This is a genomic window from Streptomyces purpurascens (assembly GCF_045040895.1).
Taxonomy (GTDB): Bacteria; Actinomycetota; Actinomycetes; order Streptomycetales; family Streptomycetaceae; genus Streptomyces; species Streptomyces purpurascens.
The window spans coordinates 853,600-966,628 of the sequence record NZ_CP108341.1; the positions used below are offsets into that span (position 1 = coordinate 853,600).

General features: G+C 72.2%; 105 protein-coding genes and 3 pseudogenes (2 of these 108 running past the window's edge). 53 read left to right on the top strand and 55 right to left on the bottom strand.

Features of this window, described 5'->3' with window-relative positions; genetic code table 11:
- A protein-coding gene (locus OHU35_RS03880) for an O-antigen ligase family protein (RefSeq protein WP_405509169.1) crosses the window boundary here: on the top strand, positions 1–252 show its 3' portion. 780 nt of this gene lie to the left of the window's left edge; 252 of the gene's 1,032 nt are visible here — the last part of the coding sequence; its start codon lies off the left edge, out of view; it ends in the stop codon at positions 250–252.
- Between the two features lie 23 nt (positions 253–275).
- Here OHU35_RS03880 and OHU35_RS03885 read toward each other — a convergent pair whose 3' ends face one another.
- Positions 276–827 carry a hypothetical protein gene (locus OHU35_RS03885; protein WP_189730615.1) on the bottom strand — a complete coding sequence of 184 codons (552 nt, stop codon included), beginning with the start codon at positions 825–827 and terminating at the stop codon, positions 276–278.
- 115 nt (positions 828–942) lie between these two features.
- Positions 943–1,728, bottom strand: a complete 786-nt coding sequence (locus tag OHU35_RS03890) for a glutamate racemase (RefSeq protein ID WP_405504640.1) — start codon at positions 1,726–1,728, stop codon at positions 943–945.
- A gap of 39 nt (positions 1,729–1,767) precedes the next feature.
- Here OHU35_RS03890 and OHU35_RS03895 point away from each other — a divergent pair, with 39 nt between their 5' ends.
- Positions 1,768–2,961, top strand: a complete 1,194-nt coding sequence (locus OHU35_RS03895) for a glycosyltransferase (RefSeq protein WP_405504642.1) — start codon at positions 1,768–1,770, stop codon at positions 2,959–2,961.
- A 22-nt stretch (positions 2,962–2,983) separates the two neighbouring features.
- On the opposite strand, the gene OHU35_RS03900 is transcribed toward OHU35_RS03895, so the two are convergent.
- On the bottom strand, positions 2,984–4,276 hold the full coding sequence (locus OHU35_RS03900; RefSeq protein ID WP_189730609.1) for a TerD family protein: 1,293 nt from the start codon (positions 4,274–4,276) through the stop codon (positions 2,984–2,986).
- A 296-nt stretch (positions 4,277–4,572) separates the two neighbouring features.
- Between OHU35_RS03900 and OHU35_RS03905 the strand changes: the two genes are divergently transcribed.
- From OHU35_RS03905 to OHU35_RS03920, 4 genes are all read left to right on the top strand, one after another.
- Positions 4,573–5,004, top strand: a complete 432-nt coding sequence (locus OHU35_RS03905; RefSeq protein WP_189730607.1) for a DUF6643 family protein — start codon at positions 4,573–4,575, stop codon at positions 5,002–5,004.
- Positions 5,005–5,046: 42 nt separating this feature from the next.
- Entirely contained in the window at positions 5,047–5,940 is an 894-nt protein-coding gene (locus OHU35_RS03910; protein WP_189730605.1) for an MOSC domain-containing protein, read from the top strand.
- 107 nt (positions 5,941–6,047) lie between these two features.
- A complete protein-coding gene (locus tag OHU35_RS03915; RefSeq protein WP_405504645.1) occupies positions 6,048–6,653 on the top strand; it encodes a hypothetical protein in 606 nt (201 codons plus the stop codon).
- A 231-nt stretch (positions 6,654–6,884) separates the two neighbouring features.
- On the top strand, positions 6,885–9,320 hold the full coding sequence (locus tag OHU35_RS03920; protein ID WP_405504647.1) for a right-handed parallel beta-helix repeat-containing protein: 2,436 nt from the start codon (positions 6,885–6,887) through the stop codon (positions 9,318–9,320).
- Here the strand turns inward: OHU35_RS03920 and OHU35_RS03925 are convergent.
- Positions 9,290–11,680 carry a hypothetical protein gene (locus tag OHU35_RS03925; RefSeq protein ID WP_405504648.1) on the bottom strand — a complete coding sequence of 797 codons (2,391 nt, stop codon included), beginning with the start codon at positions 11,678–11,680 and terminating at the stop codon, positions 9,290–9,292. The two genes, OHU35_RS03920 and OHU35_RS03925, sit on opposite strands and share 31 nt — an antisense overlap.
- A gap of 291 nt (positions 11,681–11,971) precedes the next feature.
- Between OHU35_RS03925 and OHU35_RS03930 the strand changes: the two genes are divergently transcribed.
- Positions 11,972–12,802 (top strand): DeoR/GlpR family DNA-binding transcription regulator, encoded by an 831-nt coding sequence (locus OHU35_RS03930; protein WP_405504650.1) that lies wholly within the window; start codon positions 11,972–11,974, stop codon positions 12,800–12,802.
- 63 nt (positions 12,803–12,865) lie between these two features.
- On the top strand, positions 12,866–13,333 hold the full coding sequence (locus OHU35_RS03935; RefSeq protein WP_189730595.1) for an SRPBCC family protein: 468 nt from the start codon (positions 12,866–12,868) through the stop codon (positions 13,331–13,333).
- Positions 13,334–13,349: 16 nt separating this feature from the next.
- Here OHU35_RS03935 and OHU35_RS03940 read toward each other — a convergent pair whose 3' ends face one another.
- On the bottom strand, positions 13,350–14,474 hold the full coding sequence (locus OHU35_RS03940) for a PLP-dependent cysteine synthase family protein (RefSeq protein ID WP_189730593.1): 1,125 nt from the start codon (positions 14,472–14,474) through the stop codon (positions 13,350–13,352).
- A 395-nt stretch (positions 14,475–14,869) separates the two neighbouring features.
- Between OHU35_RS03940 and OHU35_RS03945 the strand changes: the two genes are divergently transcribed.
- Both OHU35_RS03945 and OHU35_RS03950 read left to right on the top strand, forming a co-directional pair.
- Positions 14,870–15,193 (top strand): hypothetical protein, encoded by a 324-nt coding sequence (locus tag OHU35_RS03945; RefSeq protein ID WP_189730591.1) that lies wholly within the window; start codon positions 14,870–14,872, stop codon positions 15,191–15,193.
- Positions 15,194–15,376: 183 nt separating this feature from the next.
- Positions 15,377–15,919, top strand: coding sequence for an ATP-binding protein (locus OHU35_RS03950; RefSeq protein ID WP_359895621.1), 543 nt, complete (start codon positions 15,377–15,379; stop codon positions 15,917–15,919).
- A gap of 187 nt (positions 15,920–16,106) precedes the next feature.
- Here the strand turns inward: OHU35_RS03950 and OHU35_RS03955 are convergent.
- Positions 16,107–16,304 (bottom strand): annotated as a pseudogene (locus tag OHU35_RS03955) (ATP-binding cassette domain-containing protein); the annotation flags it as partial.
- A 5-nt stretch (positions 16,305–16,309) separates the two neighbouring features.
- The gene (locus OHU35_RS03960; RefSeq protein WP_359895620.1) at positions 16,310–16,594 is read right to left on the bottom strand and encodes an SHOCT domain-containing protein; all 285 of its coding nucleotides are present in this window, start codon (positions 16,592–16,594) and stop codon (positions 16,310–16,312) included.
- A gap of 184 nt (positions 16,595–16,778) precedes the next feature.
- Between OHU35_RS03960 and OHU35_RS03965 the strand changes: the two genes are divergently transcribed.
- From OHU35_RS03965 to OHU35_RS03975, 3 genes are read left to right on the top strand one after another with little or no spacing between them, the layout of a single operon-like run.
- Positions 16,779–17,342 (top strand): TetR/AcrR family transcriptional regulator, encoded by a 564-nt coding sequence (locus OHU35_RS03965; RefSeq protein ID WP_405504654.1) that lies wholly within the window; start codon positions 16,779–16,781, stop codon positions 17,340–17,342.
- 10 nt (positions 17,343–17,352) lie between these two features.
- The gene (locus OHU35_RS03970) at positions 17,353–17,931 is read left to right on the top strand and encodes a DUF4865 family protein (RefSeq protein ID WP_405504656.1); all 579 of its coding nucleotides are present in this window, start codon (positions 17,353–17,355) and stop codon (positions 17,929–17,931) included.
- The gene (locus tag OHU35_RS03975) at positions 17,928–18,836 is read left to right on the top strand and encodes a phosphotriesterase (protein ID WP_405504658.1); all 909 of its coding nucleotides are present in this window, start codon (positions 17,928–17,930) and stop codon (positions 18,834–18,836) included. Before OHU35_RS03970 ends, OHU35_RS03975 begins: the two co-directional genes overlap by 4 nt.
- 18 nt (positions 18,837–18,854) lie before the next feature.
- Here OHU35_RS03975 and OHU35_RS03980 read toward each other — a convergent pair whose 3' ends face one another.
- The 4 genes from OHU35_RS03980 to OHU35_RS03995 all read right to left on the bottom strand — a co-directional run bounded on the left by OHU35_RS03980 (position 18,855) and on the right by OHU35_RS03995 (position 22,210).
- The gene (locus OHU35_RS03980) at positions 18,855–19,277 is read right to left on the bottom strand and encodes a PPOX class F420-dependent oxidoreductase (RefSeq protein ID WP_189730578.1); all 423 of its coding nucleotides are present in this window, start codon (positions 19,275–19,277) and stop codon (positions 18,855–18,857) included.
- Positions 19,278–19,289: 12 nt separating this feature from the next.
- Complete coding sequence (locus tag OHU35_RS03985) at positions 19,290–20,180, bottom strand: NAD(P)-dependent oxidoreductase (protein WP_405504660.1); 891 nt, start codon at positions 20,178–20,180, stop codon at positions 19,290–19,292.
- Between the two features lie 116 nt (positions 20,181–20,296).
- Positions 20,297–21,535: an ROK family protein gene (locus OHU35_RS03990; RefSeq protein WP_189730573.1), complete on the bottom strand. Its 1,239-nt coding sequence runs from the start codon at positions 21,533–21,535 to the stop codon at positions 20,297–20,299.
- Positions 21,536–21,571: 36 nt separating this feature from the next.
- A complete protein-coding gene (locus OHU35_RS03995) occupies positions 21,572–22,210 on the bottom strand; it encodes an alpha-ketoglutarate-dependent dioxygenase AlkB family protein (protein WP_405504662.1) in 639 nt (212 codons plus the stop codon).
- Positions 22,211–22,278: 68 nt separating this feature from the next.
- Here OHU35_RS03995 and OHU35_RS04000 point away from each other — a divergent pair, with 68 nt between their 5' ends.
- On the top strand, positions 22,279–23,409 hold the full coding sequence (locus tag OHU35_RS04000; RefSeq protein ID WP_189730692.1) for a methyltransferase: 1,131 nt from the start codon (positions 22,279–22,281) through the stop codon (positions 23,407–23,409).
- Here the strand turns inward: OHU35_RS04000 and OHU35_RS04005 are convergent.
- Both OHU35_RS04005 and OHU35_RS04010 read right to left on the bottom strand, forming a co-directional pair.
- Positions 23,399–24,259, bottom strand: a complete 861-nt coding sequence (locus OHU35_RS04005) for a ketose-bisphosphate aldolase (protein WP_405504664.1) — start codon at positions 24,257–24,259, stop codon at positions 23,399–23,401. The two genes, OHU35_RS04000 and OHU35_RS04005, sit on opposite strands and share 11 nt — an antisense overlap.
- A 36-nt stretch (positions 24,260–24,295) precedes the next feature.
- A complete protein-coding gene (locus OHU35_RS04010) occupies positions 24,296–25,177 on the bottom strand; it encodes an SIS domain-containing protein (protein ID WP_189730567.1) in 882 nt (293 codons plus the stop codon).
- A 117-nt stretch (positions 25,178–25,294) separates the two neighbouring features.
- On the opposite strand from OHU35_RS04010, the gene OHU35_RS04015 reads away from it, so the two are divergent.
- Positions 25,295–26,074 carry a DeoR/GlpR family DNA-binding transcription regulator gene (locus OHU35_RS04015; protein ID WP_189730565.1) on the top strand — a complete coding sequence of 260 codons (780 nt, stop codon included), beginning with the start codon at positions 25,295–25,297 and terminating at the stop codon, positions 26,072–26,074.
- A gap of 67 nt (positions 26,075–26,141) precedes the next feature.
- Positions 26,142–27,959 carry a glycoside hydrolase family 15 protein gene (locus tag OHU35_RS04020; RefSeq protein WP_189730563.1) on the top strand — a complete coding sequence of 606 codons (1,818 nt, stop codon included), beginning with the start codon at positions 26,142–26,144 and terminating at the stop codon, positions 27,957–27,959.
- A 3-nt stretch (positions 27,960–27,962) separates the two neighbouring features.
- On the opposite strand, the gene OHU35_RS04025 is transcribed toward OHU35_RS04020, so the two are convergent.
- The gene (locus tag OHU35_RS04025) at positions 27,963–28,925 is read right to left on the bottom strand and encodes a hypothetical protein (protein ID WP_359895614.1); all 963 of its coding nucleotides are present in this window, start codon (positions 28,923–28,925) and stop codon (positions 27,963–27,965) included.
- A 190-nt stretch (positions 28,926–29,115) separates the two neighbouring features.
- Here OHU35_RS04025 and OHU35_RS04030 point away from each other — a divergent pair, with 190 nt between their 5' ends.
- From OHU35_RS04030 to OHU35_RS04040, 3 genes are all read left to right on the top strand, one after another.
- Positions 29,116–29,328, top strand: a complete 213-nt coding sequence (locus OHU35_RS04030; RefSeq protein ID WP_189730559.1) for a heavy-metal-associated domain-containing protein — start codon at positions 29,116–29,118, stop codon at positions 29,326–29,328.
- Positions 29,329–29,330: 2 nt separating this feature from the next.
- The gene (locus tag OHU35_RS04035; protein ID WP_189730557.1) at positions 29,331–31,586 is read left to right on the top strand and encodes a cation-translocating P-type ATPase; all 2,256 of its coding nucleotides are present in this window, start codon (positions 29,331–29,333) and stop codon (positions 31,584–31,586) included.
- A 200-nt stretch (positions 31,587–31,786) separates the two neighbouring features.
- Positions 31,787–32,485: a phosphatase PAP2 family protein gene (locus OHU35_RS04040; protein ID WP_189730553.1), complete on the top strand. Its 699-nt coding sequence runs from the start codon at positions 31,787–31,789 to the stop codon at positions 32,483–32,485.
- Between the two features lie 63 nt (positions 32,486–32,548).
- Here OHU35_RS04040 and OHU35_RS04045 read toward each other — a convergent pair whose 3' ends face one another.
- The 8 genes from OHU35_RS04045 to OHU35_RS04080 form a co-directional block, all read right to left on the bottom strand.
- A complete protein-coding gene (locus OHU35_RS04045) occupies positions 32,549–33,001 on the bottom strand; it encodes a phospholipase (protein ID WP_189730551.1) in 453 nt (150 codons plus the stop codon).
- Between the two features lie 116 nt (positions 33,002–33,117).
- Entirely contained in the window at positions 33,118–33,711 is a 594-nt protein-coding gene (locus tag OHU35_RS04050) for a hypothetical protein (RefSeq protein ID WP_189730549.1), read from the bottom strand.
- Positions 33,712–33,716: 5 nt separating this feature from the next.
- Positions 33,717–34,577, bottom strand: coding sequence for a carbohydrate ABC transporter permease (locus OHU35_RS04055; protein WP_405504669.1), 861 nt, complete (start codon positions 34,575–34,577; stop codon positions 33,717–33,719).
- Positions 34,574–35,512: a carbohydrate ABC transporter permease gene (locus tag OHU35_RS04060; RefSeq protein ID WP_405504671.1), complete on the bottom strand. Its 939-nt coding sequence runs from the start codon at positions 35,510–35,512 to the stop codon at positions 34,574–34,576. Before OHU35_RS04060 ends, OHU35_RS04055 begins: the two co-directional genes overlap by 4 nt.
- Positions 35,509–36,792 carry an ABC transporter substrate-binding protein gene (locus tag OHU35_RS04065; RefSeq protein WP_189730543.1) on the bottom strand — a complete coding sequence of 428 codons (1,284 nt, stop codon included), beginning with the start codon at positions 36,790–36,792 and terminating at the stop codon, positions 35,509–35,511. The genes OHU35_RS04060 and OHU35_RS04065 overlap by 4 nt, the downstream gene beginning before the upstream one ends.
- Positions 36,793–36,863: 71 nt before the next feature.
- Complete coding sequence (locus OHU35_RS04070; protein WP_189730541.1) at positions 36,864–37,625, bottom strand: cupin; 762 nt, start codon at positions 37,623–37,625, stop codon at positions 36,864–36,866.
- The gene (locus tag OHU35_RS04075; protein WP_189730539.1) at positions 37,619–38,545 is read right to left on the bottom strand and encodes a PmoA family protein; all 927 of its coding nucleotides are present in this window, start codon (positions 38,543–38,545) and stop codon (positions 37,619–37,621) included. Before OHU35_RS04075 ends, OHU35_RS04070 begins: the two co-directional genes overlap by 7 nt.
- On the bottom strand, positions 38,542–39,666 hold the full coding sequence (locus tag OHU35_RS04080) for a Gfo/Idh/MocA family protein (protein ID WP_189730537.1): 1,125 nt from the start codon (positions 39,664–39,666) through the stop codon (positions 38,542–38,544). Before OHU35_RS04080 ends, OHU35_RS04075 begins: the two co-directional genes overlap by 4 nt.
- A gap of 368 nt (positions 39,667–40,034) precedes the next feature.
- Between OHU35_RS04080 and OHU35_RS04085 the strand changes: the two genes are divergently transcribed.
- Positions 40,035–41,561, top strand: coding sequence for an alpha/beta fold hydrolase (locus OHU35_RS04085; RefSeq protein ID WP_405504675.1), 1,527 nt, complete (start codon positions 40,035–40,037; stop codon positions 41,559–41,561).
- 87 nt (positions 41,562–41,648) lie between these two features.
- On the opposite strand, the gene OHU35_RS04090 is transcribed toward OHU35_RS04085, so the two are convergent.
- The gene (locus tag OHU35_RS04090; RefSeq protein ID WP_359895607.1) at positions 41,649–42,398 is read right to left on the bottom strand and encodes a response regulator; all 750 of its coding nucleotides are present in this window, start codon (positions 42,396–42,398) and stop codon (positions 41,649–41,651) included.
- A gap of 250 nt (positions 42,399–42,648) precedes the next feature.
- On the opposite strand from OHU35_RS04090, the gene OHU35_RS04095 reads away from it, so the two are divergent.
- From OHU35_RS04095 to OHU35_RS04105, 3 genes are read left to right on the top strand one after another with little or no spacing between them, the layout of a single operon-like run.
- Positions 42,649–43,632 (top strand): tripartite tricarboxylate transporter substrate binding protein, encoded by a 984-nt coding sequence (locus OHU35_RS04095; RefSeq protein WP_359895729.1) that lies wholly within the window; start codon positions 42,649–42,651, stop codon positions 43,630–43,632.
- The gene (locus OHU35_RS04100; RefSeq protein WP_359895606.1) at positions 43,629–44,168 is read left to right on the top strand and encodes a tripartite tricarboxylate transporter TctB family protein; all 540 of its coding nucleotides are present in this window, start codon (positions 43,629–43,631) and stop codon (positions 44,166–44,168) included. The genes OHU35_RS04095 and OHU35_RS04100 overlap by 4 nt, the downstream gene beginning before the upstream one ends.
- 1 nt (position 44,169) lies before the next feature.
- Positions 44,170–45,663, top strand: coding sequence for a tripartite tricarboxylate transporter permease (locus OHU35_RS04105; RefSeq protein WP_189730529.1), 1,494 nt, complete (start codon positions 44,170–44,172; stop codon positions 45,661–45,663).
- 55 nt (positions 45,664–45,718) lie between these two features.
- Here OHU35_RS04105 and OHU35_RS04110 read toward each other — a convergent pair whose 3' ends face one another.
- The 5 genes from OHU35_RS04110 to OHU35_RS04130 are packed head-to-tail and all read right to left on the bottom strand — an operon-like array spanning position 45,719 to position 52,172.
- The gene (locus OHU35_RS04110; RefSeq protein ID WP_405504678.1) at positions 45,719–47,635 is read right to left on the bottom strand and encodes a DUF2264 domain-containing protein; all 1,917 of its coding nucleotides are present in this window, start codon (positions 47,633–47,635) and stop codon (positions 45,719–45,721) included.
- A 22-nt stretch (positions 47,636–47,657) separates the two neighbouring features.
- Positions 47,658–48,725 carry a LacI family DNA-binding transcriptional regulator gene (locus OHU35_RS04115; protein ID WP_405504680.1) on the bottom strand — a complete coding sequence of 356 codons (1,068 nt, stop codon included), beginning with the start codon at positions 48,723–48,725 and terminating at the stop codon, positions 47,658–47,660.
- A gap of 31 nt (positions 48,726–48,756) precedes the next feature.
- On the bottom strand, positions 48,757–50,406 hold the full coding sequence (locus tag OHU35_RS04120; RefSeq protein WP_189730525.1) for an extracellular solute-binding protein: 1,650 nt from the start codon (positions 50,404–50,406) through the stop codon (positions 48,757–48,759).
- Positions 50,407–50,433: 27 nt separating this feature from the next.
- Positions 50,434–51,321 (bottom strand): carbohydrate ABC transporter permease, encoded by an 888-nt coding sequence (locus OHU35_RS04125; RefSeq protein ID WP_189730524.1) that lies wholly within the window; start codon positions 51,319–51,321, stop codon positions 50,434–50,436.
- A complete protein-coding gene (locus tag OHU35_RS04130) occupies positions 51,318–52,172 on the bottom strand; it encodes a sugar ABC transporter permease (protein WP_189730522.1) in 855 nt (284 codons plus the stop codon). The genes OHU35_RS04125 and OHU35_RS04130 overlap by 4 nt, the downstream gene beginning before the upstream one ends.
- Before the next feature lie 474 nt (positions 52,173–52,646).
- Between OHU35_RS04130 and OHU35_RS04135 the strand changes: the two genes are divergently transcribed.
- The 3 genes from OHU35_RS04135 (at position 52,647) to OHU35_RS04145 (ending at position 56,806) form a co-directional block, all read left to right on the top strand.
- Positions 52,647–53,756, top strand: coding sequence for a GDSL-type esterase/lipase family protein (locus tag OHU35_RS04135; RefSeq protein WP_405504684.1), 1,110 nt, complete (start codon positions 52,647–52,649; stop codon positions 53,754–53,756).
- Positions 53,757–53,806: 50 nt separating this feature from the next.
- A complete protein-coding gene (locus OHU35_RS04140; protein WP_405504686.1) occupies positions 53,807–55,438 on the top strand; it encodes a cellulase family glycosylhydrolase in 1,632 nt (543 codons plus the stop codon).
- A gap of 216 nt (positions 55,439–55,654) precedes the next feature.
- Positions 55,655–56,806 carry an acyltransferase family protein gene (locus tag OHU35_RS04145; RefSeq protein WP_405504688.1) on the top strand — a complete coding sequence of 384 codons (1,152 nt, stop codon included), beginning with the start codon at positions 55,655–55,657 and terminating at the stop codon, positions 56,804–56,806.
- A gap of 33 nt (positions 56,807–56,839) precedes the next feature.
- On the opposite strand, the gene OHU35_RS04150 is transcribed toward OHU35_RS04145, so the two are convergent.
- Positions 56,840–57,424, bottom strand: a complete 585-nt coding sequence (locus OHU35_RS04150; RefSeq protein ID WP_405504690.1) for a helix-turn-helix domain-containing protein — start codon at positions 57,422–57,424, stop codon at positions 56,840–56,842.
- An 87-nt stretch (positions 57,425–57,511) separates the two neighbouring features.
- Between OHU35_RS04150 and OHU35_RS04155 the strand changes: the two genes are divergently transcribed.
- Complete coding sequence (locus OHU35_RS04155) at positions 57,512–58,138, top strand: SAM-dependent methyltransferase (RefSeq protein WP_405504692.1); 627 nt, start codon at positions 57,512–57,514, stop codon at positions 58,136–58,138.
- A gap of 42 nt (positions 58,139–58,180) precedes the next feature.
- Complete coding sequence (locus tag OHU35_RS04160; RefSeq protein WP_405504694.1) at positions 58,181–58,681, top strand: DinB family protein; 501 nt, start codon at positions 58,181–58,183, stop codon at positions 58,679–58,681.
- Between the two features lie 108 nt (positions 58,682–58,789).
- On the opposite strand, the pseudogene OHU35_RS04165 reads toward OHU35_RS04160, so the two are convergent.
- A pseudogene (locus OHU35_RS04165) lies at positions 58,790–59,316 on the bottom strand (transposase family protein); the annotation flags it as partial.
- A gap of 187 nt (positions 59,317–59,503) precedes the next feature.
- On the opposite strand from OHU35_RS04165, the gene OHU35_RS04170 reads away from it, so the two are divergent.
- From OHU35_RS04170 to OHU35_RS04180, 3 genes are all read left to right on the top strand, one after another.
- Positions 59,504–60,019, top strand: coding sequence for a helix-turn-helix domain-containing protein (locus OHU35_RS04170; protein ID WP_189730510.1), 516 nt, complete (start codon positions 59,504–59,506; stop codon positions 60,017–60,019).
- Positions 60,020–60,120: 101 nt separating this feature from the next.
- Positions 60,121–60,969, top strand: a complete 849-nt coding sequence (locus OHU35_RS04175) for an alpha/beta fold hydrolase (RefSeq protein WP_405504697.1) — start codon at positions 60,121–60,123, stop codon at positions 60,967–60,969.
- A gap of 12 nt (positions 60,970–60,981) precedes the next feature.
- Positions 60,982–61,380 (top strand): nuclear transport factor 2 family protein, encoded by a 399-nt coding sequence (locus OHU35_RS04180; RefSeq protein WP_405504699.1) that lies wholly within the window; start codon positions 60,982–60,984, stop codon positions 61,378–61,380.
- Between the two features lie 322 nt (positions 61,381–61,702).
- Here the strand turns inward: OHU35_RS04180 and OHU35_RS04185 are convergent, their stop codons facing one another.
- The gene (locus tag OHU35_RS04185; RefSeq protein ID WP_189730499.1) at positions 61,703–62,182 is read right to left on the bottom strand and encodes an HIT family protein; all 480 of its coding nucleotides are present in this window, start codon (positions 62,180–62,182) and stop codon (positions 61,703–61,705) included.
- On the opposite strand from OHU35_RS04185, the pseudogene OHU35_RS04190 reads away from it, so the two are divergent.
- Positions 62,111–62,304: pseudogene (locus tag OHU35_RS04190) on the top strand (IS5/IS1182 family transposase); the annotation flags it as partial. The gene OHU35_RS04185 and the pseudogene OHU35_RS04190 overlap by 72 nt on opposite strands.
- Before the next feature lie 90 nt (positions 62,305–62,394).
- Here OHU35_RS04190 and OHU35_RS04195 read toward each other — a convergent pair.
- Positions 62,395–63,135: a class I SAM-dependent methyltransferase gene (locus OHU35_RS04195; protein ID WP_189730497.1), complete on the bottom strand. Its 741-nt coding sequence runs from the start codon at positions 63,133–63,135 to the stop codon at positions 62,395–62,397.
- Positions 63,136–63,242: 107 nt separating this feature from the next.
- Positions 63,243–65,348 (bottom strand): alpha-galactosidase, encoded by a 2,106-nt coding sequence (locus OHU35_RS04200; RefSeq protein ID WP_405509170.1) that lies wholly within the window; start codon positions 65,346–65,348, stop codon positions 63,243–63,245.
- A 133-nt stretch (positions 65,349–65,481) separates the two neighbouring features.
- Here OHU35_RS04200 and OHU35_RS04205 point away from each other — a divergent pair, with 133 nt between their 5' ends.
- From OHU35_RS04205 to OHU35_RS04225, 5 genes are all read left to right on the top strand, one after another.
- Positions 65,482–66,519 carry a LacI family DNA-binding transcriptional regulator gene (locus OHU35_RS04205; RefSeq protein ID WP_405504702.1) on the top strand — a complete coding sequence of 346 codons (1,038 nt, stop codon included), beginning with the start codon at positions 65,482–65,484 and terminating at the stop codon, positions 66,517–66,519.
- A gap of 73 nt (positions 66,520–66,592) precedes the next feature.
- On the top strand, positions 66,593–67,924 hold the full coding sequence (locus tag OHU35_RS04210) for an ABC transporter substrate-binding protein (RefSeq protein WP_189730493.1): 1,332 nt from the start codon (positions 66,593–66,595) through the stop codon (positions 67,922–67,924).
- A 2-nt stretch (positions 67,925–67,926) separates the two neighbouring features.
- Positions 67,927–68,847 carry a carbohydrate ABC transporter permease gene (locus OHU35_RS04215; RefSeq protein WP_189730491.1) on the top strand — a complete coding sequence of 307 codons (921 nt, stop codon included), beginning with the start codon at positions 67,927–67,929 and terminating at the stop codon, positions 68,845–68,847.
- Positions 68,844–69,668, top strand: a complete 825-nt coding sequence (locus OHU35_RS04220) for a carbohydrate ABC transporter permease (protein WP_189730489.1) — start codon at positions 68,844–68,846, stop codon at positions 69,666–69,668. The genes OHU35_RS04215 and OHU35_RS04220 overlap by 4 nt, the downstream gene beginning before the upstream one ends.
- Positions 69,669–69,756: 88 nt before the next feature.
- Complete coding sequence (locus OHU35_RS04225; RefSeq protein ID WP_189730487.1) at positions 69,757–72,222, top strand: CBM35 domain-containing protein; 2,466 nt, start codon at positions 69,757–69,759, stop codon at positions 72,220–72,222.
- Positions 72,223–72,299: 77 nt separating this feature from the next.
- Here the strand turns inward: OHU35_RS04225 and OHU35_RS04230 are convergent, their stop codons facing one another.
- A complete protein-coding gene (locus tag OHU35_RS04230) occupies positions 72,300–72,452 on the bottom strand; it encodes a hypothetical protein (RefSeq protein WP_405504706.1) in 153 nt (50 codons plus the stop codon).
- A gap of 219 nt (positions 72,453–72,671) precedes the next feature.
- Here OHU35_RS04230 and OHU35_RS04235 point away from each other — a divergent pair, with 219 nt between their 5' ends.
- On the top strand, positions 72,672–73,673 hold the full coding sequence (locus OHU35_RS04235; protein WP_405509172.1) for a sporulation protein: 1,002 nt from the start codon (positions 72,672–72,674) through the stop codon (positions 73,671–73,673).
- Between the two features lie 618 nt (positions 73,674–74,291).
- Here the strand turns inward: OHU35_RS04235 and OHU35_RS04240 are convergent.
- Together OHU35_RS04240 and OHU35_RS04245 are read right to left on the bottom strand one after the other, a co-directional pair.
- Positions 74,292–75,599 (bottom strand): M56 family metallopeptidase, encoded by a 1,308-nt coding sequence (locus OHU35_RS04240; RefSeq protein ID WP_405504708.1) that lies wholly within the window; start codon positions 75,597–75,599, stop codon positions 74,292–74,294.
- A gap of 6 nt (positions 75,600–75,605) precedes the next feature.
- Positions 75,606–75,992, bottom strand: a complete 387-nt coding sequence (locus tag OHU35_RS04245) for a BlaI/MecI/CopY family transcriptional regulator (protein WP_189730484.1) — start codon at positions 75,990–75,992, stop codon at positions 75,606–75,608.
- Positions 75,993–76,140: 148 nt separating this feature from the next.
- Here OHU35_RS04245 and OHU35_RS04250 point away from each other — a divergent pair, with 148 nt between their 5' ends.
- The 3 genes from OHU35_RS04250 (at position 76,141) to OHU35_RS04260 (ending at position 77,703) form a co-directional block, all read left to right on the top strand.
- Complete coding sequence (locus OHU35_RS04250; RefSeq protein WP_405504710.1) at positions 76,141–76,722, top strand: TerD family protein; 582 nt, start codon at positions 76,141–76,143, stop codon at positions 76,720–76,722.
- A gap of 79 nt (positions 76,723–76,801) precedes the next feature.
- Positions 76,802–77,464, top strand: a complete 663-nt coding sequence (locus OHU35_RS04255) for a hypothetical protein (protein ID WP_189730480.1) — start codon at positions 76,802–76,804, stop codon at positions 77,462–77,464.
- Positions 77,452–77,703: a twin-arginine translocase TatA/TatE family subunit gene (locus tag OHU35_RS04260; protein WP_405504712.1), complete on the top strand. Its 252-nt coding sequence runs from the start codon at positions 77,452–77,454 to the stop codon at positions 77,701–77,703. The genes OHU35_RS04255 and OHU35_RS04260 overlap by 13 nt, the downstream gene beginning before the upstream one ends.
- A gap of 24 nt (positions 77,704–77,727) precedes the next feature.
- Here the strand turns inward: OHU35_RS04260 and htpG are convergent, their stop codons facing one another.
- From htpG to OHU35_RS04275, 3 genes are all read right to left on the bottom strand, one after another.
- A complete protein-coding gene (gene htpG, locus OHU35_RS04265) occupies positions 77,728–79,626 on the bottom strand; it encodes a molecular chaperone HtpG (RefSeq protein ID WP_359895588.1) in 1,899 nt (632 codons plus the stop codon).
- An 84-nt stretch (positions 79,627–79,710) separates the two neighbouring features.
- The gene (locus tag OHU35_RS04270; protein ID WP_189730474.1) at positions 79,711–80,409 is read right to left on the bottom strand and encodes a class F sortase; all 699 of its coding nucleotides are present in this window, start codon (positions 80,407–80,409) and stop codon (positions 79,711–79,713) included.
- A gap of 134 nt (positions 80,410–80,543) precedes the next feature.
- Positions 80,544–81,086, bottom strand: a complete 543-nt coding sequence (locus OHU35_RS04275) for a hypothetical protein (RefSeq protein ID WP_189730472.1) — start codon at positions 81,084–81,086, stop codon at positions 80,544–80,546.
- 252 nt (positions 81,087–81,338) lie between these two features.
- Between OHU35_RS04275 and OHU35_RS04280 the strand changes: the two genes are divergently transcribed.
- The gene (locus OHU35_RS04280) at positions 81,339–81,839 is read left to right on the top strand and encodes a hypothetical protein (protein WP_189730470.1); all 501 of its coding nucleotides are present in this window, start codon (positions 81,339–81,341) and stop codon (positions 81,837–81,839) included.
- 55 nt (positions 81,840–81,894) lie between these two features.
- Here the strand turns inward: OHU35_RS04280 and OHU35_RS04285 are convergent, their stop codons facing one another.
- The gene (locus OHU35_RS04285; protein ID WP_189730468.1) at positions 81,895–82,182 is read right to left on the bottom strand and encodes a DUF3040 domain-containing protein; all 288 of its coding nucleotides are present in this window, start codon (positions 82,180–82,182) and stop codon (positions 81,895–81,897) included.
- 338 nt (positions 82,183–82,520) lie between these two features.
- Here OHU35_RS04285 and OHU35_RS04290 point away from each other — a divergent pair, with 338 nt between their 5' ends.
- A complete protein-coding gene (locus OHU35_RS04290) occupies positions 82,521–83,486 on the top strand; it encodes a HAMP domain-containing sensor histidine kinase (RefSeq protein WP_405504716.1) in 966 nt (321 codons plus the stop codon).
- Complete coding sequence (locus OHU35_RS04295; RefSeq protein WP_405504718.1) at positions 83,483–84,142, top strand: response regulator; 660 nt, start codon at positions 83,483–83,485, stop codon at positions 84,140–84,142. Before OHU35_RS04290 ends, OHU35_RS04295 begins: the two co-directional genes overlap by 4 nt.
- Positions 84,143–84,150: 8 nt before the next feature.
- Here OHU35_RS04295 and OHU35_RS04300 read toward each other — a convergent pair whose 3' ends face one another.
- The 3 genes from OHU35_RS04300 to OHU35_RS04310 form a co-directional block, all read right to left on the bottom strand.
- Positions 84,151–85,410, bottom strand: coding sequence for a cation:proton antiporter (locus tag OHU35_RS04300; protein ID WP_405504720.1), 1,260 nt, complete (start codon positions 85,408–85,410; stop codon positions 84,151–84,153).
- Between the two features lie 244 nt (positions 85,411–85,654).
- On the bottom strand, positions 85,655–87,118 hold the full coding sequence (locus OHU35_RS04305) for an arabinose isomerase (RefSeq protein WP_405504722.1): 1,464 nt from the start codon (positions 87,116–87,118) through the stop codon (positions 85,655–85,657).
- A gap of 15 nt (positions 87,119–87,133) precedes the next feature.
- The gene (locus OHU35_RS04310; protein ID WP_405504724.1) at positions 87,134–88,405 is read right to left on the bottom strand and encodes an MFS transporter; all 1,272 of its coding nucleotides are present in this window, start codon (positions 88,403–88,405) and stop codon (positions 87,134–87,136) included.
- A gap of 208 nt (positions 88,406–88,613) precedes the next feature.
- On the opposite strand from OHU35_RS04310, the gene OHU35_RS04315 reads away from it, so the two are divergent.
- Positions 88,614–92,579 carry a glycosyl hydrolase gene (locus OHU35_RS04315; protein ID WP_405509173.1) on the top strand — a complete coding sequence of 1,322 codons (3,966 nt, stop codon included), beginning with the start codon at positions 88,614–88,616 and terminating at the stop codon, positions 92,577–92,579.
- Here the strand turns inward: OHU35_RS04315 and OHU35_RS04320 are convergent.
- The 10 genes from OHU35_RS04320 to OHU35_RS04365 form a co-directional block, all read right to left on the bottom strand.
- Complete coding sequence (locus OHU35_RS04320) at positions 92,576–93,595, bottom strand: LacI family DNA-binding transcriptional regulator (protein WP_189730456.1); 1,020 nt, start codon at positions 93,593–93,595, stop codon at positions 92,576–92,578. The genes OHU35_RS04315 and OHU35_RS04320 overlap by 4 nt on opposite strands.
- Positions 93,596–93,721: 126 nt before the next feature.
- Complete coding sequence (locus tag OHU35_RS04325) at positions 93,722–94,495, bottom strand: carbonic anhydrase (RefSeq protein ID WP_189730454.1); 774 nt, start codon at positions 94,493–94,495, stop codon at positions 93,722–93,724.
- Positions 94,496–94,645: 150 nt separating this feature from the next.
- The gene (locus OHU35_RS04330) at positions 94,646–95,824 is read right to left on the bottom strand and encodes an exo-alpha-sialidase (protein WP_405504726.1); all 1,179 of its coding nucleotides are present in this window, start codon (positions 95,822–95,824) and stop codon (positions 94,646–94,648) included.
- Complete coding sequence (locus tag OHU35_RS04335; RefSeq protein WP_405504728.1) at positions 95,821–96,612, bottom strand: HpcH/HpaI aldolase/citrate lyase family protein; 792 nt, start codon at positions 96,610–96,612, stop codon at positions 95,821–95,823. The genes OHU35_RS04330 and OHU35_RS04335 overlap by 4 nt, the downstream gene beginning before the upstream one ends.
- 33 nt (positions 96,613–96,645) lie before the next feature.
- Positions 96,646–97,626, bottom strand: coding sequence for an aldo/keto reductase (locus OHU35_RS04340; protein ID WP_229872923.1), 981 nt, complete (start codon positions 97,624–97,626; stop codon positions 96,646–96,648).
- Positions 97,623–98,435, bottom strand: a complete 813-nt coding sequence (locus OHU35_RS04345; protein ID WP_189724070.1) for a dipeptide/oligopeptide/nickel ABC transporter ATP-binding protein — start codon at positions 98,433–98,435, stop codon at positions 97,623–97,625. The genes OHU35_RS04340 and OHU35_RS04345 overlap by 4 nt, the downstream gene beginning before the upstream one ends.
- Positions 98,432–99,271, bottom strand: a complete 840-nt coding sequence (locus OHU35_RS04350; protein ID WP_405504730.1) for an ABC transporter ATP-binding protein — start codon at positions 99,269–99,271, stop codon at positions 98,432–98,434. The genes OHU35_RS04345 and OHU35_RS04350 overlap by 4 nt, the downstream gene beginning before the upstream one ends.
- Positions 99,268–100,182, bottom strand: coding sequence for an ABC transporter permease (locus tag OHU35_RS04355; protein WP_189724072.1), 915 nt, complete (start codon positions 100,180–100,182; stop codon positions 99,268–99,270). The genes OHU35_RS04350 and OHU35_RS04355 overlap by 4 nt, the downstream gene beginning before the upstream one ends.
- Positions 100,183–100,185: 3 nt before the next feature.
- Positions 100,186–101,115, bottom strand: coding sequence for an ABC transporter permease (locus OHU35_RS04360; protein WP_189724073.1), 930 nt, complete (start codon positions 101,113–101,115; stop codon positions 100,186–100,188).
- Positions 101,116–101,118: 3 nt separating this feature from the next.
- Positions 101,119–102,732: an ABC transporter substrate-binding protein gene (locus OHU35_RS04365; RefSeq protein ID WP_405504733.1), complete on the bottom strand. Its 1,614-nt coding sequence runs from the start codon at positions 102,730–102,732 to the stop codon at positions 101,119–101,121.
- Between the two features lie 221 nt (positions 102,733–102,953).
- Here OHU35_RS04365 and OHU35_RS04370 point away from each other — a divergent pair, with 221 nt between their 5' ends.
- The 3 genes from OHU35_RS04370 (at position 102,954) to OHU35_RS04380 (ending at position 106,121) form a co-directional block, all read left to right on the top strand.
- The gene (locus OHU35_RS04370) at positions 102,954–104,192 is read left to right on the top strand and encodes a four-carbon acid sugar kinase family protein (protein WP_405504734.1); all 1,239 of its coding nucleotides are present in this window, start codon (positions 102,954–102,956) and stop codon (positions 104,190–104,192) included.
- Positions 104,189–105,244, top strand: coding sequence for a 4-hydroxythreonine-4-phosphate dehydrogenase PdxA (gene pdxA / locus OHU35_RS04375; RefSeq protein ID WP_405504736.1), 1,056 nt, complete (start codon positions 104,189–104,191; stop codon positions 105,242–105,244). The genes OHU35_RS04370 and pdxA overlap by 4 nt, the downstream gene beginning before the upstream one ends.
- Before the next feature lie 67 nt (positions 105,245–105,311).
- Positions 105,312–106,121 (top strand): DeoR/GlpR family DNA-binding transcription regulator, encoded by an 810-nt coding sequence (locus OHU35_RS04380; RefSeq protein ID WP_189724075.1) that lies wholly within the window; start codon positions 105,312–105,314, stop codon positions 106,119–106,121.
- Positions 106,122–106,205: 84 nt separating this feature from the next.
- Here OHU35_RS04380 and OHU35_RS04385 read toward each other — a convergent pair whose 3' ends face one another.
- Entirely contained in the window at positions 106,206–106,637 is a 432-nt protein-coding gene (locus OHU35_RS04385; protein WP_189724076.1) for a helix-turn-helix domain-containing protein, read from the bottom strand.
- An 80-nt stretch (positions 106,638–106,717) separates the two neighbouring features.
- On the opposite strand from OHU35_RS04385, the gene OHU35_RS04390 reads away from it, so the two are divergent.
- The 3 genes from OHU35_RS04390 to OHU35_RS04400 are packed head-to-tail and all read left to right on the top strand — an operon-like array spanning position 106,718 to position 109,431.
- Positions 106,718–107,578: a class I SAM-dependent methyltransferase gene (locus tag OHU35_RS04390; protein ID WP_189724077.1), complete on the top strand. Its 861-nt coding sequence runs from the start codon at positions 106,718–106,720 to the stop codon at positions 107,576–107,578.
- Between the two features lie 51 nt (positions 107,579–107,629).
- Positions 107,630–108,340, top strand: coding sequence for a ThuA domain-containing protein (locus tag OHU35_RS04395; RefSeq protein ID WP_189724078.1), 711 nt, complete (start codon positions 107,630–107,632; stop codon positions 108,338–108,340).
- Positions 108,310–109,431 (top strand): Gfo/Idh/MocA family protein, encoded by a 1,122-nt coding sequence (locus OHU35_RS04400; RefSeq protein WP_189724079.1) that lies wholly within the window; start codon positions 108,310–108,312, stop codon positions 109,429–109,431. The genes OHU35_RS04395 and OHU35_RS04400 overlap by 31 nt, the downstream gene beginning before the upstream one ends.
- A 19-nt stretch (positions 109,432–109,450) precedes the next feature.
- On the opposite strand, the gene OHU35_RS04405 is transcribed toward OHU35_RS04400, so the two are convergent.
- The gene (locus OHU35_RS04405; protein ID WP_189724080.1) at positions 109,451–110,929 is read right to left on the bottom strand and encodes a glutamate--cysteine ligase; all 1,479 of its coding nucleotides are present in this window, start codon (positions 110,927–110,929) and stop codon (positions 109,451–109,453) included.
- Between the two features lie 121 nt (positions 110,930–111,050).
- On the opposite strand from OHU35_RS04405, the gene OHU35_RS04410 reads away from it, so the two are divergent.
- Entirely contained in the window at positions 111,051–112,232 is a 1,182-nt protein-coding gene (locus OHU35_RS04410) for an MFS transporter (protein ID WP_405504740.1), read from the top strand.
- A gap of 511 nt (positions 112,233–112,743) precedes the next feature.
- Positions 112,744–113,029, top strand: the 5' portion of a protein-coding gene (locus tag OHU35_RS04415) for an SDR family oxidoreductase (RefSeq protein ID WP_189724081.1). Its footprint extends 593 nt past the window's final position; 286 of the gene's 879 nt are visible here — the first part of the coding sequence; the start codon lies at positions 112,744–112,746; its stop codon lies off the right edge, out of view.

The following is a 113,029-nucleotide window of genomic DNA, read 5'->3' on the forward strand; positions in this document are numbered from 1 at the left end:
GCGGCGTTCGGCTGGGTGCTGTACGCCCTGTGGCGCGGCCCGCGCCCGACTCCGGTGGCGCTCACGGCGGGCGCGACCCTGACGGCGCTGGCCGCCATCGCGGCGATCGGCAACGCGCTGAGCTTCACCGCGGTGTCGGTGGGTGCGGGACTGCTGGCGGGCACGGCCACGGCACGCCCCTGGGCGGATGAATCGTCGACCCGTGCCCCGGACACACACCCGCGCGGCGCCGGACGCGCCCCTGCCTGGTGACAGGCCGCCCCGGTGATCAGCCCTCAGTGCGCGGGAGCGCCCGGCTTCGTGGGCCGCAGCCGGGCCTTGATCACCTGGACGGCCGCCTCCGCGTCGTCGACGGTGACCGTGAAGGTGTGTCCGTCCCACATCTCCAGTGCGACGCCCTCACCCCGTCGTACGACCACCGCGGTGCCCTTCTCGGGCCGCCATCGGTAGCCCCAGCCGCCCCAGTGCCGGGGGGTGACATGCGCGATGTACGTGGCGCCCGCCACATGGGACAGCGGGATACGGCGGCGGGGCAGGCCGATGTGGCCGCAGCGCACCTCGAGGTGCTCGTCGTCGACCCGGAGCGCGACGTGCACGAAGGCGAGGGTTCCGAAGAGGACCAGCAGCCCGGCGGCGATGCACCCGACGACGGCCATGACGAGCGGGGCGCCGGACGTCCACGCCGAGTCGACGGCCAGCTCGATGCCCAGCGCCATGCAGGCGGCGCCGACGAGCGCCAGCAGCCACTGGACCCGGTTGGTGGCACGACCGGTCCAGACATCGGGGTGCGAGTGGGGGGCGTTCTCGCCGTGGGGGTGGTCCCTCATGCATATGAGGTTACTCAGGTTTCGCTCCGCCGGTACCTCGTGGCGGAGCGTGACTGCGCCGACCGGGCGGCGGGCCCCTGCGGCACGGGCGACGGCGGTCGGTGGCCGGTGCCGGTCAGCAGGCGGGCGTGACCGCCTGGAGTATCCGCCCTTCGTCGTACGCCAGGGCCGGGGAGGGCAGCGTGCCCTCGCGCCCGCTCAGCAGCACGGTCAGGGTGCCGTGGGGCGCGGCTCCCGGTGCGGGCTGCTCGCCGAGCCGGCGCAGGGCCTGGGCGGCGACGGCGCCCGCGGAGCCGTGCAGCACGAGCGGCGGGCGGCCGGGGCGCTGGACGGCGGCCCGGATGCGCTCGGCGACCAGTTCGTAGTGGGTGCAGCCCAGGACGACGGTCGTCACCTCGTCGGGGGTCAGCGCGGCGGCCGCGGACACGGCGGCGTCGATCGCCGCCTGGTCCGCGTGTTCCACGGCCTCGGCGAGGCCCCAGCAGGGCACCTCGGCGACGGGCACTCCGCCGGCGAAGTCCCGGATCAGGTTCTGCTGGTACGGGCTGCCGGTGGTGGCCGGGGTGGCCCAGATGGCGAGGGGCCCGCCGCCGGCCGCGGCGGGCTTGATCGCCGGGACGGTGCCGACGACCGGGAGCTCCGGTTCGAGGCGGGCGCGCAGGGCGGTGAGCGCGTGCACGGTCGCGGTGTTGCAGCCGACGATCAGGGCGTCGGGGCGGCGCGCGGCGGCCGCCTCGGCGACGGCCAGGGCCCGCTCGGTCAGGTCCTCCGGGGTCCTCGGTCCCCACGGCATGCCGTCGGGGTCGAGGGAGAGCACGAGATCGGCGTCGGGGCGCAGCCGCCGCATCGCGGCGGTGGCCGCCAGCAGACCGATTCCGGAGTCCATGAGCGCGATCTTCACCCGATCACGATAGACGATGAGCCTTCTCGGCAAGGTCCGGTGGTGCAGACTGCGCGCGTGAGCGCCGTTGTGTGGACTGCCGCTGGATCACTTCTCGCCTGGCTGTGGCTGCTGCTCTGTCAGGGCTTCTTCTGGCGCACGGATGTGCGACTGCCGCCGCGCCGGGACCCGGACGCGTGGCCGTCGGTGTGCGTCGTCGTCCCGGCCCGCGACGAGGCGGCGATGCTGCCCGCCGCGCTGCCCTCTCTGCTCCTGCAGGACTATCCGGGGCGGGCGGAGGTCTTCTTCGTCGACGACGGCAGTTCGGACGGCACGGGTGATCTCGCGCGGGAACTGGCGCGCCGGCACGGCGGGCTGCCGCTGACCGTGGGCTCGCCGGGCGAGCCGCCCGCGGGCTGGGCCGGAAAGCTGTGGGCGGTGCGCCACGGCATCGGCCTGGCACGCGCGCGTGATCCCGAGTATCTGCTCCTGACGGACGCCGACATCGCGCACGCGCCGGACAGCCTGCGGGAGCTGGTGGCGGCGGCCCGTGCCGGAGGGTTCGACGTGGTCTCGCAGATGGCCCGGCTGCGGGTGGAGAGCGCCTGGGAACGGCTCGTCGTGCCGGCCTTCGTCTACTTCTTCGCGCAGCTCTACCCCTTCCGCCGGATCGGCGGGGTGGGGACACGGACGGCCGCCGCGGCCGGTGGTTGCGTCCTGGTGCGGGCGGAGACCGCCGAGCGGGTGCGGATCCCGGACGCGTTCCGGCACGCGGTCATCGACGACGTGGCCCTCGCACGGGCCGTCAAGCGGGGTGGCGGGCGCGTCTGGCTGGGGCTCGCCGACCGGGTGGACAGCGTGCGGCCGTATCCACGGCTGCACGACCTGTGGCGGATGGTGTCGCGCAGCGCGTACGCCCAACTGCGGCACAACCCCCTGCTGCTGGCCGGGACGGTCGCGGGGCTGGCGCTGGTGTACCTGGTGCCGCCGGTGGCGGTCGTGGTCGGTCTGGCGGCGGGGAGCGCGGCGGCGGCGATCACCGGCGGACTGGCGTGGCTCGTGATGACCGGGACGTACGTCCCGATGCTCCGCTACTACCGGCAGCCGCTGTGGCTCGCTCCCCTGCTGCCGTTCACCGCGTTCCTCTATCTCCTCATGACGGTCGATTCGGCGGTGCAGCACTACCGGGGACGCGGTGCGGCCTGGAAGGGCCGCACCTACGCCCGTCCCAAGGCCGTGCCCGACGAGGGCTGACGGCCGCCGGTGGGAAGGGGGGTCACTTCCTGCCGGGGGTCCAGTTCATGCCCCACCCGTAGGCGTGGTCGACCGTGCGCTGCGGGCTGACCCCGCGCTCGGGCACCAGGTAGCGCGCCTCCCGCTGGACGACCAGATCGCCTCCGGTGCTGGTGATCAGCGCGAGCGCGCACACGGACGAGGGGACCGTGCACTCGTCGAGGGAGAACTCGATCGGGGCGCCGTACTGCGGCTGGAGCGTGACGGTGGCGTTCAGGTCGGCGAAGGAGCGGGCGCCTTCGTAGATGGTGACGAAGACGAGGATGCGCCGGAAGGCGTTCTTGTGGTCGAGATTGACGGTGAGGTTCTCACCGGCCGCCACGGCGCCGGTGCGGTCGTCGCCGTCGAGGTGGATGTACGGGGGCTGGTGCAGCGCTCCGAAGGTGTTGCCGAGGGCTTGTACGACGCCCTTGCTGCCGTCGGTGAGTTCGAACAGCGCGCACAGGTCGAGGTCGAGGTCGGAGTGCATCGCGGCCGGGCGGCCGAACTTGCTGCTCCACCCCGAGAACTGCTTGCGCACCTCCCAGTTGAGGTTCACGTGGAGGGCGCCGGAGGTGCCGCCCTGCTTGGTGAGCGAGACGGAGGGGGCGGCCTTGGTGAGCGTCACCTTGGTCAGGCGGACCGGCGCCGGTGTCGCCGGGGGCGCTGCGGGCGGGGGCGGGGCCGCCGGCCGCGTCATCGGCGGGGGCGTGGGCGCCGGGGGCGCGGCGGGCGGTGGGGTGGCCATGGGCGGTGCCGCGGCCGGAGCCATCTGCTGCGGTTCGTCCACCGTGATGCCGTAGTCGGTGGCCAGCCCTTCGAGCCCGCTGCTGTAGCCCTGGCCGACGGCGCGGAACTTCCAGGCGCCCTGGCGGCGGTAGAACTCGCCCAGCACGAAAGCGGTTTCAGTCGTGGCGCCCGGGTTGTCGAAGCGGGCCATCGGAGCGCTCCGGGCGGCATCCTGGACCTCGATGTACAGGTCCGGGACCTGCCCGAAGGTGCCGCCGTCGGCGGAGGCGGCGAGGACGACCGTCTCGATCGAGGGCTCCACGCGCGTGAGGTCGACGAGGAGCGCGTCGGTCACCCGGCCGTCGGCGTTCCGCTTGCCCTCGTGACGGATCGCGCCGGAGGAGTGCGCGGGCTGGTTGTAAAAGACGAAGTCCGCGTCGGAACGCACCTTCCCGCTTACCAGCAGCAAAGCGGAGGCGTCCGCGTCGGGCACGCCGGGTCCGGTCCGCCAGCCCAATTCCACCCGCAGTGCCGCGGTAGGCACAGGAGTGTTTGAACCTTTCAGCATTTGCATGTCCGCCCCCATCGCGTATCACCGCGCCAGGCACATCCCGGCCGTCCGTCGAGTTCCGTTCGCACAACCTATTCCTCCCCGCCGCGAACTCCCATGCGCCGCCACCGGGAGACCGGCGGCCAACCCCTGGTAACCCGCCCGGAACTCGGCCTTTACAGGATCAGAACCCTGTTCGGTGCCCTTTTTTGGCGAGTTCGCTCGCATTGGGGATCCCAGGTCACTGGCGACGCGGAAAACAACCCTCTTATCGGTCTCCCCAACCAGCACATCATTGGCTTAACTTATGTGGCATGACCTCCCCCCGCTCCACCTATGGCGGCGGCTACTACTCCGCCTCCTTCCCGGACACCCCGATCTACGACAGGCTCGTCGCCGAGCGGGGCACCCCGCAGATCGCCCCGATCCGGGTCCCCGCGCAATACGACATGCCCGGCAGCAACCTGCCCGCCCTCCCGTCGGCGCTGCCCGCTCTGCCGGCAGCCCCGTCCCAGCCCGCCTACGGCTATCCGCAGGCACAGCAGCCCGCCCCGCTCCAGCAGGCGCCCGCGGCGTACATCCCGCAGCAGGCCTCCGCACCGCGCGGCTATCCCGGCCCCCAGCCCCAGCAGCCGCGCCCGGCGGCGCCCGGCGGGGGCTACGAGGCCATGCGCCCCGCGGCTCCCCGGCCCGCACCGGCTCCCTATCAGGACCCGTACAACAACCAGCAGTACCGCGGTTACTGAGCGCTCCCGGGGGTTGTCGGTGCCGGCTGGCACGATGACCCCATGGGGAACGCGCATCTGCACTCGCTTCACGTCCATCCGGTCAAGGCGGTCCGGGGCCTGGCGCCCCGGAAGGCCGTCGTGGAGCCCTGGGGGCTGGCCGGAGACCGGCGCTGGGTGCTGATCGACGACGGGGGAAAGGTCGTCACGCAACGCCGGCAGCCGCGCCTCGTGTCCGCCGCCGCAGAGCTTCTGCCGGACGGCGGCGTCCGGCTGTCCGCGCCCGGCATGGAGCCGCTGACGGTGCCCGTTCCCCGGCCCCTCGGCACGGTGCCGGTGCAGATCTTCCGCGACAAGGTCGAGGCGGTCCCGGCGGAGGACGAGGCCGCGCACGCCTGGTGCACCGCCTATCTCGGCATCGGTGCGCGTCTCGTGTACATGCCCGATCCGGCCACGCGCCGTCCCGTCGACCCGGAGTACGGGCGGCCCGGCGAGACCGTCTCCTTCGCCGACGGCTTCCCGCTGCTGCTCACGACGACGGCCTCGCTCGACGCTCTCAACACCCTGATCGCGCAAGGCGACCACGCGGACGAGGGCCCGCTGCCCATGAACCGTTTCCGGCCGAACGTGGTCGTGGCGGGCACGGCGGCCTGGGCCGAGGACGCGTGGTCGCGCATCGCCATCGGGGAGGTGCCCTTCCGGGTCGCGAAGCCCTGCGGCCGGTGCGTGGTGACCACCACCGACCAGGGCACGGGTGAGCGCGGCCGCGAGCCCCTGTACAGCCTGGGGCGGCACCGGCGGCTCGGCGGCAAGCTGGTCTTCGGACAGAATCTGGTGCCCCTGTCCCGGGGCACGATCCGGGTCGGGGACCCGGTCAGGATCCTCGAGCAGCGCGGGCAGGAGGTCTCCGACCGGGGCGGGAACCGCGTCGCGGGCCCGGGCGTTGGCCCTGTGTGAGAAGTTCATGAGAGACCCGTGAGAGGTGATTTGGCTCTCTCTTCGACGGGTCAGGGCGTGGAGGGCTCCGCGGGGGGTTATCACGGAGCGGGAAGGGGGTGCAGTCGGTGCGAGCGATCAGGGGTCTCTGGCGCTGGCGGCGCAATCCGCTGTGCCGCGCGACCGATCTGGCCGAGGCCTGGGCGGCGCTGGCCGCCCTGCTGCTGATCCTCCTGGTCGCCCCGCTGGCCGGATTCCTCGTCGGAGGCGCCGCCCAGGACACGCTGCAGCAGTCCGTCCGGACGCAGCACGAGGCACGGTATCCGGTGACGGCCACGGTGGTCCGCAAGCTGGACCGCTCCCCGCTCGACGCCGACCCGGAGACCTCGACGGGCAGGGATCTGCGCAACCGCGTCCTCGCCGACTGGACCGCCCCGGACGGCACCGCGCACCAGGGCCCGGTCCTGGCGGGCCTCAAGGACCCGCAGCAGGGCGACGAGTTCCGGATCTGGACCGACCGGCACGGCCGGATGGTGGCCCGCCCGCTCGACTCCGCGACGGCGTCGACACACGCGGTCCTCGGCGGCATAGGCGCGGCCCTGGCGGCCGGCGGCCTCGTCGAGGGCGGCAGGCGGCTGATCGTCTGGCGCATGGTCCGCCGCAGGTACGCCCGTTGGGACCAGGCATGGGACAAGGCGGGCCCGGACTGGGGCAGGACGGGCACCGGCAGCTGAGACGGCCTTCCGACTCTGGTCAACCCACCACCCGCGCGCACGCTACGGTGGTCCGGCCGAGACGATCGGCACAACCCGCGCGCGAGCGAGCAGGAGGGGCGCGCCGGTGTCGCTGCCGCGTGCGCGCGCAGGCCCGAGAGGCCGAGCACGGCCGCGACTCACGACACGGGCTGAAGCGCCCCGAGGGCGAACGAGCCATCAGTACGACCGAGGTGGGGGCACAGCTACACCATGGCACAGGGCACGGTCCAGGTGACGCACACCGGTACATCGCGGTGGCGCCGCCGCACGGGTGAGTACGCATCGCTCGCCGCTGCCCTGGAGGCCGCGGCCGACGGAGACGTCCTCACCGTCGCCCCCGGCACCTACCGGGAGAACCTCGTCGTGCAGCGCGCGGTGACCCTGCGAGGCCCCGAGGGCTCCCCCGGCTCGGTGCGGATCGCGCCCGTGGACGGGGTGCCGCTGACCGTGCGCGCCTCGGCGGTGGTGCAGGACCTGCATGTGGAGGGCCAGGACTCGGCCGCCCCGGCCGTCCTGGTGGAGGAGGGCACGCCGGAGCTGCGGGACGTGCGGGTCGTCACGCGCTCGGCGGCGGGGATCGAGGTGCGCGGCAGCGCCCGGCCCACGGTCCGGCGCTGCGCGGTCGACAATCCGGCGGGCGTCGGCATCGCCGTACTCGACGGCGCGGGCGGGGTGTTCGAGGAGTGCGAGGTCGTCGCGGCCGGCCAGTCGGGCGTGGCGGTGCGCGGTGGCGCCCACCCCCGTCTGGAGCGCTGCCGGGTGCACCACACCTCGGGCTCGGGCCTGTCGGCGACCGGGGAGAACTCGGCGCTGGAGGCGGTGGGCTGCGAGATCTACGAAGTCCGGGGCAGCGGGGTGCAGATCACCGGCCGGGCCACCGCGCACCTCACGGACTGCGATGTGCACCGGACGACGGCCGACGGTGTCACGCTGGACACGGACGCCGTGCTGACGCTCGCCGACTGCCGTATCCACGACATCCCGGAGAACGCGGTCGATCTGCGCTCGCGTTCGGTCCTCACCCTGACGCGCACCACGGTGCGGCAGTTCGGGCGCAACGGCCTGTCGGTGTGGGACCCGGGCACGCGCGTGGACGCCAACCAGTGCGAGATCTTCGACAGCACGGGCGACTACCCGGCGGTGTGGGTGAGCGACGGGGCCACGGCGGTGCTCGACTCGTGCCGGGTGCACGACGTGCCGGACGCGCTGTTCGTCCTCGACCGCGGCTCGCGCGCGGACGTCGTCGACAGCGACCTGTCGCAGGTGCGCAACACGGCCGTGTCGGTGAGCGACGGCGCGACCGCCCAGCTCGACGACTGCCGGATCCGGGACGCGGCGACGGGCGCCTGGTTCCGCGACCACGGCAGCGGCGGCACCCTCAGCAACTGCACGCTGGACGGCACCCAGACCGGCGTCATCGTCACCAAGGGCGCCGACCCCACCGTGGAGCGCTGCACGATCGACTCCCCGGCGGAGGCCGGGGTCTATGTCTCGGCCGGTGGCCGCGGCAGCTTCCAGAACTGCCGGGTGACGGGCAGCGGCGGCTACGGCTTCCATGTGATCGACGGCAGCCGCACGACACTCAGGAAGTGCCGCACGGAGCGGTGCGCGCGCGGCGGCTACGAGTTCGCGGACAGCGGCGCGGACGCGGCGTCCGGAACGGGCCCCGTGGTGGAGGACTGCACCAGCGACGAGAGCGCGGGGCTCAGGGCGCCCGCGGCGCGGGAGACGGCCGTGCAGACCGTGAACCACTCCCCCGGTCTGCTGGGCGCCCTCCCGGAGCAGCGCGCCGAACCGGCGCCCCCGGCCCCGGCCGTGGAGCCCGAACAGCCGTCCCGCACCTCCAAGGCGGTCCTCGGTGAACTGGACGCGCTGGTGGGCCTGGAGAGCGTCAAGCGCGAGGTGCGTGCCCTCACCGACATGATCGAGGTCGGCCGGCGCCGGCAGCAGGCGGGCCTGAAGGCGGCGTCGGTCAAGCGGCACCTGGTCTTCACCGGCTCCCCCGGCACCGGCAAGACGACGGTCGCGCGGCTGTACGGCGAGATCCTCGCCTCCCTCGGTGTGCTGGAGAAGGGCCACCTGGTCGAGGTGTCCCGGGTCGACCTGGTGGGCGAGCACATCGGCTCGACCGCGATCCGCACCCAGGAGGCCTTCGAGAAGGCGCGCGGCGGCGTGCTGTTCATCGACGAGGCGTACGCGCTGTCCCCCGAGGACGCGGGCCGCGACTTCGGCAAGGAGGCCATCGACACGCTGGTGAAGCTGATGGAGGACCACCGGGACGCGGTCGTGGTGATCGTCGCGGGCTACACGGCCGAGATGGAGCGCTTCCTGTCGGTCAACCCGGGTGTGGCGTCCCGCTTCTCACGGACCATCACCTTCAGCGACTACGGCCCCGAGGACCTGCTGCGGATCGTGGAGCAGCAGGCCGAGGAGCACGAGTACCGGCTGGCGCAGGGCGCGGCCGAGGCCCTGGGGAAGTACTTCACGGAGCTCCCCAAGGGCCCGGCGTTCGGCAACGGCCGTACCGCGCGGCAGACGTTCGACGCGATGGTGGAGCGGCACGCGAGCCGGGTCGCCCAGGTCGCGGAGCCGAGCACGGACGACCTGACGCTGCTCTACGCCGAGGACCTGCCCGAGTTGCTCTGAGGATCCTCCTCCGGGCCCGGGCAGGGCGGCTCGCCGGGGTGCCGGGGTGCCGGCAGGCCCGGACGCAGCCGGGCCAGCAGCTTGCGGCGTTCCTCGGCGAACGCCGGGTCGGCCTGGTAGTCGGAGTGGCCGAGGATCGGCGCGGGCAGCGGCAGCGGATCCGTGCGGCCGTAGGCGAGTGGGTCCTTCAGAGGGCCGTGGTCGACGTGGTGGCCGCCGTCGCCGGGCAGGCGCATCGGGCCGCCGATGGGGTCGGTGAGCCGGTAGAGGTTGCGCCAGCAGTCGACCTCCCGGTGCAGTGAGCTGAGCGCGGCCGGGCCGAAGTGTGCGGGGAACCAGCGGCCGTAGAGGCGTTCCAGTGGGGAGCCGTAGGTCAGCAGCGCGACCCGTTTGCGGGCGGACGGGGCGAGTTGCCAGGCCGCCGCGGCGGCGAGCACGCTGCCCTGCGAGTGCCCGGAGATGACCAGCCGTCCGCCGGTGGTCCGGGTCCAGGTCGCCATCCGCCAGGTCAGGTCGGGCACGGCGCGTTCGGCGTAGCAGGGCGGGGCGAAGGGGTGGGCGGCGCGCGGCCAGAAGGTGCCGACGTCCCAGAGGATGCCGATGGTGCGGCGGGCCGCCGCGTCCTTGTAGGCGCGTCGGCCCCAGGTGACGAAGAGAATGAAGCCGAGGCCGATCAGCCAGGAGCCGAGGGCCTGGGCGGTCTCCGCTGCGCCGTGGACGACGGGGTAGGTGCCCTGCGCGGCCTCCCCGGGTGTCTCGTCGGTGGTCAGGGCGCCCACCAGTGCTCCGGCGCCGAGCAGCAGGGTGACACCGGAGGTGACGGCGACGATGCGGGGGCCCCGGTCGGTGAGCGCCGCCATCGCGCGGGTGTAGGCGATGCGGCGGGTCCGGGCGCGGTCCTGGGCCTCGTCCGGGTAGTCGCGTGCCACGGCCTCGCGCTCGGCGCGGGCGAGCTGCCAGGCGCGCCGGCCCAGCCAGCCGAAGAGCACCAGGAGCACCACGAGCAGGGGCGGGATGACGGACGCCTGCCAGGTCAGCAGGACCGGTGGGCCGTCGATCGACGTGCCGGTGCCGTCCAGCCAGTCGGACACGCGCTGGGACACGCCGCCCGACATCACCCCGCCCAGGGCGCAGGCCAGCATCGCGACGGCCGGTCCGCCCAGGCCGCGCAGCACGGCCCGCCGGTCGGGGTCGGTGCGGTGCAGGGTGTGAGCGACGACGGCGAGGACGATCACGAGCAGCCCCTGCACCAGGGCGATACCGCCGAAGGTCATGTCGCCCGGCAGCCGTCCGGCCGACTCCCAGCCGGGGCGTTCCCACCCGGCGTACAGCAGGGCGAGGCCGAGCAGGACGAGCGCGGCGAGCGGCAGGCGTCGTACGAGGCGTTCGTCGAGCTCCCGGTCGAGGCGCCTCTCGCTGCGGCCCCGGCGGCACACGACCCACACCACGGCGACCGCGCAGGCCGCGAGGGCCGCCTCCAGGAGCAGGCCGAGGATGTTCAGTAGGGCGGGGCCGCCGGGCTCGCGGTCGCGGCGGGCGGCGGCACTGGCGACCGCGGCCGCGACGGTGATCAGTCCGGCGGCGGTGTGTGCGGCGCGCAGCCGGGCCACCAGCCGGCGTCCGTACCAGAACCCGGGCCGGCCCAGCGCGGTCGGGCTGCCGTACTCGTCGGGCTCGGGGGCGCGGTCGATCGGCTGCTGGGACTCGTAGTCGCTCCAGGTGCGCTTGGACAGGTACCACAGCAGGGCGGTCAGGGCGGTGGGGACGAAGGCGGCGAGGGCGAGCCTGCGGCCGGGGCTGCTCCACCAGCCGCCGTCCGAGACGGCGGGCGAGAGGAAGCCCAGCCAGGAGTGGCGGTCGGCGCACGCGGGGGTGCCCGCGCACTGCCATGCCGCCAGGTCGAGGGCGACCTCGCAGGCCGCCGCGACGAGCAGCACCGTCAGGGTGAGTCCCGCCAGCCGTACCAGGAGGCCGTAGAGGCGCACCGTGCGTCTTCGGCCGCGGGCGGTGGGGCGCATCCAGTGGGCGAGGTTGACGACCATGAACGGCAGCAGCAACAGCCACAGGGCACGGGTGCCGTTGCCGGAGGTCAGGTTGCACCAGACGTAGGCCTCGGGCACCGGTCCGTCGCGGCGGTGGGAGTCGGGGCTGGTCTCCGCGTCGACGTCGTCGGCCCGGCGGAAGACGGCCGCGATGTTGTCGCCGGTGATCCGCACCGTCCGAGGATCGTTGAGCATCTCCTGCGGCGTGGTGCCGCCCACGCCGTGGACCAGGAGTTCCAGGGCGGTCCCGGTCTCGCCGGGCCGCCGGGCGGGCTGGTCCGGCCCCCCGGTCGAGACATGTTCCTGCGCACGTTCCACTGATTCGCACTTCCCCCGTGACACGCCGTCGGCTCTGTCCGTGCGGGCACAAGGATCTCCACTTCTGCGGCGCCGTACACCTCCTGTCACGGAATCTCCCCGATCCGTGATGCAGGGAAGCGACAGATGAGCCGCGAGTGACATGTGCGCGACGAGCGGTCGGTGGCGCCGGCGGCTCCGCGACATGCGAGGATGAGACGTCCGCGCACCGGAGCCCGGGGAGAATGTCCTAGTGGGGGCGGGTGTGCTGGGCGAGTCGGACGGCATTGAGGCGAAAGGACCGGAGCGTACGTGAGCGAGAATCAGAACCTCCTCGCGGAGCAGCGGCGATCCCTGATCCTCGACGAGGTCCGCCGCCGGGGCGGTGTCCGGGTCAACGAGCTGACCCGCAAGCTCGGCGTGTCGGACATGACGGTCCGCCGCGATCTCGACGCGCTGGCCCGCCAGGGCGTGCTGGAGAAGGTGCACGGCGGCGCGGTCCCGGTGGTCGAGGCGAGTACGCACGAACCGGGCTTCGAGGCCAAGTCGGGCCTGGAGCTGACCGCCAAGGAGGACATCGCGCGGGCCGCGGCCAAGCTGGTCACGCCGGGCGCGGCGATCGCCCTGTCGGGCGGAACGACGACGTTCGCGCTGGCGCACCAGCTGCTGGACGTGCCGGACCTGACGGTGGTCACCAACTCGGTGCGGGTGGCGGACGTCTTCCACGCCGCGCAGCGCACCTCGGGCCCGCGGCAGGGCGCTGCCACGGTCGTGCTGACCGGCGGCGTGCGCACTCCGTCCGACTCGCTGGTGGGGCCGGTGGCCGACCAGGCGATCGCGGCGCTCCACTTCGACCTGCTCTTCCTCGGTGTGCACGGCATATCGGTCGAGGCCGGTCTGTCGACGCCGAACCTCGCGGAGGCCGAGACGAACCGGCGGCTCGTGCAGTCGGCCCGGCGGGTGGTGGTGGTCGCCGACCACACCAAGTGGGGCAAGGTGGGCCTGAGTTCCTTCGCCTCGCTGGAGCGGATCGACACGCTCGTGACGGACGCCGGTCTGCCGGACGAGGCGCGCGGGGTGGTCGTGGAGCATCTGCGGCGGCTGGTGGTGGCCGGGGAGCCCGAGGAAGGGGCAGACAGCTGACGGGCCGCCAGCTAGGGTGACGCTTCCGGTCATCGCCCGTTCCGTGCGAGGAGGGCTTCGTCCATGGCTCACCGTCTGCGCCCGGTCGGGCTCGACTTCGCCGGGATCGCGCCCGTGCGGCATGTCTCCGCGCTGGTGATCTCGGCTCCGGTGGAGGCGGTCTACCGTGCGCTGGCGGACGTGCCCGGCTGGGTCGACTGGTTTCCCCAGGTGACGGCCGCCCGCCCGGTCGACGGGGGTGCCGGCCGCGACATCACGCTCAGCGGGGGCGTCCGGTTCCGCGAGTCCGTCATCGCGGCGAAGGAACCCGAGCTGTACGCCTACCGCGTCGACGTCACCAACGTCCCCGGGGTGCGCGCGCTCGTCGAGGAGTGGCGGCTCGCGCCGGCCGGCGACGGCACCCGGGTGCGGTGGACCTTCGCCACCGACGGGACGGCGGCGTACCGGCTCGCCATGAAGCCGATACGGATCGCCCAGGCGCGCGCCTTCCGGGATGCCGTCTCGGCGCTGGGACGGAGGCTGGCGGCCTGATGCCGCGGGCCTGGTCTCAGTCGGGCCAGACGCCCGTCTCCAGCAGCGAGTCGATCGCGGCGGCGTACGGCGTGATGTCCAGCCCCTGGGCGGCCAGCCAGGTGTCCGAGTAGTACTTGTCGAGATACCGGTCCCCCGGGTCGCACAGCAGGGTCACGACACTTCCCTGCCGGCCCTCGGCCACCATCTCGGCGGCGATCTTCAGCGCGCTCCACAGACCCGTGCCCGTCGAGCCGCCCGCCTTGCGGCCGATGGCCCGCTCCAGTGCCCGTACGGCGGCGACACTGGCCGCGTCGGGCACCTTCATCATCCGGTCGATCGCGCCCGGCACGAAGCTCGGTTCCATACGCGGCCTGCCGATGCCCTCGATCCGGGAGCCGCAGTCGTACGTGACGTCCGGATCGCCGGTGGTCCAGCCGTCGAAGAAGCACGAGTTCTCCGGGTCGGCCACGCAGACGCGGGTGTCGTACTGCATGTAGTGGATGTAGCGGGCGAGGGTCGCGGAGGTGCCGCCGGTGCCCGCGGTGGCGACGATCCACGCCGGCTCGGGGTACCGCTCCAGGCGCAGCTGGCGGAAGGTGGACTCGGCGATGTTGTTGTTCCCGCGCCAGTCGGTGGCCCGTTCGGCGTAGGTGAACTGGTCCATGTAGTGGCCGCCGGTCTCCGCCGCGAGACGGGCGGACTCCTCGTACATCGTGCGAGGGTCGTCCACGAAGTGGCACCGTCCGGAGTGGAACTCGATGAGGCGGATCTTCTCGGGGCTCGTCGTGCGCGGCATGACGGCGATGAAGGGAACGCCGATGAGCTTCGCGAAGTACGCCTCGGAGACGGCCGTCGAACCGCTGGAGGCCTCGATCACGGGTCTGCCCGGCCGGATCCAGCCATTGCACAGGCCGTAGAGGAAGAGGGAGCGTGCGAGCCGGTGCTTGAGGCTGCCGGTGGGATGGGTCGACTCGTCCTTCAGGTACAGGTCGATGCCCCACCGCTCCGGAAGAGGGAATGAGAGCAGGTGTGTGTCGGCCGAGCGGTTGGCGTCGGCCTGGACTCTGCGGACGGCCTCTTTCAGCCACGCGCGGTAGCCGGCGTCACTGTGGTCGACGTCGAGGGTCACGCCGGTCCGGGTCTGCTGGGGAGTGCTCACGGGGGTGCTCCTAACGCTGCGCGCCGACGGCACGTCGCGCGGCCGACACCTCGATGATAAGCAGCTTCCGCACGCTTCTCACCTGCATAAACGCATCTTTGAGCCCCCCAAAGCGCCCCCAGGGGCAGAGGCCGGGGCAAGGGGGCGCGCGGTCCCGGGGGCGCTTTCGTGTGTGTGCTGCGGGCGCCCCCCGGCGAGGGGGTCGCACGTACTGGTGCTCGACGCCGGGTGCGGGCAGACTTCACCGCGGGACCGAGGCCCCGCACGGGGTACCGGCAGGGGTACGAGCACCGCCGGAGCAGGCTTCCGAGGCACACTGGAGCAGTACACGGGCCCGTACCGGGCGCCGCGGGGAGCGCGGGCCGGTACACCGAGCGCACAAGGGGGCGGGTGGCATGGCGGAGCCGGAGTTCAAGGCCACGGGCGTGCGGATCGGGAAGCGGCTGCGTTCGCTCACCCGGGCCGGACAGGTCCGGATCAGCGACGGCCGGCTCGAGCTGCTGACCAGTTACGGCAGTGAGATCGACAGCGCGCCGGTACAGGCGGTGCGCGCCTCCAGGCCCTGGTTCGGCCCCGACGGCCGGGCCACGGCGGATCTCAACGGCAATCGGTACCTGCTCACCCTGGGCGATCACGACCCCGCCCCGGGCGAGCCGGGGCCGCCGGCGGCACGGCGCTTCATCGAGGCCGTGCGCCGAGCGGCGGGGCGTGGCGACTGAGATGTCCGCGAGTTGCGGTACCTCACCCCCTGCGTCACTCTGGTCTCACGTCACTCTGGGTTTACCGGCGATAACGCTGCGAACCAGCCCGCCGGCCACGACAGCGGGCGGCAGTGTCCTGAAGGCGCCCTGCTGGATCCGAACTCCGTGTTCTTCCGGACCTCACGTCGGGGAGTCGCAGCCGTGATCAGCTACCCAAACAGACACTGCACGGTGGAGCTTCAAGCTCTGCCGTCGCGGATCGGCCAGGTCCGCAGAATCGTATCTGCGCAGTTGCGCTACTGGCATCTGGACGCCCTCATCGACCGGGCCTCGCTCGGCGTGACGGAGCTGCTGTCCAACGTCCACCGGCATGCCCAGCCCGACAAGACATGCACCGTGGAGATAGAGCTGCTCCTCGACCGGCTCACGGTCTCGGTGCACGACCACGACCCGCGGATGCCCGTGGTGGAGGATCCCCGCGACATCGCGCCGCTGGCGACCTGCGGGCGCGGGCTCGCGATGGTGGCCGCCATGAGCGAGAGCTGGGGCGTCCGGCCGGACGGCGAGTCCGGCAAGGTCGTGTGGTTCACCCTGCCGACGTCCTCCCCCGCCGTGGCCGCGCCGTCGCGCCGGGCGCGGCATCCGGTCCAGGAGAAGGCCGTGCGCAGGTTCGCGGAGGTCGGGCACTCCACCGAAGGGCTCCGGCCCGAACACGCTCCCGCCCGGTCCGCCGTTGCCGGTTGACCGGGCGGTGACCACCGCTCCCGCGGGGCCCTGCCGGGATGTACGCCGCGGTGTGCCGTCCGCCCCGGGACACCCCGCTTCCCGGGTCTGACAGGCCCGCCCCGGCGACCCCGGCGTGGACGGCACCGTCGCCGTCGGCGGTGAGGCGGGGCGCCTCCGTCCACCGGGGCGGACGCCCGGCGCCGTTGAGGGTGTCCAGGCCGGCCGCGCAGTGCATCAGGGTGGACTTGCCGGAGCCCGAGGGCCCCATGATCGCGGTGAAGCGGCCGGCCGGGAAGCTCACGGTCACGCCGTCGAGGGCGCGTACGGCGGTGTCGCCACCGCCGTACACCTTCACCGCGTCGACGACCCGGGCGGCGGGTCGCGTGGTCGTCGTGGCGGTCATCGTGGTCATGCCGTGCCTCCCTTGCGGCCGAACTCCTCGTTCAGCACGGAGAGGCGGCGCCAGTACTCGTCCTCGTCGATCTCGCCGGAGGCGAAGCGGTGGCCGAGCACGGCGATGGGCGAGTCGTTCTCGACGGTGGGCTGCCGCCAGGGGTTGTTCCGGCGTCCGCGCCACACGGTGCGGCGCAGCAGCGCGACGCCGCCGCCGATCACCAGCGCCCAGATCACCGGGAAGAGCAGGATCCACGGGCCGGGCCCGCCGCCGTCGCCGAAGTTCGCCAGGGTCTGCATGTCGTCCAACTCCTCGGATGCGTTGCCGCGCTGTTGTGTGTGCTTCCGAGAGTCGTCCCGCGAGGGGTGCCCGGTCGTCGTACGGCCAGCGGCAGTGTGCGTACCTCGTGGGGAGTAGGCGGGCGGGTCCCGGGTGCTCCTCGCGGCCTCGACTTCTGTAACTACTGGTATGTACAGTGAGGGCATGAGCACCTCGGAACGGCTGATCGAGTCCACCCGCGAGCTGCTGTGGGAGCGCGGCTATGTGGGCACGAGCCCCAAGGCGATCCTGGAGCGCGCGGACGCCGGGCAGGGCAGCATGTACCACCACTTCAGGGGCAAGCCCGACCTGGCGCTGGCCGCGATCCGGCGGACGGCCGAGGAGATGCGGGCTACCGCCGCGGGAGTACTCGACGGCCCCGGAACGCCGTACGAGCGCGTCGAGGCGTATCTGCGGCGCGAGCGGGACGTGCTGCGGGGCTGTCCGATCGGCCGGCTGACCATGGACCCGGACGTGATCGGAAGCGACGACCTGCGTGCCCCGGTCGAGGAGACCCTGGACTGGATCCGCGGGCGCCTCGCCGCGATCGTCGAGGAGGGCAAGGAACAGGGCCAGTTCGTGCCCTCGCTGGACGGCGAGGAGATCGCGGCGGCGGTCGTGGCCACCGTCCAGGGCGGCTATGTCCTCGCCCGCGCCTCCGGCTCCCCCGCCTCGTTCGACGCGGGGGTGCGGGGGTTGCTCTCGCTGCTGGCACCCCGTCCCGCCTGAGGAGGCTTCCGTGCATGCCATGCAGTACGAACTCACCCTGCCCGCCGACTACGACATGGGCGTCGTCCGCGACCGGGTCGCCCGTGTGGGGCGGCTGCTCGACGACTGGGACGGGCTCGGCCTCAAGGCCTATCTGATGCGCGAGCGCGGCCTGCGCGGCTCGCCGGTCAACCAGTACGCGCCCTTCTATCTGTGGAACACCGTCGAAGGCATGAACTCCTTCCTGTGGGGCGGTGGGTTCCAGCGGCTCGGTGACGACTTCGGGCGGCCGTCCGTGCGGCAGTGGACGGGGCTCGCGTATGAGGAAGGGGGCGGGCCTCGGGCGCGGTTCGCGGTGCGGCACCGCCGACCGGTCCCCGATGAAGGGCTGTTGGCGGAGGTGGTGGCGGACGCGGTGGGCGAGGTCCGGCGGCTGGCGGCGGAGGACGGGGCCCTGCTCGCCGCGGCCGCCGTCGACACGAGCCGGTGGGAGCTGGTGCACTTCTCGCTCTGGGAGCACGAGACGCCCAAGGCCGACGGTGACGTGTTCGAGGTGCTGCACCTGTCGGCGCCCGGCCGGACCCGGCTGCCCCAGGGGCGCCACTGGTGAGCGCGATACGCACGGTGCTGGGGGACGTACTCCCCGGAGAGCTGGGCGTGTGCGACGCCCACGACCATCTGTTCTTCGGGAGTCCCCGGCTGCCCGGCCAGGAGCTGCGCAGCGTTGCGGCGGCGCGGGCGGAGCTGACCGCGTTCCGTGAGCAGGGTGGCGGGACCGTGGTGCAGTGGACGCCGTACGGGCTCGGGCGGCGGGCCGCCGATCTGCCGCCGCTGTCCCGGGAGACCGGCGTGCACGTGGTCGCCGCGACGGGGCTGCACCAGGCCGTGCACTACGACGACGACACACTCGCCGGGCTGCGGGGCCGGCTCGCCGACGTCTTCGTCTCCGAACTCACCAAGGGCATCGGGGTGTCGGGGGTACGGGCGGGGCTCGTCAAGGTCGCGGGCGGGTTCCACGCCCTGGACGCGCATGCCCGCTGGACCATGGAGGCGGCGGCGGAGGCGCATCACGCCACGGGGGCGGCCATCGCCGTGCACCTGGAGCTGGGCACGGGCGCACTGGACGTACTGGACCTGCTGTGCGGGGAGTTGGGGGTCCCGCCGCACCGTGTGGTGCTCGGGCATCTCAACCGCTCCCCCGACCTCGTGGTGCACCGGCAGGCCGCGGAGTCCGGCTGCTATCTGGCTTTCGACGGGCCGTCACGCGCCAACCACGCCACGGACTGGCGGATGCCGGACGCCGTACGGGCCCTCGCCGACGCCGGGTTCGGGGACAGGCTGCTGCTGGGCGCGGACACCACCACGGCCGCCGCCCGCTCGGTGGGCGGCGGCCCAGGGATGCCGTATCTGCTGCGCCGGGTGCGGCCCCGGCTGGTCCACGCCGTGGGCGAGGACCTGGTGGGGCGCATCCTCACGGAGAACCCGGGCCGGGTGTTCGCGGTGGAGTGGCGCTGACCTGCGTGGTCGCCGGACTCAGCCTCCGGCCTGGTCACTGTCCTTCAGCTCGCCCCAGCCGTGCCACCGGTCGACCTCGATCCAGGCGCTGACCCGGGGACGGACGCGGTCCGGGTAGGGCTTGCCGATGTAGTGCCGGGCGAGGCGGTCGATGTCGGCCAGGTCCTCGTCGTCGTACATCTCGGTGACCCGGCCGATGAGGGTGACGTGGGTGTACCAGTCGTCGCCGGCGAGGACGGTGAGGGTCACGCGCGGGTCGCGGCGCAGGTGCTTGAGGCGTACGCGGCCCTCGTCGAGATTGATGAGAACACGCCCGTCCTTCCACATGTACCAGGTGGCGGTGGAGACCGGCGTGCCGTCGGAGCGCAGCGTGGCCATGACGCACGGGTTGGGCCGGCTCAGCAGGGCGTCGGCCTCGGGCGGCAGCGGCGGCTTGGACATGAAGGGAACCTCCTAGGAGTCGGGCTTCTCGTCGAAGCTGGCGAAATAGGCGGCGACCATGTCCTCGTCGCCGTGGCCCTGGGCTGCGGCACGCTCCATACGGGTGGCGGCCGCCTCGGCGACGTCCAGGCGGACGCCGTTCTCCGTACCGGCCTGGACGATCAGGCGGGCGTCCTTGGCCGCGGTGGTCACCGCGAACTGGGGCGGTGTGAGCCGGCCGTCGAGGACGAGCTCGGACTTGGCGCGCAGATAGCCCATGTCGAGCGGGCCGCCGGCGACGAGGTCGAAGAAACCGTGCGGGTCGACGTCGAGGGCCTTGGCCAGCGCCAGGGCCTCACCGGCGGCGGCCGTGACGGCGAGGACCCAGCTGTTGGCGACCAGCTTCAGCCGGGTGGCACCCCCCGCCGCCCCGTCCTCTCCGGTCCACACGGTGCGGGCGCCGACGGCGTCGAAGACCGGCGTCACCGTGTCCCGCCCGACAGCGGGCCCGGCGGCGAGCACGGTCAGCTGACCGGCCTCGGCGGGCTGACGCGTGCCCAGGACGGGCGCGTCGTAGAAGACGAGACCGTGCTCGCGGGCGAAGGCGGCCAGATCGGCGATGCCCTCGATACCGGCGGTGGTGGACTGCACCCATGCGACGCCGGGGCGCAGGGCCGGGGCGGCCTCGCGCATCGTCTCCATGGCGGCCGGACCGTCGTAGAGCATGGTCAGGACGACGTCGGTGTCCCGCACCGCCTGCGCGGGCGTGTCGACGATCTGAACGCCCTCGGCGGCCAGCGGCTCGGCCTTGGCACGCGTGCGGTTCCAGGCACGGACGGTGTGTCCGGCCCGGGCGAGGTTGCGGGCCATGGCCGCGCCCATGATGCCGGTGCCCAGGACGCTCACGGTGAGCTTGTCGGTCATTGCGCGTCTACTTCCTCGGTGGTGCGGTGCGGCGGGCGTACTGCCTGTGAACCAGCCTGCCCGCTCGGGGCTCGCCTGCCCGGGAGCGGCGCGGGCACTCCTACGGGGCATGCCCTCTAGGTCAGCGCTCCGAGCGGATCGTCCAGCACCGGCTGCCACGCCAGTTCGGCCGCGCCGACCAGGCTGTTGTGGTCGAGGGTGCACGGGAGGATGGGGACGCCGCCGCTCTGGCCCCAGAGGCTGCGGTCGGCGACGACGGCGCGGAGGCGGTCGGGGTCGGCGTCCAGGAGGGTGCGGTGGAGGCCGCCGAGGATGATGCGGTCCGGGTTGAGGATGTTGACGAGGCCGGCGAGTCCGAGGCCGAGCCGGTCGATGAGGGCCTCGGTGGCGGTGCGTACGCCCGGGTCGTCGTAGTGGTGGCGGACCAGGTCGATGGACTGCTGGAGCAGGGACACCTCGGGGCCCGGGTCGCGGCCCGCCGCCGTGAGGAAGGCCAGCGGGTCTGTCTCGACGTCCAGGCAGCCGCGGCTGCCGCAGTGGCAGGGGCGGCCTTCGGGGTGCACGGTGAGGTGTCCGACCTCGAGGGCGAGGCCTGAACTGCCTCTGTGGAGGCGGCCGTCGAGGACGAGCGCGCCGCCGACGCCCCGATGGCCGGTGGCCACGCACAGCAGGTCGCGGGCGCCGCGGCCGGCGCCGTGCCGGTGCTCGGCGAGCGCGGCGAGGTTGACGTCGTTCGCGGCGAAGGCGGGGCCGTCGATGCCGGCCGCGCGCACCTGCTCGGCGAAGATGTCCCGGACGGGCGCGCCCGCGGGCCAGGCCAGGTGCAGCGGGTTGAGCGCCAGGCCTTCGGGTTCGGCCACCGCGGACGGTACGGCGAGTCCCGCGCCCACGCATCGGCGGCCCGTCTCGCGCAGCAGTTCGGCGCCCGCCGTGACGACGGAGGCGAGCACCTTGGCCGGGTCGGCGTCGACGGTCTCGCAGCCGGGCGCGGTGGCGACGATCCGGCCGCCCAGCCCGACCAGCGCCGCCCGGAATCCGTCGGCGTGCACCTGCGCGGCGAGCGCGACGGGGCCGTTCTCGGCGACGGCCAGCCGGTGCGAGGGCCTGCCCTGGGATCCGGCCGCCGCGCCGGGCCGGGCATCGACCCGGATCAGCCCGAGCGCCTCCAGTTCGGCGGCGACCGCGCCGGCCGTCGCCCGGGTCACTCCGAGCTCGGCGGTGAGGACGGCCCGGGTCGGCGCGCGTCCGGTGTGGACGAGTTCCAGCGCGGGTCCGAGCGCTCCGCGCCCCCGGTCCAGCCGCGTCCTCGAGGTGCTCCCATCCCCCGCCTGCCGGGGGTCCGCCTTCCCGCTCATGAGGGCGAGTCTCCCATGATCCGCCGGGCCGCCGGCCTACAGACCGCTGACCCGGAGCGTGATGTTGAGCCGTCCGGTCAGGCCGAGACCGGCCGGTGCCGTGCCCCCGTGTACCCGGGGAACACCGTGGTAGGCGAGCCGGGACGGGCCGCCGAAGACGAACAGGTCGCCGCTGCGCAGCTCGACGTCGGTGTAGGGCCGGGTGCGGGTCTCGGTGTTGCCGAAGCGGAAGACGCAGGTGTCGCCGAGGCTCAGCGACACCACCGGCGCGTCCGACTTCTCGTCGCTGTCGCGGTGCATGCCCATGCGGGCGTCGCCGCCGTAGAAGTTGATCAGCGCGATGTCGTACTCCGCCGCCTCCGGGTCGCCCAGCGCGTCCCGCACCGCTCGGCGGCCCAGCTCACCGAGCCATTCGGGGAACGGCTTGACCGGGGCGCCGTCGCCGTCGGCCACCGTGCGGGCGTACGGGTACCAGTGCCAGCCCAGACAGACCTGCCGGGCGGTCATCGTGCCGCCGCCGGGTGTGCGGACCGTGCGCAGTCCGGCGGGTGGGCGGGCCCACTCGCGGCAGGCTTCGAGCAGCGCGCGCTGGTGTTCGGCGTCCAGCCAGTCCGGTATGTGCATCGCGCCGGGCGCCACCTGCGTACGGGCCCTGGGGAACAGCTCGCCGTCCATGCTTCCCATCCTGCCCGACACGGCCTGAGCTGCGGCTCGGCTAGCCTTGACCCACGATGAACGACCGTATGACGACGCCGTGGGGCGAGTTCGAGCTGACCCGTTTCCCCGAGGATGCGCGTGACAGGCTGCGTGCCTGGGACGCTTCCGACGAGTACGTGCTGAGGCATCTGGCGCAGGAGCGGGTCCCGCTGTCGGGCACGGTCGTGGCCGTCGGGGACCGGTGGGGCGCGCTGGTGACGGCGCTCGCGGAGCACCGGCCGACGCAGATCACGGATTCCCATCTGACGCAGGAGGCGACCCGGGCCAATCTGGCGCGGCACGGCGTCGAGCCCGGCGCGGTCCGGCTGCTCACCACGCAGGATCCGCCGCCCGACCGCGTCGATGTCCTCCTGGTGCGGGTGCCGAAGAGTCTGGCGCTGCTGGAGGACCAGTTGCTGCGGCTGGCGCCGGCGGTACACGCGGGGACCGTGGTCGTGGGCACGGGGATGGTGAAGGAGATCCACACCTCGACACTCCAGTTGTTCGAGCGGATCCTCGGCCCGACCCGCACCTCGCTCGCCGAGAAGAAGGCGCGGCTGATCTTCTGCACGCCGGATCCCGCGCTGGAGCGGCCCGCCGGTCCATGGCCGTACGTCTACACACTGCCGGACGGCATCGGCCCGGCCGCGGGAGGCACCGTCGTCAACCACGCGGGGGTCTTCTGCGCCGACCGGCTCGACATCGGCACCCGGTTCTTCCTCCGGCATCTGCCGAGCGGCCAGGGGCGACGAGTGGTCGATCTGGGGTGCGGCAACGGCGTGGTCGGTACGGCGGTGGCGCTGGCCGACCCGGAGGCCGAGGTGCTGTTCGTGGACGAGTCGTTCCAGGCCGTGGCCTCGGCGGAGGCGACGTACAAGGCGAACGGGGTGCCGGGGCACGCCGAGTTCCGGGTGGGCGACGGGCTGGCCGGGGTGCCGTCGGGCAGTGTCGACCTGGTCCTCAACAACCCGCCGTTCCACTCCCACCAGGCGACGACGGACGCCACGGCCCGGCGGATGTTCGCCGGGGCGCGGCGCGCGCTGCGGCCGGGCGGCGAGCTGTGGGTGATCGGCAACCGGCATCTGGGCTACCACGTCACGCTGCGGCGGATCTTCGGCAACAGCCGACTGGTCGCCGGCGACCCGAAGTTCGTGGTGCTGAAAGCCGTCAAGCGGTAGCCGGGCCGAGGGTCCGGAGGGTTCTGGCCACCGCCCGTGTCATGGCCTCTCGTGCCACCGTGAGGTAGCCGCGTGGGTCGACGGCCTCGGGGCGCTCGGCGAGGAAGTCCCGGATGGCGCCGGTCAGCGCGATGTTCAGGGCCGTACCGATGTTGACCTTGGCGATGCCGCCCACGACGGCCGCGGTGAGTTCGTCGTCCGGGACGCCGGAGGAGCCGTGCAGGACGAGCGGGACGTCCAGGGCGGCCGACAGGCGCTTGAGGAGGGCGTGGTCGAGGGTCGCGGTGCGGGTGGTCATGGCGTGGGCGCTGCCGATGGCGACGGCCAGGGCGTCCACCCCCGAGTCGGCGACGAAGGCCCGGGCCTCGTCGGGGTCGGTGCGGGCGCCGGGGGCGTGCGCGTCCAGCGGGGGCCTGCCGTTCTTGCCGCCGATCTGCCCCAACTCGGCCTCGATCCACAGCCCTTGGGCGTGCGCCCAGTCGACGGCCGCCCGGGTCGTGGCGAGGTTCTGCGCGTAGGGCAGCCGGGCCGCGTCGTACATCACGGAGCTGAAGCCGGCGTCCGCCGCCTGGTACAGCAGCGCGTCGCTCTGTACGTGGTCGAGGTGCAACGCGACCGGAACGGCGGCGTGTTCGGCCGCGGTGACGGCCGCGCGGGCGAGCGGGAGCAGCTGCCCGCCGCGGAACTTGACCGCGTTCTGGCTGACCTGGAGCACGACGGGGGCGTGCACGGACTCGGCGCCCGCGATGACGGCCTCGACGTGTTCCAGCGTGATGACGTTGAACGAGGCGACGGCCGAGCGGGCCGTCGCGGCGCGGGTGACGAGCTCGCCGGTGGTGGTGAGGGGCACGGTGCCTCCAGGGTCAGTGAACGAGGATCACCGAGGTCAGTGAGCGAGGATCACCGAGCGGGTGAGATGGCGTGGGCTGTCCGGGTCGAGGCCGCGTGAGGCGGCGACCGCGACGGCGAGCCGCTGGGCGCGGACGAGTTCGGCGAGCGGGTCCAGGGCTCCGGCGATCCACAACGCGCCCGTGCCGCGCACCTGTTCGGCGAGACCGTCCGGCGCGTCCCCGAACATCCAGGTCGCGGTGCCGCTCGTGGTGACGCTGATGGGCCCGTGCCGGTACTCCATCGCCGGGTAGGCCTCGGCCCAGGCCAGCGCGGCCTCGCGCATCTTCAGCCCGGCCTCGTTGGCCAGGCCGACGGTCCAGCCGCGCCCCAGGAAGGCGAACTGGGCGCATTCCACCAGGCCTTCGGGGAGCGGCTCCGCCAGGGCGGTGCGCGCGTCGGTGACAGCCGTGTCGGGGTGGAGCCCCAGATGGGCGCGGAGCAGGGTGAGGGCGGTGGTGGCGAACCGGGTCTGTACGACGGAGCGTTCGTCCGCGAAGTCGAGCACCGCGAGCTCGTCGGCCGCCGTCTTCACGGGCGTGTCCGGGTCGGCGGTGATCGCGGTGGTGCGGGTACGGCCCTTCAACCTGCCCAGCAGGTCGAGGACTTCGGTCGTGGTGCCGGAGCGGGTGAGGGCCACGACCCGGTCGTAGCCCCTGCCGTACGGGTATTCCGAGGCGGCGAACGCGTCGGTCTCGCCTTGGCCGGCGTCCTCGCGCAGGGCCGCGGCGGCCTGCGCCATGAAGTACGAGGTGCCGCAGCCGACGATCGCCACCCGCTCCCCCGCCGCCGGCAACACCTCCGCGTACCCCGCCGCCTCCGACGCGGCGCGTGTCCAGCACTCGGGCTGGCTGATCAGCTCATCCTCGACATGCGTCATGCCACACTCTCCGCTCTGATTGTTCCTGCAAGATATCGCCACCTTTCGAGCAACATCAAGCATCAGGCGAGATCGGGTGCGCTAGGGTCGCCCGGAGATCGAGACGTGGAGGTGCGGATGTCGCGCGACGCCCGCTGGAAGGCGCTGCTGGACCTGCTCGTGGAGCGCGGCCGGCTGGACGTCGAGGAGGCGGCCGGGGAGCTCGGGGTGTCGGCCGCGACGATCCGCCGCGACTTCGACGGGCTGGCCGAGCAGCAGATGCTGGTGCGCACACGGGGCGGTGCGGTCGTGCACGGCGTGTCGTACGAGCTGCCGCTGCGCTACAAGACGGCCCGGCACGCCTCCGAGAAGCAGCGCATCGCGAAGGCGGTGGCGGACCTGGTCGTGCCCGGCGAGGCGGTCGGGCTGACCGGCGGTACGACCACCACCGAGGTGGCGCGGGCCCTGGCCGTGCGCGGGGACCTGACGTCCGGGTCGCCCGCGCTGACCATCGTGACGAACGCGCTGAACATCGCCAACGAGCTGGCCGTACGGCCCCAGTTCAAGATCGTGCTGACCGGCGGGGTGGCCCGGGCCCAGTCGTACGAGCTGGTCGGGCCGCTCGCGGACGGGGTGCTCGGGCAGATCACCGTCGATGTGGCGGTGCTCGGCGTGGTCGCCTTCGACGTCACGCACGGGGCGGCGGCGCACGACGAGGCCGAGGCCGCGATCAACCGGCTGCTGTGCGAGCGCGCGGAGCGCGTGGTCGTGGCCGCCGACTCCAGCAAACTGGGGCAGCGCGCCTTCGCCCGGATCTGCGCGGCCGAGGCCGTGGACACGCTGGTCACGGACACGGCGGCCGACACGGAGACGCTGCGGCGCTTCGAGGAGGCCGGGCTTCGGGTCGTCACGGTGTGACACCCGGCCGCTTCCCTTCCGCGGGCCTAAGCTGAATCCAGGCGCTCACCGGGGCAGGGAGGCTGCCATGCGGGGAACAGCGGACGGCCGGCGGTATCTGCCGATCGCCGAGCACGGGCTGATCGGCGATCTGCGCAGCGTGGCCCTGGTGGGGACCGACGGCACGATCGACTGGTACTGCTGCCCTGCCTTCGACGCGCCGAGCGTGTTCGCCTCGATCCTGGACGCGGAGCGCGGCGGCTGCTTCGAACTGGCGGCGACCGTGCCGGCGCGGACCAAGCAGTTCTACTTCCCCGACACCAACGTCCTGATGACCCGGTTCTTCACCGAGGACGGCGTCGGCGAGGTGCAGGACTTCATGCCGCTGGACGGCGAGTCGGCGGAGGCCGAGCGGCACCGGCTGATCCGGCGGGTGGTGTGCGTACGCGGCTCGATCCCGTTCCGTACGCGAGTGGCTCCCCGGTTCGACTACGGCACCCGGCCGCACACCGTCCGGCTGAACGGTGAGACGGCGCTCTTCGAAGCCGACGGGATGGCGCTCGCGCTGACCTCGACCGTGCCGCTGGAGGCCGACGGGCCGGACGTGCGAGGCGACTTCAAGCTCAGCGAGGGCGAGTCCGCCGTGTTCGCGCTGGACAAGGTCGGCGGCGACGTGACGCCCCGCCGGTGTGCGCACACGGAGGCGGAGGAGCAGTTCGCGGCGACGGTGGCGTACTGGCGGCGCTGGCTGGCGTCGTCGCGGTACCGGGGCCGCTGGCGGGAGATGGTGCACCGCTCGGCCCTGACGCTGAAGCTGCTGACGTACGCGCCGACCGGGGCGATCGTGGCCGCGCCGACGACGAGCCTGCCCGAGCGGCTCGGCGGCGAGCGCAACTGGGACTACCGGTACGTGTGGGTGCGTGACGCGGCGTTCTGCGTCTACGCCCTGCTGCGGCTGGGCTTCACCGGCGAGGCCGAGGCGTTCATGCACTTCGTGACCCGGCACATCAGCCCGGGCGACGGCAAGCACTCCGGCCCGCTGCAGATCATGTACGGCATCGACGGGCGCACCGACCTGCCCGAACGCACCCTCGACCATCTGGAGGGCCATGAGGGCTCCGCACCGGTACGGGTCGGCAACGCGGCGGCCGACCAGCTCCAGCTCGACATCTACGGCGCGCTGATCGACTCCATCTACCTCTACGACAAGTGGGCCAAGCCCATCTCCAGCGGCCAGTGGGACGACGTGTGCGCGCTGGTGGACTGGGTGTGCGCGCACTGGGACCAGCCCGACGAGGGGGTCTGGGAGACCCGGGGCGGCCGCAAGAACTTCCTGTACTCGCGGCTGATGTGCTGGGTGGCGATCGAGCGGGCCATCCGGATGGCCACCCGGCGCGGGCTGCCCGCCGATCTGCCGCGCTGGCGGGAGTGCCGGGACACGATCTACCGGCGGATCATGAGCCGGGGCTGGTCCGAGGAGCGCCGGGCCTTCGTCCAGCACGAGGACGGCGACGTGCTGGACGCGGCCGTGCTGATGATGCCGCTGACGAAGTTCATCGCCCCGACGGATCCCAAGTGGCTGTCGACGCTGGACGTGCTCACCGAGGAGCTGGTGTCGGACTCGCTGGTCTACCGCTACGACCCGGAGTCCAGTCCGGACGGTGTGCGCGGTGACGAGGGCACGTTCTCCATCTGCTCGTTCTGGTATGTCGAGGCCATGGTGCACGCCGGCCGGATCGACGAGGCGCGCCTCGCCTTCGAGAAGATGCTGACGTACGCCAACCATCTCGGCCTGTACGCCGAGGAGATCGGCCACACCGGGGAGCAGCAGGGCAACTTCCCGCAGGCGTTCACCCATCTCGCGCTGATCAGCGCGGCCTTCAACCTGGACCGGGCGCTCGGCTGAGGCTCAGTGCCCGTGGCTGTCGTCCGCATGCCCCTCTGGGGTACCCGGTCCGTCGGCCGCCGACCCGCCGGCCCGGACGGTGAAAGCCGCCGTGCGGACCTTTCCCTCGTGCTTGAAGTCGAGGAACAGGCGGTAGGAACCGGCGCTGGGTGCCGTGGCCGTGAACGAGACGTCCGGGCCGGGCCGGGTGGTGCCGTCGCCGGGTTCGCCGTTGGGATGGACGTGCAGGTAGGCGAGGTCGCCGGAGCGCAGGGCGACCAGGTGGCCGTACGCGCCGAGGTAGGGCTGGAGGTCGGTGACGGGCTTGCCGGCCCGGGAGACCTTCAGTTTCAGTTCGCTCGCCTTGCCCGGGCGCAGGGCGCCGGCCAGCTCGACCTCGTAGCCGTTGGTCTCGGCCGTGGTTGTCGCCTGCGGGAGTTTCTCCGGCTGGTACGGGCCGGAGGCGGCGAGGTCCGCGCCGAGGGTGAGGTTCCGGGCGTCCTTCTTCGCCGGGGTGAAGTCGGCGAAGACGCGGTATCCGCCCGCGCGGGGCAGGTCGACGGGGATGCTCCAGGTGCCGTCGGCGGCGCGGGTGGGGTGCAGGTGACGGTAGGTGGCCAGGTCGCGTGAGGCCACGATGAGGTGGAGTTCCTTCTCGTGTTCGCGCTCGTATGCGGTGACGGCCCGGCCGCTGCCGTCCCGGACGGTGAAGCGCAGGTCGGCCCGCTGTCCGGCGGTGACGCGCGGGGTCTCGAGGTCGAGGGTGTAGCCGCCCTCGGAGATCTGGAGTCCGCCGGCCGGGGGCGTCTCGTGTCCGGCGTGGCCGCCGCTCTCCTCCGGCTCCGGTGCGGGCCGGGTGTGCTCGTCCTCGTGTTTCGGCGGGCGGTCGGCGACGACGGGGTCGATGCCCTGTCCGACGCCGTAGGCCGTGCCGAACGTCGCGGCCAGCGCGGCGGCGAAGGTGGTGATCTTCAGTCCGGTGTTCATGGCCGGCGTCTCCTCCAAGAAGCGGGCCTCCCGCTCGGATGCGGGGCCTCCATGCAGTTCACCATACCCCTAGGGGGTATCGAGTCAAGCTGTTCTCGCGCTTGCATCCTATACCCCTCAGGGGTATACAGGAACTCGGCGAGGGATACCCCCGCCCCGTATTCTCCGGAAGCACCCCTAGGAGGCACCGATGCCCGCCACCACCTACGCCGTCGCCGGAATGTCCTGCGGTCACTGCAAGGCCACGCTGACCGAGGCCATCGGCGGGCTGGACGGCGTCAGCGGCGTCGACGTCGATCTCGGCACCGGACGCGTCACCGTCACCAGTGCCGCCGAGCCCGACGACGCCGCGATCGCGGAAACCGTCGACGAGGCCGGCTACGAGCTGACCGGGCGGGTCTGACCATGACCACCGAAACGGTCGGGACCGGCGCCGAAGTGGAGCTCGCCATCGGAGGCATGACCTGCGCCTCCTGCGCGGCGCGCATCGAGAAGAAGCTCAACCGCATGGACGGGGTCACCGCCACCGTCAACTACGCGACCGAGAAGGCGAAGGTCAGTTACTCCGGTGAGGTCTCGGTCGGGGATCTGATCGCCACGGTCGAGGCGACCGGGTACACCGCTCAGGAACCGGCACTCCCCGAGCGGCACACCGAGCCCGCCGAGGAGACCGACGAACTCCGCCCGCTGCGCGAGCGGCTGGTCGCGGCCGTGGTGCTGGCGGTTCCCGTCGTGGCCATGGCCATGATCCCGGCGCTGCAGTTCGAGTACTGGCAGTGGCTGTCGCTCACGCTGGCCGCGCCCGTCGTGATCTACGCGGCGTGGCCCTTCCACAAGGCGGCGCTCACCAACGCCCGGCACGGCGCGGCCACCATGGACACGCTGATCTCGGTGGGCACCTCTGCCGCGTTCCTGTGGTCGCTGTGGGCGCTGTTCTTCGGCACCGCGGGCACGCCGGGCATGACGCACCCCTTCGAGCTGACCATCGAGCGCACGGACGGCGCCGGGAACATCTACCTGGAGGCCGCCGCGGGTGTGACGGCCTTCCTCCTGGCCGGGCGGTACTTCGAGGCCCGGGCGAAGCGCAAGGCGGGGGCGGCACTGCGGGCGCTGCTGGAGCTGGGCGCGAAGGACGTCACCGTGCTGCGCGACGAGGGCCGTGAACAGACCGTTCCGGTCGCGGAGTTGAAGGTCGGCGACCGCTTCCTGGTCCGGCCCGGTGAGAAGATCGCCACCGACGGGACGGTCGTCGAGGGTTCCTCCGCCGTGGACGCCTCGATGCTCACCGGCGAGTCCGTGCCGGTGGAGGTCGGCGCCGGCGACCCGGTCACCGGCGCCACGATCAACGTCGGCGGGCGGCTCGTCGTGCGCGCCACGCGGGTCGGTGCCGACACCCAGCTGGCCCGCATGGCCCGACTCGTGGAGGACGCGCAGAACGGCAAGGCCGCCGCGCAGCGGCTCGCGGACCGGATCTCCGCCGTGTTCGTGCCGGTCGTGATCGCCCTCGCGCTGGGCACGCTGGGCTTCTGGCTCGGCAACGGCGCCGGTCTGACGGCCGCCTTCACGGCCGCGGTCGCCGTCCTGGTCATCGCCTGCCCGTGCGCCCTCGGTCTGGCCACGCCGACCGCGCTGATGGTCGGCACCGGGCGGGGAGCCCAGCTCGGCATCCTCATCAAGGGCCCGGAGGTGCTGGAGTCGACGCGCCGGGTCGACACCGTCGTCCTCGACAAGACCGGCACCGTCACCACCGGCCGTATGACCCTGCTGGCCGTGCACACCGCCGACGGCACCGACGAGGCCGAGGTGCTGCGGCTGGCCGGGGCGCTGGAGCACTCCTCCGAGCATCCGATCGCCCGTGCCGTCGCCGACGGGGCGCTGGAGAAGCTCGGCGGCGCGCTGCCCACACCGGAGGACTTCGCCAATGTGCCCGGACTCGGCGTCCAAGGTGTCGTCGAGGGCCACGCCGTGCTCGTCGGGCGGGAGCGGCTGCTGGCCGACTGGGCGATGGAGCTGCCGGACAGCCTGGCCCGTGCCAGGGCGGTGGCCGAGGGCGCCGGGCGCACCGCCATCGCGGTCGCCTGGGACGGCGAGGCGCGTGCGGTGCTGGAGGTCGCCGACGCGGTGAAGGAGACGAGCGCGGAGGCGATCCGGCGGCTGCGCGCACTCGGACTGACGCCGATCCTGCTGACCGGCGACAACGAGGCGGTGGCCCGGTCCGTCGCCCGCGAGGTCGGTATCGCTCCGGAGAACGTCGTCGCCGAGGTACTGCCGCAGGACAAGGTCGAGGTCGTCAAGCGGCTCCAGGCCGAGGGCCGTTCGGTGGCGATGGTCGGCGACGGTGTCAACGACGCGGCGGCGCTCGCCCAGGCCGATCTCGGACTGGCCATGGGCACCGGCACGGATGCCGCGATCGAGGCCGGGGACCTGACTCTCGTGCGGGGCGACCTGCGGGCCGCGGCGGACGCCATCCGCCTCTCCCGCCGCACCCTCGGCACCATCCGCTCGAACCTGTTCTGGGCCTTCGCCTACAACGTGGCGGCCCTGCCGCTGGCCGCGGCCGGACTGCTCACGCCGATGATCGCCGGAGCGGCCATGGCCTTCTCCTCGGTCTTCGTCGTCGGCAACTCGCTGCGGCTGCGCACCTTCCGGGCCGCCGGCTGAGTAGTGCGCGCAGGGCCCGGTGCAGCGGTGACGTCATGCCGTCAGTTCACCAGGTCGCCCGGTCGGCCGTGCCGGGTCCGGCTCACGGATGGCCGTCCGCCGCGTGGGCACTCAGCGGGTACCGGCCCGCGGGGGCGCCGAGCGTGCGCCCCGCGTGAGCCGGTACCTTGCTGGGGAAAGGCCACTGCGGGGAGAAGCACATGACCGATCCGACGATCACAGACGCGGACGCCCCCCGTCCGCTGCCGAGCGAAGGGAAGCCCGCCGGCGGACCCGGCCGGCTCCTGGCCGCCGTACTCGGCGATCTCAGGGCCGTGGACGGCGCCCTGTACGCGGCGGTGGCAGCCACCCCCACGCCGACCCTCGACCGGACGCTGCGCCACCTGTCGCACGCGGCCGACCACTCGAAGATCTCGTTCGGCATCGCCACCGCCCTGGCGCTGGCCGGGAAGCGCCCGCGTCGGGCAGCGGTCGTCGGCGTCGGGGCGATCGCCGTGGCGTCGGCCTCCGCCAACCTGCTCGGCAAGCGCCTGGTGCGCCGGGCCCGGCCGGACCGCGAGGCGGCCCGGGTGACGGTGGACCGGCATGTCCGGATGCCCACGTCGGCCTCGTTCCCGTCCGGGCACACGGCGTCGGCGGTCGCGTTCGCCACCGCCGTCGGTGTGGTCCTGCCGCCCGCCGCGGTGCCGCTCGGGGCGCTGGCGAGCGCCGTCGGCTACTCCCGCATCCACACGGGCGTGCACTATCCGGGCGACGTGGCCGCCGGCGCGGTCCTCGGCATCGCGAGCGCCGCTGCGGCGCTGGCCGCGGCGGCGGCCACGCCGTCGGCGCGGACCCAGGCGCTCCTGACGGCCGCCCGTTCGTGGCCGCGGATCAGCATCGGTTCCGCGGGCCGTTGAGGCCGTAGGCAGGGCGTGCGGCCTCAACGGCCCGCGCCCTGCCCCCACACGACCGACAGGTCCTCAGCCGAAGGCCTTCACCGCCTGGTAGTAGGTCCACGCCGTGCTGTCGCAGGCGTTCTTCGTGCCGCCGGTGTAGGCGGCGCAGATCCGCTTGAGGTCCTCGTGGAAGGCACTGTCGAGTCGGGACTTGTCGGCGCTGAAGGTGCCTGCGGCCTTGTAGTTGCGGTAGCCGAAGTCGTGGCGGGCGCAGGACATCGAGAAGGGGAAGCCGAACGGGTTGTCCGGCGACGAGGAGCAGTAGTCGGTCGACCAGTCGAAGGCGTACGCGGCCCAGGCGGCCTGGTTCGCGCGGGCGGCGGCCCAGGCGTCGTAGCTCGACGCGCTGGTCTGCGTCCAGCCGGCGAGCACCTGGGGCTTGTCGGCGGGGGCGGCACTCGCGAGGGTCGCGGTGCCGACGACGGTGACGAGGGACAGGGCTGAGGCGGCAAGACCGGTGGCGAGTCTGCGGTGCATCCCACACCTCCATGAGGCCGCGGCCCGCCCATCGGGCCGCAGGTTCATGACAAGAGCATCGCCACCTCTTGAGGGTGCTCACACCTGACGTGCCCCAATGCCCCCTTAATTCTTGGCTATTGAACGAGAACGGCAGCCGACCGGCGTACGTCAATGGCCGTGAGCGCGAGGGCCAGCGGCCCCGGGGCCAGGAAGGCCAGGGGCAGCAGCATCCAGGCGCACAGCGCGGCCGTCGCCACGGCGAGCAGGACCAGCCCGCTGCCGCCCACGTCCGCCACGGCGTCCCGGGCGGCCCCGCGCACCGCCGCGCGCCAGTCGGTGAGCGACTCGGGGCGTCCGCAGGCCCGCAGGCCGACGACCGCCGCACAGGCGCCGATGACGGCGGCGGCCACCGCGAACAGCCGCGCCCCGGGCAGCCCGGCCCCGGCCAGCGCCAGATCGGCCGCGAGCAGCAGCAGACCGGCCAGCGCGACGCCTCCCGCCAGCAGGTCACCGGCCCGGAGCCGCCGCCGCAGCAGGGCGAAGTACCGCCCCGCCGTGACGGGCCGGTCCTGCCCCGCACCGCGCAGGACGGCGCAGGCCGTCGACAGCGCGGCCGGTGCGGTCACCAGCGGCAGACAGGCCGCCGCCGTGGCGAGGCCGACGCTCAGCACGTCGGCGAACAGGGCCATGCGCGGCCCGAACACCTCACCGGCCTCACGGGTCCGCATCCCGCTCACCCCTTGACTCCGGAACTGGCCATGCCCTCCACCAGGAACCGCTGGAAGGCGAGGAAGAACAGCACGATCGGCAGCAGCGCGATCACCGACAACGCGAACATCGGGCCGAACGCGGAGGTGCTGGAGGCGTCCACGAAGGAGCGCAGCGCGAGGGTCAGCGTGAACTTCTCCGGGTCGAAGAGGTAGATGAGCTGGGTGAAGAAGTCGTTCCAGGTCCAGATGAAGGTGAAGATGGCGGTGGTGATCAAAGCCGGCCGGGTGAGCGGCAGTACGACCTGGAAGAAGCTGCGGAAGGGGCCGCAGCCGTCGATCCGGGCGGCCTCCTCCAGCTCGCGCGGCAGGCCGCGCATGAACTGCACGATGAGGAAGACGAAGAACGCCTCGGTCGCGAGGAACTTCGGCAGGATCAGCGGCCAGTAGGTGTTCACCAGGCCGAGCTGGTTGAAGATGATGTACTGCGGGATCAGCACCGCGTGGTGCGGCAGCATGATCGTGGCGATCATGAAGGCGAACAGCGGCCCGCGGAAGCGGAACCTGAGGCGCGCGAAGGCGTAGGCGGCGAGCGAGCAGCTGATGACGTTGCCGAGGACCGCGCCGCCCGCGATCAGCAGGGAGTTGCCGAGCAGCCGCCAGATGGAGACGTCGTTGACGCCGTCCAGGGCGGTGGAGTAGTTCGACCACTCCAGGTGACTGGGCAGCAGGTTCAGGCTCGCGATCACCTCGTCGGCGGGCTTGAGCGAGGTGGCCAGCAGCCAGGCCAGCGGGTACAGCATGACCAGCAGCGCGGCCAGGCAGCCGAGGTGCACGGCGATTCGGCCCCAGCGAACCGGCTTGTGGGAAACGGCGGTCGAGGTCATCGGTTCCCCTCGGAGGCGTAGAAGACCCAGGAGCGCGAGGTGCGGAACAGCACCGCCGTGACGACGCCGATCACGACGAGCAGCACCCAGGCCATGGCGGAGGCGTAGCCCATGTGGGAGGCGACGAAGCCCCGGTCGTAGAGGTACATGGTGTAGACGAGGGTCGAGTCGGCCGGCCCGCCCTTGCCCGCGCTGATCGCGAAGGCGGGCGTGAACACCTGGAAGGCCTGGATGGTCTGCAGGACCAGGTTGAAGAACAGCACCGGGGACAGCATCGGCACGGTGACCGACAGGAACTGCCGCCATTTCCCGGCCCCGTCCACCGCCGCCGCCTCGTACAGCTCGGCGGGGATCTGCTGGAGCCCGGCGAGGAAGATGACCATCGGCGCGCCGAACTGCCACACCGTCAGCAGCGCGACGGCCAGCAGCGCGAAGCCGGGCTTGTTGACCCAGCCGCCGGTGCCGAGCAGGTTGTCGACCGTGCCGCCGTCGTTGAAGACCGCCCGCCAGACCAGGGCGATGGACATCGAGGCGCCGAGCAGCGAGGGCGCGTAGAAGGCCGAGCGGTAGAAGGCCTTGCCTCGCTTCATGCCCTTCAGGGCGAGCGCGACGACGAGGGCGAGGGCGAGTTGCAGGGGCACCGCGATGACGACGTACGTCAGGGTCGTCACGACCGAACGCCAGTAGCGCGGGTCCTCGGTGAACATCTGCACGTAGTTGCGCAGGCCGACCCACTTCGGCGGGTTGAACAGGTCGTAGTCGGTGAACGACAGGTACAGCGACACGGCCATCGGCAGCAACGTCAGGACGGTCGCGCCGAGCACCCAGGGCGAGAGGAACACCCAGGCGGCGCCCTCGCGTTCGCGCTTGGGGCGGCGCTTCGGGGCGGTGGCGGTGGCGCGCCTCGCCTCCGGGGGGATCGCGGTGGTGGTCATGACCTCAGCTCCGCCTTCGCCTCGGTGACGTAGTTCTCGGCCGCCTCGCGGGGCGACATGCGCGCGTAGGACACCTGGTCGTAGTCGCGCTGGAAGGTGGTCTGCAGGGCGTTGTCCCCCGAGGGCGGGGCCTGGGGCGGGTCCTTGAGCTTTCCGTCGAGGGACGCCTGGAAGTCGGCGATGGTCTTGTCGAAGTCCTTGAGCTCCGGGCCGATCGCGTCGCGGATGGTCTCGTTGACGGGGATGCCGCGGCCGGCGCCGAGGATCTTCGCGGCCTGCCGGTCGTTGATCATGAAGTCGACGAGCTGGGCCGCCTCCTTGGGGTGGCCGGTGTTGGACGAGACGCCGAGGAACATGGACGGCTTGAAGTACTGGCCGGGTGTGCCGTCCTCACCGGACGGCATGGGGGCGAGGGCGACTCCGCCCTTGACCAGGGCCGTGTAGCCGCTGGACGGGGCGTCCCAGTTGTTGTCGGAGGTCGCCTCGCCGCGCCCGAGCGGGGTGTTCTCCACGGTGCCGTCCAGCTGGGTGGTCTGCTCGGCGGGCGAGACGGCCCCCTCACGCCGGAGCCGGTCCGTGAACGTCCACCAGCGGGTGAGGTCGTCGGCGGTGAAACCGAGCCCGCCGTTCTCTGTGTAGAGGGCCTTGCCCTGCCCGCGCAGCCACACCTCGAAGGCGTCCTCGCTCCAGCCGGGGTCAGTGCCCCCCGGTTTGCCGGTCTTCTTCGCGAGGGCCCGCATGGCGTCGGCCCACTGGCTCCAGGTCCAGCTCCCGCCGGGGAGCGGGACTCCCGACTTCTTCCAGGTCGCGACGTCGTGGACGACGGTCTCGGTGCCGCGGCCCTGCGGGATCGCGTACTGGACATCGTCCACGCGGCCGGTGGCGAGCAGTCCCTGGTCGATCTCGGAGGTGCGCAGTACGGACTTCTGCTTCGCCAGGTCGAGCAGCACACCGCCGGAGGCGTACTGGTCGATCTGGCGGTAGTCCAACTGCATCACGTCCGGCGCGTCACCGCCGGCGGCCTGGGTGGCGAGCTTCTGCTTGTAGGCGTCGTAGCCGGAGAACGACGTCGTGACGTCGATGTCCGGGTGCTGTTTCTCGAACAGCGCGACGGCCTGCTCGGTGCGTGCCGCGCGGTCGGGGTTGCCCCACCACGTGTAGCGCAGCACGACCTTGCCGCCGCCGGCGGATTCCCCGGATCCTCCGCAGCCTGCCAGCACGGCGCACAGTGCCAGTGCGGCGGCCGACGCGCAGAACCCCTTTGTCCTGTGTCCGGGCATGCCGAGGTCACCTCTCCTTTCCTCGGACTTCCTGTTGGCCCCCCTCGGCCTGTCGCCCCCCCCTTGCTCGGTTACTCGCCCTGGTACGGCAGCGTCGTACCGGGCAGGTTGTACTCGTCGCGGCGGCCGCACATGCCGAAGCCGCCGAGCCGGGTGGGGGCTGCCTCGTGGGCGGTGGCCTCGCCGAGGTGGAGGGGCTCCCCCGCCTCCAGCGCGTCGAGCTGGGCGCCGGTGCGTTCGGCGGTGGCCAGCGCACCCGCCCGCCACAGCTCGCGCCAGGTGGGCACCTTGTCGCGCACGAGGCGTGCGGCGGCCCGCTGGAACTCCAGGTACGGGCCGTTGTCGCCGGCTTCGAGGGCTTCGCGCAGGACGAGGTAGCCCTCGACGGCGAGGTCCCTGCGGCGCCGGGCGGCCGCCGCCGTCTCGGGTCCCGTGCCGGGCGGCAGTTTCGCCGCGTCGGCGTACTTCCCGGGGTCGGCGAGCACCTCGGGCGGGAAGGTGAACACGGCGTCACCGGCCTCGGGCAGGCCGCTGTTCTGCATCAGCACGGTGATGCGCAGGTCGCCGCCCTGCACCATGCGGTGGACCGTGCCCGGTGTGAACCAGGCGACGGAGCCGGCCGCGAGGGGGATGTCCCGGTAGCCGTCGGGGCTCAGCGTCTGGACCGCGCCCCGGCCGCCGGTGACGACGTACGCCTCGGCGCACACCAGGTGCAGATGCGGGCTGCCGCCGCAGACGCCGTCGGCGGCCTCCCAGTCGTAGGCGCTCAGATGGGACAGGCCGATCGCGCCGGGCAGCGGGTGCGGCAGGGCGGGCTTCGGGTCGCTCACCACGGCAGGCTCTCCATGTGGGTGCCGACCCGGTCGCGGTCCCAGGCGCCGTCGGCCACGACCAGCCGGTAGCGGTAGGCGAAGGACTCGCCCGGCGGGAGTGCGAACTCCTCGAAGAACGCCCAGGAGAAGGCGACCGTCGGGAAGGGCTCGGCGCGGACGAACCAGTGCGACTCGTGGATCGCGGACGTCTCGTCGAGGTTCTCGGGCGCGTGCGCGAAGACGAGTGTGGAGTGGCCGTCGACGTCGTCGTGCTCGGTGGTGAAGGCGAGCCAGGGGCCCTGGGTGCCCATGAGCTTGCCCGCGTCGGCGTCGGTGTCGGGGGCGAAGACCGTGCCGCCGGTGAAGTCGCGCGGGCCGCGCCACTGGAGTCCGGTGTAGCCGGCCATCTCGCGGCCCGCGGTGGTCGGGGAGCCGAAGGCCAGGGGCTCGGAACGGAGGTTGGTGAGGCGGATCGACCAGTCGAGAGCCCAGGATCCGGCTTCCTCGTCCACCGAGTGGACGGTCAGCCCCCGCACCTCGCGGGCCCACTCCTCACCGCCGTTCTCGACCCAGGTGAGGTTCTCGGTGAAGGCGAGGCGGTCGTCCTCGACCGTGAAGTCCGGGAAGCCGTCGTGCCGCATCGAGCCGACGCGCTCGGGCAGGGGCAGATAGCCCTGGCCGTGGACGTAGCAGTTGCCGCCCCAGAAGTTCTGGCCGGACAGATGGCTCGAGGTCATCTGCAGGCCCTTGTGCCAGCGGTGGTCGTTCGGGCGGTAGCCGGTGACCGTGCGGCCGGAGAGGGTGCGTACGGGGTGGGCGTACGGCTTGCGGGACTCGAAGGGATCCGGGTCGGGGCGGTAGACGTAGCGGAGGATTTCCGTGCCGCCTGCAGCCGTGACAGCGATGTCCTCGCCGTGGGTGTGGGTGACTCGGATACTCATGCGCGCTCCTTGGGGGCCCAGTCGGGGTACTCGCCGTGCATGGCCTCGTAGAAGGGGTCGCCGGGGCCGATCTCCCCGGCACGCACCGAGCGGCCGGTGAACGCCGCCTTGTACAGGGCGGCGGCGAACTCGAGCGTGGCGCGGGCGTCCTGGCCGCTGCCCGGTGGCCGGGTGCCGGTGTCGTAGGCGTCGAGGAGCGTGCCGAGCTGGGCCGTGTGCGAACTCGGCACGTCGTTCGCGGGGGTGCGCCAGGCGGTGGCGCGGTCGGAGGCGACGTGCGGGGCCGGGGTGTAGGCCCAGCTGTCGTTGCTGTGGCCGTACAGGTGGGTGAGCTCGATCGTGGCGTCCGCGCAGTCGACGCGGATGCGGCTCACCTCGTCCGGGGACAGCACGCTGTTCACGACGGTCGCGAGGGCGCCGCTCCGGAAGCGCACCAGCGCGGTGGAGACGTCCTCGCTCTCGGTGTCGTGGACGAGCCGGGCCGCCATGGCCTGGATCTCCTCCCACTCGCCGAGCAGGTGCAGCAGCAGGTCGTACTGGTGGATGCCGTGGCCCATGGTCGGGCCGCCGCCCTCGCTGGCCCACTTGCCGCGCCACGGCACCGCGTAGTACGCGGCGTCCCGGTGCCAGGTCGTCTGGCAGTGCGCGACCAGCGGGGCGCCCAGCTCGCCGCTGGTGATCAGCTCGCGGGCGTGCACGGCGCCGGAGCCGTAGCGGTGCTGGAAGACGACCGCGGCGTACGCCCCGGAGGCCTCCTCGGCGGCGGCGATCTCGTCGTACTCGGCGAGTGACAGGGTGAGCGGCTTCTCGCAGAGCACCCAGGCACCCGCCTTGAGCGCGGCCACCGTCTGCTCCCGGTGCAGGGAGGGCGGTGTCCCGATCAGGACCAGGTCGGGGCGTACGGCGTCGAGCATCGCGTCCATCGAGGTGTATCCGGCGACCTGGTCGCCGGCCAGCTCGCGGAAGGTGTCGAGCCGCTCCTGGTCCACGTCGACGGCGGCGACCAGTTCCACCCGGTCGGAGTGGGCCCGCAGCGCGGGCAGGTGGCTGCCGCTGACGATGGCTCCGGTGCCGACGACGGCCACACGGCGGCGGGTGGGAGACCCTGGGGACACGGACATGCGGCGCTCCTCGGACGGCCGGTGGACTCACGCTTGGAAAGCGCTTGCACTCGGAAGGTGACCCTAGGCGCGGGACCATGTCTGGACAACCCCCCTGCAGCGACCTGCACAAGGTCTGCGCGAGCGTTCTCCCAGCTTGGGGCCTGGATTCCGGTTTTCGTCGGCCTCACGGAAACGGCATTCCCCCTTCTGTCCGCTGGGGTTGACCCCACCACGAAACGGCTGCCGGCCGGAGTGATCGGGAAGCGGCCCGTCCCTACCGTTCTGTCGCACAACACCCCCCTCGACATGTCCACGTCGGACCGCCGAGGGACAGTCGCGACAGAAAGGACAGCCCCGTGCTCCGCTTATCCCGCTCACCGGGATCTGTGAGAAGGGCCGCCCTGGCCCTGACGACCGCCGCTCTCGCCCTCACCGCACTGCCCGCCACGGCGACGGCCCGCCCGGCCGAGACGGCCCCCGACCCGCTCGCCCGCTACCACCAGCAGCGCCTCGTCTGGAAGAGCTGCGTGCTCGGGCCTCAGGACACGACCGGCAAGGAGCTGCGGCAGGCGGGCGCCCGCTGCGCCGACGTGACGGTGCCGCTGGACTACTCAAACCCCGGCGGCCGCTCGATCACCGTCGCGATATCCCGGATCCGCGCCACCGACACCGCCCGCCGCGTCGGCCCGCTGCTGCTCAACGGCGACGGCCCCGGCGGGCCGTCGCTCGGCGACCCGCCGTGGGTGCGCAAGGCCATGAAGGACGTCGCCGCACGGTACGACGTGGTGGGCGTCGACCCCCGGTTCATCGGCCGCAGCACACCGCTGGACTGCCGCTGGCCGACCGGCTCGGCATGGCGCGGGGCGGGAGAGGACCGGGCCGGCTTCGACCGCGTGACCGCGTTCTCGAAGGACCTCGCCGAACTCTGCCGCGGCAACGCGGGCGATGTCCTGCCCCACGCCACGACCCGCAACACCGCGCGCGACATGGACGTCGTCCGGGCCGCGCTGGGCGAGCGGCGGATCTCCTACCTGGGCTACTCGTACGGCAGCTACCTCGGCGAGGTGTACACCACGATGTTCCCCGGCCGCACCGACCGGGTCGTCCTGGACGGTGTGATCGACCCGGACCGGTACGGGCCGAGGCTGCTGCGGGGCGTCGAGCGGGCCAACCGGCACGCGCTGGAGGGGTGGGCCTCCTGGGCCGCCGCGCGCGAGGCGACCTACGGGCTGGGCGGGACACGGGGTGAGGTGCTGGCCGCCGTGGACCGCGTACGGAAGGCCGCGTCCCGGACACCGCTGCGGCTCGGCGACCACCGGCTGGACGAGCACGTGATGCCCATGGTCGTCTTCAACGGCCTCTCCCAGCACAACGACGCCGCCTACGGTGACTTCGCGCAGGGCGTGCGGGACATGCTGCGGGCGTCCGAGGGGCAGCGGGTCACGCCGTCGCCCTGGCTCGCCGGGGTGCTCGAATTCGTGCTCACGGGCACCGACTCCCCCTACGGCAGCGCGCAGACGGCGATCCTGTGCGGCGACGGGGCCGCGCCCCGTGACCCGGAGGTCTACTGGCGCGATGTCCAGCGCGGCCGGGCGCGGGACCCGCTGTTCGCGCCCGTCACGCACGACATCAACCCGTGCGCGTTCTGGGACCGGCCGCGCGAGCGCCCGACCATGATCCGCGACGACCTGCCCGCCCTCCTCGTCAACGCCACCGGGGACCCGCGCACCGACCACGACGGCGCCAGGACCGTGCGCACCATGTGGCCCTCCTCGCGCCTGGTGACGCTGAACGGGGCCGATCAGCACGCGGTGTACGGCGTCTACGGTGCGCCGTGCGTCGACGACACGGTCAACGCGTACCTCGCGACAGGTCGCCTGCCGGCGCAGGACGTCGACTGCGCGGCGCGGTAGGACCGCGCCGCTCGAGCAGTTCTCGGTCCGATGGGGGCGAACCTGGGGCCCGTCGAGGCACGGTGGGTCCAAGGCCCTGTTCAGGCCCTAGGCCCTCGCCTCGCCCCCCGGCCGGAGCGCGGCGGGGCCGCGGAAGCGGTAGCGGCGTTCGGGGCGGCCCGCCACGCCGTAGCGCAGGGAGACCTCCACGCGGCCGACGGTGTGGAAGTGCTCGAGGTAGCGGCGGGCGCTGACGCGGGAGACGCCGGTCAGGGCGGCGCACTCGCTGGCGGACAGGGTGCCGTCCGTCTCGCGCAGGGCCCGTTCGACCAGCTCGGCGGTCTCCACGCTCATGCCCTTGGGCAGGGCGGCGACGGGCGTGGCCCCTCCGGCGGCTCCGGCCAGCACCCGGTCGACGTCGGCCTGGCTGCGCACGACCGTGCCGAGCAGCCGGCCGCGCCGGTCGGCGTAGCGCTCCAGCCGGGCGCGCAGCTCCTCGGACTCGAACGGTTTGAGGAGGTAGTCGACGACCCCGTGCCGGACGGCACCGCGGACCGTCTCGGCCTCCCGGGCGGCGCTGACGACCATGACGTCGCAGTCGTGGCCCGCGGAACGCAGCCGGGGGATGACGTCGAGGCCGAAGACGTCCGGCAGGTGCAGGTCGAGCAGCACGAGGTCGGGGCGCAGCGCGTCGGCGGCGGCGACGGCCTGTGCGCCGGTACCGGCGACGCCGACGACGCGGAAGGAGTCGACGCGCTCGACGAAGGCGCGGTGGACCTTGGCCACCATGAAGTCGTCGTCGACCACGAGGACGTCGATCGTGCCGGTGGTGCCGGACGTGCGGGGCTCGCTGGTCATCGGGTCGCTCCTTCCGTGCCGGGGCCGCCCATCATGGCGTCCACCTGCGGTGAGGGAAAGAGATGTGCACGGGTGCGGTCCACGGGGCCGGGGGTGCGCACGGCCGTTCCGACGACCGCAAAGACCAAAACCTCCGTTGGTTCCGCAAGAGAGACAGCTCGTCGGCACCCGGGCAGCATGTGGCCCACGTCACCCTCCCCCACAGGGCCTTTACCTACCCGCATCGACGTACCGACAGGTGGTGGCACTCATGCGCCTGCGCACTCCCCTTGCCCTGCTCGGGGCCGCCGTGCTCGTACTCGTCGGACCGCCGCTGCTGACCACCGGCAGCGGTTCCGAGACCGGCACACAGATCCCGGGCCTGCGTTTCATGGTCCCCAACACGCCCGGCGGCGGCTACGACATCACGGCCCGTACGGCCGCGAAGAACGCCGAGGACGCCGGACTGACCCACAACATCGAGGTGTTCAACCTGCCCGGAGCCGGCGGCACCGTGGGCCTCAGCCGGCTGGTGAGCGAGCACGGCAACGGCAAGCTCGCCATGTCCATGGGCCTCGGGGTCGTGGGGGCCGTCCGTTCCAACGACGCGCCGAAGACGCTCGGCGACTCCACGCCGATCGCCCGGCTCACCGAGGAGCAGGACGTCGTCGTGGTCGCCAAGGACTCCCCGTACAAGACGATCGACGACCTGATCGGCGCCTGGAAGGAGAACCCCGGCAAGCTCCCGGTGGGCGGCGGGTCCTCCCCCGGCGGGCCCGACCACCTCGCGCCGATGCTGATGGCGCGGGCCGCGGGGATCCCGCCGAAGCAGGTGAACTACATCCCCTTCGACGGCGGCGGCGAGCTGCTCGCCTCCATCCTCGGCAACAAGGTCGCCTTCGGTGTCTCCGGTGTCGGCGAGTACCTGGACCAGATCAAGGCGGGCGAGCTGCGCCTCCTCGCGGTCACCGGCCCGAAGCGGGTCGACGGTCTCGACGCGCCGACGCTGCGGGAGGCCGGTTACGACGTGAACTTCACCAACTGGCGCGGCATCGTCGCCCCGCCCGGCCTCACCGACGGCGAGCGGGACAAGCTCGTGCGGCTCGTCGAGGAGCTGCACGGCTCCGACGAGTGGCGGAAGTCCATGAAGCAGAACGGCTGGGACGACGCCTTCCTCACCGGTGACGAGTTCGGCGCGTTCCTCGACGCCGAGGACAAGCGCGTGGTTTCGGTGCTGAAGGAGCTGGGACTGTGACGACGCAGACCGACATTCCCCCCGCCGAGACCGGCGGCGAACGGCGCTCGTGGCTGCGCGAGCACTCCGAACTCGGCGTGTGTGTGCTGCTGCTGGCACTGGGCGTGCTCGTCCTGACCGACGCGCTCACCATGGACGTCGACATCGCCCAGCGCGGTCCCGTCGGCCCGAAGACCGTACCGATCGTGGTCGGCGCCGGGCTGCTGGTGATCGCCGCGCTGCTCGCCGTGGACGTCCTGCGCGGCGGCCGGGGGCAGGCCGAGACCGGCGAGGACGTCGACCTGTCCGAGCCCGCCGACTGGCGCACGGTGCTGCTGCTCGCCGGGGTGTTCCTCGGCGCGGCCGTCCTCATCGAGCCGCTCGGCTTCCCCATAGCGGGCGCGCTGCTGTTCTGGGGCGCGGCGTTCGCGCTCGGCAGCCGCAGGATCGACCGCGATCCGCTCATCGCGGCCGGGCTGTCCCTCGTCACCTACACCGTGTTCAACAATCTGCTCGGAGTGCCCCTGCCCGGCGGTCCGCTGATGGGAGTGCTGTGACATGGATGCCTTCAACTCCCTTCTGGACGGCTTCGGTACGGCCCTCACGCCGATCAATCTCCTCTGGGCCGTCATCGGTGTGCTGCTCGGCACGGCGATCGGCGTGCTGCCGGGCATCGGCCCGGCGATGGCGGTCGCGCTGCTGCTGCCGGTGACGTACGGGCTCGACCCGATCGGCGCGTTCATCATGTTCGCCGGCATCTACTACGGCGCGATGTTCGGCGGTTCGACCACCTCCATCCTGCTCAACACGCCCGGTGAGAGCGCGGCGGTGGTCGCGGCCATGGAGGGCAACCCCATGGCCAAGTCCGGGCGCGGCGCCCAGGCCCTCGCGGCGGCCGCCGTCGGGCACTTCGCGGGCGGCCTGATCGGCACGCTCTTGCTGGTGGCACTCGCGCCGACGGTCGCAAAACTGGCCGTGGACATCGGCGCGCCGGACTACTTCGCCATCATGGTGCTGGCGTTCATCGCGGTGACGTCGGTGCTGGGCTCGTCCCGCATCCGCGGCCTCGCCTCCCTGCTCATCGGCCTCACCCTGGGCCTGGTGGGCCTGGACCAGATGACCGGCCAGCAGCGCCTGACCTTCGGCTCGCTCCAACTGGCCGACGGCATCGACGTGGTGATCGTCGCGGTCGGTCTCTTCGCGATCGGCGAGGCCCTGTGGGTCGCCGCCCATCTGCGGCGCAGGCCGCCGGAGCCGATCCCGGTGGGCCGGCCGTGGCTGGGGCGCGAGGATGTGAACCGGACCTGGAAGTCATGGCTGCGCGGCCCGTTCATCGGTTTCCCGTTCGGCGCGATCCCGGCGGGTGGCGCCGAGATCCCCACGTTTCTGTCGTACGTGACGGAGAAACGGCTGTCCAAGCACAAGGACCAGTGGGGCAAGGGCGCGATCGAGGGCGTCGCGGGGCCGGAGTCGGCGGCGTCGGCCTCGGCGGCGGGCACCCTGGTGTCGATGCTGACCCTGGGCCTGCCGACCACGGCGGTCGCGGCCGTCATGCTGGCCGCCTTCCAGCAGTACGGCATCCAGCCCGGCCCGCTGCTCTTCGAGCGCGAACCCGACCTGGTGTGGGGCCTGATCGCCTCCCTGTTCGTCGGCATGGTGCTGCTGCTCGCGCTCAACCTGCCGCTGGCGCCGGTGTGGGCGAAACTGCTGCGCATTCCGCGGCCGTACCTGTACGCCGGGATCATGTTCTTCGCGGCGGTCGGCGCGTACGCGGTCGGCGGCGAGGTGATCGACCTGGTGATCCTGCTGATCATCGGCCTGATCGGCTTCGGCATGCGCCGCTACGGCCTGCCCGTACTGCCCGCCGTCATCGGCGTCATCCTCGGCCCCAACGCCGAGCAGCAACTGCGGCGCGCCCTGCAGATCAGCGACGGCAGCGTGACGGGCCTGGTCAACACACCGTTCGCGGTGACCGTGTACGCGGTGATCCTGGTCCTGCTGGCCTGGCCGCTGCTGAAGAAGGCGGTGACACGGGGGCGCGTGGAGGCCTGACGCGTTGCAAGACCTGAGGGCGTGGCTCATCCGAGCCACGCCCTCTCGGCATCTCTCACGGGGCGACCGACTCCCGCGTGCCGTCCGGGAACCGGATCTCCACTCCCCCGTCGGCCCCGGCCCGTACCCGGGCCCCCTCGACCAGGGCGTGCACCGCGGGGTCGGCGCTGAGCACGACCAGCGTCACCAGGAGGTGGGTGCCGCCGGGGTGGGACGGCAGCGTCAGGAGGGGTGTCGCCGAGTGGTGCCCGTACGCGTTGCTGCCCACCGCCGCCACGACCGTGCCCTCGTCGTCGCTCCAGCCGTGCAGGCCGACGAGCGCGCTGGTCAGGCCGTCCGCGCGCCGGGCGCGTGCCCGGCCGGGGCCGGTCCGGGCCACCGGCGGTGCGGTGTCGTCGGCCACGGCCCAGCCGCCCTCGCGCACGGGCGTGCCGGGGGGCGCGTCGACGCGGTGCACCCGGACCTCCCAGGGGCCGTGCACCACGCTGACCGTCTCGATGCGGTGCCCTTCGCCGCCGCCCGGGAGGAGGGCCCGGTGCCAGGAGGCGGCACGAGCGCCCTCGGCGCCGAGGGGGTGGATACGGCCGCGCGGGGTCGGTGTGCCGTCGGGGGCGAGCAGGGCGATGTGGTTGTCGTGGCCCGTGCGCGGCGCCGGAGGGGTCTCGGGGGCCGTGGCGCTGGAGTAGGCGAACCGGGCGTAGTGCGGGCTGTCCTGCGCCTGCGCCGGTGGGGGCGGCAGGCGGTCGCTGCCGTGGTTGACGAGCCGTACGATCCCGTCGGTCGCAGTGGAGTGCAGCAGCCAGCCCGGGGCGGGTAACACGAGGCGTACGTCGGCCGTCTCGACCGGGCCGGGTTCCTCGGGCGCGGCCCACACGGGGTGGTCGGCGGGCAGGAGCAGGCCCAGGAAGGCCTTGCTCGCCCAGTACGGGGAGGCCGGGCCCGAGTACCGCTGGGTGACGGGGAGGAAGGGCCCGTACCAGCCGAGCGTGAGCAGTCCGTGCTCGTCGGGCACGCCCCGCTCGGCGAAGTGCCTCAGCGCGCCGGAGGCGAGGCGGCGGGTGCGGCCGGGCGGCAGCGGAGTGGCGTCGGCGAGAACACCCGCCCACAGCGGCGCGGTCGTGGCGAAGCGATAGGTGAGCGAGCGGCCCTGGTGGACGGGGGCCCCGTCGGCGCCGAAGAAGTGCTGGTGGTCGTGGAGGAACGACCGCAGGCGTGCCCGGTGGGCCGCCACCGGCCCCGGGTCGGCGCGCGGCCCGGCGATACGGGCCCAGAGCACCGGATACAGGTGCAGGGCCCAGGCGTTGTAGTAGTCGAACTTGCGGCCGTCGCCGTCGGTGTACCAGCCGTCGCCCCGGTACCAGTCCTCCAGACGTGCCAGCCCGGCGTCGATCTCGCGGCGGCTGTGCGGGGCGCCGACGGAGGCGAGGAACTCCTCGGTGATGACCTGGAACAGCCGCCAGTTGGAGTCGTTGACGACCGCTCCGACGAAGCCGCCCAGCCAGTCGGCGATCCGCTGCCGAACGCGGTCGTCGAGCCGGTCCCAGATCCACGGGCGGGTCTCGTGCAGGGCGATCGCGAGGGACGCGGCCTCGACCATGGGCTGACCGCGGTCGGTGATGGGCGGCCAGCGGTCGGGGCTGTGCGGGTCGGTGCCGGCGGCGAGTCCGGCCGCGTACCGCTCGATCAGGCCGGGCACCCCCTGCCCGCCGGAACCGGCGATGCGGAAGGCTGCCAGCAGGAACGAGCGGGCGAAGCCCTCCAGCCCGTCCGACCAGGGCCCGGAGTGGCTGGGCGGTCCGGGGAGCCGGTACTGGGCCAGGCCCGGGGAGGCGTAGGGCAGCAGGGCGTCCAGAAGGCGGTCGGCGATCGCCTCCCAGTGGGCGCGCGTCCAGCCGGTGAGGGGCGAGGTCAGCGGGTCGGGGGGCGGCAGCTGGGGGAGGTGCGTCGGGAGCGACACGTGCGGCGCGCTCATGCGGGTGCGGTTCCTCCGTTGGTCACAGGGCACGCCCGGGCGGGGGCGCGCCGACGCTGTCGCGGACGACGATGTGGGTGCCGAGCAGATGGTGGGCCCCGGCGGCGTGCTCGGGGTCGCGCAGCGCGATACGCACGGCGGCGCGGCCGAGTTCCTCGGCGGGGGTGCGGACGGTGGTGAGCGGCGGGTTGAAGTCCTCGGCGAGCGGGATGTCGTTGTAGCCGACGACGGAGATGTCACCGGGGACGCTCAGCCCGCGATCGGCGATCGCCCGCAGGGCACCGGCGGCGACCATGTCGTCCCCGGCGAAGACGGCGGTGAACTCCCGTGTCCGCTTGAGGAGTTCGGTCATGGCGCGGTGGCCGGCGGCGCGGCCGAGTCCGCAGTCGACGACGTGTGCGGCCTCGGCCGGCAGCCCGTGTTCGGCGAGGGCCGCCCGGTAGCCGGCGACGCGGGCGTCGAGGGCGGTGTTGCCGGGCAGTCCGCCGAGGAAGACGATCCCGCGATGCCCGGCCGAGAGCAGATGGGCGGTGACGGCGCGGGCCCCGGCCTCGTTGTCGAACTCGACGACGAGCGCGGGGATATCCGGGTCGGGCGCGGGCCGCCCGCAGAGCACGAGCCGGGCTCCGGAGGAGTCCAGGGCATGGGCGTAGTGGGCGACGCGCTCGCGGTAGGCGTCGTCCTCGACGACCCCGCCGACCAGGATCACCAGCCGGGCGCCCTCCTCCCGCATGAGCTGCACGAACTCCATCTCACGCTGGGCGTCCCCGCCGGTGGCGCCGACCACGCAGAGCCAGCCGCGGTCGGCGGCCTCCGCCTCCACGCCCTCGGCGACCTGGGCGTAGAAGGGGCTGGTGACCTGGCGGACCACGACGGCGGCCATCTTGCGTCCGCCGCCCACCAGGGCGCGGGCGTGCGCGTTGGCCACGTAGTCGAGGTCGCGGGCCGCGCGCAGGACCCGGGCCCGGGTCGCCGCGGGCACCGGGTGGTTGCCGCTGAGCGCGCGGGAGGCGGTGGCCGTGGACACGCCCGCCCGCTCGGCGACCTCGCGGATCGTGACCCGCCCCTTGGACACCATGTCGTTCCCCATCCCCCGCGTCTCCTCTTCCGCCCACCGCTGTTCAGGTGTTGGCCGCGTAGTCCTTCGCGTATTCCTCGGCCATTCTGTCGCCGCCCCGGCTCCGCCACTTCTTCACCGTCGCGTCCCACTCGGACAGTGGCAGCCGCCCGGCGATGATCCCGGTGGCGGTGTCGTCGAGGAGGGTCTTGAGGGTGGCGCCCTGGGAGTTGTTCGTCGCGGACTGCAGCCCGAACGAGGCGTTGCGGACGGCGTGCGGTACGACCTTCCGCTGCCAGGCGTGCAGTGCGCGTACGGCGTCGGGCATGCCGGGCACGAACAGCACCTGGGGGCCTTCGGCGAGGTACTTCAGCGGCAGGTTGGTGTTGTTCTCCACCTCGCCGAGCTTGGTGTACTCGGGTGAGCCGTCCTTGGCGCGGGTGAAGTGAACGCCCTCGACGCCGTAGTGGACCAGTTCCCACTCCTCGCTGCCGAAGGGCGCGGCGAGGTAGTCGAGGATGCGCAGCAGCAGTTCGATGCGCTCCTTCTTCGCCTGCTTCAGGACGGTGTAGCCGAAAGAGCGGCGGGCGGCGACGGTTCCGCCCGGCTCGCCGCCGACGCTGTACGGGAGGGCGGCCGCCGGGGTCATCTTGCCCTTGGACTCGCGGTACTTGGGCAGATAGGCGCCGAACCCGTCCTGCATGGAACCGACGGTGCCGTTGTAGTAGAGGGTCGTCAGATCGATCTGCGAGATGGACGTGGCGTCGGGGTGGTAGGAGCCGTTCTTGCGCAGCCGCGCCTGGAACGCGATCGCCGCCTTGTACCGTTCGTCCGCCGCCCCCGGGAGGAAGGTGCCGTTGTCCGTGACGGCCCAGGCCTGGGGCGCGTTGTGGGCGGCGCTGTGGTAGGCGTTGCCGAACAGGGACAGCGCGGCGGCGCCCAGCATGTACGTCTTCCCGCGCGTGCCCCGCCGCGCCACGGCGGTGAAGTCCTCGGCCGTCCAGCCCTCCTTCATGCCCGCGTCGGCGAACATGTCCTGGTTGATCCACAGGGTCGAACCGGGCAGCGGGCGCTCCAGCGGGATGCCGTAGAGGCGTCCACCGATGCGGCCCATGTCGCGCCAGGCGTGGGTGGGGATGTTGGCGAGGTTCGGGTAGTCGGCGATCGCGTCGCCCGACAGGTACGGCGTGAGGTCCTGGGCGCGCCGCTGCACGAACTGTGCCTCACGGGGCAGGGTGAAGCCGGAGAACATGTTGATGATGTCGGGCAGGGCGCCGGCGTCGCCCGCCATGACCGTCGCCATCTTCTTCTGGTAGTCGGCCTGGGAGATGATCGTGTACTCGATCTTCACGCCGAGCGCCTTCTCGACGGCCGCCCAGAACCGGTTCGCCGAGGCGGGCTTGGGCGGCGTGCCGAACGAGACGGTCATGACACGGACGGTGGAGCCGTCGCCCGGCGTGCGGGAGACCGACTTGACCAGGTCGGAGGGGTAGGAGGTGTATCCGGCCTGGACGCCCTCCTCGGTGGGGGCGAGGTCCGGCTTCGGGCCGGTGGCGGGACGGTGGGCGGGCCAGGGGGCGAGCTTCTTCCCGGCGTTGGAGACGTCGCCGTCGCCGGACCCCGAGGAGCAGGCGGTCAGCAGACCGGGGACGGAGACGGCGGCACCACCGGCGGCCGCGGAACGCAGCAGGGTGCGTCGGGACATGCTGGGCATGGGTGAATCACCTCGTGTCGGCTCGAGTCAGCTCTTGATGGCGCCGGTGAGCACGCCCTTGGTGAAGTACTTCTGCAGGAAGGGGTAGACCAGCAGGATCGGCACGGTGGCGATCACGAGCACCGCCATCTGCACGGTCTGCGGAGCGGTGACGGTCGCCTCGCCGGTCGTCGCGTCGGTGAGTCCGGCCCCGGCCACCACATAGGTGCGCAGGACCTGCTGGAGCGGCCAGTGGTCGCTCTCCAGGTACAGCGAGGCGTAGAACCAGGAGTTCCAGTAGGCGACGGCGTAGAACAGGCCGACGACGGCGAGCGCGGCCTTGGACAGCGGCAGCACCACCGACACCAGCACCCGCCAGTCCCCCGCCCCGTCCAGCCGGGCCGCCTCGTACAACTCCTCGGGGATCGACTGGAAGAAGCCGCGCAGCACGACCAGGTTGAACACGTTGACCAGGACGGGCAGCACGAGCGAGGCGTACGAGTCGAGCAGGCCGAGTTCCTTGACGAGCAGGAAGCTCGGGATCATGCCGGGCGGGAAGAGGAACGTGAACAGCACCAGCAGCAGCACGGGTTTGCCGCCGAAGACCCCTGGGCGGGACAGCGCGTAGGCCAGGGTCACGGTGCAGGCGAGGCTGAGCAGGGTGCCCGCGACGGTCACGCCCGCGCTGACGCCGAGGGCGTGGGTGACGATGCCGCCGTCGAAGATGTCGCGGTAGGCGTCGAGCGTGGGCTGGCTGGGCCACAGCACCCAGCCGCCGTTGTCGACGACCTCCTGGGTGGAGGCCAGGGACGTCGACACGATCACCAGGAACGGCACGCACACCAGCAGCACGACCGTGGCCAGGGCGAGCGCCTTCGCGGTCTGGGTGAGCGGCCGGGGTTTCTCCATCCAGCCGGGCCGGGCGGACGCGTTCACCTGTAGACCCCCTGTTCGCCGAGGCGGTGGGCGACCTTGTTGGCCGCGTAGACGAGCAGGGCGCCTACGAGGCCCTTGAACAGGCCCGCGGCTGCCGCGAAGCCGTAGTCGCCGCCGACGATGCCCTGGTAGTAGACGAATGTGTCGATGACCTCGGCGGTCTCCGGACCGACCGCGTCGCGTTGCAGCAGCATCTGCTCGAACCCGACGGAGAGGATGTCGCCGAGCCGCATGATGAGCAGCAGCACGACGACCGGGCGGATGGCCGGCAGGGTGACGTGCCAGAAGCGCCGCCAGGGTCCGGCGCCGTCGATGGCGGCCGCCTCGTACTGCTGCTCGTCGACCTGGGCGAGCGCGGCGAGGAAGATGATCGTGCCCCAGCCGGCGTCCTTCCAGATGACCTGGGCGACGACGAGCGGCTGGAAGGCGTCCGGGTTGCCGATGATGTCGACGGTGTGCAGACCGGCCCCGCTCAGGCCGCTGTTGAGCAGGCCGGTGTCCCCGAGGAGCTGCTGGAACAGCGCGACGACGATCACCCATGAGATGAAGTGCGGCAGATACGCCACCGACTGCACGAACCGGCGCACCGAGCTCCAGGTGAGGGTGTGCAGCAGCAGGGCGAGACCGAGCGGCACCGGGAAGTAGAAGACCAGCTGGAGGACGGCGATCCAGAGGGTGTTGAGGACCGAGTCCCAGAACGCCGCGTCCTCGAACATGCGCTGGAAGTTGCCCAGACCCACCCAGGGGCTCCCCAGCAGGCCGTCGAACGGCACGTACTCCTTGAACGCGATGACGTTGCCGGCGAGGGCGCCGTAGTGGAACAGCAGGAAGTAGGCGACACCGGGCAGCATGAGCAGAAACAGCGCCCGGCTCTGAAAACCTTTACGCTTGCGCTGCGCTCCGCCGGAACCACGGCGAGAGGGACTCACCCCCTTCGCACCTGCTCGTTCGCGTAAGTCAGTTGCCACGGCTCCCCCTCACCTCGGCCTGTCCGGTGAAGGGAAGTTAAAACGCTTTCACGACGCGGTCAACACTTCTGACACAGCCGGGACTTCACGCCCCGCTGTCACGCCTTCACGCCTTCACGCTGCGAGCAGCCCTCGGCCGAACCAGTCGGAGGACGAGCGCACGCCGGGCAGGGCTCCTGCTGGTAACAGCAGAAGACGACGACGGCACCTACGGTCCGGGCCCCGCGGTTACCGGCCGCGCGAGACACAGTCCGAGCCCGCGGGCGGTCCGGCCCGCCCCAACCTCTTGACGCGTCAATGACAACAATGGCTTGATGTCATGGGAGCGCTCCCACCTCACCCAGGGAAGGGACCACCATGCGCAGCACCCGCCGCTCGTCCCCGCACTTACGGATCGTCACGGTTCTCGGCCTCCTGGCCACCCTGCTCCTCCCCCTCGGCCTGACCGTCGCACCCCGCGCGACGGCCGCCCCTGCCGCGGACCCCGTCCGCGTCATGCCGCTCGGCGACTCGATCACCGGCTCGCCGGGCTGCTGGCGGGCGGTGTTGTGGAACCGGCTCGTGAACAGCGGATACAAAGACATCGACTTCGTCGGCACGCTCCCCACGCAGGGCTGCGGACAGGCGCACGACGGCGACAACGAGGGCCACGGCGGCGAGTTGGTGACAAACGTCGCCGACCAGAACCTGCTGCCGGGGAGGCTTGCCGCCGCCCGGCCGGACATCGTTGTCATGCACTTCGGCACGAACGACGTGTGGAGCAGCATCGCCCCCGACCGCATCCTCGCCGCCTACACCAAGCTCGTGACGCAGATGCGGGCCTCCGATCCGGACATGCGGATCCTCGTCGCGCAGCTCATCCCGATGAACCCGAGCAGCTGCGCGGCCTGTGCGCAGCGCGTCGTCGACTTCAACGCGAAGATTCCCGCCTGGGCCCGGGCGACCAGCACGGACCGTTCCCCGATCACCGTGGTCGACCAGTGGACGGGCTTCAGCACGGCCGCCGACACCTATGACGGCGTGCACCCCAACGCCTCCGGCGACGACAAGATCGCCGCCCGCTGGTACCCGGCCCTGGCGGCCGTCCTCGACGCGGGCGTCCCGCAGGACCCGGGCGACCCCGGTGACCCCGGTGAGGAACCCGGGGCCTGCACCGCGCGGTTCCGGGCCGTCTCCTCCTGGCAGGGCGGCTATCAGGGCGAGGTGACGGTGACGAACACGTCGGCCTCCGCCGCCTCGGGCTGGACCGCGACCGTCGTACCGGCGGGCGGCGCGCGTCTCACCCAGGTCTGGAACGGCACCCACACAACGGCCGCCGACGGCACGGCCACCGTCACGAACGCGGCGTGGAACGGCGCGCTGGCCCCCGGCGCGAGCGCCACGTTCGGCTTCGTCGCCACCGCACCGGCAACGGCCGGGGCCCCGGCGGCGACCGTCACGTGCACGGCGAAGACCCCGGCCGCCTGACACCCGGAGCGGGCTCGACTCCCCGTCAACTCCTCCTCCCTGGAGCCGCTATGAGATCTCGTACCGCATCCGTCCCGCGAGTGGCCGGAGTGGCCGCCGCCCTCCTGGGACTCCTGCTCTCCTTACTCTCCTTCAGCACACCGGCACAGGCCGCCCCCACCGGCTTCCGCATCGAGAACGGCCGCCTCGTGGAAGCCTCCGGGAACGACTTCGTGATGCGCGGCGTCAACCACGCCCACACCTGGTACCCGGGTGAGACGCAGTCTCTGGCCGACGTCAAGTCGCTGGGCGCCAACACTGTCCGTGTCGTCCTCTCCGACGGCCACCGCTGGACCAAGAACAGCGCGCAGGACGTGGCGGGTGTCATCGCCCAGTGCAAGGCCAACCGGCTCATCTGCGTGCTGGAGGTGCACGACACCACCGGCTACGGAGAGGAGTCCGCGGCCGGGACCCTCGACCACGCGGCCGACTACTGGATCGGCCTGAAAGAGGTGCTCGCCGGTCAAGAGGACTACGTCATCATCAACATCGGCAACGAGCCCTGGGGCAACACCAATCCCGCAGGGTGGACCGATCCCACCATCGCCGCCGTCAAGAAGCTGCGCAACGCCGGATTCACGCACACGATCATGGTGGACGCGCCCAACTGGGGCCAGGACTGGCAAGGCGTGATGCGCGCCAACGCCAAGTCCGTCTACAACGCCGACCCCACCGGCAACCTGATCTTCTCGATCCACATGTACAGCGTCTACGACACCGCCCAGGAGATCACCGACTATCTGAACGCCTTCGTCAACGCCAAACTCCCCATCCTCATCGGTGAGTTCGGAGGACCGGCCGACCAGTACGGCGACCCTGACGAGGACACCATGATGGCCGTGGCCCAGCAGCTGCGGCTCGGCTACCTGGCCTGGTCCTGGAGCGGCAACACCGACCCGATCCTCGACCTGGCGATCGAGTTCGACCGCACCCGGCTCAGTTCCTGGGGCCAGCGCGTCTTCAACGGCGCCAACGGCATCGCCGCGACCTCGAAGGAAGCCACCGTCTACTCCTCGGGCGGCGGTGACACCACTCCCCCGACCGCTCCCGGCGCACCGACCGCCTCGGAGGTGACCTCGTCATCCGTGAAGCTGGCCTGGTCCGCCGCCACGGACGCCACCGGAGTCACGGGCTATGACGTCGTCCGGGTCAGCGGCGCGACCGAGACCACCGCCACCACCACAACAGGCACCACCGCCACCGTCACCGGCCTCGCCCCGTCCACCGCCCACACCTTCGCCGTCTACGCCCGTGACGCGGCCGGCAACAGGTCGCCCCGCTCGGCCACGGTGACGGTCACGACCTCCCCGGGCGGCTCACCGTCGGCCTGCGGCGTCGGATACCGGGTGACGAGCAGCTGGCCCGGCGGCTTCCAGGGCGAGATCGTCCTCCGCAACACCGGCGCGTCGGCGATCAACGGCTGGACGCTGCGCTGGACCTTCCCCGACAGCCAGCGCGTCACCAACCTCTGGGGCGGTACGGCGACGCAGAGCGGCTCCGAGGTCAGCGTCGCGGCCGCCTCGTACACCGCGACGATCCCCGCGGCGGGCTCGGTCACCCTCGGCTTCACGGCCACCCGGTCGACCGCGAACCCCAGCCCCACGGCGTTCACGCTGAACGGCGCCACCTGCTCGGTGAGCTGACGCGCCGCGTGCGACGGTGCCGGCGCGCTTCCCGGCGTCCGGCGCGGCGGTACCGTCGCCGTGGCTGTGATCCATACGACATCGCACAGGAAAGCGGTTTACACGGCCCCGGAGCGGTGAGGCGGCGGGGATGTCTCACCGGCACCCCACCGCCGTCACTCCGGCAGGATGCGCCCGCACCCGTTCCGGTTTCCCCCACCGTGCGCGGGAGGCGCGATGAGCGAGGACACCCTGCGCATGCGCGCCGTCGCGCCGGCCGAAGGCGGGCCTGGGCGGAAGGACGCGTCCGAGGCCGCCGCCCCCGCGCAAGGGTCCGGGCAGCGGGACGCCTTCTTCGACAACGCGAAGTATCTGGCGATCGTGCTGGTGGCGATGGGGCACTCCTGGGAGCCGTTGCGGGACGGCAGCCGGGCGGCGAGCGCGTTGTACATGGTGGTGTACGCCTTCCACATGCCGGCGTTCATCATCATCTCCGGCTACTTCTCGCGCTCCTTCGACGCCGGCCCGGGACGCATCCGACGTCTGATCACCGGACTCGCCGTTCCGTACGTCGTCTTCGAGACGGCGTACACCCTGTTCACCCGGTGGACCGACCAGGAGCCGGACCGGCCGATCAGCCTGCTGGACCCGCTCTATCTGACCTGGTTCCTGGCTGCGCTGTTCATCTGGCGGCTGACCACGCCGGTGTGGCGGCATGTGCGGTGGCCGCTGCCGGTCGCCCTTGTCATCGCGATGCTGGCGACGCTCTCGCCGTCCGTCGGCAACGACCTCGACCTGCAGCGCACCCTGCAGTTCCTGCCGTACTTCGTCCTCGGACTGTGCCTGAAGCCGGAGCACTTCCGGCTGGTGCGCCGGCGCAAGGTGCGCATCCTCGCCGTGCCGGTCTTCGCCGCCGCGGTCGTCGTGGCCTACTGGGCGGTGCCACGGATGACCGGCGCCTGGTTCTACCACCGCGACAGCGCGGAGGAGCTCGCCGCGCCCTCCTGGTCCGGGCCCGTCATGTCGCTGGTGATCTTCGGCTGCTCGCTGGTCCTGGTGGCCTGCTTCCTCTCCTGGGTGCCCGGGCGCCGGGCATGGTTCACGGTGCTGGGCGCGGGCACACTGTACGGCTATCTGCTGCATGGTTTCGTCGCCCAGGGATCCAAGTTCTGGGGCTGGTACGAGCCGGCGTGGATCCACCGGCCCTTGGGCGAGCTCGTCGTCACGGCCGTCGCGGCCGTCGTCGTGACCGCGCTGTGCACCCCGCCGGTACGGCGGCTGTTCCGCTGGGTGATGGAGCCCGAGATGGCATGGGCGTTCCGCCGGGACGCCCGCGATCAGGCCCGGGAACGCAGCGCCGTACGCGAGCGGACCGCCGTACGCGAGTGACGTTCGGCGCGCCGCCCGGAACGACGGGGATCGCTATCGATGAGGGTCGGTGCGTACGTGCGCACGCACCCCTTGCAGGCCGAACAGGATGAGAAGCTCGACCACGCCGCCGTCGGCGCTGCCCAGCCAGTGGGGCAAGGCCGTGTCGAACTCGGCTGCCTCACCGGCCGGCAGCGTCAGGTCGCGCTCGCCGATCACCAGCCGCAGGCGTCCGTTGAGCACGTAGAGCCATTCGAAGCCCTCGTGGGTCTGCGGGGTCGGTTCGAGTGGTTCCGGCCGGGCCGGGATGATCATCTTGAACGCGTGCACCCCGCCCGGTCGCCGGGACAGGGGCACGAAGGTCATCCCGAACCGCCTGATCGGCTTGAGGTGGATCCGGGGGTCGCCGGTGCGCGGGGCACCGACGAGGTCGTCCAACGGAACGTCATAGGTACGGGCCAGCGGCAGCAGCAATTCCAGGCTCGGCCGGCGCAGCCCGCTCTCCAGCCGGGACAGCGTGCTCTCCGAGACGCCGGTCGTCGCCGCGAGGTCGGCGAGGGTGATGCCGCGGGCACGACGCAGCGCACGAAGCCGCGGTCCCACCCCGTCCAGCACTTCGTCGTCCGCCTTGCGATCCATCGGGCCATCTTGCCGTAACCGCAAGATTCCGTGCCAGGTCGTGGTGTGCCTGGCAAGACTGCGTGCATCCCGACACAAGGAGCCTTGATGAACACCACAGATGCGGTCACGTTCTGGGACGGCGTCTACGCGGCCCGACCGGCAGCCGGCGGCCCGCGGCCGAATGTTCGCCTCACCGAGACGGTGACGGGCCTGCCGTCCGGTGACGTGCTGGACCTCGGATGCGGCGACGGCGGCGACGCGCTGTGGCTCGCCCGCCGGGGGTGGCACGTCACGGCCGTCGACATATCGGCCGTGGCGGTCGAGAGGCTCGCCGCCCTCGCCCGCTCACACGGCCTGGGCGACCGCGTCACCACCGTGCGGGCCGACTTGCACCGGTCTTGCCCGCCCGGCGAGTTCGACCTGGTCTGCGCCCACTACCTGCACACCCCCTTCGACCTGGACCGCGCAACCGTCCTGCGCTCGGCCGCGCACGCACTGCGCCCGGGCGGGCGGCTGCTGGTCGTCGACCACGGCTCGGCCGCGCCCTGGTCGTGGAACCAGGATCCCGACATCCACTACCCGAGCCCGCGGGAAGTCGCCGCGGGTATCGACCTGGACCCGCGGACATGGACAGTCGAGCGGGCCGACGCACCCCGCCGGATCGCGACCGGACCGGACGGGCGCACCGCCGAGGTCACCGACCACGTCCTCCTCATCCGCCGCACCGCCTGACACGGCGGCCGACGCCGCCCCGACGAAGGAGGGGAAGCCACCGTGCCCAGCACCACCCGCCGCAACCGGCGCCGCGACACCCCGCCGCCCCGGACCGGAAGCACCGAGTCCGAGGTCCTGCGCGGATTCCTCGACTACCTCCGGAGCTCGATCGCCGCGAAGGTCGACGGCGCCCCCGAACCGCAGGCGCGAACAGCCGCCGTTCCCTCAGGCACGAACCTGCTCGGCCTGCTCCACCACCTGACTCTCGTCGAGCGCTCGATGTTCCTCGGGGACGACGTCACCGACTGGCAGGCGACGTTCCGAGCCACGCCGACGGACAGTGTGGCCGATGTCGTCGCCCGCTACCGAGACGCGGTCGAGCGCGCGAACGACGTTCTCGACGGCTGCACCGATCTCGGCGCACCGGTCCCCCGGCCGCGGCCGGACCGTCCCGCTCCCAGCATCCGCTGGGCACTCACCCACATGATCGAGGAGACCGGCCGGCACGCGGGCCACGCGGACATCCTCCGCGAACTAATCGACAGCACCACCGGCCGCTGATCCACGGCTGGCCACAGACCTGGTACGGCTGGTGGCCGATCATGCGCGGTATGTGCACACGCTGATCGCCGATGGGCTGGGGGGGTGACGGCCATGTCATCGGGCACGATACGCCTTGTCGGGCTCGGTGAGTTCGCCGCCCCTGGGCTTCTTGACCGGGTGGCGCAGGCCCTCTCCGGCGTTCTCGTAGCCGAGGTCGGTCAGGGTGGGGATGCCCAGGGTGGCGGCGAGCCGGTTCAGGGCGTCGACGAGACCGTGGGCGCGGGCACAGGTTGTGTCGTGCTCGCGTCCCGGCCGCACTGGCGAGCCCCACAGCGGCCAGCCGTCCGGGGCGGAGATGACCTGCACGTTGCCGCCGTGGTGTCGGTGATTGCCGGACCACCACAGATCCGCGCTGTTGGGGCCGGCGGCGGCGACGCGGTTCTGCGCACCACAGTGCCGTCGAGGTTGAGGTGGGTGTAGCCGGCCGCGACGGCCCGCTCCAGCGCGGTGGCCAGGTCCGGGGCGTGGTCGGACAGCACGGTGAGCCCTTCGTACAGGTAGCGGTACGCGGTCGGATTGGAGATGCCGTTGTCCCGGGCGAGTTGGGCCACGCGCGTGCCGTCGACGAACCAGCGCAGGACCAATACGGCCTGGGCCCGTCTGGGGCCGCTTCGCGCCGTGCCAGGATTTCGCGAGCCCTCGGGAGGCGAGCCGGGCGCGTGTGTCACCGCCCGTGTTCCCGACCTCGGAGAGGGATGTCAGGAACAATGGCCACTAGTAACATTGCGGAACTACTTTTGATTTAGGACCACTACCGGGATCCGCCGGAGAGGAGAAGTCGTGCCCGACCACGAGAGTCGCGTCACCTTCCAGCATGGGCAGGAGTTCCTGGCCGCCATCTCCGAGCGCTGGAACTACCAGATCCTGCGGGAGGTGTTCTTCGGTGTTGGCCGTTTCGGCGAACTCAAGCGAGCTCTGGGGATCTCGGCGAACATCCTCACCGCGCGGCTCAACAGCCTGACCGAGCTAGGGGTGCTCACCAAACGCGCCTACCGCTCCGACAAGCCGTGGTACGAGTACGAGCTCACCGACAGCGCCCGCGAACTCGTCGTCCCCGCCATCGCGGCCATCACGCGCTGGGCCGAGACCCATGCGACCGACACCGACATCACGCGCCACCCGCTGATGCACACGACGTGCGGCAACCCGACCAATCCCTACCTCGCGTGCAGCAGCTGCCATCAGCCGGTCGAGGCCTCGACTCTGCGGCCGACGGCCGCCGGGGAGGGCGGTGCCGGTCGGCGGAGGGGGACGGCTCCCGCGACGCCGGGCGACCACGGTTCGGAGTCCGGTTGATCTCTTCGGCTCGACGGCGGCCATTGCTGGTAGCGTTTTGAAACTAGTAGCGTTACGCTACTAGTGACTGAACGTCCCCTTGGTCACGGAGAGGACTGACCATGACCACGAACTGGCCCGAAGGGGTTACCGAGAAGCTGATCCCCACCTCACTGGGCCTGATCAACGTGCGCGTCGGCGGCCGTTCCGACGGCCCCGCCATGGTGTGCTGGCCGAGCCTGATGATGGACGGCACCATGTGGCAGTACCAGTACGAGCACTTCGCCCCGACCCACCGCGTAGTGCTCATCGACAGCCCCGGACACGGCAAGTCCGACGCGCTGCGCAAGATCATTGATCTCAAGGACTGCTCCGACGTGCTCGTCGAGATCCTCGACGCGCTCGGCATCGACAAGTGCGTCCTGGTGGGCAACAGTTGGGGCGGCATGCTGGCCGGGGTCTTCCCGGCCCACTACCCGCAGCGGACCGCGGCGGCGGTCGGCATCAACTGCACCGCCTCACTGCCCACGACGGTCGAGAGCATCTGGGCCACCGCGCTGTCCACGTTCCTCTCGCTGCACGCGAAGATGCCGCCGCTGGCCGCCAAGGCCGCCCGCGCCGCCTTCGCCGGCCCCACCGCCGAGGCCACCAACCCGGAGTTCACGGAGTTCACCAGGTTCGTGCTGCGGGACGACCCGAAGTCGGTGGCGTGGGCGCTGCGCAGCATCCTCATAGGGCGCAAGGACGAGCACCGCCTCCTGAACACCATCAGGAACGTGCCCGTCCTGATCATCGCCGGTGAGGAGGACAGTCAGTTCCCTGTGCATGTGGTGCGGAAAATGGCGGATGCCATCGAGGGCAGCACCTTCCGTGTGCTCCAGCACACCGCCCACCTCGCCGCCCGTGAGAACCCCGACGGCGTCAACGCCGAGATCGACACGTTCCTCGCCGCCCTGCCCGCCACGGTCTGATCGGAAGCCACCATGGAGAACACGACACAAGCGACGGCCGTACCCGACTGGGTCCTGAAGTTCATCGACGCCATCGACACCCTGGAGTTCGGCGAGGGCTTCGCACCGTTGACCGAGGACACCGACATGTTCTTCGGTACCGCGCACATCCAGGGCGTCGAGGCCATCAAGGCGTTCTTCGTCAAGATCGACGCACCGTTGATCATCACCCACGAGGTCCTGGAGTTCTGGGCCGCGGATGACGGCGTCCGCCTGCTGCGCGGCGAGGCGACGATGGCCAAGAAGAGCGATCCGGACCAGGTGGTGCGAGCCCCGTTCATGCACATCTTCTACCTCGACGGGGAAGAACCGGTCCGCATCCGGACGCTCCGCATCACTGCGGGCCCGCTTGAGACCGACGCCGTGATGTGACCCCGTTTCCGGGGCCCGTCGTGGGTGTCCCCGGCCCCGTATCCGAGACCGGACAGGACGAGCGCTGTCCGGTCTCGCCGCGCTGCGGGGGATCGGCCAACGAGCCCCCGCGGGAATCACGCGATACGCGCCCGCCAGGGGCCGACCGGGGCGGAGTTGCCGTCTTCGACTCCTTCCGGGCGCGGACGTGCCCCTCGACGCGTCCGGGAAGATCCGTCGGCGGCCCCTTCGTCGGCCCGCCGTCGACCCTGCGACAGTGAGGGCGAACGGACGTGCGGCGAACACGCGAGTGGAAGACGACCGCCGCGTGATCCGCCCGCCGTCAGTTCACCAACCGCAGTTGGTCCAGCTCGTCCCCGATCGCCTTGCGAAGCACGTCGTGCCGCGGACCGAGTGCGAACTGCTCGTCGGCCCACCTGTCACGGGGATAGAGCCAAACCGGCAGGCCCACCAACTCGGGCGGTTCCCACTCGAACCGCGGCCATACGTGTGCGTGCAAGAACCCGTCGGTATTCCCCAAGATCTCAAGATTGACCCGCCGGAAAGCCGCATCCATGCGACGCGATGCTCGCTCGACTGCTTCCCCGAGCTGGTCCATGTCGGAGAGGAAGGCCAGCCGCTTCCCTCGGGGCAAGTCCGACAGTCTCTCCACCTGAGGGTCGTCCACCAGGAGCACCGAGTAGCCCGGCAGGAACTGCACATCACCGATCACCGCGAACCCCGCGTTCAGGCGCCGCAGTACAGCGGGGTTCTCACCTCGCAGCGCACTCCCGATTCGATCGACCCGCCAGCCATCGACCATGTCCGGAACTCCTCCCGGCGCAACCGCCGTTACCTGCGACGCGCCAGATCAAGCACACCATTCCCGAGCCCCGAGATCAGCGGGCCCATCGCAGAAGACGCGGAAGCAGGGGTGGAGCGCCTCGATCCGGCTCTGGCTCCGCCCATGATCACCCGGACAGACTCTAGGCCTGCCCGGCGAGGGGATGCCTTCACGTCTCGGCGCGGCGGAACTTACGGTTTGTGGGTTACCCAGAGCAGTTCCGCCGGCCAGCGGTGTGCCCAGTCGGGTGGGTCGGTTTCGTTGTAGCCGTTGGGTGTTCCGAGTTCGGGCCGCGGCTCGATGAGGTCGTCGATGATGAGACCCGCGCCGCGCAGGACCTTGACCCAGTCGCCGTAGGTGAGCTGATAGCTGGTCGCGCCGTCGTCTTCGGCGATGGTGTTCAGCCCGAAGTAGTCCTGCTGCAGCGTCGTGGTCACGCGGCTGGCGGCTTCGTCGTAGCAAGCTTCGAACCATGGGCTGGCGACGTTGAACACCAGGCGCCCACCTCGGCCCAAGACGCGTGCGGCCTGCGGGACGGCCAGGTGCGGGGGCGCCCAGCTGAGCCCGCCGAAGTCGCAGAACACCAGGTCGAAGCTGTCGGCGGCGAACGGGAGTTGTTCGGCAGCGCCTTGCACCAGCGGGTAGCGGGCCGCTCCCATCGCGCGGGCCGCTGCGGCGAGTTGGGCTTCGGACAGGTCGAGTCCGACCACGGTGGCGCCCTCGGCGGCGAGCGCCCTGGACCACTGGCCGGCGCCGCAGCCGAGTTCGAGGACGCGCTTGCCGGTGACGTCGCCCAGGGCGTGCAGGTGCGCGTCGGGGATGGAGTACATGCCCCACAGCCGGGGTGTGGCGCCGATTTGGGGGTCGTGCTTGTGCTGGTAGGCGCCGCTGATCTGGTTCCAGAGCCGCCGGTTGGCGGGGATGCTGTCCACGTGCCGACTCCAGCACTGCCTGCCGAGGGCGGTCAACACGATTTGGGCACTGGCCGGCCCTCGCCTCGGTCCGGCCCTGGCTCGGCCCATGATCCGCCGGACGAGCCCTAACCGTCCTGTGTGAGCCGAACCAGCAGCACACCGGGCGCACGCGGCACCGACACCGTCAGTCCGTCCCCGTCCCAGGTGGCCCGGCCCGCCTCCGGGGAGGACGGGTGCAGGACGTCCGCGCGGACGGGCCGGTCCGCCAGGTGCCGGAGGGGGACGTGGAGTTCGGCCGGTCCGCCGCGACGCCAGACCGAGACGTAGGCCGTGCTGTCGCCGGGGACCCTGAGGCCCAGGGCCAGCCACTCGTCCGTCCAGCCGGGCAGGCCGAGCGGCCAGAAGGGCAGGGCCCGTGCGAGGTCGCCGCGGATCGACTTGTAGACCGCGACCGCGTCCCGTACGAGGGCCAGTTGGTGTTCCGACATGCGGTTCAGATGGCCGGAGAGATGGATGCGGCCGAGCAGGGCCCCGCCCAGGGTCCAGGAGATCAGGCCGTCGTCGAATCCGGGCTGCGGGTAGGCCCAGACGGCGCCCTGCTCGGGCGGGACCGCGGTCGGCGCGGCGGCGGCGATGGGCGCGTAGCGCAGCGGGTCCTGCTGGTCGCTGGTGGACTGGAGCTGGGCTACGGCCAGGGTGGCCCCGTCCATGCGCATGCCGCCCGAGGCGCAGTTCTCGACGACGAGGCCGGGGTGCCGGTCCAGTACGCCGGAGAGCCAGTCCAGGTAGGCGTGGGCGTGGCCGAGCAGCCCCGCTCCCGGCGCGAGGTCGCCCAGGGCCTGGGTGCCGGGGTCGACCACGATGTTGTAGTCCAGCTTGAGATAGCCCACGCCCCAGTCGCCGACGATCCGGTCGACCGTCTTGTCGAGGTGGGCGCGGGCGGCCGGATGCCGCAGGTCGAGCTGGTGGCGGCCCTGCTCGGTCAGGCGCACGCCGTCGCGCTGGAAGAACGCCTCGGCGGGGAGCTCGGCCGCGACCGGGCTGCGTACCCCGACGACCTCCGGCTCCAGCCACAGCCCGGGCACCATGCCGCGCTCCCGGATCCGGTCCAGGACCGCCTGGATGCCGCCGTCGGGGAAGCGGCGCGGCGAGGGCTGCCAGGCGCCGACGCTGTCCCACCAGCCGCGGGTGTCGTCGTCGTACCAGCCCGAGTCGATGCAGAAGTACTCCGCGCCGGCGTCGGCGGCGGCGTCGATCAGCGGCAGCAGTTTGGCCGTGGTCGGGTCGCCCATGAGGGTGTTCATGTAGTCGTTGAAGACGACGGGGAGGTCGGTGTGGTCCGGGTGGGGTCGGCGGATCGCGCGGCGGTAGGAGGTCAGGGCGCCCATCGCGGCGTCGAGGCCGGAGCCGAGTGCGAGGGCCCCGGACACGGTGGTGAACTCCTCGCCCTGTTCGAGCCGGACCCGCCACTGGTGTTCCGCGTCCGTGGGGCCGTTCAGCGCGAGGTACGTGCCGTGTGCGCGCTGGCCGACGTCCCAGCGCCAGCCGGCCGGGGACTCCACCTGCCACACCCACGCCCGGCCGCCGTCCCGCTCGGTCAGCGCCCCCATGGCCAGATGGCCGTCGGTGGGCCAGCTGCCGCGCCCGGTGAGGGCGAGGGCGGCCCGGCTGTCGTGCTCGTGGACGTCCATGTTGATGTCGGCGACGCCGGCGCGCAGCGGCTCGGCGTACCAACGGCACTCGGCGAGCCAGTCGTTGCGGGCCCGGTGGACGTCGAGGGCGTCCGGGGCGGGCAGGCCGCCGAGCAGCAGGCTGCTGACGGACTGGACGACCAAGGGCTCCCGGCCCTCGTTGCGGAGCCGGACGCGGGAGCGCAGGACGGGCAGGCCGGTGGGTGACGTCAGCTCGGCGAACGCCGTCAGGCCGGTGCCCGGATCGTGGAGTTCGACGGTCAGCCAGTCCCAGCCGTCGCGTCTGCCCGTGCGGTGGGCCCGGTAGGCGAGCCGTGCGCCGAACGCCGTGCCCGTGAAACGCGGGCCGGACCAGCCGCTGCCGTGACCGAGGGCGGTGAGCTCCACGAGCGGGAGCGCCGAGGGCGGGGCGGCGGGGCTGTCGTCGTCGGGATGGGCCAGACCGACCAGCCTCAGCGTCCCGTCGGCGGCGACGGCGAACCGTGCCCGAAGGGCCTCATGGCCCCAAGTGAACTCGTCCAGCCGCTGGTTGGAGGCCATGTGCGCCGCATCCGCCGTGCCGGTCAAGGTGCTCCCCCTCCTGACCCCGCCCCGTTCTCCGGGAGCGGCGGTCCGCGTGAATCCCTCGTTACGGTCTCTTGACGACCCAAGTGTGACCGGTCACAATCCTCGCATGAATGTGACCGGTCACACAAGGCGCCCGGCGAGCATCAGGGACGTCGCGACCGCGGCGGGGGTCTCGTACCAGACGGTCTCGCGGGTGATCAACGGCCATCCGAGCGTGCGGCCGTCCACCCGGGAGCGGGTGCTCGCCGCCATCGACGAACTGGGCTTCCGCCGCAACGTCACCGCCCACGCCCTGGCCAGCGGGCGCAGCCGGGCCGTGACCGTGCTCACCGCGAACACCACCCACTACGGCTACGCCTCGATCCTCCAGGGCATCGAGGAGGCCGCCCGCGCCGCGTCGTACGCGGTCGGGATCGGGGTCCTGGAGTCCGCGGACGACGCGGCCGTCGCCGCGGAGGTGCAGCGTGCGGCGGACGCGGGCGGCGGGCTCATCGTGATCGCATACGATCCGGCCGGTGTACGGGCGCTGGGAGCCGTGCCCTCGACGCTGCCGGTCGTCGGCGTGGTCGAGACCCCGGCGAGCCCGCCCGGCGGCGACCGCCCGTGGGTCTGGACCGACGACCGCGAGGCCGCCTACCAGGCGACCCGGCATCTGCTCTCCCTCGGCCACGAGACCGTGCACTACGTCGCCATCCCGTCCAGCACCCGCCGCACCAGCGCCCGCACCAGCGGCTGGCGGCAGGCGCTGAAGGAGGCCGGCGCCCCGGAATCCCGTCCCGTACAGAGCAGTTGGGGACCGGCGGGCGGTCACGCGGCAGGGCTGAAGCTGGCGGGCGACCCGTCCGTCACCGCGATCCTGTGCGGCAACGACGACCTCGCGCTCGGCGTGCTCCGCGCCCTGCACGAGGCCGGCCGCTCGGTGCCGGGCGAGGTCAGCGTGGCCGGTTTCGACGACGCCCCGCACTCCGCCTTCCTCACACCGTCCCTGACGACCGTACGCCTGGACTTCACCGGCCTCGGGCGGTCCGCGTTCGCCCTGCTGCACGGGGTGCTGGAGGAGTCGGCGCAGGTCGCCCCCCATCCCGTGTCCGTACCCGAGCTGGTGGTGCGGGAGAGCTCGGGGCCACCGCCCGCCGGTCACTGAACACCGCTCATCCGCCCAGCAGTTGTGAGTCCCGCCACCTGAACCTGAACCACCTGCTCCGGAAAGGCACGAGATGAAGAGAAGAGCTCTCCCCGCCCTGGCGCTGATATGCGCCGCCGGCCTGGCCGCCACCGCGTGCAGTGACCCGACCGCCGGGGACTCCGGCGACTCCGGTTCGGGCGGGAAGAAGGCGGAGGTCAACCCCACCGCCCGCCTCGACGGCGTGAAGCTGACCATGTGGACGGCGCAGAACACGGTCAACGCGCCCAAGCAGGTCATCGACGCCTTCGAGAAGGCCACCGGCGCCAAGGTCGACACCCAGGCGATCCCGGACCTCTACGAGCAGAACGTGCCGACGAAGCTGGCGTCCGGCGACCGCCCCGACCTGATGTTCTGGCAGCCCTCGATCTCCACCCTGCCGTTCATCCAGCCGAAGCAGAACCTGCTGACCCTGGACGGGGAGCCGTGGGAGGCCAAGCTCGGCGGAACCGAGAAGTCGCTCGGCATGATCGACGGCAAACGGTACGCGGCGATCGTCACCAGCCCCGCCATGCTCGGCGTCTACTACAACAAGGACGTCTTCCGGAAGGCCGGGCTGAGCGAGAAGGACTTCCCCAAGTCCTACGACGACCTGCTCGCCCTCGGCCGCAAGGTCGTCGACAAGTCCGACGCCGCCGCCTTCTACGAGGCCGGCGGCGACAAGTGGCCGCTGCAGTGGCAGATGCAGGTCCAGCTCACCGACCTCGACCAGCAGTGGTGGGCCGATCTGAACGCGGGCAGGAAGAAGTGGACCGACCCGGTCGTCGTCGGCGCGATCAAGAAGTACAAGGAGAAGCTGCTCGACGCCGGGCTCGCCCAGAAGAACTACCGGACGGGCACGTTCACCGGGCAGGCCGACGCGCTGTGGAAGGGCGAGGCCGGCATGGTCCTCAACGTCACGTCCTTCCAGAGCCAGTTGCAGGCCAAGTACTCCACCGCCGAGATCGACAAGAAGATCGGCTGGTTCCCGGTCGCCAACTCCTCGGCCACCGGCCTGTACTCCCCCGACCAGACCAACGGTGTCGTCGCCTTCAAGACCGGTGACGACAAGCGGCAGAACGCGGCCCGGCAGTTCCTCGCCTTCTGGCTCGGGCCGGACTACCCGGACTACATCAAGACGATGAAGATCCCGTCCGTGCAGCCGTCCGTGCCCACCCCCGGCGGACTGCCCGAGACGTCCAAGGCCCAGGTGGCGGCCCTGCCGAAGGCCATCGGCGTCTTCCAGGCCAAGGCGATCGTCGCCCCGGACACCCACCTCTACCTGGCCGACATGATCTTCGGCAAGAAGAGCCCGCAGCAGGTCGCGCAGGCGATCCAGGACCAGTTCGCGCAGGTGGCCAAGGCCCAGGGCGCGCCCGGGTTCTGACGATGGCGGACACGGTCGTACGTACCAAGCCCGCGCCGGTCAGGGGCGCGCCGAAGAAGGTGGGGCGGCTGCCACGCGCGGCCGTGCACCACCCCTGGTGGTTCGCGCTGCCCGCGATCGTCGTCTTCGCGGGCTTCTTCCTGGTGCCGAACCTGCTCAACTTCTACTACCCGTTCACCAACTGGTCCTCGTACCACGCGGACATCGCGTTCACGGGCCTGGACAACTTCAAGACCATCGCCGAGGACGGCTCGCTGCTGCGGGCGATCCGGACGACCCTGGTGTACGCCCTGCTGGCAGCACTGTTCCAGAACGGCTTCGGGCTCGTGCTGGCGCTGCTGCTGGAGGACGACAGCCGCTTCAACCGGTTCTTCCGTGCCGTCTTCTTCCTGCCGGTGCTGATCTCGGCCCTCGCGACCGGTTACGTCTTCCAGGCGCTGCTGGACCAGGACGGGGCCGTCAACTCCCTGCTGGGCACGGACATCCCCTGGCTGGGTTCGACGACCTGGACGCTGGTGATCGTCACGCTCATCCACGGCTGGAAGTGGATGGGCCTGTCGATGCTGATCTATCTGGCCGGGCTCAAGGGCATCCCCGGCGAGATGCTGGAGGCCGCGAAGTGTGACGGCGCGGGGCCCTGGCGGACGTTCTGGTCGGTGCGCTGGCCGATGCTGGCGCCGGCCGTCACCTTCAACGTCACCACGGCGCTGATCGGTTCGATGAACACCTTCGACATCGTGCAGGCCACGACCGGCGGCGGCCCCGCGGCCTCCACGGAGGTCTTCAACATCTACATGTTCCGGATCTTCGGACAGGGCCTGTACGCCCAGGCCTCCGCGATGAGCCTCGTGCTGTTCCTGGTGGTGGTCGCCGTGGCGATCCCGCTGGTCGTCGGGCTCCGGCGAAGGGAGCAGCTGCTGTGACCGCGGTATGGCGGTACGGCCGCCCTTCCCTCGTCGTCCTGCTCGCCGCGCTGGCCGTCGGTGTGCCGCTGTGGCTGGTCGCCGTCACCTCGGCCAAGCCGCAGGCAGAGGCGATCGAGCCGAACCTGGACCTGCCCGGGCACTGGCAGCCCGCGAGCAACTACGCGGACGCCGTCAGCGAGGGCGAGATGCTGCGCGGCTTCCTCAACTCGCTGCTGGTCGTGGTGCCTTCGGTGGTCCTGGTGCTGATCCTGGGTGCGGGCGCCGCCTGGGTGTTCGCCCGCCGCAAGTCGAAGCTGGTCTCGGCGGCGTACGCGCTGTGCATCAGCGGACTGCTGCTGCCGCCCGCCGTCATCACCATCGTGATGGAGCTGCGGCAGATGGGCCTGGCGAACACCCGGCCGGGCATGATCGCCGTCTACACCGGCATGTACCTGTCGACGTCGATCTTCTTCATGACCGGGTTCATCCGCGCCATCCCCACGGAGCTGGAGGAGGCGGCCCGGATGGACGGGGCGACGCCGTCACGGATCTTCTGGCGGATCGTGCTTCCGCTGCTCCGGCCGGTGATCGCCACCGCGACGATCATGGTGATGCTCTACGCCTGGAGCGATGTCTTCTACGCGTTCTTCGTCCTCGGCGGCGGAGACAGGGCGACCTTGCCGCTCAACCTCTACCAGGTCGCCAGCGCCCAGCTCTACCTCAACAACTGGCATCTCGTCTTCGCGTACGTCGTGGTGATGAGCCTGCCCATGGTCGCCGTGTTCCTCGTCGGCCAGCGAAAGATCGTGTCCGGAATCACCAGTGGAGCCGTGAAGTGACTGGAGGTCCAGCAGCGTGAGCACCCCCGCCCGCACAAGATCCCGCACCAGAACCGCCCTAGTGACAGCACTACTTGGAGCAGCCGCCATGGCAGGCACCCTCCCCGCGGCCGGTCCCGCCGCCGCGGCCGATCCCCAACGCCTCAGCGTCGACCTCAACGCCTCCGAGGGGCCGGTGATGCTGGGCGCCAACGGCTCGCTGTACGGGCTCAGCGACGACGGGGTGCCCAGCGACGCCGCGATGGCACCCCTGAAGATCACCAGCGTCTCGCAGAAGCCGGAGGGCGGCGCCCAGCACCCCAACGGCGACGCGCTCACCGTCTCCAAGTCGTTCTTCCGCAACGGCGGCGGCGAGGTCAACGTGATGATGCAGGACATCTACGCCAAGTGGCCGTACGAGGACCTCGGCATCGACGACTACCTCCCCAAGGTCGACAAGATCGTCAAGGAGGTCTCGGCCGACCCTAACAGCGACCGCTTCGTCTACATCCCGTTCAACGAGCCCGACCAGATCTGGTACAAGCTCGACGTCCAGGACCAGGCCCAGTACGAGAAGAACCGTGACCGGTTCTTCAAGGACTGGAAGACGGTGTACCAGCGGATCCGCGCGATCGACCCGGACGCACGGATCGCCGGACCCAATGAAGCGGCTTACCACACACGCCTGTTGAAGGACTTCCTCGCCTTCGCCAAGCGGGAGAACGTACTCCCCCAGGTGATGACCTGGCACGAGCTGGGCTCCGGTTCGCTGCGCGACTTCCAGGCGCACTACGACGACTACCGCGCGCTGGAGCGCGAGGCGGGCATCGCCCCGCTGAAGATCAACATCGATGAGTACGCCAACCGCCGCGATCTGTCCGTGCCCGGGCAGCTCGTGCAATGGGTGTCCATGTTCGAGCGCAACAAGGTGTACGCCAACATGGCCTACTGGGACGCCGCCGGCAATCTCAGCGGCCATGTGGTGCGTTCGAACATCCCCAACGGCGGCTGGTGGCTGTTCCGCTGGTACGCGGGCATGACCGGGAACACCGTGAAGGTGACGCCGCCGCAGGCCAACACGATCGACACGCTCCAGGGCCTCGCCTCGCTCGACGCCTCCCGCCGCCAGGCGCAGGTGCTGCTCGGCGGCTCCGCCGCGGACTCGGACGTGGTCGTGCGGAACGTCCCGCGGTCGGTGTTCGGCCGTACGGTCACCGCGACGGTCGCCGAGGCGGCCTGGTCCGGTTACGAGGGGCAGCACGCGGCGCCGCGGGTCCTGGCGCGCACCAAGGTGAAGGTGGCGGAGGACGGTTCGGTGACCGTCCCGCTGCGCGGACTGCACAAGATGTCGGCGTACCGGATCGTCCTCACCCCCGGCGGCTCGGGCACCCCGTCCGCCGCGTCCGTCCCGTGGTCGGCGTCGTACGAGGCCGAGGACGCGGCCATCACCGACGGCAAGGTGTACACCCAGGGCACCGTGCAGAACGCCAACGGCTACGCGGCCTCCGGCACCAAGGACGTCGGTTCGCTCAACCAGCCCGGCAGCAAGGTCGCCTTCACGGTGACGGTGCCGAAGGACGGCACGTACGACCTGGCGATCCTGTACGGCAACCAGTCCGGCGGCCCCGCCACGCAGAAGCTGTCGGTCGACGGCGGCGACCCGGTGACGGTCGGCTACCCCTCCACCGAGAACTGGACGTACCGCGCCAAGAAGGACGTCGGCGTCCAACTGAAGGCCGGTACGCACCAGTTGGTTCTGTCCAAGGGCGACGCCGAGGTCACGCTCGACCGGATCGACCTGACCACGCGGACGGGCGCGGCCTCCGCGTCGTACGAGGCCAGCCTGGCGGACATCAGCGGCAAGCCGTCGTACGACTACTCCTCCTCGGCCGGCGTGGGTACGGGCGCCCTGGTGCTGCGCTCCGGCGACAAGGCGGTGTTCGACGTCTACGCCCCGCGTGACGGTTACTACACGGTGGTGCCGCGGGCCTCGGCGGCGGTGAAGCTCGCGCTGCACGGGGAGGCGGTCACGGCCGCGCCCGGCCGCCCGCTGCGGCTCTACCTGGTCGCGGGCAACAACCGGATCGCGATGACGTCGGGCCACGCCGCCGTGCGCTCCCTCGACGTCTCCGGCGACGGTTCGGCCGCCGGCACCCTCTCCTACGAGGGCGCCTCGGCCACGCTCGCGGGCGGCGCCAAGCTCGTCGACTCCCCGCACGCGTCCGCCGGCTCGTACATCGGCTGGCTCGGCAACAGCCCCTCCAGCACGGCCGAGTTCACGGTGAACGCGCCGCGGTCCGGCCGCCATGTGCTGGTCGTCCACTACGCGCACAACGACCGCCGGGACAACGGCCACGCCTACAACACGGACATCATGTCCCGTACGGCGGACCTCACGGTCGGAACCGCGGCGCCGGTGAAGGTCACCTTCAAGAACACCTGGAGCTTCGACGACTACTGGACCGTCGGTGTCCCGGTCGATCTGAAGAAGGGTGCCAACAAGGTGACGTTCGGCAACGCGAGCGCCTGGGCGCCGAACATCGACCGGATCGAGCTGGGCCGGGTCGTGGGCTGAACCGTGCGGTGACAGGCGTCGGTTGCGGAGGAATGAGTGTTCTCCTCCGCAACCGGCGTCGCCGTCCGGTCCGACTCTCACTCGTACCAGTAGGCCCCCTCGACCGATGTCCCCGCGCCGATCCACCACACTTCCATGCTGCCCGGGATCCGGGACACCGCCGCGACGCCCGTGTCCGAGTCCGCGCTTCCCCCGGGTGCCACCTCGTACTGCTGCCATGAAGCACACATGTCCGCTCCTTCACCCCACCGTGGACGTGCACGCACCGTAGCAATGTGAACACGCTGAGGCATCGACGTGAGGTCGGGAGTCAGAGCACGATGTACCACCTCGGCCGCGCGCGAGACACCGGCCCACCTCCCTGACACTCCCTCACCCGACCCCATCCCCTATGCTTCTACATGCTTGTAGAACGTCAGCACACGCATGTGAAGGAGTGGACGCCCACCATGGTGTTCAAACGACTGCTCGGCGCGCTCGGCGTGGGTGGACCCACCGTCGACACGGTCCTCGACCCGGCTCCCGTCCGGCCCGGCGGCACGCTCACCGGTCAGGTCCAACTCGTGGGCGGCAAAGCCGACTTCGACATCGAGCACATCACCCTGGAGCTGGTGGCCCGGGTCGAGGCCGAGCACGAGGGCGGTGAGAGCGAGGGCGTCGTCGCCTTCGACCGCTTCACCGTCGGCGGCGGGTTCCGGCTCGCCGAGGGCGAGCAGCGCGGTGTGCCGTTCAGCATGACCCTGCCGTGGGAGACGCCGGCCAACCAGTTGCACGGGCAGAGCCTGGGCGTCGTCCTCGGCGTGCGCACCGAGCTGTCGGTGGCGGGTGCGAAGGACAAGGGCGATCTGGACCAGCTGATCGTCGCGCCACTGCCGGTGCAGGAGGCCGTGCTCGAAGCCCTGGGCGGGCTCGGGTTCGGTTTCAAGTCGGCCGACCTCGAGTACGGGCGCATCGGCGGCACCGGCCAGCAACTGCCGTTCTACCAGGAGATCGAGCTCGTCCCGTCACCCCGGTACGCGCAGCAGGTCAACGAGATCGAGCTGACGTTCCTGGCGAACCCGGGCGGCATGGAGGTCGTACTCGAGGCGGACAAGCGCGGCGGCTTCCTGTCCTCCGGCCACGACGCGCTCACCCGCTTCAACGTCTCCCACGAGGGTGTCGAGCACCAGGACTGGCCCGTGATCGTCGACGGCTGGATCCAGCAACTCGTCGAGCACCGGGCGTCGTACGGCTCCCCCGTGGGGTTCGGCTCCCCCGCCGCGTTCGGCCCGGGCAGCCACGGGCACGACGGTCAGCACCACGACGACCGCCGCTCGGGCCCCGGCATGGGGACCGCCGTCGCGGCGGGTGCGGCCGGGCTCGCCGCCGGGGTCGTCGGCGGCATGGTCGCCGGTGAAGTCGTCGACGAGGTCGGGGACTTCTTCGAGGGTGACGAGGAAGAGGAGGGCTGAGGCCGGGCTGGGGCTGCCGGCTGAGGCCGGCTGACGCCGGGCTGAAGCGGGGTGGCCCCGTGCCCACGCAGGGAGCGGTGCCCGGGCTGCTGGATACCGAGGCGGCGATCCGGCGGGCAGACTTCCCCGGGCGGCGCCCGCCTGGGGCGCTGGTCAAGGGCCCTGGCCTGGGGCACTGATCCAGGACGTTCGCCCGGGGCCGGTGATGCCGGGCTGAGGCGCGGCTCGGTGCCCGCACAGGGAAGCGGTGCCCGGGCTGCGTCCCGCAACGGAGGCCCGGCGGCAGGCCACCCGGCCGGCGCACGCCCCGGGCACTGATCCAGAACGCCCCCCGGGGCCGGTGATGCCGGGCCGAGGCGCGGCGGCCCGAAACCACGCAGAGCGCGGTGCCCAGGCTGCTGCGTCCCAAGGCGGGGGTCCGGCAGGGCAGGCCACCCGGGCCGGCGACCGCCCGGGGCGCTGGTCCAGGTCTCTGCCCCGGCGCCCTACCCCGCGGCGCTGCCCCTGGGGCGGGCGGCCTCAGCAGGAGGCCTCCTCATCAGGAGGCCTCGGCAGCAGCCCGGGCCGCGGGCCCCGGCCGACCGTCCCGGGCCGTGACCCACCCGCCCGCCACAGGCCTCACAAAGGCGTCGCCGCATGCAGGATGAGCACCATCGTGACGGCCGAGTTCGCGGACGACATCGCCGACACGGCCGTTCCCGCGGCCGCGCCCCACGCCGCGAGTCCGACCGAGGTGAACACCGAGGGCCAGGTGCGGACGACGGGGGCGGGGCCGAGCAGGGCCGCCACCCGGCGCGGCACCGGCCCCGGGGCGGCGAGTCCCGCGAGCGTCGGCACCGGCGTGCCCCGGGAGACGAGGGCGGCCGTGCCGATCGCCCGCGCCACCGTGCGGCGGCTGCCGATCGCCCGGGCCGCCTCCTCGTCGGCCCACCGCTCGGCCGTATACGCCACGGCCGTGCGCAGCGGCCGCAGGAACGGGTTGGCCCGGGCGGCGAGCTGCACGGCGAGCAGGAAGCGGTCGTGCCGGGCTGCGAGGTGCGCCCGCTCATGGGCGAACAGGGCCCGGCGCTCGGCCGACCGCAGCTGGTCCAGCAGACCGGTGGTCACCACGACACGCCCCGCGCGCGGGCCTCGGGCAGGGCGACCGGCACCACCACGCGGAGCACCGCTGCCCCGAGGGCTGACGCCGGCACCCAGAACATCACCACGGTTACGGCCGCTACTGCCGCGCAACACACCACCAGCCCAACGGCCGACCCCGCCACGCAACGCACCACCAGCGCGCCAGCCGTCGGCGGCACGCAGAGCACCACCGACCCCACGGCCTCCGCCGCAACGCAGAGCGTGGCCGACCCAACGGCCCACGCCGGCGCGCAACACGCCGCCAGCCCAACGGCCGGCCCCGCCACGCAAGGCTCCACCATCACGCCAGCCGTCGCCGGCCCGCAGAGCACCACTCCCCCGACGGCCTCCGCCAACCCGCAGAGCGGTCCCGCCCAGACGCCCAGGCAGCGCATACGCGTACGGCACGGCGTCCGGCAGTACCGCCACCTCCGTGTCCGGCAGCCCGGCCAGGGCGCGGTGGGCCCGGCGGCGTACGCGGGCGTGCCGCCACAGGGTCCGGCCGCAGGCGGCGAGCACCGCGCACAGCGCGGGAATGGCGGCCTTGCCGACGATCTCGTCGTACGGCACCGCCGCCCGGACCTCGGGGTCCGACCAGCCGTCGGGCAGCGGGTTGCCGGGGAGCTGGGCGGTGCCGACCACCATGACCAGGCCCAGACACACGGTGCTGCACAGCGCAAGGACCGCGGCCATCGCGGTCAGCAGCCGGGTCGCGGTGCGCGGATGCAGATGCTGTTCGGCCAGGCGCGCGACCGGCCACGCGGTGAGCGGCAGGACCAGCGGCATAAAGACGAAGACCCCCATGAGGCTTCAGTCTTCCCCTTCGCCATGAGCCTGATCCAGCAGGTCACGCAGCAGCCGTTCGTCGTCCGGGCCGAGGCCGGTGAGGAAACTGGCCAGCACGGCCTCGCGGTCGCTCTCGGCGTCCAGCACCTTGCGCATCTTCCGGGCGGCCAGGCCCGCCTGGTCCGAGGCGGGCGTCCAGGCGAAGGACCGGCCGACCCGCTCCCGGGTGACAGCGCCCTTGCCCAGCAACCGGGTCAGGATCGTGATCACCGTCGTGTACGCGAGGTCACCGCCGAGGCGTTCCTGCACCCAGCCGGCCGTCGCCGGACCGTCCGCCTCCCGCAGCGCCTCCAGCACCAGCGCCTCCAGCTCGCCCTGCCCCCGCCGGGGTCGCTGCCGGGGATCCGTCACCGCCCTGCCTCCCTTCCACCGCCCTGCGTTGCCCGTGGGCACATCGTATAGATCGGCGGGACCACACCCTTTCCCTTCTACAGTGTTGTAGATTTCAGGTGGGTTCGCTTCCCGGACCCGGAACGCACACGTCAAGAAGGAGTACCCCGTGGGAGTTTCCCTGTCCAAGGGCGGCAACGTCTCGCTCAGCAAGGAGGCGCCGGGCCTCACCGCCGTCCTGGTCGGCCTGGGCTGGGACGTCCGCACGACCACCGGCACGGACTACGACCTGGACGCCTCCGCCCTGCTCCTGGACGCTTCCGGCAAGGTCCCCTCCGACCAGCACTTCGTCTTCTACAACAACCTGAAGAGCCCGGACGGCTCGGTCGAGCACACCGGCGACAACCTCACCGGCGAGGGCGAGGGCGAGGGCGACGACGAGACCGTCAAGGTGAACCTCGCCGCCGTGCCCGCCGAGATCGACAAGATCGTGTTCCCGGTGTCCATCCACGACGCCGAGAACCGCGGCCAGAGCTTCGGACAGGTCCGCAACGCGTTCATCCGGGTCGTCAACCAGGCCGGCGGCCAGGAGATCGCCCGCTACGACCTGTCCGAGGACGCCTCCACCGAGACGGCGATGGTCTTCGGCGAGCTCTACCGGCACGGCGAGGAGTGGAAGTTCCGTGCCGTCGGCCAGGGATACGCCTCCGGGCTGGCCGGTATCGCCTCCGACTTCGGCGTCAGCGTCTGACACGGGCCGACCGCACCCCCGGGCCCGCCGGCGCATGGCGGGCCCGGGGGGCCGCATCAGCAACCGACCGGGAGACCATGTGGCCGAACCGTCCCGCCTCCGCCCCGAGGACCGCGCGGATTTCGAAGCGGTACTGCACCTGGCGCTGAGCACCGCGGACATCCGCGGTGCCCTCGGTGCCGACCCGACCGGCCGGGCGGCCGCGCACCTGCGCGCCCACACACTGGCCCACGCCGACGACGTCGCGGCGGCGGCCGGCGAGCCGTACCGCGCCTATCTCGCCGTACGGCGGGCGGCCCGGCACGAGGCGCGGCGCCCGCTCGGCACCGGCAGTCTGCTGCCCGCCCTCGCGGTGCTCACGCCGCTCGTGGCGGCCACGTCCGCCGGGGCGCTGCTCCTGCTCGGCGGTCTGCTCCAGGTGACCGACGCCCCGGGGCCGTTGCCCGGATCGCTCCTCGCGGCCGGCTGGACCCTGGCACTCGTGGCGGCCGTGACCGGCCTCCTCGCCCTGGCCGCGCTGCTGCGCACGGCCCTGGGGCGGCGCGGCGCACCGACGGCCGAGCGTGTGGAGCACGCCCGGCTGGCCTGGCGGCAGGCGCTGCTCGACCTCGCCATGCTGCCCCACCTGCGCGGGCAGCTGGTCCCGCGATCCGAGGCGGCGATGACGCCGTGCTCCCCGCCCGATACGCTCGCGCCGTGCCCGGCCCGGGCGGGAAAGGACAGGACACCATGTTCGGACTGAGCGAGCTCGCGATCATCCTCATCGTCGTCATAGCCGTGATCGGAGCGAGGAAGCTCCCCGAACTCGCCCGCTCCGCCGGCAAGTCGGCGCGCATCCTCAAGGCGGAGGCACGTGCCGCGAAGGACGAGGAGGCCGGATCGGACACGGCGCCGCGGGTGGTCCAGGGCGAGATCGTCCCTCCGGGCACCGGCACGACCCCGCACGGCGCGCGGGCGACGGGCGCCCCGGACCACTCCTGATCCGTCCTGTGATCCGTCCCGTGGCTACAGCGTGCGCTCCAGGCGGTCCGCCACCAGCTTGACGAAACGGGCGGGGTCCTTGGGCTGGCCGCCCTCGGCGAGCACCGCAAGCGTGTGCAGCAGCTCGGCGGACTCGACGAGGCCCGAGCGGTCCTCGCGCTCGTTGTACGCCTGGTTCAGGCCCTTCACCAGCGGATGGCCGGGGTTGAGCTCGAGGATCCGCTGGGCGCGCGGCACCTCCTGGCCCATCGCCCGGTACATGTTCTCCAGGGCCGGGGTCAGATCGTGCGCGTCCGAGACGACACAGGCGGGAGAGACGGTGAGCCGCGCCGACAGGCGCACCTCCTTGATGTCCTCGCCCAGCCGCTCCCGCATCCAGCCGAGCAGCCCGGCGTAGTCCTCGGCCTGCTTCTCCCGCTCCTCGTCGGCCTTCTCGTCCCCCTGGGCGTCCAGGTCGATCTCACCCTTGGCGACGGACCTCAGCCGCTTGCCCTCGTACTCGCCCACGGCGTCCACCCACACCTCGTCGACGGCGTCGGTGAGCAGCAGGACCTCGATGCCCTTGTCGCGGAACGCCTCCATGTGCGGGGAGTTCTCGATGCTCTGCCGGGACTCGCCGGTGAGGTAGTAGATGTCGTCCTGGCCGTCCTTCATCCGCTCCACGTACCGGGCGAGGGTCGTGGGCTCGTCGTCGGCGTGCGTGGTCGCGAACGAGGAGACGGCGAGGATGGCGTCGCGGTTCTCGGAGTCGGTGACCAGGCCCTCCTTGAGGACGGTGCCGAACTCCCGCCAGAACGTGGCGTAGCGGTCGGCGTCCTTGGTCATGAACTCCTTGACCGTGGCCAGGACCTTCTTGGTCAGCCGGCGCTGCATCATCCGGATGTGCCGGTCCTGCTGGAGGATCTCGCGGGAGACGTTGAGCGAGAGGTCCGCCGCGTCGACGACGCCCTTGACGAAGCGGAGGTACGGCGGCAGCAGCGCCTCGCAGTCGTCCATGATGAAGACGCGCTTCACATAGAGCTGGATGCCGCGCTTGAAGTCCCTCGTGAACAGGTCGTGCGGGGCGTGCGCGGGGACGAAGAGCAGGGCCTGGTACTCGAACGTGCCCTCCGCCTGGAGCCGGATCGTCTCCAGCGGCTCGCGCCAGTCGTGGCTGATGTGCTTGTACAGCTCGTGGTACTCGTCGTCGGACACCTCGTCGCGCGAGCGCGCCCACAGGGCCTTCATCGAGTTCAGCGTCTCGGGCTCGGGCGCGCTGTCGCCGTCGCCCGCCTCCGGGACCATCCGGATCGGCCAGGTGATGAAGTCCGAGTACCGCTTGACGATCTCCTTGATCTGCCACGGCGAGGTGTAGTCGTGGAGCTGGTTCTCGGGGTCGGCGGGCTTGAGGTGGAGCGTGACGGACGTGCCCTGCGGCGCGTCGTCGACCTTCTCCAGCGTGTACGTGGCCTCACCCCGCGACGTCCAGCGGGTCCCCTGGCTCTCCCCGGCCCGCCGGCTCACCAGCGTCACCTCGTCCGCCGCCATGAAGCCGGAGTAGAAGCCGACACCGAACTGGCCGATGAGCCCCTCGGCCCCGGCCGCGTCCTTGGCCTCCTTCAGCTCCTGCAGGAACGTGGCGGTGCCCGAGTTGGCGATGGTGCCGATGAGCTGCCCGACCTCGTCGTACGACATCCCGATGCCGTTGTCCCGCACCGTGAGGGTGCGGGCCTCCTTGTCGACGTCGATCCGGATGTGGAGATCCGACACGTCGGCGTCGAGCGAGTCGTCCCGCAGCTTCTCCAGACGCAGCTTGTCGAGCGCGTCGGAGGCGTTGGAGACGAGTTCCCGCAGGAAGACATCCTTGTTCGAGTAGACCGAGTGGATCATCAGCTGGAGCAGCTGACGTGCCTCTACCTGGAACTCAAACGTTTCGGTCGTCATGGTTCGCGTATACCTCACCGGTCACAGTCGCCTGAACTCGTGGCAGCAACTGTAAAACACCAAGTCAGGCCGCAGACCCGGAAGTCAGACGAGGTGGGCGAACACCACCAGGTTCTCGGTGTAGTCCCGGGCCTCGCGGTCGTAGGAACCCGAGCAGGTGATGAGCCGGACCTGGGCATCGGCTGTGTCGCCGTACACGCGCTCGCTGGGGAAGCCGTCCTTCTCGAAGGACTCCGCTCCGTCGACCACGAAGGTCGCCCGGCGGCCGTCGGCTCGCTTCACATGGAACCGGTCCCCCTTGCGCAGCTCGCTGAGCCGGGAGAACACGGCCAGGGACGTCGCGGTGTCCACGTGGCCGGCGATGATCGCGGTGCCGGTCTCTCCGGGCGAGTGACCCTTGGCGTACCAGCCGACGAGGTTGGTCTCGTCGGGCGGCGGGGGTGCGAGCTGACCCGAACGGTCGATGGCGAGAGCGGTGAAGGGCGCGTCGACCGCGATCTTGGGGATGAGGAGGCGGACCGGCCGGGACCGGGGCAGATGCGGGCGGGCCCTGGAGGATCCGGCCCGGTGGGGCTCAGCGGACGTGGAAGGCGCGGCCGCCGATACGGCCGGTGGGGAGTGCGGGCCCGCGGTGTCGGACGACTCGTCGCCGCCACCGACCAGGCACAGGGTCAGGACCAGGGCGGCCACCGCCCAGAAGGCCGTCACGGCTGTGCGGAATCGGCGCTTCGACTTCTGCGGCTCGAGGCCTGGGTCGGCAGGGGTAGGGGGGCTGGCTGCCATCGGGGACCACCTCATTCGGGCACGGCAGCGCATCGGGCAGGGCAGCGGGCACGACACGCGGGGAGGACGAGCCGGGCCGCCGCGACGCGAGGGGCACGTGCGGCGGCCACGGCGGCTATGTGGTCAGGCATCGGTCATGCCGTGCCCCGCGAGCCCCTCTGGCGTCGCAGCGCGTACACGCCGGTACCGGCCACCGCGAGCACGGCGAGACCGCCGGCGGTGACAGCCGGCCCGGCCAGTGCGCCACCACCGGTGTGGACACCGCCGCGCGGCTTGTCGTGCTTGCCGTGCTCGTCGTGCCGGCCGTTCTCGTCGTGCTCGTCGTGCCGACCGTTCTCGTCGTGCTTCTCGTCCCAGTCCTTGTCGCGCTTGTCCCCGTAGGGGTCGTCGTGCTTGTCGCCCCAGGGGTCCTCGCCGCGCTCGCCGTCCTTGTAGGTGTCCGGGTCGTGCTTGGGATTGTCCCAGTCGTCGTCGGCGTTCACAGCGGCCAGCGCTCCGCCACCCGTGTGTACCCCGCCGCGCGGCTCGTGGTGCTTGCCGTCTCTGTGGTGCTCCTTGCTGCTAGAAGTGGTGTCGTGGTCCCGGTCACCCATGGCCTCGGCACAGGCCGTGGGTGCGGCGATCGCGAGGGCCGCCGTGGCGGTTGCCGTCGCGAGCAGAATGCGGGCAGAGCGCATCGGTCGTCCTTCCGTCGCGGGCCGGGCAGCTGACGCCTCGCCAGCTCAGGAGACCCGGCCTCGACGTGAACCACCGTCAGTCATGCCGGGCCGTCCCACCATCCAGGACGTTCACATGGGTTACGACCGCACTCTGACGGCGGCATCGGACCATGACCGGGAAGATCGCAACCTCCACCGCGTCGCACCCGTCTCCTACGGCGAAACGGGGGGTGAGGACCGCTCTCCCCCGGACCGTCGCGGGAGGCGCTCATGGCCATGGTCGGCCTGTTCTGGATCGACGAGGACTCCGTGTATGTGGGGGCCGAGCCCGCGGGAGCGACCTCCGGGGTACGGCTGTCCGAGGACGGCGTCGAGGCGCCTGGGATCGGCCGGGGCAGGTTCTGGACGTGGGACGAGGTGGTCCGGATCGAGACCCACCACGTGGCCGTACGGTCCGGGGTGCGGAGGCTGGCGTCCATGGCCTTCGACGCCGCGTGCGTCATGGTCACGGGGGACGGCGAGCTGCCGCCCGCCTTCTCCGTGGAGGTGGCGACGGCCGAGGAGACCGTCCGGGTCGATGTGCTCACGGCCGTCACCGGCGGGATCTACCTGCCCTCCGAGTACGACCTCTCCACCGCCCTCCTCCAGCGGCTCGCCGACGGCGGCGCCGAGATCGGCGACCTCCTGGCGTGGGGCCGTGAGCACGCGGCCCAGGGCACTCCGCCGCGCGAGGAGCGGGAGGCGCTGCTGCGGAAGTGGGCCGGGGCGTAGGGCACCGGCCGCCGTCTCACGCCTGGGCGCGGCGGCCACGCCGCTCAGCGTGGCGTCACCGCCTCCTCGGGCCCTGACGCCCCAGGCGGCTCGGGTCCGGATCGACCAGCTGGGCCGACATGCCGACCACGACCAGCCCGGCCGCGATGAGCAGCCCCTGGGCCAGGGCGATGCCGGAGCCCAGGACGGCCACGCCCAGTGCCAGTCCCCACCAGGCGCCGGTACGCCGGTACTCCCGGGGGCGGGCCGGGCGGCCGGACCGCAGGGCCCGGGCGAACCTGGGGTCCTCCCGCTCGAGTCGCGCTTCGAGGTCGACGAGACGTTCGTCTCCGGACTGGGGCACGGCTTCTCCTTCCCGGAACCCGACAGCGCTTCGAGGCAGGGCACGGCCGAGGCCATGGCGAATCCTGGGGGTGTCGGGCCACGTGACGGTGCGGAGGGAGACGGCCCTCCGACGCACGGCGCGGCCGGTCTCACCAGGGCTTCAGCTTCTCCCCCCTCCAGCGGCCTCCGCCATCAGGCCCCACCCTCATCCTTCCCGGTGGCCGCACTGTACGAACGCCGTGCCGGGAGACCGGTGTTCGCCTCGAGGATGGGTGGTGTCACGGATGGCGGCGGGGCCGGGCAGCGCACACGCTGGAGGGATGACGGAGGCTGACAGGTCGGTGGAGGCGGTACGCGGTGCCCTTGTTCTGGCGGATCTTCCTGCTGAACGCCCTCGTGCTGATCACGGCGACCGCGCTGCTGCTGGGGCCCGTGACCGTCTCCACGCCGGTGCTGCTCACGGAGGCCGCGGTGCTGACGGTGGGGCTGGCCGCGATGCTCGTCGCCAACGCCCTGCTGCTGCGGGTCGGGCTCGCCCCGCTCCAGCGCCTGACGCGGGCCATGACGACGATTGACCTGCTGCGTCCGGGTCGGCGTCCGGCGGTCGGCGGGCAGGCGGAGGTCGCCAAGCTGATCACGACCTTCAACACGATGCTCGACCGGCTGGAGGACGAGCGGGCCACGAGCAGCGCCCGGGTGCTGTCCGCCCAGGAGGCCGAGCGGCGCCGTATCGCCCAGGAGCTGCACGACGAGGTCGGTCAGACCCTCACGGCCGTTCTGCTCGAACTCAAGCGGGTGGCCGGTCATGCCCCGCCCGACCTGCTGGAGGAGCTGCGCCAGGTGCAGGAGACCACCCGGGCCGGTCTGGACGAGATCCGTCGTATCGCCCGCCGGCTGCGCCCCGGTGTGCTGGACGAACTCGGTCTGTCGAGTGCGCTGAAGTCCCTCGCCACCGACTTCGGCGGTCCCTGCCTGTCCGTACGGCACCGCCTGGACGCGGATCTGCCGCCGCTCGGCCGGGAGGCCGAACTCGTCCTCTACCGGGTTGCCCAGGAGGGGCTCACCAATGTCGCCCGGCACGCCGGGGCGCGGCACGCCGAGCTCGCTCTGCGGCGGACCGCCACGGGCGTGCGGCTGTGCCTCCGTGACGACGGACGGGGCACCGGCGACGCGCCGGAGGGAGCCGGCATCCGCGGCATGCGTGAACGTGCCCTGCTGGTCGGCGCCGACCTCAGCCTGGGCCCCGGCCCGGAGAAGGGCACCGAAGTACGCCTGACCGTCCCCGTGCCCGTACGCGACCCCGACCGGAACGGCCGACCATGACCGACTCCTCCCCCACCCGCATCCTGCTCGCCGACGACCATGCCCTGGTGCGGCGGGGTGTCCGGCTGATCCTGGACGCCGAACCCGATCTCACCGTGGTCGCCGAGGCGGACGACGGTGCCGAGGCCGTCGCCCGGGCCCGTGAGCACCGGCCCGATCTGGCCGTCCTCGACATCGCCATGCCCCGGCTGACGGGGCTCCAGGCCGCCCGGGAGCTGTCCCGGACCTGCCCCGGGACGCGGATCCTCATCCTGACCATGTACGACAACGAGCAGTTCTTCTTCGAGGCGCTCGGTGCGGGTGCCTCGGGCTATGTGCTCAAGTCCGTGGCGGACCGCGACCTCGTCGAGGCGTGCCGGGCCACCATGCGGGGCGAGCCCTTCCTGTATCCCGGTGCCGTCGGCGCGCTCGTCCGCGACTACCTCGACCGCGCCCGGGAGGGCGGCGCACCGCCCTCCCGGGCCATCACGGACCGTGAAGAGGAGATCCTCAAGCTCGTCGCCGAGGGCCACACCTCGCAGCAGATCGCCGAGCTGCTGGTCATCAGCCCCAAGACGGTGGAGCGCCACCGCGCCAACCTGCTCCAGAAGCTCGGCCTGAAGGACCGGCTGGAGCTGACGCGCTACGCCATCCGCGTGGGGCTGATCGAGCCCTGAGACCGCCGTCAGCGCTCGGCCTCGGCCGGCTGGGGAGCCGGTGGTGCGGGGTCGGCTTGGGGCTCGATGTCGTAGGTCGGGGCCGTGCGGCCCGGCAGGAGGTGCTGGGCGGACCGGAGCGCGCGGGCGAGCAGGGCCGAGCGGCCGGCGGCGATGGGGCCGAGGACCGCGAGGACGAGGACGTATCCGGCGATGAACGGGGCGAGGCGGTTGTCGAGTCCGGCGCTGGCGGCCATGGCGGCCAGGATCAGCGCGAACTCCCCGCGGGCCACGAGGGTGGTGGCGATCTCGGCGGCGGGCTCGGTGCCGTAGCCGTACACGCGCGCGACGAGGAGTCCGGCGATGACGTTCATGACGACGGTCAGCGCGGCGGCCGCGGCGACCGGGCCGACGACGGACAGGATGTCGCCGGGGTCGATGGAGAGGCCGAAGGCGAAGAAGAAGATCGCCGCGAAGGCGTCGCGCAGCGGGTGCACCAGTTCCCGGATGCGCGGGCCGGAGGAGGTGCCGGCCAGGATCAGGCCGACCATGAACGCGCCGATGGCGTCGGAGACTCCGAGGACCTCGGCGACTCCCGCCACGAGGACCGCCGCGCCGAGGAAGCTGATGACGAGCAGTTCGCTGTCGCGGGTCACGATCAGGCGCCCGGCCAGTTTGGTGCCGTAGCGGGCCGCGGCGGCCAGGACCAGCAGGAAGCCGAAGGCCTTGGCGCCCTGGAGGACCATGTCCCCGACGCCCTGGGCGCCGCTGATGACCGGCTGGAGCGCGGCGAGGTACAGCGCGAGGAAGATGTCCTCGACCACGATGACGCCCAGGATGAGACGGGTCTCCGGGCGGCCGATGCGGCCCAGGTCGATGAGGATCTTGGTGACGATGGCGGACGAGGAGATCCCGAGGACACCGGCGAGCACCAGCGCCTCCCGGACGCCCCAGCCCAGGGCGAACCCGAAGGCCAGACCCGCGCCGACGTTGAGCAGCAGATAGATCCCGCCCGCGGTCAGCAGGCGCCGGCCGCCGCTCTTGAGGTCGTCGAGGTGGAACTCAAGGCCCAGGTAGAACAGCAGCAGCACCAGTCCGAGCGCGGAGAGCATCTCGAAGTCGTGTGCGTCCTCGACGATGACCAGGCCCGGGGTGTGCGGGCCGAGCAGGATGCCCGCGAGCATGAACAGCGGAATCGTCGGGAGTCCGATCCTGCCGCCGAGGCGGGCGAGGAAGGCGGCGGCCAGGAAGGCACCGCCCATGGCGAGGAGGCTGTCAGCGTGTCCCACGGGTCACCGCCTTCGTGGGAGCGCGGTGGGCGGATCGTTTCACCTTGCGGGGATGGATAGGGGCTCCTCCTTCGAGGGGGGCTCTGAACGGGCAGCGTCGTCCGCCTCTCGGCGCATACCGAGGCCGCGGCCATGACAACCGGCACGAAAGCCTCGGCGACGCTGCCAGCCTCACACGCACACCGGTGGCGTCACCATCGGTGCCCGCACCCATCTCCGGGTGGGGACGACACCCATCTCCCCGTCATACGCCCCGGTGTTCGATGCCCAGCAGGCTCGCCGCCGCCCGGAAGTCGGCCGCGTGGTGGCCGACCGCGAGGGACCAGTGGTGGCCGACGCCCGTGGCGCTCCACGCGTCCACCCATTCGCCCGGGTCGCGGCCGAAGTCGACGCGGCTGGTGGTGTTGCCGATCTCCAGCAGCGGTCCGGGGACGACGGTGCCCTCGGAGGTGATGAAGGACAGGCTGCCATCGGCGTCCTGGCCGAGGCCGAGCAGGGTGACGGGCCCGTGCCGGACGTCGAACTCGACGCTCACGCCCCAGCCGCGCTTGCCGTGGTAGACGCCGAGTCCGCGCAGCAGGGGGTCGCGGGCGCTGACGGCGAGGTGGGCGGGTCCGTCGTGGCCCATCTCCACGACGCCGTCCTCGAAGTCGAGCGCCTGGATCTCGGTGAAGGAGCCGCCGGCGCCGACGCTCTGGGAGGCGAGCTGGGCGACGCTGGTGCGCAGTTCGTACTCGCCGGCCGCGGGTACGCCCCGGGCGGTGAGCAGGGAGGCGCCCAGGATCATGCCGGCGCCGAGCCGCTCGTGCAGTTCGCCGTCGAGGCCGCGGTGGTAGTAGGCGAGGGTGTCGAGCCCGAAGTCCTCGACGAGGCGGTCCAGTGCGACCGAGACGGTCGCGCCCCAGGCGAAGTCCTCGTCCACCACGCTGTCGTCGAGGGTGAAGACCTGCCGGGCGAGTGCCATGCGCTCCCGGGTCTCCGCCTCGGTCACCCGCTCCACCCGGTGCCGCAGGTCGTCGAACTCCAGCACCTCCACGTGCGAGCCGAACGTCGTGGCCAGCAGCGTCGGATCGGTCTGCACGTCGAGCATGCCGGGATACACGTGCCCCATGAGCCCGTGCCGGGCGTGCCGGAGCGCGGCGCGGATGTGCGCGGCCCGGATCCACTGCTCGATGCGCCGCCAGGCGGACTCCTGGCGCAGCCATCCCGAGACCGACCGGAAGGGGATGCCGGCGCGCCGGAAGACGTTGCCGACCTCGGGGACGGAGCACTGGGCGCAGTACGCCAGCCAGTCGCCGGTGTCGAAGGTCGCGTGGTCCATCCGCTGGCTCGGCTGGAGATCGATGACCAGGACGGGCGTGTGCGAGCGCTGCGCGATCGGCAGCACCATCGACGACGTCAGATACGTCGTCAGGAACAGCACGATCAGATCGCAGTCGGCCCGGCGCAGCAGCTCGGCGGCCCGCGCGCCCTCCTGCGCGTCGGAGACGAATCCGGCGTCGGTCACCTCCGCGTCCATCCCCCGGAAGCGCTCGGCGACATAGGCGGCCGACTCCTTCAGCTGCGGGAGGAGCCCGGGGAACTGCGGCCAGTAGGTGCCGAGTCCGCCTGCGACCAGTCCGATCCGGGTGCGGCGGCGGGTGACCGGCGGGAGCAGGTCGTGCAGGGCGGCGGTCCCAACGGCCGTGCGGCCGACGGTCGTTGCCATGGTCGGTGCTCCTTGTCAGGTCTGCTGCGGATCAGGGGTGGGGACACGCAGGTCGGCTCTGTCACGCACCGCACCGGAGGCACGCGGCACCAGGACGCGGATGATGAACACGCCCGCGAACGCCGCCACCGTCATACAGGCGGTGATCGTCCAGAGCAGGACGGACGGGCTGTAGTCGGCCAGGGCGGGGGTGAAGAACGCGGCGACCGCGAAGACGCCCCGCGACAGGGCGTAGGTCAGGCCCTGGGTGGTGCCCCGGGTGTCCGCGGGCAGCGTGAGCTGCGACCACACCTTGTAGTTCGCCTCCCCGGCGAAGGGGTTGGAGAGCTGGTAGAGGACGAAGAAGACGAGCATGCCGACGAGCGCGCCCGCGGTCAGGGACGCGATGACGAAGGCGAGGATCTGCACCACCGCCGCCACGTGGAACAGCCGGTCGCGCCAGGGGCTGTCGGCGACGCGGACGAACGCGAAGGTCAGCAGCACCCCGATCGGGATGAAGGCCAGGTTGATTCCGGTGGCCAGGCTCTGCGAGGCGTCGCTGACGGTGACGAGCAGATAGGTGCCGAACTGGCCGAAGGTGTTGGCCCCGAGGCCCCAGGTGACGTAGAAGACGAACGTCGCGGTCATCGGCAGCAGGGCGGCGCGCGTCCAGACGTTCTTCAGGGAGACACCCTGCGGGGCCGCGTCCGTTCCGGTCTCTGACGGCTCGTCGGGCAGCTTCAGACGGGAGCGGAAGGCCCAGGTGACGAGCGCGGCGACGGCCAGCTGTCCGGTGATGAGCCGGGCCCCGGTCATGCCCGAGGTGGACAGGACGAAGCCGAGGGCGATGGCGACGGCGATGCCCAGCATCCACATGACCTGGGTGAAGGCGACGAGCCTGCCCCGGGCCCAGGAAGGCGCGGCGTCCGAGACCACGGCCAGGGACGTCGGCAGGTCGGCGCCGGCCGCGAGCCCCGCGACGAGGACTCCGATCAGCAGCGTGATGTCGTCCGGGGCCAGCGTGATGACGATCGCGCCGAGGGCGAAGCAGAAGATGTCCCAGTTGTAGACGCGGCGGCGGCCGAAGAGGTCGGCGAGCCGTCCGCCGACGAGGGACCCGACGGCGATGCAGCCGGTGACGATCGCGCTGATCGCACCGGCCATCCACACGCCCATGTCGTAACTGTCGCGGTAGATGGCCAGGTTGACGGAGATGCTGACGATCAGCCCGGCGTCGAGATAGGAGGCCATGCCCGACAGGGCGGCGGCCTTCCAGAGCTGTTTCGGGATGGGGCGGGTACCGGCCATGATGCGACTCCGTCGTCTGGTGACATCGCGGTTCCGGGGGCCTGGTCGCAGCGAATATAGGGCGAGAAAAACGTTGCAACAAGATGTCGCGCGCACATGGGTGAGATGACGTCGGCTGCCGCGGCACCGTTCCGGGATATGGCGTGATCGCCCCAGGCCCCCTACGGTGAAGGTGGCCTAAAAACGTTTCAGGGGAAGGACCGTGTCCGTGCTCTCCCCCGCGCTCCAGCGCCTGTTCGACGACCCGCCCCGCGACTTCGGCCCCACTCCCCTGTGGTGGTGGTCGGGCGCGAAAGTCACCCGCGAGCGCCTCGCGTGGCAGTTGCGGGCGTTCGCACAGGGCGGTGTCCACAACCTCGTCGTGATCAACCTGGCCCCGGCCGGCCCGACGTTCGGCGCCCGGGCCGACGAGCCGGCGTGGTTCGGCGAGGAGTGGTGGGCGCGGTTCACCGACACCTGCGAGATCGCCGCGGAACTGGGCACGCGCCTGTGGTTCTACGACCAGATCGGGTTCTCCGGCGCCAATGTGCAGGGCGGTGTGACACGGCGTCATCCCGAGGCGGCCGGCCGCGCGCTGCGCTGTCACGACCTCACCGTCTCCCGGGGCACGGTCGCCGTCAGTGAAACCGAGACCCCGCTGGCCGCGTACACCCCGCAGGGCCGGCGCCTCGATCTGGCCACGGACGGCCCGGGCCCCGTGGGTGTCGCCGCCGCCGACGGAACCGAGGTGCGGCTCGTCACCACCGTCCCCACGGCGTTCGACTACCTCGACCCGCACGCCGTGGGCCTGTTGATGGACACCGTCCACCACGAGTACGACCGCCGTGTGCCCGAGTACCTGGGCACCGTCATCGCGGGCAGCTTCCAGGACGAACTGCCGGGCACGAACGCGTGGAGCCACCGCTTCGCCGACGAGTTCCGCGCCCGGCGCGGCTACGACCTGCTCGACCACCTGCCGGCCCTGTTCGGTACGCACGCCACCGTGCCGGAGGGGAAGATCCGCGCCGACTACTACGCGGTGCGCGCGGAGCTCACCGAGGAGGCGCTGTTCAGGCCGCTCGCCGACTGGCACCGTGAGCGCGGCCTGCTGCTCGGCAGCGACCAGAGCCACCCGGCCCGCGCGGGCTACCCGGCGCAGTCGACGCAGATCTACACCGACTACTTCCGGACGCACCGCTGGTACAGCGCCGCCGGCAGCGACCACCACGGTGACGCCAAGGTGCACTCCTCCCTGGCCCACCTCTACGGCCACGAGCGGGTGTGGATCGAGGCGTTCCACTCCTCCGGCTGGGGCGGCACGCTGGAGGACACCTACCACTGGCTGCTGCCGTTCCTGCGCAGCGGCGCCAACCTGTACAACCCGCACGCCAGTTACTTCGGCACGGCGGGCGGCTGGTTCGAGTGGGCGCCGCCGTCCACCGACTGGCGCCAGCCCTACTGGAAGCAGTACCCCGCGTTCTCCCGGGCGGTGGCCCGGATCTGCTCGATCATGTGCTGGGGCAGCTACGCGGCCGACGTGGCGGTCCTGCACCCGACCGCGACCATGCAGGCGCTCATCCCGCTGGACGCGCCGGTCCAGCACTTCGGCGACGGCCGGCTGGGCGACGGCCATGCCGACGCCGACGAGACACAGCGCCACTACCTGGACCTGTGCGGCACGAACAACTGGCTCGCCCCGCACGTCGGCAGCCTGGACCGGCACGGGATCTCCTTCGACGTCGTCGACGACGACTCGGTGCAGCGCGCCAAGGCCACCGACGGCGCCCTGCGCGTCAGGGACCTGGCGTACAGCGCGGTGCTGCTGCCCTCGGCGAGCGTGCTGGAGGAGGAGACGGCGCGGCGGCTGGCCGAACTGCTCGACGCGGGAGGGCGGGTCGTGGTCGTGGGGCGTCCACCCGGGACGGCCGCGGGCCGGTCCGGTGACGACGCGGCGGTGGCGGCCCTGCTGGCCCATCCGCGGCTGGAGCGGGTGCGCGACCCGGAGGCCGGTGCGGCGGCGGTGGCCGACGCGGCCGGGTACGCCACCGGTGAGGTGCCGCTGCTCGTCAGGCGGCAGGGGAACGAGGCGGTGGCGCTGGTCACGGCGGCCTTTCCGGAGATCGGCGCGCATCCGCTGCGGACCGGCGCCTCCCCGGCGGGCCTCGCCGTCGGCACCTCGTCCGTCACCGTGCGGGCCGAGGTCACCGAGGCCGAGGTCTGGGACCCGGCGACCGGCTCCCGCCGTCCCGCACGCGTCACCGTGTCCGACTCCGCCGACGGCGCCGTCTCGACCGTCGAGGTGCCGCTGGACGGCGCCCCCGCGGCCCTGGTCGTCTGGCGTGAAGGCCGCCCGGCACCGACGCCGCCGGAACGGGAGTCGCCCGACCGGGTGCTCGACCTCTCGGCCGGCTGGCACGGCCGGCTGATCCCCACCCTGGACAACACCTGGGGCGATCTGGCGCTGCCCCCCGGATCGTCCGTGGACGAACCGCAGATCTGGACCATGGAGTGGACCGAGGGCGCGGTGTGGGAGCCTGCCAGGGCCACGTACGGCAACCGGGTCCGGGTCCTGCCCCCGGTGCCCCTCGGCGAGGTGTCCGAGCCGCTGGACGCCGTCAGCGCCGAACGGGTCCTGGCGGGCGAGCTGCCCCTCGTACCGCCGGACGCGGGCTGGGACGTCGCCGTGTACTCGTCGAGCCGGGGCATCCCGGATCCGGGCGGGCTGCTGGGCCTCAAGGGGCTGGTGAACGAGGAGTTCGTCCGCGTGCCCGTGCCCGTCGGCGCGACGGCCGCCCGGGTCCGGACGGTCGTGGAGACCGACCACCGGGGGCCCGCCGAGCTGCACGTCGGCGCGGAGGCCCGTAAACGGGTGTGGTGGAACGGCGAGTCGCTGGACCCGGACGGCGAGGGGTACTTGGTGTCCGCCCGGGTCACGGTGACCCGCGCCCGGAACGTCCTCGAGTACGAACTGTCCGGCGCCCAGAGCCGCCCCTCGACGATCTCGGCCGAGGACGGCACCCCGCTGGGCAGCTTCTTCTGCCTGTCCGCGCCGGGCGGGCTCGGGCCGCGTCCGCGGTTCATGCGCCCGCCGGACGGTGTGCGGCCGGACGGCCGGGTGACGTACCGCGCGCGGCTGCGGGTCCCGGGCGAGGGTGCGCGGGCGGTGCTCGTGGTGGGTGCCGCCTCGACGGTCACCGTGCTGCTCGACGGGGACGTCGTGGCGCGGCAGGAGAAGGTCGAGTATTACGAGGCGGACTGGGGCGCCGTGCCGCAGTTCTTCCGCCACGAACCGGCGCTCGGGGCGGGCGAGCACACCCTGGAGGTCGTGTCCGACAGCGCCGACGCCCGGGACGCGGTGTTCGTCGACCTGGTGGTGCGGTCCGGGGACGGGGTGACGGCCCTGGTCAGCGGCGCCGGCTGGGAGGCAGGGACGGGCGGGTGGCGGGGGCGGACCGTCGAGGACGAGCGCAGGCGGGGCGAGGTGCGGCACTGCCACGCCGTGGTACGGCCGCACCCCCTGCCGGACACCGGGTGGCTCACCGGCCGGCCGGTGCTCGCCGGCGCCGTATGGCCGTCGCGGTCCACGGACGATGTCCACGCGTCGCCGCAGCGCTTCCGGTTCACGGTGCCGGCGGGCACCGTGTCCCTCGACCTGCCGCTGGCTCTTCCCGCGAGCGTGCGTGTCGGGGTGGGCCCGGAATCGCCCCTGGAGGGACATCGGCTGACACTTCGTCAACCACTTCCGGCGCCCACGCCGGTCGAGGTGGTCACCGAGCCGACGGCGTTCCTGCGGGGCGGCTCCGCCTGGCGCGGGCCGGTGCGGGTGCGGACCGTACCGGCGCCGCTGCCGCTCGGCGACTGGCGTGAGCTGGGGCTGGGCGGTTGGAGCGGGGGCGTGACGTACGCGCGTGCGCTTCAGGTGCCGCCGGGGCCCGATCCCGTGCTGGATCTCGGGCGGGTGCGGGGCAGTGTGGAGGTGTCGGTCGACGGGGAGTTCGCCGGTGAGGCGTTCTGCGCGCCGTACCGTTTCCCGTTGCGCGGCGCCGCCGGGCGTACCGTCCGGGTGGAGGTGACGGTCCGGGGCACGCTGGCGCCGTATCTCGCGGAGGCCACACCGACCGCCTGGGCGTTCGACTCCCAGCTGTCGTCTGGGCTGCTGGGTCCGGTGACACTGCGGGTGCCGTCCGACGGCTAGTTGCCGGCGGGCGGCCGGGTGGAGTCGCGCAGGACGAGGCCGGGGGCGAAGACGCGGGTCTCGTGGAGGTGGTCCGCGCGGGCCTCGATCTCGTCGAGCAGCATCTCCACGGCCGCCCGCCCGAGGTCCTCGACCGGCTGCCGGACCGTCGTCAGGGCCGTCGCCCCGAAGCTCGCGACGTCGAGGTCGCCGTAGCCGACCACCTGCACGTCCTCGGGGATGCGCACACCCCGCTCGGTCAGCCCCCGGCACAGGCCGGCCGCGAGGAAGTCGTTGGTGCAGAAGACCCCGTCGGGCAGGTGCTCGAGCTCGCGCGCGATCTGCGTGCCGTACGCGACGGTCATCCGCTCGGCGACGACCTGGTCCAGCCGTGCCTCGCGCCGGCTGCGGACGGCCTGCCGGGCGCCCTGGTACCGGTCGGCGCACTGGCGTATGCCGCGTTCGCCGTTGACGACGAGGATGTCGCGCGCCCCGCTGTCGAGGAGGTGCTGTACGGCGATGCGGCCGCCGGCGATGTCGTCGACGGAGGCCGAGCAGCCCTCCCGGTCGGGCATCGCGCGGTCGGCCAGGACCAGCGGGATGCCCCGCTCGCGCAGCCGGGCCAGCCGCCCCGGGTCGGCGCTGAGCGGCACGACGACCACGCCGACCGCCCGCTGCTCGACGAGCATGCTGAAGTAGCCCTGCTCCCGTTCCGGGGCGTCGCCGCTGTGGCAGAGGACGAGGGAGTAGCCGTGGTCGTAGGCCGCGTCGGCCGCGCCGCGTGCGATGCGCGCGTAGAAGGAGTTGGTCACGTCGGGCAGCACGAGCCCGATGGCGGAGGAGTGGCCGGTGCGCAGGCCCGCTGCTCCCGGGTGGGGGACGTAGTCGAGCGCGGCGACCGCGACGCGGACCCGCTCGGCGGTCCGTTCGGTGACCCGCTCGGGCCGGTTGAGCACGTTCGACACCGTGGACACCGAGACGCCGGCGGCGGCCGCGACGTCCTGGATGCGGGCGGGGCGTGCCGGAATGGCGTCCACCCCCTCGCTGTTGCGGCCGTGCGACCAGGCACGACGGCGGCCTCCTTGAGCGCCGCAAGTATAACGTGACCGGGCGTAGAACGTTTTTCCCGCCCGGTCTCCGTTGTGCCCGCATCAGGCTCCGAATCAGGCGGAGGGCGCGCCGGTGAGGACGTCCACCCGGCCGGTGTCGAGCGAGTAGTAGGCGCTGACGACGGCCAGGTCACCCTTCTTCACCATCGGGGCGAGGTCCTTGTTGGAACGCAGACCGGCGGCGGTCTGATTGATGTGAACGCGGGTCATGGCGTCGACCGGGTCGGCGTGCTTGCCCTTCGCTGTCTCCTCGTACGCGGGCGCGAGCGCGTCGGCGATCGACTGCAGGTTGCCGGGCAGTTCCTTGCCGTCGCGCAGCGCCTCGTACGCCGCCTTGACGGCACCGCAGCGCTGGTGGCCGAGGACCACGATGAGCGGGGTGCCGGACGTCATCGGCCCGTACTCCACGGAACCGACGACGACCGGTCCCACGACCTGTCCGCCCGTGCGCATCACGAAGAGGTCGCCGAGCCCGGTGTCGAAGAGCAGCTCCGGCGGCACCCGGGAGTCGATGCACGACAGGATCACGCCGTAGGGTTTCTGCTCCTCGGCGACGAACTCGCGCCGCTTCGGGTCGCGGTCGGGGTGCTGGAGCCTGCCGTCGACCCAGCGCTTGTTGCCGTCCATCAGCCGCGCGAACGCCGCCCAGGGCGAGTCCGGCCGCGCGGCCGCGACGGGAGAGGGAGACGTACTCGCTCCCGCGGCCGCTGCCGTCCCCTTGGCCGTGGAGTCCGTCTTCGACGAACAGGCGGTGAGCAGAGCCGCGGTGGTGGCGGCCAGCCCACCGGTGAGTATGGCCCTGCGCTGTGGTGTTCCGGCGGTACCCATGTAGCCGTCCCCTGTGATCGCCGCTCCCCTGGTGGGAGCCGGTGATGCCACTGTCGCGGGCGGCCGGTTAGCACCCGTACAGCGCTGATGCAGCGCGGGGGAAGGACTGATCCAAATCGCGGGACGCGGCGAGGGTTCGACCCTCGGTGATCAGGCCGGGAACTCCCGCTTCAGCCAGTCGCCGTCCAGACGGATGTGTTTGATGGTGCGCCGGTGGTGGGTGTAGGCGATGTGGAGGGTGCCGTCCGGTGTCCGGGCGAGGGAGGGGTAGGACAGCTCGCGGTTGAGGCCGTCGCGGGAGTTGTTGGTCAGGCAGTGACCGTCGCCGGTTTCGAGGTCGTGGCGCAGCGGCCAGGTGCGTCCGTCGTCCGGGGAGAGGGCCAGGGAGAGCGGGGCGCGGGGGGCGCCCCAGAACGCGTCGCCCGTGGGGGCGGTCTCCGCGGGTGTCCCTGCCACTCCCCCGTCGTCGATCTCGTCGTACAGCGAGACGCGGCGGGCGACGGCGTCGGCCGCGCTGCTGTGGTTGTAGACCAGGGCGAGCCTGCCGTCGGCCAGCACGGTGAACTGGATCGAGGAGTTGTTGTTCGGCAGGTCCAGGGGGCGCGGTTCGGTCCAGGTCTCGCCCTCGTCGTACGACACGCTGCTGTGCACGGCGTCCGCGCGACGGCTGCGGAAGAGGGCCAGGAGTGAACCGTCGGGCAGTGGGCGGATGTTCATGTGGACGAGGCCGGTGCTGCCCGGGACGGGGCGTTCGCGCCAAGTGCGTCCGCCGTCATCACTGATCATGACGGAGCTGGTGTCCCGGTCGCCCGACCAGGAGGTTCCGGGAGTGGCCACACAGCGGAAGACGGGGAGCAACAGCCTTTCACCGGACGCCACCTGGACGACCGGCTGGCGCACGAACACGCCGCCCTGCTCGGTGGCCGGGAACAGGACGCGGGCCGGGCCCCAGGTGGCGCCCTCGTCGTGGCTGACGCGCAGCCGGACCTCGGCCGTGTCCTGGTGGCCCGCGCGCTGTGCGGTGTGCAGGAGCCAGAGCTCGCCCGAGGGAGCGGGGAACAGGAGCGGGTTCTGCTCGGAGCGGGTGTCGTCGGCGGAGAGACGCACGGGGAGAGACCAGGTGTCGGCGCCCTGAGCGAGGCGGGAGAACCACACCGAGATGTCGGCGACGCCTTCCTGGGTGCCCCCGAACCAGACGCAGCCCAGGTCGCCACTGGGCAGGACGGTGAGGTTGGCGGCGTGGTTCTGCACGGCGGGGGCGGCCAGGTGGGTCTCGGCGCGGCCCGGCTGGTCGGGGTGGGGGCGCAGGGTGCCGTCGGAGATGGTCATCGGGCCTCGCCCGCCTGACGCGCGGCGGACAGGTGGCCGGCGGCCGCCTGTTCCAGGTGGATGAGGTCGCAGGCCACGGTGGCGAAGGTGTAGCCCTGGGTGAGGCGGTGGGCTGCGCTTGTGCCGTCGGCGTTGTGGATGCCGGCGGCGATGCCGGCCGCTTCGGCCGCTTTGCTGATGCGGGTGAGGGCCTGCTCGAATTCCTGTTGTACGGAGGGGTCGGTGGAGGTGGCTGCGCCCAGTGCCAGGCGTAGGTCGGAGGGGCCGACGTAGATGCCGTCGAGGCCGTCGGTGGCGCAGATGGCTTCGACGTCGGCGAGGCCGTCGGCGGTTTCGATCATGGCGAGGACGGCGGTCTGGGCGTGGGTGTCGGCCGGGTGGGGTCCGATACGGAGCTGGGCGCGCATGGGTCCGTAGGAGCGGCGGCCCAGTGGCGGGTAGCGCACGGCGGCGACCGCGTCGGCGGCGTCCTGGGCGTTGTCGATCAGCGGGACGATGACGGCGGTGGCGCCGGCGTCGAGGGCTTTGCCTATGTGGGTGGGGTCGTTGGCCTCCACGCGCACGATGCCGACGGCGGTGCTGCCTTTGGTGTCGGTGGCCAGGAGGTTGTTGAGCATGCCCTGGTAGCCGAAGAGTCCGTGCTGGGCGTCGAAGGCGAGGTAGTCGTAGCCGAGGCGGGCCAGGCGCTCGGCGGCGACGGGTGAGTCGAGCAGGGACCAGTAGCCGATGAGCTGTTCGCGGGCGCGCAGGGCGGCGGTGAACTCGGCTGGGGTGCGGCCGGTTGCCATGAGGAGAGTCCTCCGTAGCGGTCGGGGGTGGGGTCAGCGGTTGTAGGCGGGCATCGGGCCGCGCAGGCGGGCGCCGACCTCGTCGCAGGCCGCGGTGACGTCGGCGGGCAGCGGGCCCTCGGCCGCGGCGGCGATGTTGGCGAGCAGGTGCTCGACCTTCGAGCCGCCGAGGAGCAGCGCGTCGGTCGAGGGGCGGTCCAGCAACCAGCGCAAGGCGAGGTCGGTCAGCGGCAGGCCGGCCTGCTCGGCCACGGCGGCCAGTTCCGTGACGGCGGTGAAGAGCCGTTCGTCCCAGTACCGCTGCCGGTACATGGCGGCGAGCCGCGAGTCGCCGAAACGGCCGGAGCCGGGCTCCTGGCCGAAGTGGTGCCGGCCGGTCAGGAGGCCACCGCCGAGCGGGTTGTAGACCATGGTGCGCAGGCCGCTGACGGCCGCGTACTCGACGTACTCCTCCTCGATGCGCCGCGCGAGCAGGTTGTGCAGCTGCTGGGCGATCACCGGACGCGGGGCGCCCACCTCCTCGGCCGTGCGGGCGAGTTCGGAGATCTGCCAGGCCGCGAAGTTGGACACGCCGAGGGCGCCGACCTTCCCCTCGGCGACGAACTCGGCCACGGTCGCCAGGGTTTCGGCCGGCGGCGTCGCACGGTCCGGCTGGTGCAGGTAGAACAGGTCGACGTGGTCGGTGCCGAGCCGCTTCAGGCTGCCTTCCAGGGCGGCGCGCAGTCCGGCAGGCGACAGGGGCGCGTGATCGCCCTGGTCGGGATGCGGGATACCCGCCTTGGTGGCCAGCACGATCCGGTCGCGGCGGCCGGGCAGGAGCTCGGCGAGGATGCGCTCGCTCTCGCCGCCCGCGTAACCGTTCGCGGTGTCCACGCCCGTGATGCCCGCATCGAGCGCGGCGTCCAGCATGGCCGCCGCTCCCCCGCGGTCCACGGTGTCGCCGAAGGTCATGGTGCCCAGCACCAGCCGGGAGAGCGGGACGGTGGTGTTCGGCAGGGTGAGGCCGGTGGTCACGAGGAGCTTCCTTCCAGTACGCGGCGGGGTTTCACGCCGTGGATGGCGGTCGGGTCGAGGGCCGCGCGGCGCAGGGCGCGGGTGTAGGGGTCGGCCGGGGCGGCGAGGACGGTCTCGGTCCGCCCGGCCTCGACCACGCGGCCGGCCCGCATCACCACGACGTCCGTGCTCATCTCGCGCACCACGCCCAGGTTGTGCGCGATGACGAGGTAGGCGATGCCGGTCTCCTCCTGCAACTCCCTGAGCAGCGCGAGCACCTGGGCCTGCACGGACACGTCGAGAGCTGAGGTCGCCTCGTCGCAGACCAGCAGGTCGGGCCGGGAGGCGAGGGCACGGGCGATGCCGATGCGCTGCCGCTGGCCGCCGGAGAAATCGGCCGGGCGGCGCTCCAGGGCGGACGGGGGCAGGCCGACCTGGTCGAGCAGTTCGGCGGCACGGCGGGACCGTTCGCCGCGGTCGGACACACCGCCGAGGCGCAGCGGCTCGGCCACGATCTGCTGGGCGGTCAGATGGGGGTCGAGGGAGCCGTAGGGGTCCTGGAAGACCATCTGGACGCGGCGCCGCAGCGGTCGCAGTCTCCGCTCCGGGAGGGTGGCGATGTCCGTGCCGTCGAGGACGATACGGCCGGACCGTGGGGTGAGCAGCCGGACCAGGGCGCGGGCGAGGGTCGACTTGCCACAGCCGGACTCGCCGACGACCGCGAGAGAGCCGCCCTTGTCGAGTTGGAAGCCGACCTGGTCGACGGCTCGGAAGGGGCCGCTCGGGGTCGGGTATTCGACGACCAGGTCCTCTACGCGGAGCAGGGTCATGGGGTAGCTCCTCGCAGAGAGGTCTCGTCCTCGTCCCAGGCGCCGAGGCGGGGCACGGCGGCGAGGAGGGCTCGGGTGTAGGGCTCGGCGGGTTTGTCGACGATGCGTTCGGCCGGGCCGGACTCGACGAAACGGCCGTCCTTCATGACGTGGATGCGGTCGGAGACCAGCCGGGCCACGCCCAGGTCGTGCGTGATCATCAGCATGCCGATGCCGGTGCGTTCCTGGAGCTCCATCAGCAGGTCCAGGACGCTGGCCTGCACGGTCGCGTCGAGGGCGGAGGTGGGTTCGTCGGCGACCAGCAGTTCCGGATCGCCGGCCAGGGCGATGGCGATGAGGATGCGTTGCAGCATGCCGCCGGAGAACTGGTGCGGATAGGACTTCCAGCGGGTCTCGGGACGCGTGATGCGCACCTGGGCGAGCAACTCGATGCCCTTCTCGCGGGCCTGGGCCCTGGAGAGTTCGGGGTGGCGCAGGCGGAGCGCCTCGCCGAGCTGCCGGCCGATGGTGTGGACGGGGCTGAGGGCTGTCATCGGGTCCTGCGGGATCAGGGAGACCGTCCGGCCGCGTACCGCGCGGGCCGCGCCGGGGTCGGCGACGACGTCGCGGCCGCCGACGCGGACGCTGCCCGACAGCACGGCAAGGCCCTCCGGCAGCAGGCGCAGTACGCCCATCGCGGTGGTCGACTTGCCGGATCCGGACTCGCCGATGAGGGTCACGGTCTCGCCGCGGCCGACGGTGAAGCTCACGCCGTCGACGGCCCGGACGACGCCGTGCGCGGTGATGAGTTCGATCTGGAGGTCACGGACATCCAGCAGCGGTGTCCCGTCGGTCATGCTCCGGCTCCCTTCCGGCGGCGGGTGCGGTCCCGCAGTCCGTCGCCCAGCAGGTTGACCCCGACCACGAGGAGGGCGATGACCAGGCCGGGCAGGGTGACCAGCCACCACGAGGTGGTGATGTAGGCCTGGCCGTCGGAGATGATCCGGCCCCAGGTGGCGAAGGGCCGCTGCGGACCGGCGCCGAGGAAGCTCAGCGCGCTCTCCAGCAGGACGGCCTGGGCGAGCAGCAGCAGCACGACGAGGCTCACCGGCCGGACGACGTTGGGCACGACGTGCCGGGTGAGGATCTGCCAGCCGCGCAGGCCCAGGACGCGGGCGGCGGCGACGTACGGTTTCTCGCGCTCGACCAGGACGAGGGAGCGGGTCAGCCGCGCCACCTCGGGCCACTGCGCGACGGCGATCACACAGGTGATGACGGTGACGGAGGGCCCGAAGAGGGCGACCACGAGCAGCAGCATCATCAGCAGGGGCAGGGCGAGCTGGGCTTCCAGGAAGCGGGAGACGAGCGCGTCGACCCAGCCGCCGAAGAAGCCCGCGGCCGCCCCGGCGACGATGCCGATCAGCCCGGACACCAGGACCGCGAGGACGCCGACCGAGAGGGAGACCTGGCCGCCGTGCAGGATGCGCGACAGCAGGTCGCGGCCGAGCTGGTCGGTGCCGAGCAGGTGCCCCGCGCTGAGCGGCGGCAGCCTGCGCTCCGAGAGGTCCTGGGCGTTGGCCTCCGGCAGGGGCAGCAGGCTCGCCAGGGCGACGGGCAGGACCACGAGGGCCGTGCACACGGACCCGGCCCAGATCTTGAAGCGGGCGCTGCGCCGCTGCCGGGTCGCGGTGGCCCGGGCGAGGTCGCGGGCGCTGACGGCGCTGGGCCGCTCGGTACCGGCGACCGGGGTGGAGATGACACCGGCCATGGGTCAGGCCGCCTTTCCGAGTCGTACGCGCGGATCGAACAGCGGGTAGGCGAGGTCGACGAGGAGCTGGACGAGGATCGCGAGGGTGGCCGTCACGAGGACGGTGGCCTGGATGAGCGGGTAGTCGCGGGTCTCCAGCGCCCGGACGACGAGCGAGCCGACGCCCGGCCAGCCGAAGACGACCTCGACGACCACGACACCGTTGAGCAGGGCCGCGAAGCGGGTGCCGAGGGCGGTGACGAGCGGCACGGCGGAGTTGCGCAGGCCGTACTGCCAGGTCAGGGTGCGTTCGGAGACGCCGCGGGAGCGGGCGACCGTGGTGTAGGGGGCGGCGAGCGCGGTGGTCATCTCGCGGCGTACCAGGCGTGAGATCAGGGCGAGTTGGAGGACGGCCACGGTCACCGTGGGCAGGATCAGGCCGCTCCACGAGGTGAACCCGGAGGCGGGCAGCACCGGGAGCAGCACCGCGAAGACGGTCAGCAGCATCACGCCGGTCCAGAAGTCCGGCATCGACTGCCCGGTGATCGTCAGGACGTTGGCGCCCAGCTCCCGCTTGGTGTCGGCGCGCCGGGCCATCCACACGCCGAGCGGTACGGCGACGACGGTGGTGACCGCGATGGCGGAGACCGCGAGGGTGATGGTGTACGGCAGCCGGTCCATGACCACCTGGAACGCGGAGGCGTGGAAGGAGTAGCTGGTGCCGAGGTTCCCGGTGCACAGGTCCCGCAGGAAGATCCCGTACTGCACGACGAGCGGTTCGTCGAGGCCGAACTGGGCGCGGATGCGGGCGAGATCGGCGGCCGTGGCGCTGGGCGCGGCGTAGGCGGCGGCCGGGTCGCCGGGGGCCAGGCGCAGCAGCAGGAAGACCGTGGTGAGGGTGAGGAAGACGGCCAGCAGGCTCTGGCCGACGCGGCGGGCGAGGTAGGTGGCCACGGCTCAGCCCTCCAGCCGTACGGCGGACAGGTCGTAGGAGTTGAGCTGGAGCAGGCCCAGGTCGTGCACGCGCTCGCGGCGGGCGAGCAGCGTCTTGGGGGCGAAGGCCCACAGGCTGGGCCAGGTGTTCCAGACGGCGTGCTGCGCGGCGGCCAGCTTGCGGTCGCGGGCGGCGGCGTCGGTCTCGGTGGCGGCGTCCTCCAGGCGGCGCTGGATGTCCGGGATGACGTAGCCCATGTAGGTGTCGCGGGTGCCCTCCCGCTCGGGCGTGCCGCCGTACATGCCCTGGAGGGAGGTGAGGGCCTGGCCGGTGGTGCCGGGGAAGCCGTTGCCGATGACGTCCCAGTCGCCGCCGCGGCCCTGCCGCCACTTCAGGATGTCGCCGCCCGGTTCGAACTGGAGCAGCGAGGCGCGGACGCCGATGTCGCGGAACATGTCGGCGACGGCTTCCATGACGGAGCTGTCGGCGGCGAACTCTCCCGACTCCCAGATGACGCGGATCCGCAGGCCCTCGGCGCCCAGCCGCTTCAGCTGCGCCTTCGCCTTGCCCGGGTCGTAGGTGTAGGCGCCGGTGCGTACCGCGCCTTCGAGGGCGAGCGGGACGACTCCTTCGGCGGCTTCGGCGGAGCCGGTGAGGACGTCCTTCACCAGCGCCTCGCCGTCGATGGCGTAGGTGAGGGCGCGGCGCACGCGGGCGTTGGCCAGGGGGTGGTCGTGGCGCTTGCGGAAGTTGTAGAAGAGCTGGCAGATGCGGACGCCGGAGGTCTCCTCGACGGTGACGCCGGGCAGGCCGGTGAGCTGCTCGGCCGAGTCCGGGGTGAGGGTGTCGACGACGTCCAGCTCGCCGCTGCGCAGGGCGATGACCCGGCTGGACTCCTCGGGCACGAAGCGGGCCCGGACGGTGTCGACGCGGGCCGGGCGGCCCCAGTAGCGGGGGTTGCGGGCAAGGGTGTACTCACCCGCGCCGCTGTTGGCCTCGATCACCTTGTACGGTCCTGAGCCGACGCCGCTCTGGAGTTCCTCGGGGCGGTTGGCGGCGGCCGGGGTGATGTGGATGTTGGCCATGAGGCGGTCGAGCACGGGCACGGGCCGCTCGGTGTGCAGCTCGAAGGTGCGCTCGCCGGTCTTCTCGACGGTGGGCAGCTCCGGGAAGAGCCCGAGGAGGAAGGAGCCGTTGACCTTGCCGTACATCTCCAGGGCGGTGGCGACGTCCTCGACGGTGACGGGGCTGCCGTCGGAGTAGCGCACGCCCTCGCGCAGCCGCACGCTCCAGACGGTCGGCCCGGTCATCGCGAACCGGTCGGCGAGGACCGGCTGGACGCGCATGCCGGGGCCGATGCTCGTGAGGGCCTGGCGGACCGCGCGCTGCACGGTGACGGCGGCGTCGAACTGGTTCAGCTTGTTGTCGAGGCTCACCAGGGAGCGGTTCAGGCCGAGGGTGAGGGTGCCAGGACCGGGTGCCCCGGTGGGTCCGGCGCAGGCGGCGAGGGGACCGAGGGCGAGACCCGTGCCGCCGAGCGCGCCGAGGCGCAGCAGGGTGCGGCGGTGGACGGGGCGGCCGAGGGGCTCCCGCTGGGGGCGGTGGTCCGGGGGTGCGTCATAGGGGCTTGGGGTCATCGTCGACCTTCTCGCGTTCCGGGGGGCGACCGGCTCGTGGTGTTCGTGCGGCTCTCGCCGCGGCCCGGTCGGGGGGCCGGGCCGGCGGGATACGAACAGGTGTCGCGCCGGAAAAGGTGGCACGACTGCGCGAAGTGCGCAAGGGGTCTCGCGCATTTCGCGCAACTCGTGTCATCATCGGATTCCGAGGCAGCCCGACCGGGCCGCCCGAGGAGGTACCCGTGTCCCTCTCCGCTGCCGGCCCCGGCGGCCCCGTCCAGGCCGCCCACCGGCCCGTACTCGCTCTCGCCGACGATCTGTCCGGTGCCGCCGAGACCGCGGTGGCACTGCGCTCGCCCGCCCGGATCCTGCTGGGGCCGGTCCCCGTACCGTTGGCGTCCGCGCCCGGCGAGTCCCTGGTGCTCGACCTCGACTCGCGGCAGTTGCCCGGCGCCGAGGCGGCGCGGGCGGTACGGGACGTCACGCACGCGGTGCCCGCCGGAACGGTGCTCTTCAAGAAGGTCGACTCGCTGCTCAGGGGCAACCTCGCCGCCGAGGCGGCCGCCTACGCGCGGGACGGCCTGGGCGTGGTGATCGCGACCGCTCTGCCCGCGGGCCGGCGCACGGTGCGGGGCGGGGTCGTCCACCTCGACGGGGTGCCGCTGCACGAGGCGGACGCCTGGCGTGCCGAGGCGCGGACCGCCCCGCCCTCGGTCGCCGCCGCGCTCGGTGACCTGCCGTCAGCTCCGGTGCCGCTCACGGACGTACGCGGGGCATCCGGCGCGCTACGGGAAGCGCTGCGTGCGTGTTTCGCGCAGGGACGGCATCCGGTGTGCGACGCGGAGACCGAGGACGACCTCGACGCGATCGCCGCGGCGGCCCTCGAACTGGGTCCCGGGATACGGCTGTTGGGCACCGGCGGACTCGCGGGGGCCCTGGGGCGGCTCCTGGGCACGCCCGGCGCGAACACGCTCGACGCCGGGGACGTCGTCCGGCCGCTGCTGATCGTGGTGGGCACGGCCGAGCCGTCCGCCCGCGGACAGGTCGCGCACCTCCTCGCGGACGGAGCCCGCCAGATCTCCCTCAGCACCCGCGAACTCCTGCACGCCCCTCGACGGCTCGCGCCTCCCGTCGCCGCCGTCACGGTCGTCCGCATCACCGGAGCCGCCGGTCCCTCCGTCGCGCGCCGTCTCGTCGCCGCGCTCGCCGACACCGTCGCCGACGCGGCGCACGACTGCGACCTGGTCCTCACCGGCGGCGAGACCGCCCGCCGCGTCCTGGACGTCCTGCGCGTCACCGACCTGCGCCCGGTGGGCCAGATCCACCACGGTGCGGTCCTGTCCCGCACACCCGACGGCCGCTCGGTCGTCACCCGGCCCGGCAGCTACGGCGAGGCCGACTCCCTGCGGCGCATCGTCCGGGCCCTGCGCCCCGCACCCGTACGCCACGTTCCGACCGACCCCACAGGAGTAGCCCCGTGAACGCAGCCCCCTCCTCCGCCGCCACCGCCGGCCAGACCTCCGCGGCCTCTCGGCCGCTCCCGGTCATCGCGGTGACCATGGGCGACGGCGCAGGCATCGGGCCCGAGGTCATCGTGCCGGCGCTGCTGCACCCCGACACCCTGCGCGACTGCCGGCCCGTCGTCGTGGGCGACGCCGAGCGCCTGCGGCGGGCGGCCGGCATCCTCGGCGTCAGCTGCGAGATCGTGCCGGTCGAGCATCCCGCCCAGGCCGAGTTCGCGCCCGGCCGCGTCCACGTGATCGACCTCGGGCTGCTCCCCGCCGACCTGCCCTGGGGCGAGCTGTCCGCCGTCGCGGGCGACGCCGCCTACCACTACGTACGCGTCGCCGCCGAACTCGCGCTGCGCGGCGAGGTGGACGGCATCTGCACCGCCCCGCTCAACAAGGGGGCCCTGCACGCCGCCGGCCACCTCTACCCCGGCCACACCGAACTCCTCGCCCATCTCACGGGCGTCGAGGAGGTGTCGATGATGCTGTCGACTCCCCGGGTGAAGGTCATCCACGTCACCACCCACATCGGGCTGATCGACGCCGTGAACCGCATCGAACCCGGCCTGGTGGAGCGCACGGTGCGTCGCGGCCACGAGGCGATGGTGCGCGCCGGGACCGCCGACCCGGTGATCGGTGTCTGCGGCATCAATCCGCACGCGGGCGAGAACGGCCTGTTCGGCTACGGCGAGGAGGAGACGAAGATCGTCCCGGCGCTGGAGACGGTGCGCGCCGACGGCATCGACGCACGCGGCCCGCTGCCCGCGGACACGGCGTTCTACCTCGCCTCGCGCGGCGACTACGACCTCATCGTCGCGATGTACCACGACCAGGGGCACGGCCCCGTCAAGGTCCTCGGCATCGAGGCCGGGGTCAACCTCACCGTCGGACTGCCGGTGATCCGCACCTCCGTCGACCACGGCACGGCCTTCGACATCGCCGGAACCGGCCGGGCCGAGCCCGGTAGCATGGTCGAGGCTCTGCGCCAGGCCGCCGAGATGTCGACCGCTCCGGCCGCCCGCTGACCGCGGTTCGCGGCAGGCACGTGTGCGACCCAGGACGGCCCAGGACTATTGAGGACATGAAGAACCTATGTCTGTGACCGGATCCAAGGCGCGGCGCGACCGCATCGTCCACCTCGCCACCACCACCGGCCTGGCGAGCGTGGAGGAGCTCTCGCAGCTGTTCGGCGTGACGGCCTCGACCATCCGCCGCGACCTGGCCAAGCTCACCACCGACGGGCGTCTGGCCCGCACCTACGGCGGGGCCATGGCGCTGGCCGCGCACCCCGAGGCGTCCCTGCGGCAGCGCGTGGGCGAGGCCTTCGAGGCCAAGCAGGCCATCGCCCGCTGGGCGGCGGCCCAGGTGCGGCCCGGCGAGACGCTGCTCCTCGACGCCGGCTCCACGGTCGGCGCGCTCGCCCACGAGCTGCGCACGGCCGAGGACCTCACCGTGGCGACCACCGGACTCACCGCCCTGCAGGCGCTGTCCGATGTCGAGACGGTGCACGTCGAGTGCCTCGGCGGCACCCTGCGCCCGCTCAGCCAGGGCTTCGTCGGACCGCTCACGGAAGCCGCCCTGGAGCGTATGACGTTCGACCGGGTCTTCCTCGGCACGGACGGCATCTCCCCCGAACTCGGCATCTGCGAGGCGGACCTGCGCCAGACCCGCCTCAAGGAGCTGATGGCCCGCCGCGCCGACCACGTCTACGTCCTCGCCCACGCGGCCAAGCTCGGCCGCCGCCCCTTCCACGCCTGGACGGCCCTGTGCGAGGGCTGGACCCTGGTCACGGACGACACGGCCGACCCGGCCGTCCTCGCGGAGCTGCGGGCGCGCGGGGTGGAGACGGTGACCACGACGCCGGAGCGGGTGACGGCCGGCCCGCACGGCGACACCGCGTAGAGCCGCCTGCCCGGCGCGCGGCGGCGGGGCCCGCCCGTCCGACGCACACGCCGGGCCCGGCCCGGCAAGACGCCGAACGGGCTGCTAGCCGCCGGGCGGCGTCCGCCTCCTGGGCGTGGGGACACCGCCTGACGCTGCCGCGTCGAGAAGGCCGCGGAACGTGGGGCACTCCATGTGGGTCGGCGCGGGGCAGGCGGCGGCGTGTCGCAGGGAGTCGCGGAGCACGCCCAGTTCGCGGATCCTGCGGTCCAGTTCCTCCGCCTTGTCCGCCAGCATGCTCCGGTCGATCCGGGGCGGTCCGTCCGGCGCGAACATGTGCGCGATCTCGTCGAGCGAGAACCCGGCCGTCCGCCCCAGCGCGATCAGCGCCAGCCGCTCCAGTACGCCGGGATCGTACTGCCGCCGCAGCCCTCGCCGGCCGGTCGGGGCGATCAGCCCCTTCTCCTCGTAGAACCGCAGTGCCGAGGCGGGCACCCCGGAGCGCTGGGCCACTTCGGCGATGTCCAGGTCCGTCATTCCCTTGACCTCAAGTCGACTTGAAGTAGAACGCTGTCATCTCGCCCCGATGAAGGCAAGCAGAAGGAGAGCCGACGAGCATGGACGCCGAGCGCAGGAACGATGACGAACAGACCGCCCGCTGGAACGGGCGCGCCGGTCACGCCTGGGTGGATCTCCAGCAGGTGCTGGACGGGATGTTCAGACCCTTGGAGGACCTGCTCGTCGACGCCGTGTCCGCCGAAGGCGCGGAACACGTGCTCGACGTCGGCTGCGGGACGGGCGGCACCACCCTGGCCGTCGCGCGACGGCTCGGCCCGGCGGGTCACTGCGTCGGCGTCGACATCTCCGGGCCGTTGGTCGACACCGCCCGGGAGCGCGCCGAGCGGGAGGGCGCACCGGCCTCCTTCGTCCGCGCCGACGCGCAGGAGCACCTGTTCGAACCGGCCGCCTTCGACACCGTCATCTCGCGTTTCGGCGTCATGTTCTTCGACGACCCCGTCCGGGCTTTCGCGAATCTCCGGAGCGCCGCCCGGGACGACGCCGCGCTCCGGTTCGTCGTCTGGCGCGATCCGGGGGAGAACCCGTTCATGACGACGGCCCAGCGCGCCGCCGCACCGCTGCTCCCTAGCCTGCCGGTCCGAGGGCCCGACGAGCCGGGACAGTTCGCCTTCGCGGACCCGGACAAGGTCCGCCGCATCCTGGCGGAGAGCGGGTGGGCCGATATCGACATCCGGCCGGTCGACGTCGTCTGTGCCCTGCCCGAGAAGGACCTGGTCCGCTACTTCACCCGGCTCGGGCCCCTCGGCATGGCCCTGCCCGAGGTGGACGAGGAGACGCGCGCACGGGTCGTCGAGACGGTCCGCGCCGCCTTCGGCCCGTTCGTGCACGGCGCGGAAGTCCGCTTCACCGCGGCCTGCTGGACGGTCGGTGCCCGGGCCTTGGCCGCGAAACTTTCGTGAGTCCCGGCCCTCTTTTCGGAGCCCGGGCTCCCCGCGCATAGTGAGATCACGATGACGCAGAAAAGAGCCCTGGTTGTCCGAGGCGGATGGGAAGGCCATGAGCCGGTCAAGGCGACGGAGCTGTTCCTTCCCTTCCTCCGGGACCACGGATACGCCGTCCGGGTCGAGGAATCGACCGACGTCTACGCCGACACCGCCGAGATGGCGGGCACCGACCTCGTCGTGCAGTGCGTCACGATGTCGGAGATCACGCGCGAGCAGGTGGCCGGACTGAGCTCGGCGGTCGTGGCCGGCACGGGTTTCACCGGCTGGCACGGCGGCATCGCCGACTCGTTCCGCGCATCGGCCGACTATCTCCACCTGGTCGGCGGCCAGTTCGCCACCCACCCGGGCAAGGAACCGTGCGAGCGCCGGGGCGGGGCGGAGGACAACTTCCTGCCGCACACCATCACCCTCACCGAGGCCGGCCGCACCCATCCCGTCACAGCGGGCATCGAGGACTTCGAGCTGGACACCGAGCAGTACTGGGTGCTCCACGACGATCTCATCGACGTCCTGGCCACCACCACGCATCCGGCCCGGCCGTGGCAGCCCTGGCACCGGCCGGTCACCTCGCCGGCGGTCTGGACCCGCCGGTGGGGTGCCGGGCGCGTCCTGGTGACGACACCGGGGCACAGCCTCGACGTGCTGGAGCACCCCGACGTCCGCACCATCATCGAGAGGGGCATGCTGTGGGCGACGCGCACCGCATCGGCGTCGTAGGACTCGGCGTCATCTCCCGCGCGTACCTCGACACGCTCGCCGGACATCCCGCCGTGCGTGTCACCGCGGTCGCCGACCTCGACGCCTCCCGGTCGGCCGCCGTCGCCGCCGAACTGCCCGGGGTCGAGGCGCTGACGGTCGAGGAGTTGCTCAGCAGCCCGGACGTGGACACGGTGCTGAACCTCACCACCCCGGCCGCCCACGCCGGGATCGCCCTCGGCGCCATCGGTCACGGCAAGCACGTCTACGGGGAGAAGCCGCTGGCCGCGACGCTCGCCGACGCCCGTGCCGTCGTGGAGGCCGCCGCGAAGGCGGGCGTCGGTGTGGGGTGCGCGCCGGACACCGTCCTGGGCACCGGGGTCCAGACGGCACGGGCGGCCGTCGAGGCGGGGAGCATCGGACGCCCCCAGTTCGCCTCGGCCGTGATGATCACCCCCGGCCACGAACGATGGCACCCCCACCCCGACTTCTACTACACCGAGGGCGGCGGCCCTCTTCTGGACATGGGGCCGTACTACCTCGCCTCCCTGATCCACCTGCTGGGCCCGGTGCGTGCCGTGATCGGGGCGGCCGGCCGGCTGCGCGCCGAGCGGACCATCGGTTCCGGGCCGCGCACGGGCGAGCGGATCCCGGTCGAGGTGGACAGTCATGTCTCCGGAGTGCTGGAACACGTGGGCGGGGCACTGACGACGATCACGACGAGCTTCGACGGTGTGGCCACCACGGCCGCGCCGATCGAGGTCCACGGCGAGACGGGGAGCCTCTCGGTCCCCGATCCGAACCGCTTCGACGGCGAGGTCCGGCTGCACGCGCTCGGCGACACCCGATGGCGCGCCCTGCCGGTGTCGGCGGGCTACGAGGACGGCGCACGCGGCGTCGGACTGCTCGACTTCATCGCCGCCGACGGGCAGCGGGCGCCGCGTGCGAACGGCGAACTCGCCCTGCACGTCCTGGAGACGATGACGGCCCTGCTCCGTTCGTCGGCCGAGGGGCGGCGGATCGAGCTGACGACGTCGGCGCAGGCGCCCGATCCGGTGCCGTGGACGGCCGCCGGGGACTGGAAGGGCCCGGTCGCTCCCGGCCTGGCGTGACCGGGCGATGCCGCGGGGGTCAGTCCACGGGCCACGTGTGTGCGGGCGCGTTCATGTGCATGTAGTCCATGTAGGTCGTGGTCATCTGCCGCAGTGCCTCGCGCCGGTCGGAGATGCCGGCCTTCTCCAGGTGGTGGACCGTCTCGGCCTGCCAGAGGGCGCCGTTGCGGGCGGTGACACAGCGCTGCTCGATGATGCCGAGCAGGGGTTCGCGCCACGCGTCGTCCATGCCGGCCAGTTCCAGGCCCCGGTGGGCGAGCGGCAGCAGGCGGCGCAACACCAGTTCCGTGACCGGCACTTCGCCCACGCCCGGCCAGTACAGGCGGGCGTCGATGCCGTCGCGGGCCGCGGTGTGCAGATTCTCCTCGGCGACCGAGAAGGACATCCGCGTCCACACCGGCCGGTCCTCGTCGACCAGGGCGCGGGTCAGTCCGTAGTAGAAGGCGCCGTTGGCGATGGTGTCGGCGACGGTGGGGCCCGCGGGCAGCACCCGGTTCTCGATGCGCAGATGCGGACCGCTGTCGGTGACGGCGTAGATCGGGCGGTTCCAGCGGTAGATCGTGCCGTTGTGCAGGGTCAGTTCGCCCAGTTGCGGCACGCCGCCCCGGTCGAGTGCCTGCTGCGGGTCCTCGTCGTCGCACAGCGGCAGCAGGGCCGGGAAGTAGCGCACGTTCTCCTCGAAGAGATCGAAGACGCTGGTGATCCACCGCTCCCCGAACCACACCCGGGGCCGTACGCCCTGGGCCTTGATCTCCTCGGGCCGGGTGTCGGTGGCCTGCTCGAACAGGGGGATACGGGTCTCGCGCCACAGCTCCTTGCCGAACAGGTAGGGCGAGTTGGCCGCGAGGGCGATCTGCACGCCCGCGATGGCCTGGGCCGCGTTCCAGTAGTGCGAGAACTCCTTCGGGGCGACCTGGAGGTGGAACTGGGTGCTGGTGCAGGCGGCCTCGGGGGTGATGGTGTCGGCGTACGTCGCCAGGCGCTCGACGCCGTCCACCCTGATCCGCAGATCCTCGCCGCGCGCCGCGAAGATCTGCTCGTTGAGCAACTGGTACCGGGGGTCGCCGGACAGGGCGGCCTCGCTCACGTGCGTCTCCCCCAGCGTCGGCAGAATGCCGACCATGATCAGGTGGGCGCCGACGGCCGAGGCGCGGTCCTCGGCGTGGTTGAGGGCGTCCCGGATCTCCCGCTCCCAGTCTCCGGGGCCGCCGGTCGTGAGCTCCCGGGGCGGGATGTTGATCTCCAGGTTGAAGCGGCCCAGCTCGCTCGACCAGGCGGGGTCGGCGATCGCCTGGAGCACGTCGGTGTTCCGCATCACGGGCAGTCCCTCGTCGTCCACCAGGTTGAGCTCGATCTCCAGCCCGACCCGGGGCCGCTCGCTCTCGAAGCCCGACTCGTGGAGCATCCGCGCCAGCACCTCGAGGTCGGTGTGCATCTTCTGCCGGTAGCGACGGCGGTCCTCCCGCGTGAACACCAGGGCCGGCACGTCACGTCCCATGCGTCCTCCCGAGTTCCCTCGGCGGATACCTCTCGTCCCAGCGTCGCACCTTGTCGTCGCCCCCGCACCCACCTAGCCTGAGTTTGTGCCGCAAATAAACAAACCCCGAACGCACAGTGCCGTGCCGGGCGACGGCAGTTCCCTCACCCGACTCCGCATCGCGATCACGGTCTTCTTCGCCCTCGACGGCTTCGTCTTCGCCGGCTGGGTGGTGCGCATCCCCGCCATCAAGGAACAGACGAACGCCTCCGCCAGTGCCCTCGGACTCGCCCTCCTGGGCGTCTCGGCCGGTGCCGTCATCACCATGACCCTCACCGGGCGCCTGTGCCGCCGCTACGGCAACCACCGGGTCACCGTCGTCTGCGCCGTCCTGCTCTCCCTCAGCGTGGCCCTGCCCCCGCTGACCCACTCGGTCCTCGCGCTCGGCCTCGTGCTTCTGCTCTTCGGCGCCGCGTACGGCGGGATCAACGTCGCCTTCAACAGTGCGGCCGTCGAGCTGGTGGCCGCGCTGCGGCGGCCGATCATGCCGAGCTTCCACGCCGCGTTCAGCCTGGGCGGCATGATCGGCGCGGGTCTGGGCGGGCTGGTCGCGGGGGTCCTCTCCCCCACCGGGCATCTGCTGCTGCTCACGGTCGTCGGACTGCTGGTGACGGCCCTGGCGGGACCGACGCTCCTGCGGCACGAGCCGCCGACGCCGCCGGAGCGGGAACGCCCCGCGAAGGGCGCCCCGCGCCGGCTGGACGGCCGTACCCGGGGGCTGGTGATCGTCTTCGGCGTGATCGCGGGGTGCACCGCGTACGGCGAGGGGGCGCTGGCCGACTGGGGCGCCCTGCACCTCGAACAGGACCTGGACGCCTCCCCGGGCGCCGCGGCCGTCGGCTACTCCTGCTTCGCGCTCGCCATGACGGTGGGGCGGCTGACCGGCACGACGCTCCTGGAACGCCTGGGGCGGACCCGGACCGTCGTCGCGGGCGGCACCACCGCGGCGGCCGGAATGCTGCTCGGTTCACTCGCCCCGTCCCTGTGGGCGGCCCTGCTCGGGTACGCGGTCACGGGCCTCGGCCTGGCGAACCTCTTCCCGGTGGCCGTGGAACGCGCGGGCGCACTCGCCGGCCCCAGCGGCGTCGCCACGGCCTCCACCCTCGGCTACGGCGGCATGCTCCTCGGGCCGCCCGCGATCGGCTTCATGGCGGACTGGTTCACCCTGCCGGCCGCCCTGACCAGCGTGGCGGTGCTCGCGGCGGTGGCGGCGGCGGTCGGGGCGCTCGTGGGGGCGGCGACACGGCGGGCGGCCGGGGGCTGAGGCCCGGCGGCAGGGGCACCGGCCGCTTCGATGCCCCGGGCCGGCCCCGCCCCGATCCCCTCGGCCGAGAACCGGGTCGCCAGAGGCGTCGTCGCACGCGCGGCGGCCTCGCCGCCGCAGGGCGGCGCGTCCGGCGACGGGCGTCCTGGCGAGCGGCGAGGTCGCCGTCATGGGTACGGCGGGTCTGGCGCCCTGCTCTCAGCGGATGACGAGGCCGCAGCGATCGGGGTGGCGGGTTCGGCGGCAGGGCGTCGGCGAGCGGTGTGGCCGTCGAGGTCGGTACCGCGGCGGGGCCGGTGGGAAGCTCGCGGCGGCCTCGTCGTTCACTGTGACGCGGAAGCCGGGCCCGCCACCCCGATGGCAGCGGCCCGGCCGGACGCCGGGAACCCGGCGACGAGGTTCGAGCCTGATCCTCCGCGCTCGACCGATCGGCACTGCCGTGTTCCGGGGTACCCGTGGCCACGCCCGTCGCGATCACCGGGCCGTACGTCATGGACGAGGAGGCAGACCCGTGACCGAACCGCAGCACCCCGGCGACCTGCACCCGACCCCCGAGTTTCCCTCCCAGGATCAGCCGCATCCCGGCTGGACAGGGCCCATGGACCCGCCCCCGGACCACGGTGAGGAGTCCTACCGGGGCAGTGGCAGGCTGACCGACCGCAAGGCCGTGATCACCGGTGGGGACTCCGGGATCGGCCGTGCGGTCGCCCTGGCGTTCGCCCGTGAGGGGGCCGACGTGCTCTTCACCCACCTGGACGACGAGAAGGAGGAAGCCGCCGGGACGGCCCGGCTGGTCG

Coding starts and splice junctions, on each gene's coding strand:
- OHU35_RS03885 (WP_189730615.1), bottom strand. CDS start 827: ATGAGGGACCACCCCCACGGCGAGAACGCCCCCCACTCGCACCCCGAT.
- OHU35_RS03900 (WP_189730609.1), bottom strand. CDS start 4,276: ATGCTGAAAGGTTCAAACACTCCTGTGCCTACCGCGGCACTGCGGGTG.
- OHU35_RS03905 (WP_189730607.1), top strand. CDS start 4,573: ATGACCTCCCCCCGCTCCACCTATGGCGGCGGCTACTACTCCGCCTCC.
- OHU35_RS03910 (WP_189730605.1), top strand. CDS start 5,047: ATGGGGAACGCGCATCTGCACTCGCTTCACGTCCATCCGGTCAAGGCG.
- OHU35_RS03920 (WP_405504647.1), top strand. CDS start 6,885: ATGGCACAGGGCACGGTCCAGGTGACGCACACCGGTACATCGCGGTGG.
- OHU35_RS03935 (WP_189730595.1), top strand. CDS start 12,866: ATGGCTCACCGTCTGCGCCCGGTCGGGCTCGACTTCGCCGGGATCGCG.
- OHU35_RS03945 (WP_189730591.1), top strand. CDS start 14,870: ATGGCGGAGCCGGAGTTCAAGGCCACGGGCGTGCGGATCGGGAAGCGG.
- OHU35_RS03960 (WP_359895620.1), bottom strand. CDS start 16,594: ATGCAGACCCTGGCGAACTTCGGCGACGGCGGCGGGCCCGGCCCGTGG.
- OHU35_RS03965 (WP_405504654.1), top strand. CDS start 16,779: ATGAGCACCTCGGAACGGCTGATCGAGTCCACCCGCGAGCTGCTGTGG.
- OHU35_RS03980 (WP_189730578.1), bottom strand. CDS start 19,277: ATGTCCAAGCCGCCGCTGCCGCCCGAGGCCGACGCCCTGCTGAGCCGG.
- OHU35_RS03985 (WP_405504660.1), bottom strand. CDS start 20,180: ATGACCGACAAGCTCACCGTGAGCGTCCTGGGCACCGGCATCATGGGC.
- OHU35_RS03990 (WP_189730573.1), bottom strand. CDS start 21,535: ATGAGCGGGAAGGCGGACCCCCGGCAGGCGGGGGATGGGAGCACCTCG.
- OHU35_RS03995 (WP_405504662.1), bottom strand. CDS start 22,210: ATGGACGGCGAGCTGTTCCCCAGGGCCCGTACGCAGGTGGCGCCCGGC.
- OHU35_RS04000 (WP_189730692.1), top strand. CDS start 22,279: ATGACGACGCCGTGGGGCGAGTTCGAGCTGACCCGTTTCCCCGAGGAT.
- OHU35_RS04010 (WP_189730567.1), bottom strand. CDS start 25,177: ATGACGCATGTCGAGGATGAGCTGATCAGCCAGCCCGAGTGCTGGACA.
- OHU35_RS04015 (WP_189730565.1), top strand. CDS start 25,295: ATGTCGCGCGACGCCCGCTGGAAGGCGCTGCTGGACCTGCTCGTGGAG.
- OHU35_RS04020 (WP_189730563.1), top strand. CDS start 26,142: ATGCGGGGAACAGCGGACGGCCGGCGGTATCTGCCGATCGCCGAGCAC.
- OHU35_RS04025 (WP_359895614.1), bottom strand. CDS start 28,925: ATGAACACCGGACTGAAGATCACCACCTTCGCCGCCGCGCTGGCCGCG.
- OHU35_RS04030 (WP_189730559.1), top strand. CDS start 29,116: ATGCCCGCCACCACCTACGCCGTCGCCGGAATGTCCTGCGGTCACTGC.
- OHU35_RS04035 (WP_189730557.1), top strand. CDS start 29,331: ATGACCACCGAAACGGTCGGGACCGGCGCCGAAGTGGAGCTCGCCATC.
- OHU35_RS04040 (WP_189730553.1), top strand. CDS start 31,787: ATGACCGATCCGACGATCACAGACGCGGACGCCCCCCGTCCGCTGCCG.
- OHU35_RS04045 (WP_189730551.1), bottom strand. CDS start 33,001: ATGCACCGCAGACTCGCCACCGGTCTTGCCGCCTCAGCCCTGTCCCTC.
- OHU35_RS04050 (WP_189730549.1), bottom strand. CDS start 33,711: ATGCGGACCCGTGAGGCCGGTGAGGTGTTCGGGCCGCGCATGGCCCTG.
- OHU35_RS04055 (WP_405504669.1), bottom strand. CDS start 34,577: ATGACCTCGACCGCCGTTTCCCACAAGCCGGTTCGCTGGGGCCGAATC.
- OHU35_RS04060 (WP_405504671.1), bottom strand. CDS start 35,512: ATGACCACCACCGCGATCCCCCCGGAGGCGAGGCGCGCCACCGCCACC.
- OHU35_RS04065 (WP_189730543.1), bottom strand. CDS start 36,792: ATGCCCGGACACAGGACAAAGGGGTTCTGCGCGTCGGCCGCCGCACTG.
- OHU35_RS04075 (WP_189730539.1), bottom strand. CDS start 38,545: ATGAGTATCCGAGTCACCCACACCCACGGCGAGGACATCGCTGTCACG.
- OHU35_RS04080 (WP_189730537.1), bottom strand. CDS start 39,666: ATGTCCGTGTCCCCAGGGTCTCCCACCCGCCGCCGTGTGGCCGTCGTC.
- OHU35_RS04090 (WP_359895607.1), bottom strand. CDS start 42,398: ATGACCAGCGAGCCCCGCACGTCCGGCACCACCGGCACGATCGACGTC.
- OHU35_RS04095 (WP_359895729.1), top strand. CDS start 42,649: ATGCGCCTGCGCACTCCCCTTGCCCTGCTCGGGGCCGCCGTGCTCGTA.
- OHU35_RS04105 (WP_189730529.1), top strand. CDS start 44,170: ATGGATGCCTTCAACTCCCTTCTGGACGGCTTCGGTACGGCCCTCACG.
- OHU35_RS04110 (WP_405504678.1), bottom strand. CDS start 47,635: ATGAGCGCGCCGCACGTGTCGCTCCCGACGCACCTCCCCCAGCTGCCG.
- OHU35_RS04115 (WP_405504680.1), bottom strand. CDS start 48,725: ATGGGGAACGACATGGTGTCCAAGGGGCGGGTCACGATCCGCGAGGTC.
- OHU35_RS04120 (WP_189730525.1), bottom strand. CDS start 50,406: ATGCCCAGCATGTCCCGACGCACCCTGCTGCGTTCCGCGGCCGCCGGT.
- OHU35_RS04130 (WP_189730522.1), bottom strand. CDS start 52,172: ATGCTGCCCGGTGTCGCCTACTTCCTGCTGTTCCACTACGGCGCCCTC.
- OHU35_RS04135 (WP_405504684.1), top strand. CDS start 52,647: ATGCGCAGCACCCGCCGCTCGTCCCCGCACTTACGGATCGTCACGGTT.
- OHU35_RS04140 (WP_405504686.1), top strand. CDS start 53,807: ATGAGATCTCGTACCGCATCCGTCCCGCGAGTGGCCGGAGTGGCCGCC.
- OHU35_RS04145 (WP_405504688.1), top strand. CDS start 55,655: ATGAGCGAGGACACCCTGCGCATGCGCGCCGTCGCGCCGGCCGAAGGC.
- OHU35_RS04150 (WP_405504690.1), bottom strand. CDS start 57,424: ATGGATCGCAAGGCGGACGACGAAGTGCTGGACGGGGTGGGACCGCGG.
- OHU35_RS04155 (WP_405504692.1), top strand. CDS start 57,512: ATGAACACCACAGATGCGGTCACGTTCTGGGACGGCGTCTACGCGGCC.
- OHU35_RS04175 (WP_405504697.1), top strand. CDS start 60,121: ATGACCACGAACTGGCCCGAAGGGGTTACCGAGAAGCTGATCCCCACC.
- OHU35_RS04180 (WP_405504699.1), top strand. CDS start 60,982: ATGGAGAACACGACACAAGCGACGGCCGTACCCGACTGGGTCCTGAAG.
- OHU35_RS04185 (WP_189730499.1), bottom strand. CDS start 62,182: ATGGTCGATGGCTGGCGGGTCGATCGAATCGGGAGTGCGCTGCGAGGT.
- OHU35_RS04200 (WP_405509170.1), bottom strand. CDS start 65,348: ATGGCCTCCAACCAGCGGCTGGACGAGTTCACTTGGGGCCATGAGGCC.
- OHU35_RS04205 (WP_405504702.1), top strand. CDS start 65,482: ATGAATGTGACCGGTCACACAAGGCGCCCGGCGAGCATCAGGGACGTC.
- OHU35_RS04210 (WP_189730493.1), top strand. CDS start 66,593: ATGAAGAGAAGAGCTCTCCCCGCCCTGGCGCTGATATGCGCCGCCGGC.
- OHU35_RS04215 (WP_189730491.1), top strand. CDS start 67,927: ATGGCGGACACGGTCGTACGTACCAAGCCCGCGCCGGTCAGGGGCGCG.
- OHU35_RS04225 (WP_189730487.1), top strand. CDS start 69,757: ATGGCAGGCACCCTCCCCGCGGCCGGTCCCGCCGCCGCGGCCGATCCC.
- OHU35_RS04230 (WP_405504706.1), bottom strand. CDS start 72,452: ATGTGTGCTTCATGGCAGCAGTACGAGGTGGCACCCGGGGGAAGCGCG.
- OHU35_RS04235 (WP_405509172.1), top strand. CDS start 72,672: ATGGTGTTCAAACGACTGCTCGGCGCGCTCGGCGTGGGTGGACCCACC.
- OHU35_RS04240 (WP_405504708.1), bottom strand. CDS start 75,599: ATGGGGGTCTTCGTCTTTATGCCGCTGGTCCTGCCGCTCACCGCGTGG.
- OHU35_RS04260 (WP_405504712.1), top strand. CDS start 77,452: ATGTTCGGACTGAGCGAGCTCGCGATCATCCTCATCGTCGTCATAGCC.
- htpG (WP_359895588.1), bottom strand. CDS start 79,626: ATGACGACCGAAACGTTTGAGTTCCAGGTAGAGGCACGTCAGCTGCTC.
- OHU35_RS04270 (WP_189730474.1), bottom strand. CDS start 80,409: ATGGCAGCCAGCCCCCCTACCCCTGCCGACCCAGGCCTCGAGCCGCAG.
- OHU35_RS04275 (WP_189730472.1), bottom strand. CDS start 81,086: ATGCGCTCTGCCCGCATTCTGCTCGCGACGGCAACCGCCACGGCGGCC.
- OHU35_RS04280 (WP_189730470.1), top strand. CDS start 81,339: ATGGCCATGGTCGGCCTGTTCTGGATCGACGAGGACTCCGTGTATGTG.
- OHU35_RS04295 (WP_405504718.1), top strand. CDS start 83,483: ATGACCGACTCCTCCCCCACCCGCATCCTGCTCGCCGACGACCATGCC.
- OHU35_RS04305 (WP_405504722.1), bottom strand. CDS start 87,118: ATGGCAACGACCGTCGGCCGCACGGCCGTTGGGACCGCCGCCCTGCAC.
- OHU35_RS04310 (WP_405504724.1), bottom strand. CDS start 88,405: ATGGCCGGTACCCGCCCCATCCCGAAACAGCTCTGGAAGGCCGCCGCC.
- OHU35_RS04325 (WP_189730454.1), bottom strand. CDS start 94,495: ATGGGTACCGCCGGAACACCACAGCGCAGGGCCATACTCACCGGTGGG.
- OHU35_RS04330 (WP_405504726.1), bottom strand. CDS start 95,824: ATGACCATCTCCGACGGCACCCTGCGCCCCCACCCCGACCAGCCGGGC.
- OHU35_RS04335 (WP_405504728.1), bottom strand. CDS start 96,612: ATGGCAACCGGCCGCACCCCAGCCGAGTTCACCGCCGCCCTGCGCGCC.
- OHU35_RS04345 (WP_189724070.1), bottom strand. CDS start 98,435: ATGACCCTGCTCCGCGTAGAGGACCTGGTCGTCGAATACCCGACCCCG.
- OHU35_RS04350 (WP_405504730.1), bottom strand. CDS start 99,271: ATGACCGACGGGACACCGCTGCTGGATGTCCGTGACCTCCAGATCGAA.
- OHU35_RS04355 (WP_189724072.1), bottom strand. CDS start 100,182: ATGGCCGGTGTCATCTCCACCCCGGTCGCCGGTACCGAGCGGCCCAGC.
- OHU35_RS04365 (WP_405504733.1), bottom strand. CDS start 102,732: ATGACCCCAAGCCCCTATGACGCACCCCCGGACCACCGCCCCCAGCGG.
- OHU35_RS04380 (WP_189724075.1), top strand. CDS start 105,312: ATGTCTGTGACCGGATCCAAGGCGCGGCGCGACCGCATCGTCCACCTC.
- OHU35_RS04385 (WP_189724076.1), bottom strand. CDS start 106,637: ATGACGGACCTGGACATCGCCGAAGTGGCCCAGCGCTCCGGGGTGCCC.
- OHU35_RS04390 (WP_189724077.1), top strand. CDS start 106,718: ATGGACGCCGAGCGCAGGAACGATGACGAACAGACCGCCCGCTGGAAC.
- OHU35_RS04395 (WP_189724078.1), top strand. CDS start 107,630: ATGACGCAGAAAAGAGCCCTGGTTGTCCGAGGCGGATGGGAAGGCCAT.
- OHU35_RS04405 (WP_189724080.1), bottom strand. CDS start 110,929: ATGGGACGTGACGTGCCGGCCCTGGTGTTCACGCGGGAGGACCGCCGT.